Origin of the sequence: Haloarchaeobius sp. FL176, assembly GCF_024609245.1 — an archaeon.
GTDB lineage: Archaea > Halobacteriota > Halobacteria > Halobacteriales > Natrialbaceae > Haloarchaeobius.
On sequence record NZ_JANJYH010000009.1, the window covers coordinates 1 to 112,114 of the forward strand.

The window sequence follows — 112,114 nt, forward strand, 5'->3', positions numbered from 1 at the left end:
TGCTGGCGACGTGGCGCCAGCAGGGACGCAATCCATACGAAGAGCTTCGTCGAGTCGTCAGCAGCAATGATATGATCTCACGGGCTCACGCTGTGCCGGCTGTCGAGACCTCGGGGTAAACACATACGATTGTCCTAAACCGAACGTTCACGACAGCGGAAACGGTACGTAATCTGTATCACCATGTGATCTGGGTGGTCAGCGGTGCAATCCTCGTTCAGTACACACTGAGGAAGCGGGCAGACGTCGCCGCCGGACAGGTGGCCGCATTGGTGGTTGGCATCGGGACCCCAATAGTCGTACGGCGTCTGATGTCTGTCGGATTGCTTCCGCTGGTACTGCCCCTCACTGATGTGGCATTCGGCGTCTTCGCTGTCTGCTTGGCCGTCGCCGTGTTCCGATACCGAATGCTCGATCTCGCCGCTGTCGGCCGCCAAGAGTTCGTTGAGGGAATGGACGACCCGCTCGTATTCCAAAACGACGAGAACGAGATCGTCTATAGCAATCCGAGAGCACGGGAGGTGTTCGAGGTTGAGGCAAGATGGAGGGGAATGGACGAGAACAGCTTTTTTGCACCATATTACGACCGTATCGAGGCAGCCAGTACCGATGAGGCGACACGAAATACCACGATCGAACTGGATAACACGGACAGATATTTCAACATCAAGAGGACCACAATTCGGACACCCGCCGGATACAACGGGGGCCAGGCAATCGCGTTTAGAGACGTTACAGAACTGGAAAAGACGAACCAACGACTTGATCAGTTCGCATCGATGGTATCACACGATCTGCGTACTCCATTAAATAACGCAGTAGTTCAAACGAATCGTTTCGCACGGGACCACTCCGACGAGCGTGTCGAGGCCCTCCAAGAAGCGCTGGATCGAATGGAATCGATGATCGACGATATGTTGCGGCTAGCCCGCGCTGGAGCGGAAATAGAAACTACTGAGGAGTGTTCTCTGGGCGAACTTGCCGAGGAAGTCTGGGGAACCGTCGAGATGAGTGGCGCAGAACTGGACTGTCACGTTGAGGACACGACTATCGAAGCAGACCCTGTCCGGCTGTTCCAAGTGCTGGAGAACCTCTTTCGAAACGCACTCGATCACAACGACTCACCACTGACTGTGCGAGTCGGGATGCTCGACGAGCGTGGCGAGCTCGCTAGCGCCGACGAGTCCGTTGGCTTTTTTATCGAAGACGACGGGCGTGGCATCCCCGAAGATCAACGGGACGTGATTTTGGAACACGGATACACCACGAACCGAGATGGAAGCGGATATGGACTCTCCATCGTGCGACATATCGTCGACGCACACGACTGGGAGATTCAGGTTACCGACGGGACCGATGGTGGCACTCGATTCGAGATCTCCGGCATCGAAGCCAGATAACCATCGCCGCTTTTCGTGGGGCCACCTGGCTGATCGGAAACAGTGGAGTTCGGCGCAGTCGTCCGGTACAGTAGTGTCACATCACCGACGAGCGAACGTCATTCAGCGAACGGACGAAACTCGGTCGCTGTCCTGAAGAAGCGGTTCGAGCGTCTGTTTGTGACCCGTCGAAAGATCGAGTTCCTCAATCTTGGCTGTGCAATTTTTGTATCCTTTCATCTTCGTTGCAGCCTTCCCGTACGTCTCTGTTAGTGCGAACTGGTTTGATCGGAGAGTCAGATACGTTCGCGCTGTTGAATCTAACGCTGCTCGATTGAGCAACAGTTCCACCCGTGTTCTCATTTCGTCTTCTCCGACCGGCTTGTGGATATAGTCATCATAGTCCAGTTCATAGATATCGTTGTCAGGTTCGACACCACTAACGCACAACAGAAGTTGCTGTTCGTGCTCCGATCTGATTCGAGCTGCGACAGTATCGCCTGACATCCCCTCCAATTTTCGGTCGATGATGACGAGATCGGTGTCAGCAGTATATGCTTCGAGTGCCTCTGTACCGGTCAAGACGTACTGGGTAGGGTAACTCCCAGAGAAACAGTTTGCAAAGATATCTGCGACCATTTGTTCATCTTCAACGATCAGAACTGTTGCTGCCTCTTCTCCATAGTGCTGGTCCCACGCTTCTAACACCTCTATGGCAGGGATAAGTGACCGTCCTTTGCTTGACAGTATGTACACCGTTCGACCACTCCCTTCAACTGTCTCCGTCGTCGTTAAAACATTCCGCTCACAGAGATCAGACAGACCATCCGACAGCATTTTTGATGAGATACTTCCAAGAGAGCTTTCAAGTTCCGAATATCCCGCTCTTTCCAATTCGTAGACAGTATAGATGATACTCGGATACCACTTATAAGCAAATATTTCTGTTGAAACTTGTATCTGGCTCATTGCTATTTTGAATCCTCTAGTTAAGTCGATTACACGACTTATTGTGTCTACTGGTTAAGAATCTCGCGGTTTATCAGAAGCTCTCTGAATCAGACTACCACCAACCATCCTATTGTTCGACCACACAGTAACCGAAGACAGGATAATCAATCGGGTGAAACGAATCTCTCAATGAGAGTACCAGCTAAGTAGTTAATCGAGATTAGATCTCTGGGAAGCTATGTGGTATCCCCATCGTCTGCATTGAGGCGGCCAGTCTCAACTACTCAGTTAGCAGCCTACCGTCCCTCGTACTCCGGCACCTCGTCCATCGCCTACCGATCTTGGGTGTCACTCTTCGTGCCGTCTTCATCAGCAGCCGTCTCGCCGTCCGCGGTATCTTCACTCATCCGAGTCGTCTTCGTCCTTGAAGTTGACCTTGAGGATTACTTGGCCATCGTACTTCGGGATATCCTCAATCGACGCCCCTGCCCGTCGGCCTGCTCGTCCGCATCGTACTCACACATACGGCTTTGTTGCAACCCTTAGAAAGTAATATATTCTGCTTCGATTGCGGTCAATACAGGGGGATTACTGACCACCGCTGGCGGAATGGCACCGCCACGCTTTTTAGAATCATGTCCAATTATCAACTGATGCCCTCCCACAAAGCGACAGCCGCCGCCCCAATAGCAACCGGGGTCCTCCTTGCCGGGACAGCTGCACGAGACGTCGCACAACACGGACTCGAACTCTGGACAGCACTGGCGCTCGCGGGTGGCCTCTCCGCGGTCGCGGTCGGTCTCGGGGTTCTGGCCGGTTTCAGTGGATTCAACGGCGACGACGATGCCAACGAAAACGACAACTGGACGACAGTTGCGCTCGCCGGGCTTGCGCTGACGTGTGTCGCCGTCGGTGCTGGGATCGCACTGGCGTAGACGACAGCAACTGACCGGCACCTGCACTACATCCGATAACCGCCCGGTTCACTCGCGGTCGTTGCGTAACCACTTTTTTGTTCTGCTGATATTCTCATAAGGTGATGAGTTCTGACCTGGTCCTGGTCAATCCAGTCGGAGGATGTTCGGTCAGTCAGTATAGGTGACTGACTGGATGAGGAAGCACAGACCAGTCAGGACGATCGTGGTGAGGTAGAGGAACAGCAGGCCAGGACGGATCTCAATCGCTCTGGCCAATCAATATGCGAACGTCTTACGAGCTGTCGGAAGATAATCCGACGGGAGTCCGGAGTTACCGTCATATTCGGCTTCTGATTGTATGTTATTGATAGCTTGTCCTACACTCATAGAAAACTGACTTTTTGTCAGAGCAGTCAGGCATACGTTTGATACGCGATGAAGAGGGAAACGACAAGACATGCGACACCGAGTCCACGAATGAGCCACGTCCACTGGTCGGAGAACGATTCGTGGTTATCTGTGCCGTAGTCACCACGACGCCGACGGTTCGGCCCAACGAAGATAGATAGCTGAAGGGCCGCTCGTGGCGCAACGATTAGTGTGATGCCGAACAGCGCACCGAGGATGACCGCGAGCAGTTCGCGGACTCCAGGCATCTACGATCGGAGCCGCTGGATGCGCTTCTCCATCGGGGGATGGGTGGAGACGATTTTCTGGAGGAACCCACGGTCTGGGCTGGAGATACAGAGTGCGCTCACCTGCTGGTCAACGTTCGGATCGCGGGAGCGCTGATTCCCCCGCCTGCGGCCGCCCCGGTTGGCTGTTCCACGGTCACGCTGGGCGCGCCGAGTCGACTGTCGTGCCTGCTGGTTTCCGTGCTGGATCTTTTCGAGTGCGCGAGCCAGTGGCTCACCCTGCCCGATAACGCCCTTGGCGTCGGCGTCAGCGACGTACTCGCGGTACCGGGAGATGGCGAGGACGAACAGCATCACGATGAACTGGACGATGTTCCCGACGACGATGGCGAGGAAGAAATCTGCGAAGTCGTTGTCGCCGGTCAACAGCACGATATACTGAGCGACGATAGCGACGATCGAGGCGATGCCCTGCCCGAGTTGCATCGTGATGACGTCGCGGTTATCGATATGCGCCAGCTCGTGGGCGATGACGCCGTTAAGCTCGTCACGGTCGAGCAACTGGATAAGTTCCTTCGAGATGACCACAGTCCCGTTGCCGCGGCGACCGACTGCGAACGCATTCGGTACGCCCATACCGGCGATTTTCAACGACGGCTTCTTCATATCCTTCTCGCGGCAGACCCGCTCGACGAACTGGTGGATATGGGGGTACTGGCGTTCAGATAGATCTTCGGCACCGACGCTCCGTAGCGCGGCCCACTTCCCGATCTTGTACTGAGCGCCCACGAGAAGGATACTACCCACGATAGCGATAGGTAGAACACCCTGACCGAACGTGGCTACCGCTGCCGCCACAGCCACGAGGTAGAATCCAGCGAGAAGTGCACCGACGACTCCCATCCGTATTTTGAGTCCAAAATGTTGCATGTGGATTACGTAGCAGCGATGTTCTCGTTAGTACAACCGGCTTCGTCGGTGGCCGATCCACCAGTCTGGTTCGGTCTGCAGTGGACATTTTTAGCACCGTTCGCCCTGTCGGAATCGGTGATGGTAACGGGGGGTACCTCCACGGCGAACTGTTCCGCTTCTGCTTGACCGACTCCGGCCGTCAGTTCTGTACTGGATCCGAGTGTCACGATGAATTCTTGCATGTGTGCGTTGTTAGTCAACCGCGTTACGTCCACGATCAGCAAGACTGACCGAGAGCCGCCCATCACTGTGGACCGAAACAACGCACTCCGAGACGGGGAACTTGACAACTCGTGTCGAGGGCGTCGGTGGTGCGTCGTCGCTCCCGAACAGCTGACTGAGCGCGAAGGCATGCGCCCGGTCGTATCGAGAAGCGACTGCCGAGCGGGCATCGCCGGTGACGGTCGAGACGGCATCGGTGACGGCCTCGTAGAGGGGTGTCTCATCACCCCAGCGAGCGAGGTGGCGGCCGTGCGACGGTGCTGTCGATTCGTCAGCGAGTCGGGATTCATCGGTCATGGCTTGTTGAGGCGCTTCGACTTGCGCTGTATTGCTTACTGAACGTTCGGTAAGTATCAACCTTTCGTCTCAGGCCAGCCACAGCGAGTGGAGTTGCTTCGTCCCGACGGCACTCTCAGCTGCATCTGGCTCTATACCCAGTATAGTCCCTAAAACCGTCTATTCGACCGGTTTCGAGTAGTAGTCGATATTCTTCCTCTCAGTACAGGAAGGCACGCGTCGGACGAAGAATTTATACCTACCGAACGTTCAGTTAGTGATATGGCACGGAACTCGCTCCGAAACAATCCGCTACTCGCTGGCCTCTTGGGCACGGTGGTCACCGGACTCGGCCACCTATATCTCCGGCGTTGGCTCAGAGCCATCGGATGGCTGGGTGTTACTGTCGTCGCTTCCGTACTGTTCATCCCTGAATCGATGGGATCCGGTATCAGTTCGGGGACGTTCAGTGACTTTCTTTCCATCCTTCCCATCGTTCTCATCAGTGCCGCCAGCGCTCTCGATGCGTATCTCATCGCGAAGAGCAGATTGCAGACTGACGGAGACGGACCTACCGATACTGTCGGGGCAACAGGAGCCGATGAATCTCCAACCTGCCCTGCCTGTGGAAAGCCCTTCGACCCTGAGCTCGGATTCTGTCACTGGTGTACGACCGAGTTCGAAGTCGTGGAGGGCACCGAACTGGCGGAAATCGACGAGAACCACTCGAACTGACGATGACTACCGACTCACCCGAAAAGACCTGGAGCACCGCTAAAGAAGAGATTATGGAGGCCACCTATCGAGCACTGCTCGAACACGGCTACGCCGATCTGTCGATCTCCCGAATCGCCGACGAGCTCGACAAATCGAAAGCCGCCATCTACTACCACTACGACACGAAAGACGACCTTCTGGCTGCGTTCCTGGAGTTCGCTGTCGATAGATTCGAAGAGACGATCGATACAGAGACGGGCGACGAACCATCTGAAGACCTTGCGCATGTCACCGAGAAGCTCCTCCCGCTTCAGCCCGACGCAGAACAACGGCAACTCCGGGAGGTACTAGTCGGGCTCCGGTCCCAGGCCGTGACGAACGAGGTATTTCGCGAGCAATTCACGCAGATCGACGAGCGACTGGCAACCACCATCCGAGGCATCGTCGAACGCGGCATCGACGATGGCACTTTCCGTGACGTCGACCCCTCGCGGGTTGCGGAACATATCTTGGCGACAGTCAACGGCGCGATGTACGGTCGCGCGACGACAGACCGCGAAAGCGCCACAGCCGCAGCACGCGTCTCGCTCGCCTCGTACATCGACTCGGAACTGAGGGGGCGCTCGTGAGGAGGCGTGTCAACTCTGGTTCGCGTTTCGGCCGTGGCCTATCTGGGCTATCGGCACGCGAACCTGACCAGCCAGGTACGTACTGTCTGTCGAATCATCGACGAAGATACACCTCTGTGTCCCAGTCACCCTCGTCGAAGTCACAGCCGTCTCGGCGTTGCTCACCAGCAATCAGTCCTCTAATCGAATCTACACCACAATGATAGGAAACAGCGAACGACATCTGACCGTCGACAAGCAACCGGGGGTCGGCCGTTAATGGGTCTGTTCAGCCGTATTGGTTCGTTGTTCAAGGGTCCGGAGGACTTCGACCTCACATCGGGTGGAATCGCCAAGCCGTTGTTCTTCCTCTCGATGCCAATCGTGGTCACGAACCTCTTCCAGACCGCGTACAACCTGGCGGACACGTTCTGGCTGGGGCAGTACAGCACGGACGCGCTAGCGGCGATCAGCTTCGCGTTCCCGATGGTGTTCCTGCTCATCTCACTGGGGATGGGGATTTCAGTCGCAGGGAGCGTTCTCGTCGCCCAGTTCACTGGCGCCGACGAAGAGCGTGAAGCCGAGTACGCAGCGTCTCAAACGGTGACGTTCGCGGTCATCGCGTCGGTGGTCCTCGGCGTCATCGGATACTTCTCCATCGAAAATTTCCTCGCACTGATGGGCGCGTCCGAGACCGTGCTTCCGCTGGCGACAAGTTACATGGAGGTCATCTCACTCGGGCTACTGTTCATGTTCGGGTTTGCGGTGTTCATCGCGCTGATGCGGGGATACGGAGACACCATCACCCCGATGCTGGTGATGTTCGGGTCGGTCGTCGTGAACATCGTCATCGACCCCTTCCTTATCTTCGGGTTCGAGAACAACCCAGTCTTCGGGATGGTCGGCCTCCGGAGCCTCGAATCCACGCTTCTCACTGCAACCGGCTATACGGGCTCCGGCATTACTGGTGCAGCCCTCGCAACTGTCTTTTCCCGCGGGCTCGCGCTGGTCGTCGGCCTTGCAGTCATGTTCCGTGGGACCCGTGGTGTCCAGATCCACGTCCGGGATATGGTTCCGGACCTCTCGTATCTGCGGCGCATCGTCCGGATCGGATTACCCGCTTCGATCGAGGGGATGGGCCGAGCGTTGTCGATGAACCTGCTGCTGTTCATCGTCGCGTTCTTCCCCGACGCGGTCGTCGCCGCGTACGGCATCGGCACGCGAGTGTTCTCGGTTATTTTCCTCCCCGCTATCGCAGTCGCGCGCGGGGTAGAAACGATGACCGGCCAGAACATGGGTGCTGACAAGCCGGACCGTGTCGAACAGGCGGCGGGGCTGGCGTCGAAAGTGCTCTTCGGCATCCTCACAGCCGCGGGAGTCGTCGTCTTCTTCGTCGCCGCACCTATCGCCGACGTGTTCACGACAAACCCCGAGGTGGTCGACATCACCGCGCAGTTCCTTCGGTACGTCGCGTTGACGTTCGGATTCATCGGTATTACGCGTGCCTACACGGGCAGCTTCCGTGGCGCTGGCAAGACACTCACCGCGGCGGCTATCTCCGTGCTGATGCTCGGGATCATTCGGTTCCCCATCGCGTGGATTGCCTCCGGACCACTCGGCGAGCGTGGGATCTGGCTGTCGTTCGCCATCTCGAACATCGTTGGGGCGGTCATCGCGTACGTCTGGTACCAACGCGGCACGTGGCGCGAGAGCGATCTCACGGAATCGAGCGTCGACCCCGATGAGACGGCTGTCGAGAGAGCAACAGGTGATGACTAAAACCGATGACTGACTCCGACTGTATCGGCTCTCCAGAGATAGAGGAGCAAATAAAGCGGGTGCTCAGAGACACGGACAAGGTCGATCTCCCGCTCGTCAGTAACGTACTGCAGGAGTCCCGTGACCGGTGGTACGGACAACTGGCGGTGAGCGCGTACGATTCACTGTCGGAGCACGAAGACGACGAGGACATCCTCCCTGTCGCCGCAGCGATCGAACTACTCAGGGAATCTGTTCGTCTCCGAAGTCGGTTGTTCGTTACGCTCACCAACGAACACCCGCACTCGCTCACACTGGAGCCGACAGCAGCGCTGCTGACCGGGGATTATCTGTATACGGCTGCATTCTCGTCGCTTCGTTCGGTACCCGACGCTCGCTCGGGCGACTGCTTCGAGATACTGACGGCGGTTCACGAAACGATCACAGGAAGATTTGCTCGCACCTACACGCCAGCTAAGTCGGGCGAGTCTGACAAAGCAGTGTTTCTCGACGAGACGGTAGGGAGTCTCGGTGAAGGCGCTGCCGTCCTTGGAGGGACACTCGCCGGTCTCGATCAGCCGAATCACCGGCACTTCGAGCGACTCGGCGGCGAGCTCAGCGTCGCACGGCAAAGCCGTCTCATTCTCGAGGCGGATCCGGGCGAAGCAACGGTTGTCCCACCCACAATCGACCAAGCACAGCTCCGTGCGCTCGCCAAACGGCGGCAAGAACACGCTAACCGAGCTCTCGATGCTCTTTCAGCGACTGTAGACGTAACGCGTCTGCGGGAGTTTGCCGAAGCTACGACAGGGGTACAGGATGGGGCGGGCTCGGTCACCGGTGACGACGTACTCGATTAACAGTCGGATGCCTGGCAGAGTCGTCTGCTGACGATAACATCCGGTATCTCCTAAGCGGCGACTCTATAGTCCGACAGCAGGGGATCTCCCACGAGAGGCTGCGCGGGAGCGCGCGTACTCACCAGTAGTTTCGATATATACGGAAACACATAGTTGTCTACGCCTCAACTTTCCAAGCACTGATGTACACAATCTCGGATTTACCTATCGAGAACCAGCTCCAGACCGTCGAATACGATCTCGAGCTCGAAACAGCGCTTCGTCAGATGTTTGAGAGTGACCACACGCAGATGGGTGTTGAGCGGGACGGCGAATTAGTCGGGATTGTCACCTATCGGGCAGTCGTCCGGACGCTCCTTGCGTTCCACCAGCTGGAGGTCGGGCACAAGACACTTGATAAGATATCGGTCGGGGCAGCAGTTGAAGATGCGCACACGATCAGCGAGGACGAGAACCTTCTCGCGATATTCGATGCGCTCGCGGAGTATACGTATATCGTGGTCAATCGAGACGATGAGTGGCGTATTCTGACTGACTACGATCTTCTAACGCAGCTGAAACAGATGCTCGAGCCGTTCTTGTTGATCGAGTCGATCGAGATGCAGTTGCGGGAGATTTTCACACGGGTGTTTGGTGATTCGCTGTCGGAGCAGCTGGCCGAGACGTTCGATGATGATCACCCACTGCCAACGCCGGCGTCGGTCGAACATTGTAGCTACGCACACTACGCTCAGTTCATCTCTATTCACTGGGAGGAGTTCGAATCGCTCTTCGATGATCAACAGGACGTGATTCGCGAGTTAGTGCTCGAAATCGGTGACATGCGAAATCAGCTCTTCCACTTTCGAATCAACGACCCGGACGAATTTGATCGGGACCTGCTCCGTTTCGGCCAGTCGTACTTCTCTTCAGTGTGACTCCTGAACTCACGAGCAGGTTGTCCCGAGAACCAGACAGATTGACGACAGATGGAGCAACTGGCTGGGCAGTGAGACGCATAGTCACAACCTCTGCCCACTCTGGAAATTGAGACTACAGTTGGCATATCGGGGCTGTGACACGTGGATTCGGTCGAATCAACGTCCTGGAACTGCCTCAGATGATCGTTCAGCTTCGCGTGGAATCAGCTCATATGAACACTATCCTTCTGGTGAGAGCAATTGAGACCTAAGCCCAGGCAGGAAGCAGACCGTAGTTTTTGCTTCCACAGTGACCTGGAAAGAGTACACCGTTCAGTTTAGCAGGCGCTCACTCACAGTTCGTTTGCAGGTTCACTGTATTCTCTGATGCGTATAGCAGCCCGCGTTCAACTGGGATGCATCCTCCGTCGGGTCCCCCAGACATTGTCCACTGTTCGCTGCCGTCCTCAACGTGTAGACTCACGAGGCTGTCACGCGTCGGCACGATGACCGACTGGCCGACGACGAACGGTGACCCCGCAATATCGAGATCCTGCTCCCAATGGATGTCGCCAGTTTCTACGGCAAGCGCATACACTGTTGCGTTGTCAGCACTGAAGATACGGTTGTGCCCGACTGCCGGCGCGAACAAGTCGTCACCATACATCGCCTTCCCCCACTGTCTTTCCCCATTTGCAGCATCGAACGCCACGATTTCGTAGCGATCGTAGCTTGCAAGGACAACATCTTCAGTGCGAACCAGTGGTTCCGGAATAGCTGGGCCTGGAATCTTCCACTGTGGCTCCCCGGTCTCACGGTCTAGCGCGTAAATTCCCTGTGCAGCAGAGCCATCTGCGGTGATGTACACGTGGTTGTCGTCGACGGCTGGAGACGCGGGGATACGTGCACGCTGACGGTCGTCGCCAAACGTGCGTGTCCACAGTGTCTCGCCAGTGGGTACCTCAACAGCGGCAACATCCCCGTGGTCGCTTGTGGCGACGAGGAGATCCTCGGCGACAGTTGGAGGATTGGGACGTCCATCCATCTCGTGTGTCCATGTTGTGGTCCAGCTTGCGGTGTCAATCGCAACGACACCGCCGGTCGATGGCTCAGTGTACTCGCCGAGTACGGGCGTGATAGCGATCGAATCGGCGAGGCCTGGTGGCCCCGTCGGAGTCCGATCGAGTTCGTGCGTCGTGTCGGCGGTTCCATCGTCGATGTCGAGTGTCGTCAGGATACCGTCGTGGTCACCAGGGATGTGGCCAACGACGACGGCTGTCGAAGCTGTGGCAGCAAGCCCAGTAACGTCGAGACCATCTGCAAACGATGTCGTCCAATAGTTACCACCTGCTGTGAGTGTCGGTTGGTCGGGGACAGCGTTGGTGTTTTGTGGCGTGCCGCGTGCCTGTGGCCAACGGGCAACACCAGGAGTTGCCGGTGTACAGGAGGACGTCTGGCAGCCGGCAGTTACCGCAAGGGCTGCTGCGGCCGATGTCGCGAGGTATTGACGGCGATGGAGCGAGGGCATCTCGTGACAATGAGTGTGGGTATCATAGGGGTTTTTCGATACGGGTGTAAGGCGGATTGCTTCAGAAAACTGGCCCGGATTACAACAAACGCACCACACACCAACTCGATGACCAGCCGTCTGCATTGAGACGCCCGGCCACAACTGCTGTTTCGGTGGGATTCGATAGCTGTACGAAGATTCGATAGTTGGACGCGAACGGCTTACTAAACCTGTCTTTACCTTCTATTTGCAATGGCAGAACGCAACGACCGACACGTCGAGACTAGCGATTCTACGACGGGGTGTAGCTGACCGTGCGCATCCCAGTCCCCAACAACAAACTCGTCGCCTTCACGCTGGCAGGCGCTCTGCTCACGGCCGTCGTGGCCGGGGGCCTTGCGATGCCTGGCGTTGGCCTCGGGCAGGATAGCGAGCAAGCTGACTCACCTGGAGCGTCCACGTCGGACGCGTCGGGACAGGTTGCTAGCGATGCCCCAACGCCCAACGAGGGGTTCACGCCGGCAGTCCAGACGCAATCCGGCCACGAGGAAGAAGAAGAACACGAGGAGTACGAAGAAGATGAGGAAGACGAGGACGAAGAACACGAAGAGGACGAGTGACCGAGATGATGGAGTCGCTCGCATCGCTCACCGAACGGGTCGGAGACAGTCGCTGCGAGTTCGACTGCTGTGATACGACGTTTCGAGTCCAGGCGACAGGCATCCGTGCTGAGACTGCGGTGACTGTGGCACGAGACACGGCCGAGTCACTCGAAGCGCAGCTGAACGCCTTCGACGAAGGGAGTGCCGTCAGCAATCTCAACCGCGAAGGTGAGGTCGCGAACGAGCATATCGCCCGTATCGTCCGCCGTGGACTCGAATACGATGATCGGACCGGGGGAGTGTTCGATATCTATCAGGGTCGACTCGAACAGGAACTCAAAACGTTCCTGCGTGGAGACAGTGCAACACCACCCACAGAGTTCGATACCGGCACTGTCCGCGTCAGCGGGTCTCGGGTCACTACCGATGTCGAACTCGACCTCAATGGTCTCGCGAAGGGGTACATCGTGGACCGCGCTAGCGAGGCACTCCCGGGTCTTGGTCGACGTGGATTCGTCAGTGGCGGTGGAGATATGTCCCCGCCGACGGGTCCGGTCGGCATCGAGAGCCCGTACGGCGGCGACACACCGCTGAAGGTTCTGGACACGGAGTGGCACGTCGCGACGTCCGGTGGATACCGACGCTCGCGGGACGGCACGGACCACATATACGACTCGACCAGCGAGTCGGTCGGCTCGCGTCACGAATCCGTTACCGTCGTCGCGCGTCGCGACTGTATGGAAGCGGATGCCCTGGCGACGACGCTCGCCGCACTCCCCCTCGACGAAGCACGTGCATTAGCAGCGGAGTGGGATGGACTAGAGGCACTGATCATTCACGACGGTGTCTTCCACACGACAGAGAGGTTCGATACACATGTCTTGGACACATAAGCAGCGAATCACCATCGTCGCAATCGTCGTTCTGGTCGTGACCGTTCCAGTCCTGTGGCAGATTGACGGCGTCCGTGCCACTCAGGCGACTGAAAAGGCACAGAGCGACCTCGTCGATCAGACCGTTTCGGAGCGACAGGCACCGGCAGATTACGACGGAGATGGCATCGACGACTCCGCCGACAGGTGTCCGACGCGGCCCGAGTCGGTGAACGGGTTTCAAGACACGGACGGCTGTCCCGATGTCGTCGAGACGACGGGGGCGTCGTAATGTCACAACTCGTCTGGCTCCTCGACCGCGGTGCTGCACTCGTCACATATCCGTTGCTGTATCTGGCCGTCCTCACGGGCATCTTCTACAACACGGAGTCGTTCGGTGTGCTCCACGAGGCCGCTCAACGCATACACATCGAACTATCCGTGTTCGCGATGATCGTCACGTTGCTACACGCGGGCCTGGGCGTCCTCGACGCGTGGTTCGTCGTCACCGGACAGGTTCCTGCACCAGCATACTCGATGCCCTACTTCCTCGGCGGGGTCACCGTCGGCGCGGGCGCGCTGTTACTGCTCGCCGTCGCGGTGCTCGGGTTTACTGACCCGAAACGCTTCCAACGACCGTGGGGGCCGCGTGTCGTGCACTCGTTCGCCTACGCCGGGTTCGCCTTCGGGACGATTCACGCGGCAGCGATCGGGACTGACCTGACGGGGCTCGTCCGTCCCCTGCTGGGGCCCTCGCTCGCGTTTCTCGTGTACGTGCTCCTGTTACGTCTGCTGGTGCTTCGCGGGACACCGTCGAAAACGACCCCGAGTTAGTAGCTGTCCCAGAGGCCCAGAAGCCGGTCGACGACTTTGTCGGTGAACGAGCGCCGATGAACCGTATACAGGTACTTGACGCGGTCGGGATCGCTGACCTCGTAGGCGACACTCCTGCCGTCACGCTCTTTCGTGACGAGGCCCGCCTCGGCAAGCTTCGACAGATGCCACGAGACGGTCGATTGCGTCTTATCGAGGCGGTCGCTGAGCTCGGTTGTCGAGAGCGGGCCGTCCGTGAGAAGGTGTGCGAGGATGCGGCGACTATACTCCCGTCGCAACGCGTTCATCACTGCTTTATCGCCCTCGTCGAACTCGGTGGCGGGGTAGTACCGCGTGTACTTGCCGTCGTCCGAGACATCGATCAGGCCCTCGTCGGCGAGCCACCGGAGTTGGTACTGGAGGGTCCCCTGCGCGTATTCGAGGTCGTCGAGGAGCGCGCGAAAGTGAACGCCCGGCGTGTCGGCTATGCGCTGGTAGATAGCCCGTCGAGAGTCCAGTTCGAGGTCCGGCTCCGACATTGCTCAATCCCGTGTAAGAGCGACGAAGAAGGTCAGGAGGCCACCCAGAATCAGGATCGCGCTCGCGTGTTCGAGCAACTCGAGCGTCGCGTACGGGATATACGGGCGCAGCGGGTACTCGAGAAACACGATGAGTCCGTAGACGGCGAACATCGCGTACCCGAGTGTGACGATTCGCATCCGACTGTCACGTTCTCGCCGCCACGCAAGGACACTGAGGATGCTAAGCCCCCCAGCGAGGATGAAGATACCGAGACTGACGTACTGTTCGATGAGTTGAGCGAGTGTCATGCGTTACTGTCTGTGCACACGGTCGGTGCGACGTGCTCGGCGGTCGCTGCATCTCAACCGATGATAGTGTCGGGGAAAACGATTGGCGTTCAACCGTCGAATCCAATCGAACGGATTTCCTTGGGCCGCTCTGAAACCCTCTCGGGCGACACCGTCGAGGACACCCCCGACGGGATTGGCGGATTCTCGACAGGCACCCGTGTTCCCAACGGTGGTACGTTCAATGCGCACCCCAGTTCCCATCAGGACGTGATTCGAGACCGTACACATCGAGAGAGCCCGTCCCATCTATCGAAGAGCACTGTTTCGTCAAATCTCGACGAGAGACACAGTCGGCCCAGATCCGAGTAAAGTAGCGGGTCGAGATATCAGGCGGAAGGCCGAGACAGTAACCGACCACTCCAGAACATGTGCACCCTTCCCTCCGCCGATGACTCCCCTGTAGTCCGGCAAGAAGGGGATGTACGGGTTCTCGGCGTCGATGCTAAACAGACGATCGGGGCTTTGGTGGCGATTTCTTCTGACACAGCTCGTGAAACCCTTTCTTACGTGTTTGATTGACCATCACCGTCGTCCGAATTCGCAGTGGCACTTGATGTGTCGGTACAGAACATCTGTCACCATCTTCGAAAACTCGACAACGTGGACGCAATAGGAGTCGTTGACTCGTGACACGTCCACACAGAGAATGAATATAACTGTGGGGTGGTAATATCAAATCACGGTAGTTATGGGAATCGACTTCTCGTCGCCGGGCCGGACGAGCGCCCGAACGACGCTACGCGTGGACCCACCGGTCTCGACTGCCGCGTTCGTCGACCGAGTCCGGAGTCTGGGTCCCGTCGATGACATCGAGAACTGCTACGACACCGACCTCTCGGGTGCGACGTTCGCCGAGAGAGCGGCACCCGGGGGAGTAGAGGACCGCTTCGACGATACCGTCGAGCGGATGGCTGTCGCGTCTTTCTCGTTCAGTACCGACAGGCAGGTCTCGTACATGGAACTCGGCGATCCGACGGTGCGCGAGCGAATCGAGACCGACGAGCGAACGGTCACCATCGTCTACCACGAGGACGGCTACGCGTTCGTCAGCGGGCCCGGGGGACGAACGGCGACGGAGGGTGAGACGGTCGCCAGGCGCCTATTCGGCACTGAAGACATCGAGTCGGTCGACGTCGACGAACCGTTCCTGCGCTGGCTGGTCTGGCGAGCGCACTCCGGAGATGAACTGGCGTCAGGGTTCGACATCTGCCGCGTGACGGGGGCTCGGGTCGTCGGGGGCGGTCCGCCAGAGGAGTTCCAGTTGACCGGTGCGGAACCACTGGGGAGCGAGCAGCCACGGCGCTTCCTCGAACGCGTGCGCGACGGCCACCGGATCGACAGGGTCGACGGTGACTTCCGACTCGAAGGGGTCGACCTTCACGGGTACGTCTCGTCCTACGCGGGTCTCGGGGCGAGTCTTCAGGATTCGGAGCACTCGGAGACGGGGGGGACCGAAGTGCTCCTCGGGGTGCTGTTCTGTCTGCGCGTCGTCGAACTGTTCGAACGGCGCTCGGCGCTGGAGGAACCGGCACGGACGCTCCCGTCGGCATTCGAGGACGCTCTGGAGGCTGCCCTCGCGGATACGGGAGATGGATGACTGGTCAGCACGGAGTCGGGCCGGAAGTGGAGCTCCGTATCGCGTGTGGCCCACAGACGATGGGGAAGACGGCCACTGATTCCTCGGGGTCGAACGCCAGCTGGACGGTGCCCGGGAGGGTCGCATCGCGTTCGGGATCGTAGGCGCATCGGCGTCGGGGTCGGCGTCGTGCGTGCTCACAATCGTGCCTGGCTCGTAGCGCTTGAACCGCAAGTCCACGGACATCTCGTCGGGCCCACAGAGTACGCGGGTACCCTCGGTGTTCTCGGCGGCGGCTCACAGCACCGTCACCTCGGCCACGTCTAGTGTTGTCACAGTAATCGTCCAGAGGGGGCTAAAGCTGGACATACGAGTCATAGCAACGCATTTTCAAATGGGAACAGACACGTCAGTTGATGTCACTCAGTCGACGGTCGTACCTCGGTGTATCGTCCGCAGCCCTGCTCGGCGGACTCGGTGGGTGTCTCTCCGGTGGTTCGGATGAGTCGAACAGTTCTGGGGCCTCGCAGAGTTACACGGTCGGGCACGGTGACTTCGAGACTGACGTCAGTACCTCCGCGTTCCCGGATATGCTCTACTTCTACTGCGTCCAGTCGGGATGGATGAACTGGCCGACAGTCATGGAGCACTTCGAGGAGAACTACGACGTTGCAGTCCACGATGACGATCGCTCGTCAGGGGAGGCGCTCCAGCACATGCGCTCACGCCCGGGCGACATGACGCACTCGGGCTACAACGGTGGCTACACGTACGGCATCGTCGCCAAGAACGACGGATTCACGCAGGCGTACAAGCCCAAAGGGTGGGACAAGGTTCCGGACTCCCTGAAGACGGACGACGGTCACGTCACCGCCACCCGGCGCGTGACGACCGCCGTAACCTATCGGAAAGACATCTACGAGGAGCGTGGCCTCGAGGAGCCCACGACGTGGGCGGACCTCCTCCAACCCGAGATCATGCAGGACCTCGCACTCCAGACGCCACAGGCCGCAGTCGGTCTCGCCGCCGCGCTCTCGATCAACAACGCCCGCGGCGGCTCGATGGACGACCTGCAGCCCGTCATCGACTACTACCAGCAGATTCAGAAGGGCGGTGCCGAGTTCACCGACAACTTCCTGGCACAGTTCTCCAGTGGTGAGTACTCCACGTTCATCCGGTACGATTACTCCGGACTCGACCTCAAGTACAACAACGACGAGATCCCCGAGGAAAACGTCGGTGTGGCGGTGCTCGCTGGCGAGAACGGGAATCCGGGAGCGTTGAACATGCCCTACGGCTACGCACTTCTCGAAGGTGCGCCGAACCCGGAGGCCGGCAAGCTGTTCATGGACTACGTGCTCTCGCTGGAGGGACAACAGCACTTCCTCGACGCGTACGTCCGGCCGATCAGATCCTCGGAGATGGAGCTGCCGGACGAGTTCATCGACAGTTCGGAGTACGAGCGAACCGAGTTCCAGGTCGACTACGACCAGCTGGTCGAGCAGCAGGACTCGATTATCCAGGAGATCACCCGCGGCGCAAACATCTGAAGCCGATGCTCGGCGAATATACGGATCGCCCGGGACCACGGCTCCGAGCCAGCGCCGTTCGGGTGGTTGCGGTTTTCGGGTCTGTCCTCAATCCTGTCACCGAGCGTGACCGGCGACGTCGACGGGTCGTCGCGCTGTGTGCACCTTTCGCCATTCTGGTGGCTATCGCGGGTGCCTACCCGCTCCTCGAAGTCGTTCGTATCAGCGTCTCAGCGGAACAGTACCGCTCCGTCGGCTTCTCGCTGGCGGCTTACGAGACCCTCTTTACGGACCCGTACTACCGAGAGGTGGCGTTCAATTCCCTCTGGCTCGCCGGCGGGACGGCGCTCGCGTCGGTCGGCGTCGCGGTCCCCGTCGCACACGCGCTCGAAAAGTACGACCTTCCCGGGGAGGACGTTCTCGTCACGCTCGTCTCCTTCCCGATCAGTCTGCCGGGGATCGTCGCGGCGTTCATGATCCTCGTATTGCTCGGGAACAACGGGCTGGTGACCAACCTCTTTGCCATGCTCACCGGCCGTGCGGCGACCGACCTGGCCATCGCGGTGAGCGCTTCTGGACTGTTCGTCGCTTTCTGTTACTCGATGATCCCTCGGGCGACACTCATCCTGCGTGGCACGTATTCGGAAGTCGACCACGCCGCCGAGGAGGCAGCCCAGTCACTCGGCGCGACGCCGTGGCAGACGTTCCGGCACGTGACGTTCCCGCAGATACGACCAGGGATCACCGGTGCGCTCATTCTCACCTTCCGGACCGGCCTGGCGATCTTCGGCACGCTCATCGTCATCCAGACGGTCCTGGTCTGGACACTCCAGATCTCACGGGAGCTCGCGACCGGCTACAACATCCAGGTGGCTGGCGCGATGGCGACGGTGTACTTCCTGTTCACCTTCGCATTCACTGCTTTCGGCCTGCGGTACACCGATGCGGAGGTGGGACTGTGACCGTCGCGCCGTCACGACGGTTCGGCCGGGAGCTGGTGACGGTGATACTGTTTCTCACTGTCGCCTTCCTGATCGCCCCCGTCCTGCTCACGTTCGTCGGCTCGTTCGCCGGTGAGTGGAGTGGCGTGTTCCCCTCGGAGTTTGTCACCCTTCGGAACTGGCGTGAGGTGCTCGGGCTGGCAGAGACGATCGGTTCCCAGCGGAGTATGGGCTGGGACTCGCTCCTGTCGGTTGGGGGGTACACGCTCGCCGTTCCATCTGAGTTGCTCTTCAGCATCGGCCTCGCACTCGGTGGCGTGTTCATCAACCTCGTCGTCGGTGTGCCCATCGCGTATGCAGTCGCCCGCTACGACTTCCGGTGGGACGAGTGGGTGAGCGCGATCTCCGTCTTGCCGCTCGTTCCCGGCGTCATCCTCGGCGTTGCGTTCCTGCGCGCGTATCCGGATCTCTCCGGGACGAGCTTCGGGCTGATCGTCGGGTACTCGCTGTTGAAGGCACCGTTCATGGTGATGGCGGTCCGAAGCGAGTTCGAGTCGATGCCGCTCCAGCGGCTGGAGGAGTCGGCCCGCTCGCTGGGCGCATCGTGGCCGCGAACGTTCTTCACCGTCATCGTCCCGAACGCGCGGTCGGGAATCGTCTCCGGCGCGATCATCTGCTGGACGCTCGCCGCCGCCGAGTTCAACTTCTCCTACATCGTGTGGGCGAAGGGAACCCAGCCGCTTGCACTGTTCCTCCAACGCCACATCTCGAACAGTTCGTTCACCAGGGCTGCCGCCGCGGTGTCGATGTTCTTCTGCATCATCGTCGCCGTCACCGTCCTGCTGCAGCAGGTCGGTTCGCGTGGCTTCGACCCCAGAGGATAACCAATGGCACGAATCACTCTCGACTCGGTCCGGAAACGATACGGCGAAACGATGGCCGTCGACGGCGTCTCACTCACCGTCGACGACGGCGAGATAGTCGGCATGCTCGGCCCCTCGGGCTGTGGGAAGACGACCACCCTGCGCACTGTCGCGGGGTTCGAAACCCCGACGGCTGGGACGGTCAGCTTCGACGAACGGGACGTCACGCACGTCCCGCCGGAGAACCGAAACGTCGGGCTGGTGTTCCAGGAGTACGCCCTCTTCGACAACATGACCGTCCGGGGGAACGTCGCCTTCGGACTCAAGATGCGCGGGGTCGGGAAATCGGAGCGCCGTGCGCGCGCCGACGAACTGCTCGACATGCTCGGCATCGGGGAGATGGCCGACAGAGACCCGACGACGCTCTCGGGGGGCCAGCAGCAGCGGGTCGGCCTCGCGCGGGCACTCGCTATCGAGCCGAGCGTACTCCTCCTCGACGAGCCGATGACGGGTCTGGACGCGAAGCTCAAGGCTCGACTCCGCGACGAAGTCGGCGACCTCCTCACCGAGCTGGACGTGACTGGTCTCTACGTCACCCACGACCAGGAGGAGGCGATGCTGATGTGTGACCGAATCGCGGTCATGAACGAAGGGCGAATCGAACAGGTGGGAACGCCACGTGAGGTGTACGAATCACCCGCCACGGAGTTCGTTTCGGAGTTCGTCGCGCTTGACGCACCGGACTTACCCTTCGTCCGCTGGTGAGCAAAGCGGGTTCACCGACTGTTTCGGACAGGGAGATAGCGAGTACTGGCCGATGGGTTTCGATTCGGGCCCTGCTCAGTACGTCCGGCTATCGAGCCCGGATTCGATCTGGGTCGGTCGACGGTCGAACGCTGCCTGGGCGTCGACGATGAGCTGCTCGATTTCCGTACTACTCACCGCTCATCACCGTCTTTCGGAGCGACTGGAGTTCGTCAGTTCCGTACACAGTGATGCCTTCCGAGAAGATTCCGTCGAGCTTCGAGTCAGCGCGCTGCGCGCTCTGGAGCGATTCGACGAAGGGCTCGAACTCGAACCGGTCGCCGTCGAAGCGTTCCTCGCGCAGGTCGGCCACCACGTCAGTGACGATTCGGCGGGCAGCCGTTCGGTTGCCGTCGACGAGGACGAAGAGGTCGATGTCACTCCGTCTGTCCGCCTCGCCGCGTGCAACGCTCCCGAAGACGACGATTCCGAGGAGTTCGCGAGCACAGTTGATGACCGTGTTCGAAGATTGCGAGAGCTGTACTGTGCGCGTGAACCCTCACCTCAGGGTCTGTCTGCTGCGCTGATTCCATCGATACGGGCCGTATCGGTGGTGCTCGACGAGAACGATTCTCCGTGTGAGACCCGAATCGTTACCGCTGGACCCCTTCTCCGTCGGTGGCGACCGGGCGTCGCGTCCGGGCCAACCGGGCTTCGAACGGAGCTGCTGACGCGCCGCGGTCGTCAGCGAGCACGCGCTGCTTTTCGACCTCTGCGTGAACGGCATCCGTTATCCGTGGATGTGAACCAAGCGGGTCGGCATACTCGATGCCACCCCGGGCGAGTTCGAGCTGGTCGGGAATCCTGCTCTCGGTCGCCTCGGTCCGTGTCAGAAAGAGTGGGACAGCGACCGACTGGTTCTTGCTGGCGTTGTACCGGACGCATTCGACCGTGGGATTCTGGAGGAGATAGCAGGAAAGCACCTCCCCGTATTCGGACTGTTCTCGCAGTCGGGCTGCGTGGTAGTCGGTCGTTTGGCTGTGGTACGGTTTCGCGCTGCTCCCGAATCCGACGAGAATGAGAGAGACATCGTCGGATGCGGGAAGCAGGCGTGCTGCTTTCTCTTCTATCACCTCGGTGACGGCTGGGCTCTGCCCGAGTGGTTCGCAGTAGTGGACGTCCCCGGAGATGTAGGAGAGCGCGGCGGGGACACCGTCGATCGTCTCGTGGCTATGTGCGGTACACATGGGGACCGCATACACTGTATCCGCAGAAATCCGCTCGAACTCGGCTTTGAGCTCACGGATGGGTTCACTCTCGTACGTCGCTATCTCGACATCGTCGACGACGGAACGACGGCTGAGACGGCTGGCGTGTGCTTCGAGCACTTCGGGGGCGTTTCTCGTATCACGGCCGATGAGCAGGATTGATTCGGTTGTCATGGCTCGTCCACTTGCACAATCAAAATTGTGCTAACCCAATTAGGGTTGTCTTAGGCGTCGAGGCGGACTATGAAATAAGTTTTGGTGCGCCCGGACTCGGTCAGCAAGATAGTAGCGATAGCGACACGAGATGGGCGTCGCAGCTCGTCGATAGTGGTGGGCGGGATACGAACGAAGATTCGGAACGGGGCCGAATCAGTCGGGGCTAGCTGGACCGAACGGCCAATATCGAAAGATCGGAGAACGGTGAGGTCTCTCCCTCCGACTCCTTCGCGAGTGTCTGGAGCCTCCCCAGCGTCGTCGTCGTCACTTCTTCGTCGTCGTGTGTCAGACGCTCTAGGACGAGAGCTCCGAGCGAGGGGGATGCACCCGCATCGAGTAACTCGGCGGCGACGTCCTCCGGCATCCAGTCGTAGGGACGCGGGAGCACGAGCAGGTGTCGGTCACCCACCTCGTCGCGAAGTCGACGGAGCCCGGGCGTGATGTCCCCACTCCTGTGGAGCGTCACGAAGACCGTCTCCTCCATCGGTGTTCGTGCCCTGCTGGCGGCCACCTGCAGGGACGAGATTCCAGGGATGACCCGGACGGGCGGTTCGACGGCGGCCTGCACTTTCCCGACGAACTGATAGCCCGAGTGGTTCGGATCACCCATCAGGACGGCCGTGCCGGTCTCCCCGTCGGCAACGCGGTCAGCGAAGGTTGCGAGCGTCTCGCCCTCGTCACGATACCCACACGCGAGTACATCCGCATTCGTCTTCTCGCGGACGAACTCGACGACGGTTTCGAAGCCCACGAGGACGTCGGCATCGCGGATCGCGCGCTCGCCGCGAGGTGTCAGATACTCCAGGTTCCCCGGACCGATACCGACTGCGTACACTGGGTTCTCCGCAGCTACGGACTCGGTTTCCGGGGCTGATGCCGCCAGTGCCGCTGGATCGGGCCCGGCGTTCAGGTCGTACGTGTCGCTCACGGGAGCTCGACCTCTCCACTCCGGACGTCGCTCGCCACGTGGACGAGTTCGTTCGTCAGGCCGGCCGCCAACCCACTTCCACCGCGCCGGCCGACGTTCGTGATTGCAGGGACGTCGTACGCACCCGCGGCCTCCCGCAGCCGCGTCCGGCCCTCGGCAGCTTTGACGAAGCCGACCGGGGTGGCAACCACGACGGCCGGGCGCGTGCCGTCTTCGATACAGTCCGCGAGGGCAAGCGCCGCAGTGGGGGCGTTCCCGATAACGGCGATGGCGTCGTCGTAAACCCCCTCTCTGTCGAGTTCGAGTACGGACGCCGCCGTCCGCGTCATGCCGGTCCGTTTCGCGAGGTCGGCACCGTTCCCGATCGCCTTCCGAACGCGGCAGTCGTGACCCCGACCAGTGATACCGGCCTTAACCATCGTGATGTCGGTAACGATCGGCTGCTCGTCGAGGACCGCCCGTGTGCCGGCGACGACCGGTTCGTCAGCGGTCTCACCGGTGAACCGCACGAGGTGCTGGAATTCGGGATCGCCCGTGGCGTGGACGCTCTTCTGTCGGATGCGGTCGGCCAGCGTCTCGTCCGGGACGAGTTCGCGCACACGATCCATGCTCGTCTCCGCGATATCCATCGCGTTCTCGGTGGTGGCCCCGAGGTCAGCGTACTTCTCGAAGTCACTGGCGTCTCCGACCTCGCTGCCGCCGTCTGTCTGGCTGTCGTCAGTCGTCATCACTGGACACCTCCGATGGGTTCGCGCTCCCGGCACGCGCTTCGATGTCACCGTCAACTCGAAGATTGATGTCCCGGAGCTGGTCGGCGGTCTCGTCGTCGGCGTCCCACAGTCCGCGGTCGATCGCCTCCAGGAGCGTGTCACTGATACTCTCCAGCGCCCACGGGTTCACGTCGCGCATCCACTCCTGTCGGTCTTCGTCGAACGCGTACTTCTCGGCAACGTCGGTCCAGAGCGCGTCACTGACGACACCTGTGGTCGCGTCCCAGCCGAGGACGACGTCAACGGTACTCGACAGGTCGCCGGCACCCTTGTAGTCGTGTTCCTCCATGCTGTCGAGCCAGTCGGGATTGAGCACGCGGGCGCGCATCGCCTTGCGGACCTTCTCCTCGTTGGTGTACACCGAGACGTTGTCGGGGTCGCTGGAGTCGCCGACGTAGGAGGCCGGCTCCTCCCCCGCGATTTCCGAAACGGCGGTGATGAACCCGCCGTGGAACGCGTACCAGTCGGAGCTGTCGAACTCGTCCTGTTCGGCGGTGTCCTCGATCTTGACCGTGGCGTCGACGCTTCCGAGGCGTCGCTCGAAGGACTCGTGCGCCTCCGTGACGCGGCCCCGCTTCCCCATGGCGTATCCACCCCACTGCACGTACACTTCGGCGAGGTCGGACCGGTCGTCCCAGTTCCCCTCGTCGACTGCCTTGTTCGTGCCCGCACCGTACCCGCCGGGTCGGGTCGTGAACACCCGATGTCTGGCGGCCGCTTCCGGGTCCTCGACGCCCTGCTCGTCGAGCCGCTCGGCTTCCGTCTCGACGTGTTTCTTGACGTAGTTCATCTCGTGCGGTTCGTCGAGGTCGACGACGGCGTCGACAGCGTCGTGAACGACGCCCGCGGCCTGCGGGAAGGCGTCGCGGAACAGCCCCGAGACGCGAGTGGTAACGTCGATTCGGGGACGGTCGAGCTCGTCCAGGGGAATCGGCGTGACGTCGTCGATACGTCCGGCGTCGGTCCACTCGGGCTCGACGCCCATCAGCGCGAGCACCTGAGCGATGGTCTCGCCCCGGGTTCGAACGGTCGGCGTCCCCCACGCGACGACCCCGACCTCCTCGGGATACTCGCCGTCCGCTTCGTGGTGGCGCGCGACGACTCCGTCCGCAACCTCCCTCCCGACACGCCACGCGCTCTTCGCGGGGACCTTTCGCGGGTCCAGCGTGTAGAAGTTCCGTGCTGTCGGCAACAGGTCGACCCCGCCCCGCGTCGGCGCACCGCTCCCGCCGGGGGGGACGTACTTGCCGGCCAGGGCGTCTGCCGTTCTCGGGACCTCGTCCTCCGCACCTCGGACGCGAGGAGCAACCTCCTCACAGATGAACGCCAGCGCCTCCCGCAGGTCGTCGTGTGCGCCGGACCGCACACGTGCGTCCCCGAGCGGGTCGATGTCAACCACGAGAAGGTTCATGTTGACCTCGTCTCCTGGTCTCGCTTCCACCTCCGACGCCGGGATGTCGAAGTCGTGGTCCGCCAGCGTCTTCACGAGTTCGCAACTCGTCTCGTACACTTCGTCGGCAGCCTCGGAGAGTGTCATGCCCAGTTCGTCCTCGTACACCCCCGGTTCGTCGAGCATCCGCTGGTAGTCGATACCGAGCACACCGGCCACGCTCTCCCGGAGACTCGGCCCGCCCGGGTTCTCCAGGCGCGTGAGTGCGACGAGGTACTCGACGAGGCGGTCCGCCTCTGGCGGCTCGCTCATCGTGTGGAGCCCCATCCGGATCTGGGTCGTCTTCACGTCCGTGAGGTACTCGTGGATGCGTTCGACGAGTTCGTCGACGTCGACCCCATCACCGTCGACGCTCCCCTCGGCGAGCGTCGTCCCGGCTTCCGCTGGACCGCGGACCTCGGCGCGTTCCTCGATGTCGCCTTCGATGCCGAGTTCGACCGCGAGGTCGAGTGAATCGACCGTCTCCCGGAGGAGCCGTTCGAGGTGTTCGCCGTCGTCGGTGCGGGCGTCTTCCATCCCGGCTTCGCGATACTGGTCGGCGAGCTCTTCCAGTTCGGCCAGTTCGTCGTAGGTTCCGGCGTTGCGCATCACTGGCGTCAGGTAGTCGACGATGGCCGCGTACGAGCGCCGTTTCGCCTGGGTCCCCTCGCCCGGGTTGTTGATGATGTACGGGTAGACGTTCGGGATATCGTCGACGAGCTGGTCCGGAGCGCTCTCGCCGTTCAGTCCGACCGTCTTGCCGGGAAGCCACTCCAGGCTCCCGTGCGTGCCGAGGTGGACGACCGCGTCGGCCTCGAACGCGTTCCGGAGCCAGCCGTAGAACGCCACGTAGTCGTGGGGGGGCTGGAGGTCGGAGTCGTGATAGACCTTCGCGGGGTCCATCCCGAACCCACGCGGTGGTTGGACGGTGACGAGGACGTTCCCGAACTCGACACCCGGGATAGCGAACGGACGGTCGGGCACTTCGCCCCACTCGTCCACGATGTTCGACTGGAAGCGTTCGTCCGTGGCTGCGAACCACTCGCGGTACTGCTCTGCGGGGACGACGTCGACGCTCAGGTCGCGCACGTCCGCCGGGGCGACCCAGCGGTCGTCGAGGGTCAGCTGCGCGGTCAACTGATCTATCAGGGCCTGACCGTTCGTTGGTGTCCGTCCGCCGAGGTCGTAGCCCCGTTCGAGTAGTTCCTGGAGAAGGTTGACCGTACTCTCGGGACTGTCGAGCCCGAAGGCAGTCCCGATGCCATCGTCGCTCGGCGGGTAGTTGTGCAGGACGACCGCGACGTTCTTCTCTTCGTTCGAGCTATGCCGAAGAGTCGCCCAGTTGACCGCGAGCCGTGCGGCGTGGTCCACCCGGTCGTCGATGGGGAAGTGCTGTTTCGGTGCGCTTCCGATACCCGCCTCGTCGTCGGTCCGTTCCTTGCCGCTGATCGGATGCGTGATGACGTTGCCGTCGAACTCCGGGAGAGCCACCGACAGCGCGAGTTCGAACCCCATGACGCCCGTGTCGCTCTTCTCGTACCGTGCGCGGGACCGCATCGTCGTCACGGTCTGGATGACGGGCACGCCGAGTCGGTCGAGGAAGACCTCCGCCGCGCCATCCCCTTCGTCGTCGGCCGCCCGGCCTCGCTCCTCCATCGACAGGGAGAACATGAACGACGAGAGCACGGCGTCGACGAGGGGCTCTCCGTCGTCCAGGAGCCACGCTTCAGTCACGCGTTCAGCGTCCCACTGTTCGTCGCTGTCGGTCGCGGGATTACAGAAGATCGGGAGTGCATCCGCACCCTGGGCCTCGACGGCGCGTACCTGCCCGTCGACGTACCGCGTGTTCTCGTGGGTCCAGTGGGATTCGTAGAACCAGATGGCGACGGTCGGGGTGTCTGGATCGAACGTACCGACCAGCTCCTCGTAGGATGCCCCCGGATGGTCCGGATGGTAGACACCCTCCGTCGGAAGCGACACGGGGTCGTCGAAGTCACACTCGGCGGTCCCGTACTCGTCGACCAGGAACCGAACGCAGTTCGCGACGTTGCTGGTCCCCCCTCGCTCCAGATATTCGTAGACTCGGTCGCGGTCTGTCGCAGTGACGGACGTGTCCTCGAGTGCGTAGGCGTCACCGGTCGATTTGACGACCAGCGGGACGCCAGCCTCCTCCAGCCGACTGACGGCGTGGTCGTATCCTGGCATACTCTCCTCGGCGCCGTGCAGCCAGAAGATCGCCGCCGCCGCATCATCGAGTTCGTCGAGGAACGCGTCGACGTCTGTTTGATCGTCGAGGTCGCTCTCCGAGCGAACGACCAGGTCGACGTCGGTTCGCCCCGCCGCCTGCTGGACAGCTCCGAGTTCGTTCTCGGTCGCGGTGTATAGGCCGATTTTTGGCATAACGTTGTTAAACCTCTATTGCTCTAATACAAGCATGGTTGATTGCGGCGGAGGGAAAAAAGCTTCGCACGGTCGGGGGGCCTCGCTGTCCTTCTCGGAGATTATCGGTCAGGCGGAACTCAAGAGCGCTTTACTGGCCATCGCAGCCAACGACGACCTGGACGGCCTCCTCGTACAGGGCGAGAAAGGAACGGCGAAGTCCACGGCGGTGCGGGCGGTAACTGACCTTCTCCCCACACAGGATGCAATCGAGGACTGTCCGTACGGCTGCCCGCCGGATGCGCCAGCGTATCAGTGTGAGGACTGTCGTGAGCGGGCCGACCCGCCGACGACCGAACGGTCGGTTCCGCTCGTGACGCTCCCGCTGGGGGCGACCCGCGAACGGGTCGTCGGGACACTCTCCGTGGCGGACGCACTCGGCGGCGAATACGAGTTCGACCCCGGACTGCTCGCGCGGGCGAACCGCGGTATCCTCTACGTCGACGAGGTGAATCTCCTCGACGACCACCTCGTCGACGTGTTACTCGATGCGGCGGCGGGCGGGGTCAACAGAATCGAACGTGACGGCATGAGTGTCTCTCATCCTGCTCGGTTCACGCTCGTGGGAACGATGAATCCCGAAGAGGGAGATCTCAGACCGCAGCTTCGCGACCGTTTCGCGCTCCAGGCGACGGTCACCGCCTGTGAAGACGTGGAGCAACGAGTCGGTATCATCGACCGAGCGATCGGACGAACAGCTGGCGACGGAGCGATCCAATCGAGCAGTGACCGTCAAGAGAACGGGGACTACCGGGACCAGCTCTGGCGAGCCCGCAGGCTGCTCCCCGAGGTCGAGCTATCGACACAGTTCGCCCGAGACGTCGCGGAGCTCTGTCGTGACGCTGGTGTCGACGGCCACCGCGGAGACATCGCGACAGCACGCGCCGCCAGGACGTTCGCCGCTCTCGACGGACGCACGAAGGTCATCGAAGCCGACGTGCAGCGGGCGGCAGAACTCGCGCTCCCCCACCGGCTTCGATCACGGCCGTTCGAGGACGCACCCGACCCTGGTGAACTCATCGACGACCACTTCGACGGTGAGGGAAACGACGAGGGGGAAGAGGACCGAAACGACCGCTCCGACTCTGAGACCGCTGATGCGGACGAGGATCCTTCGGATGCAGAGGACGATACTGGAGACGCCGAGCAGAGCGAGGCGTCGGACCCGACCGATTCCGGGGCGTCCGAAGAAAACGGCAGGTCCGACGGGGACGCACCCGGCACGTCGTCCCCGGAACCGGATGATGGGGCAGGGTCCGACGATGGCGAGGCAGCGGCGACCGACGAGAGCAACGAGCCGGACGAACCCGGCGACGTGACGGGGGGGAGACCGCTCGTCCCCGGTGAATCACGTGCTGATATCGGGGCCGGTCGTGCTCCCGAACTGACCGCGCCCGAAGCCGTCGAGGACGGGAGAGCAGGTAGCGGATCCCGGTCGCGGACGCAGCCACACGTAGATACCGAGGGGGCACGGGTACGGAGTCAGCGGGCGGACTCGAACCGGCGGATAGACGTCGCGGCGTCAGTTCGAGCGGCGTCCGCCCGCGGTGCTTCGTCCGTCGAGTCTCGCGACCTCCGTCAATCTGTCCGCCAGAGCGAGTCCTCCGCGCTGGTGGTGTTCGTCGTGGACGCGAGCGCGTCGATGCAGTCGGCGATGCGTGCGGCGAAGGGAACCGTCCTGGAACTCCTGAAGGACGCGTATCGAGAGCGCGACGAGGTCGCTTTCGTCGCATTCGCCGGCGAGGAAGCGGACGTGCTCCTCCCGCCGACAGACAGCGTCACCCTCGCTGCCCGCCATCTCAAGGACCTGCCGACCGGCGACCGGACGCCACTCCCGTCAGGTCTCCGAACGGCTGGCGACGTGCTCGACAGGGCCGACCCAGACGCGAGCGTCGTCGTGCTGGTCACTGATGGCCGGGCGAACGTCGCAGTGGAGAGCCCCGTTCGCGAGACGCGTGAAGCCGCGAGACGGCTGGGCGAACTCGATCCGCACGTGGTCGTCGTCGACGCCAGTGACGGTGATCGAACCGGTGTAACGGGGCTGGTGGTCGACGAAACGGACGGTGAGTGCGTCCCCCTCGCCGCGCTGTCAGCCGAACGAGTCGAGGCGGCCGTCGCCGCCGCGCACGAAGGTTAGGTTTCGCTCGTCCGGAAGTTTTACAATTTAGCTTGATATTGTGCAACTGTGGTTTAGAATGGCGGCTGCCAACAACACCGTTCACGATAGAGTCGAACAGGCACGCGTGGAACTAACGCCGACGCAGCTGGCTGCCGGACTCGCTCTCGTCGCGGCACTCGGATTCGCCCTCCTGTTCGTGCAGGAGCCGACGCTGCACGATGCGATGCACAACTTCCGGCACACCGCGGGAATCACCTGCCACTGACCATGTTCGCTGCCTATCTGAAGCGAGGAGTGAAAGCGGGGGTGGTCGCTGGCCTGGTGTTCGGGCTCCTCATGGCACTCGTCGCGAATCCGCTCGTCGCGTTCACCGACGAACTCGGACACGGAGATGCTCACGCTGCCGGTGACGAACACGCGACTGAGGAACACCACGAGGCAAGCAGTGGAGCAGCGCACGACAGTGCCGTTTCGACGACGGTGACAAACGGCGTGAGTATCGTCTCCGGTGTTCTGTGGGGCGTTCTCCTCGGCGGAGCCGTGTTCGGCGCTGCCTACTACTTCCTCGAACCCGCGATTCCGGGAACCGGCGGGACGAAGAGCTATCTCCTGGCCGTCGCCGGTTTCATCACTGTTTCCGGGGCGCCGTGGCTCGTGCTCCCGCCACAGCCGCCCGGAGTCGAACAGTCGCTCCCGACGGAGACGCGCATCCTACTCTACGGGGGGATGATGGTGGCCGGTGCGCTCGTCTGTTCGCTCGGAGGGGCCGTCTACGGTCGACTCCGAGACACCCACGGACGAACGACAGCGACCATCGCCGCGATGCTGCCTCTCGGTCTGCTCGCGATTCCGGCCGTTCTCTCGCCGGTGAACGCCGTGGAGAGCTCCCTTCCATCCGAGTTGGCGGTCGGACTGACGGGTATGATCGTATTCGGCCAGGCGTTACTCTGGCTGCTCCTCGCAGGCACTCACGCCCGACTTCGCCGCCGGTCGGTGGACACGGGGCCTGCTGATATCGCACCCTCGGCCACCGACGGAACCCTCACCGCAGACTGATGCGACCGCGAACAGAGGACGTCCTCGAGAACGGGTTCTCCGACCATGTCTTGGTCTGTACGAACGCGCGGGACTCCGAGTACGCCTGCTGCGCGGAGGCGTCCGGCGACGAGGTGTACGCAGCGGTGCAGTCGTGGCTGCGTGACCGGGGCGTCTTCTGGTCACGGGTCCACGTCGCGGAGACGAGCTGTCTCGGACTGTGTAGCGCCGAGGGGACCGCGATCGCCATCCAGCCCCGCAATCGGTGGTACTCCGACGTGCTCCCGGAAGACGTGCCGGAACTGCTCGAAGACGAATTCGGTGCCGACGCGTCGCGATTAGGCGAGTAACGCCGAGCGGAACCTCTCCGCTAGCAAGTGACCTCCTTCTATCCGGGTCTAGCGGTGGCCTGCACCCAGTAGTAACCGATAAGCTCCCCGTCGCTCGCCCTCGTCGTGATAAACCACCGGCTCCTCCACGGCGACGAACGATTCAGCGTCCAGTGCGACCGCCGTGACGATGCCTTCGGTTTCCAGGGTCGCTCCGGGGCCAGTCCCCGTCCCGAACACTCGCAGCCCGTGGACTTCTGCATCCCGCGTGCGAAAATGCTGCGCCCCGGGAACAGCCACACGGTCGCCTTCGACACCGAGTTCACTCGCGAAACCGCCGACCGAAGCCGTCCAGACGCACTCGCCGTCCGGCGCGTACCCGAGGGCGGTGTGCTCACGGGGATGCAGCGACGTCGTCTCGCGGCCAGCCGTCGAATACGTGTTCCCCGTGACGAAGACCGCACCGTTCGCCGTCGCGTGCACGTGGTTCGGATAGGCGTACACCGTTTCGTCGTCGACAACCGCTGGTGTCCCAAGGTCGACGCACCACTGTTCGGCGCCCCCATCGCGGAGGCGGTAGCCACAGTAGTCGCCGTGGCTGGCGACGACGACGCCGTCTTCGACGAGCGAGACGTCACCCACGCGGCGCTGGCCGTCGGTACCGGGGTCCCACTGGTATCGCACGGCACCCGTTTCAGGGTCGAGGACGACCACCCCGTGCTGGTGGGTGCCGGGACAGCGATTGTACGCGACGGCCAGGCGGTGACCTTCGACGTCGAGACCGATCGGAGAGGCGTCGGTATCGTGCGTCCAGACGATATCGCCCGTCTCATCGAGCGCGTAGACGACACTGGTGAACGACCGGGACTCACCGTCGCGCTCGTAGCGGCGGGCCGCGACGTACAACCGATCCCCGTCTGTCTCGATAGCTGCGACGAACGGGAGGAAGAATCGAGACGATCTCTGCGGGGCTCCGAGGTCGGTCGCCGTGGCGTACTGCCACCGGAGCTCGCCGGTCTTTCCGTCGTAGAACCTGATCGTTCCATCCGAGCTGCGCTCGCCGACCGCGACGCCGTCGACGAACGGCTCCGCCGCAACGACGGACGTCATCTCGGTCTCCGTCTCCGCGCGCCAGCGTTCGTCGAGGGTCGTTCGGTCGTGAGCGACCACGTCCCCGGTGGCCGTTCCAGTGACCACTAGCTCCTCGGACAACGTGACCGCCGACCGCTTGCCTGCATGCCGAGAGCGAGCGGGCGGTACCTCGCCGAGCCCGACAGCCCGCTGTTGCAGGGGTTTACCCATCGGCGGGGAAGGTCTCGTGGAGAACGTCGTGTGCCTCACCCAGCCCGCCGAGGACGCTCTCGCCCTGGTCTGTCAGTCGATGGACGGCTCGCTCCGCGTCGCGGACGGCCACCAGTCGGCCACGCATGTAGTCGTACTCCGGGTCGTCTGAACCGGTGGCGGCGATCTCCTCCTCGAGGTCGACGAGCGCCGCGTCGAGGTGGCGCTCGATCTCCGAAAGGGTCTCCGCGTTTGCCAGGGCCTCGATGGGGCCATCCAGCTGACCGTCAAGTTCGGTCTCTGCGTGTTCACGTGCGCTCCGGTCTTCGGTCCCGAGCACGTTCATCAGTCCGAGTCGCAGGGCTTCGATTTCGTAGCAGCTCATGATTGGTGTTACAGTGTTTGATCGACGAGATCCGAGACGATACGGTCCCGATCGAGGTGGGACGAGACGATTCGCTCCGCGTCGGCTCGGTCGACATCCCCGTACCAGACACCGTCGGGATAGATGGCGACCATGGGGCCATCGCCACAGCGGCCGAGACACGACGAACGCGTGATTCGGGCGTCGCAGGCGTCGGAGTCACGGGCCTCCTGTCGCAACCGTTCCAGAACGGCCGGCGACCCGTCGGCGGCACAGGTCTGATTCGTACAGACCGCCACGTGTTTCTCCGGTGCGTCGTGGGCGTGTGGCTGGGCGTCCACGTCGTCACGATCTGCGTGAGATTCCTGGTGTGTCAGCGCCCGAAGCATCGCTCTCGCGCCACCGACGTCCTCCTCGTACCCGTCGAGTTCAACCTTGTACTTGCAGGTGTCACAGGACATGTCTACGCTGTCGGTCCGAGCTTCCTGCCACCGGTCACCGAGCACGTCCAGAATCCGGGTGTCGGACCCGAGCGGGTCGCCCGCGCCAGCGTCGACGTACGGATACTCGTCGTCGAACTCGGCGGCACCGTCGCGGATACGTCCGGTGAGTACGCCGTCGCCGAGCATGTACGGGAGGACAACCACGGCGTCCGGACGGCTTTTGGCCACCGTGTGTAGCATCTCCTCGAGGCGCGGCTCGGTCACACCGACGAACGACGTCTCGACACGGTCGAAGGAGCGCCCCTCGTACAGTAACCGGGCGAGTTTGTGCGCGTCGCTGTTCGCGTCCGGGTCGCTGGAGCCGCGGGCACAGAGGACGACCGCGACGTCCGCGTCGTCACGGTCGATCCCCAGCTCCGCCTCCACGGCAGCAGCCCGGTCGTCGAGGAGGTCGACGAGTGCGGGATGTACCCCGAGATGCGCACCATTGTGGATGGTGGTTCCGGGGTGTTCAGAGCGGGCGTTCCGGACTGCCAGTGGCACGTCGTTCTTGACGTGACTGGCTGCGAAGAGCGATAACTGGACGACGGTGATTCGCGAAACACTCGAGGCGAGGCCCGCGATGGCGTCGGGAATCGACGGTTTCGCGAGTTCGAGGAACCCGGCGTCTACCGGGACGCCGAGTCGTCCCTCCAGGTCGGCAGCGAGCGTCCGAACCTGTTCGTTCGATTTCTCGCGACGAGAGCCGTGTCCGACCAGCAGCACCGCTTCGTCGTCGAGGCCGTTCGAGCTCGCTTTCGCGTTCGTGGTCATCGGGAGAGTTCACCCACCTCGCTACCCGTTGCACGTTCGACGCTCCGGCGGAGCTTCTGCCGCCGCTCCGCCGAGTACAGTCCCGACTCGCTGCTGCCGGCGTACACCCACCGGGCGAACGCCGCCGTGTCCGCACCGTCGCCCAGGCCGAACCAGTAGCCACCCGAGGATGTCTCGGAGAGGTCGTCGGTCGGAACGTGGGGCTCGGCGGCGTCGACGAGCGACTGAACCGTCCGAAGCAGGGCTTCGTCGTCGTGAACGAACGAGACACCGACCGAGCCCGAGGACTCACGGAAACAGACGGTGCCACAGGCCTCGAGTAATCCGCGGACGAGCTGTGGACGGTACTCCGCGAACGTCCCGAACCGGTAGCCTCCGGGCTGGCCGTCGATGGGAAGGCCGAGCGCGGCACTTGCCCGGTCGGCCAGCATCCCGAACACCTGCAACTCGTACTCGTCTTCGAACCGGGTAATCGAGGCGTCGTGTACCGACTCCCGAGCGGCGATTCGATGGTCCTGGTCCGTCCGACCGGCCCCGGCGATCGCCGCAATCGCGTCGGCCGACCTCTCGTCTACGGTCCGAACGGTCACGCAGTCCTGGCTCAGGTCGCCGTCACCGGCGACGCGTCCCCAGAAGTAGGCCGTGGCCGGTGTCGCGGTGAGCAGATCTTCGACCGGGTCGGGTGTCGCGGTTCGTCGGTTCGCGTCACTCATCGGCTTCCTCCGGCAGTACCTCGATCGCGTCGACCGGACAGGCACGGGCCGCCTGTTCGGCCGCCGTCAGCTGCTCGTCGGTGAACGTCACGAGCTCCGTTCCGTCCACGGTGCGCTCGTGCTGACTCCCGTCTCCTCCGTCGATGGTCGCCAATCCGTCCGACGCCTCGACGAACCGGTCGTCTCGGACGAGGCAGGCGAAGACGCCGTCACAGGCGTCACGGTCGAGCCGCACCTGGTACTCAGTAGTCATACTTGGACTCGTACCCTCGGGGCGTCACCATCCGGTCGTCCCAGACGTACGTCTCCTCGTTTCCGACGAGGATCGTCGTCGTCATGTCGACGAGGTCCGTCTCGCCGAGATGCTCGAGTTCCCGGAGCTCGACGATGTCGACCTGCTCGTCGTCACGGCCCGCACCGTGGACGATACCCACGGGCGTGTCCGGTGGACGATGCTCCAAGAGAATCTCACAGCACTTCCGGAAGTTCTCCCGGCGTTTGCGGCTCCAGGGGTTGTAGATGGCGATGGTGAACCCCTCCTTGGCTGCCGCGTGGAGCCGGGACTCGATGGTCGGCATCGACGTCAGGTGGTCCGACAGGGAGATACTGACCGTGTCGTTCACGAGCGGTGCGCCCAGCCGTGCGCCACAGGACTGGGCGGCGGGGACGCCCGGGACGACCTCGAAGTCGACCATGCCCGCGGTCGCGCCCTTCGATTCGAGGATCTCCAGCGCCAGACCGGCCAGCGCGTACACGTTCGGGTCGCCGCTGCCGATGATGGCAACGTCGTTACCTGCGAGCGCGCGGTCGATCGCTTCCTCAGTGCGGGAGACCTCGCCACACATCGGCGTGTCGTACAGCTCCTCGGCCGACTCTCTGACCGCTTTGGGCAGCAGTTCGACGTACGTAGTGTACCCGACGATGTGCTCCGCGTCGAGTAGCGCGCCGCGGGCACGCTGGGTCATCCCCTCCGGCTGTCCCGGACCTAAGCCGACTGCGACGAGCCGTCCGGAGTCTGCGTCGAAGTCCTCGACGGTCGACCCGACCTTCTCCTCTGTCGTCGACTGTTTCGAACTACCGCAGCCGGTACTGGACGACGACGTGGAGTCGCCACACGTCGACGTGCTCTCAGCAGTGTCTGTCGCCGCTCCGGAAGCGTTCGGGACGCCCCCGTCGGATTCGGTCTCCGGGGTGGTGGCCCCGCACTTCGAAGTCGATTTGGTGGCAGTCGTAGTTTCAGCCGTGTCTGAAGCGTCGCTCGCCCCACAGCCGGTTTCGGTGTCTGTGCTCGTCTCGGTGGTGGTGTCGTCGGAGGTCATTGTCAGAAGTCGTCGACGTCACGCCCGCCGCGCGGGGTGACGAGGTGCTTGCCGTAATCGTTCTCCCAGACCGTCGTCTCGTGAGTGCCGACCAGGATGGACGTTCCCATCCCGCCGACCTCGTCGTCGTGGTCGGTCGCCTCGCCGAGGGTGGTGATGGTGTGTGTCTCGTCCTCCAGATTTCGACCTGCGTCGCCGCGGCCCGCGTCGTTGAAGATGCCGACCGGTACGTCGTCGGCTCGCTCCTCGCGGACCACGTCGATAGCGCGCTCATAGTCACGCCAGCAGTTGTAGAGGACGATGACGAACCCACTGATCGCCGCGGCTCGCAGTTTCTCCTCGATCTCGTCCCATCCGCGCCACTTGTCGGACAGCGAGACCGTACAGAAGTCGTTCGACAGCGGCGCGCCGAGGTTGGCGGCGCCACCGAGCGCCGCTGTCACACCGGGGACCACCTCGATGGGAACGTCGTACGCCTCGTCCGCCTCGGCCATCGTGTACAGGAGGTCGCTCTTGCCGTAGACGTTCGGATCGCCGCCGGACACGTGAGCGACAGATTCGCCCGCCCGAACGCGTCGGAACGCCTCACGGGCCAGTTCGATCTGCTTCCCCATCGTCGAGCGGACGAGCGTCTGGTGGGTCCCCCCCGACCGTTCGAAGACGGTCCCGGACTCGTCTCCTGCCGCCGTCCCCTCGGCAGGTGCGGCTTCCACCTCGGCGGTCTCCGGGGGGAGCGTTCCGTCGCGCCGGAGGAACTCCTGGTAGAGGTTCGACGCGATGACGCAATCGGCGGTGGTGATGACGTCCCTGGCCCGCTGCGTCATCGCGTGCGGCAGTCCAGGGCCGATGCCAACGACGAAGAGGGTTCCCATCTCGTCGGTGGCGGCATCGCTGCCAGCCATCTTACCGCCCCACCGCGACGGTCACGGCGTCGTCGAACCGCTCTTTCTTGCGGGCGAGTTCGTGCTCGCGCCCGCCGGCGATGGCCGACGCTTCGGCGATACCCGGCCAGCCGATGAGTTCCTTCGACCGCGAGGGTGTGGGCCCCTCGAACTCCGCCAGCGTGTCCTTCTCGAAGAGGACGACCCCCGCACCGATCTCCTGGGCTGCCTCGTAGAGCCCCTCTTCGCCCTCCTTTCGAGTGGCGGTCGCGACGAACTCCACGTCCGAGAAATCCAGATCCAGGTCGTCGAGGGCAGCCTCCCAGGCATCGAGCACCTGCGCTTTCCTCACCCCCGAGACGGTGCCGGTCCCGAGGACGACGCCGTCCGCAGCGTTGCGCTTGAGCACGGTCACGTCGTCCCCGACGAGGACCGCTCTGGGGCCGTCGAGACGGGTCACCGCACCGAGTCCGTCGTTCAAGACGGCGAGGTTCGTCGCGACCGTCGAATCGCCGTTGACGACGTGGGTGTCAAGCGCCTTCGCCTTGCTCTCGACGCCCTGCTTGCCCGCAGCCTCGCTCGCGGTCGTCATCGCCGGGACTGCACCCAGCTGTGAGAGGTCGTGGGCGACCTGATTCGCACCGTGGTGGCCCCCCGTGATCGGGATTGCCCAGGTGAGCTCCTCGTCGACGACGACGATAGCGGGGTCGTCCCACTTGTCGTCGAGGAGCGGTGCGGCCTTGCGCATCGCGATACCGGACGCCATCAGTCCGACGAAGCAATCGTACTCGCCCCAGTGTTCCGCGAACACGTCACCGTGGTACTCGATGATATCCACGCGCTCGTAGCCGTCGCCGATTTCGGCCTCGATCTCGCGAGCGGTGTCGAGTTTCCGTTCGAAGCTGATGATCGCGATCTCCTCGGCCACCTCGCCGTTGCGAGACGATGGCTCGCAGCTCGCCGAGCGTTGCTCGGCAGCGTCCGAGTCCGGCGTGGAACAGTGGCCGCCCGATTCGCCTGCTTCCGGTTCGTTCGTGTCGGTAGTCATGAGTCAGTCGTCCGCCTGGCTCTCAGTGGAACTGCGGTTCGCCCAGTCGCCGTACAGGTAGGAGCGTTCGTAACCCGCTTTCCGCGCCGCGTCGCCGATTATGACGAGCGCGGACGCACGGTAGCCGGCTGCCTCCAGCCGCTCGCCGATGGTTCCGATGGTCCCCTCGATGATTTCCTCGTCCGGCCAGGAGGCGTGATAGACCACGGTCACCGGCGTCTCCGGGTCGTGGCCGTCTTCGAGGAGGCGGTCCATCGTTTCGCCGACAGCGTGGGTGCCGAGGTAGATGCAGGTCGTCACGTCGCCCATCTCGACGAACTCGCCGATGTGGTCGTCCTCTGGCTCGAGAGTCTTCCCCTGGGGACGGGTGAACGCGACGTGGTTAGCCACCCCGTTCAGCGTGAGCTGGGTCCGCAGCGTCGCGCTGGCCGCGAACGCAGAGGTCACGCCCGGAACGATGTAGGTCGGAACCCCCTCGTGTTCCAGTGCGTCCATCTGCTCCAGCGCTGCTCCGTAGATTGCCGGGTCGCCGCTGTGGAGGCGGACGACCGTCCGCCCGGCCTCGTAGGCGTCCCGCATCAGCGGCACCAGCTCTTCCAGGTCCTTGCCGATGCTCGACACCTGCTCGGCGTCCGCACAGTACTCGTCGAGGAGTTCGCTGTTGACCAGCGAGCCGGCGTGGACGACGAGATCTGCCGCCTCGACCAGCTCTCTACCGGTGACCGTGAGGAGCCCTGGATCGCCGGGACCGGCGCCGATGAACGGGATACCCTCCTGGCTCTCGCCGGCCGTTCGCTCCCGAATCCGTTGGTCCCGCTCCGCCGCGCGGGTGGCGGACTCCGCGTCGATAGCGTCTTGTGGGTCGGTCATCGGGGCTTTCCCTCCGGGACTTCGTCGCCGCAGGCTTCGCCTTCTGCGCGCTCCATGGACACGGTTTCCCTCCGGAATCCGTCTCCGGGGCAGAGCCCTGAACCAGAGCGGGCCCCGCCATCGGTCTGCACTCTCGGTCCGATGCCAGCGGTGCGCTCCGATTCGGCGTCTTCGAAGGCCGCCGTCGCTGGCTCCGAATCGAGGTCGTGTTTCTCCGCGTACGCCAGCGTGTAGTAGTCGCGTTCGTCCAGCGTACGGGGGTCATCCGTCACGACCGTCTCGCCCTGCTCCATGCACAGTCGACGGCCGTACACCACGTCGTAGCCCGCGTCGACGAGCTGTTCGTGGGTCGTCGGGACATCGGTGACCTTGAACAGAATCATGCGGTCTGGCCCGGTCGGTGCTGCACCACGGGCGGCCTCGTGAAGCGTGAGACTCGCCCCGGAAGCGATCTCGACGCCGAGCGCCGTGGTGAAAGCTGTCACGGCGCTCACCCCGGGAACGACCTCGATATCGACATCAGCGTGGAACGCAGAGAGCGTTCGCCGCAGGTGCCCGAACGTCGAATAGACGTTCGGGTCACCGAGCGTGACGAACGCCGCAGTTCCCTCGCGAGCACGTGGTGCCATCTCCTCAGCGGCCTCGCGCCACGCTCGCCGGAGTTCGTCCTCGTCGCGGGTCATCGGAAAGTCGAGGTCACCGATTCGGTCCTCGGGGACGTGCTCGGCCGCCACCGACCGGGAGAGGCGGCCAGGCGAGTAGACGACGTCCGCCGCTTCGAGGATTCGACGGCCCCGTACGGTCACGAGGTCGGCGGTGCCGGGCCCGAGTCCGATGCCGTAGAGAGTCATCGCCGCCCCCCGTCTGCTGCGACAGCATCGGTCTCGCCAACCAGCATGTACACCGGGTTGTCGGAGTCGAAACTCGTCGCGCCGGCGAGTTCGTACCCGTGACTCACCTGAAATTGGACGACCTCTTCCAGGAGGTCCCGCTCGCGGAACGCTTCGGTGGCGGCTCCAGCGACTTCGAGCCGCGAGACGTTCATGACGAGACGGGCAACGCCGGTCTCGACTGCGTGGTCGAGGACTGCCTCGTAGTTCCGACTGCCACCGACGAACAGGGCGTCTGCGTCGTCGGGTAACCCCTCGGGAGCTTCGGCGTTCCGAAGGTCGACGTTCCCGGTCACGTCGTTGGCAGCGAGATTGCGTCTGGTGGTCTCGATCCGTTCCGCGTTTCGTTCGAGTGCAGTGACCCGACCCGCGCGCCGCGCCGCCTCGATAGTGACGGCGCCGGTGCACGAACCGACCTCCGCGAAGTGGTCGGTCGGCCCGAGGTCGAGCTTGCTGTGAAGGACGGCCCTGACCTCCGGTTTCGTCGGACCGGCCTTCGCATCGTGTGGCAGCGATACGTGTGCCATCGCCGAACACAACTATCGTGAGTCGTAAAACAATTGTGATTGTTTTAGAGAAACTCAGATTGAGCTATCTGCCACAGAACCACAATTTCAACAATCTCACCCGTTCTAGGCCAAAATTACGTTAGTTCACGGCTCGGAGGAGGGACGATGCCGAAGAACACGGCCGGTCCCGAGGAATTCGGCATTCTACAGAGCAAACGAAACGCCACCCGGTACCAGATTCTGGTCCAGATCGCAGACCGACAGCCCGCGGTGAACCAGCAGGAGATCGCCGACGCTATCGGGATTACTGCCCAGGCTGTGAGCGACTACCTCCAGGACCTGGTCGAACACGGATACGTCAACAAGCGTGGGCGATACGAAGTGACCAAGGAAGGAGTCGACTGGCTGATCTCCCAGACCGACGAGTTGCGTCACTTCGTCGAACACGTCTCCGAAGACGTTATCGGACAGGTAGAGGTCGAGACTGCGATTGCGACGACGGAAATCCACGAAGGAGAGACCGTTTCACTGACGATGCGGGGCGGTGTTCTACGGGCGATATCCGGTGGGACGAGAAGTGCAACTGGAGTTGCAGTCACGAACGCCGAGGCAGGGCAGGACGTTGGAGTTACGAACTTCGACGGGGTCCTCGACTACAACTTGGGAGCGGTGACTATCGTCCCGGTCCCACAGGTTCAAGACGGTGGTAGTTCGGCGGTAGATTCGAACGAAATCGCCGAGATGGCCGAGGGCCACGATCTGATCGCGGTCGGTGGAGTCGAGGCTATCGCCGTCACGGAGACAGCAGGTCTCGAGCCCGACATCCGGTTCGGAAGCACGCCCGCCGTTCGAGAAGCAGCTACGAAGGGACCCGACATACTGCTCCTCTCTTCGGCAGAGGTGCTCTCGACGTACACCGACAAACTCCGGGAGCAGAACCTCAGCTACGAGGTCGTCGACGTGGCGGACACGTAGTGCCTCCAACTCCGATACGGAGGCTATCCGCGTCATCCCATTCGAGCGCCGACCGGGTATCACGGCTGCAGGAGGCGTCCAGAGCTGTCCGGTCCGAATCCATCGTTCGAAAGGCCGTCAGTCGGGGTTGCGCTCGTCGACGGGCGGGTCGCCGTCGACCGGGTCGTCGCCAGCGTGCTCGACGGTCACCCGTGCCTTCTGAATCCGCGTGTCCGCCACCTGTTCGGCCCGCAGAGTCACGTTCTCGTAGTCGAACTCCTCGCCCTGCTCGACGAGCCGGCCCGCGCGGTTGAAGATGAAGCCAGCGATGGTCTCGAACTCCTCGCCCTCGGGGAGGTCGATATCGAGTGCTTCGTTGACCTCGTCGATGTTTACCTCGCCGCGAACCAGCACCTCGGTGTCGTCGACGAACTCCATCGGGTGCTCCTCGTCGCCGACCAGTATCTCGCCGACGATCTCTTCGAGGACGTCCTCCATCGTGATGAGGCCCTGAGTGGCACCGAACTCGTCCATGACGATGACCATGTGCATCCGGTTCTCGCGCATCTCGGTGAGCAGGTCGTCGACGCTCTTCGACTCGGGCACGTGGAGCGTCGGCCTGATCACGTCCGCTACCTCGAGTTCGGAGAACTCGTCGTGGCCCTCTAGCTCCCGGATGTCGAAGACGCCGGTCACGTTGTCAAGCGAATCATCGTAAGCGGGGAGGCGGGCGTGCCCCGACTCGATGCAGTGCTCGATAGCCTCGTCGACGGACGCGTGGACCGAGACGGCAGCCATGTCGAGGCGTGGGGTCATCACTTCCTTCGCACTGGCGTCGGTGAAGCGCAGGGTCCGCTGGAGCATCTGCCGTTCCTCCTCGTCGAGGACGCCCTCGCGCTCACCGGTCTTGATCATGTTTCGGATCTCGTCGCGGGAGACGTACGACGACTCTATCGAGGAGTTGCCGCCGGTGAGTCTGTTCACGACGTTAGTCAGATGGTAGAACAGGACGATCAGCGGCCACAGCACCTTCTCGACGACTTTCAGCCCCCGTGCGACGCGCCGGGCGTGCAGCTCCGTGTTCTCGACAGCGTAGGACTTGGGTGCGCTCTCGCCGAATATCAGCACCATCGAGGTGATCCCGAGCGAGGACACGATGACGGCCGTCCCCGCATCGAAGTAGAAGCCGACCAGCGTGGTCGAGACAGAGGACATCGTGATGTTGACCATGTTGTTCCCGACGAGGATGGTCACGAGCAGGCGGTGTGGGTCCTCTTTGAGGGATTTCACCGCGGCGGCTCCGCGTTTGCCCTCTTCGACCATCGCGTCGATCTGGTGGGTCGGCAGGGAGAACAGGGCGATCTCCGAGGAGGAGAAGAACCCCGAGCCTACGAGCAGCATCCCTATCAGGACGACACCGACGACGGTGATCTGTGTCTGTCCCAGTTCGATACCGAGGACGGGCACGGTGTAGAGTGGGACCTCGACCCCAGAGACAGCTGTGAGCACTGGTGAACCCATCGTACGGGAACGTTACCGGAACTGGGAATTAAACCCTGTGTGAGGGATTCAGGAACTCACTGGTGGACGGCGCTCACGCCCAGAGCTCGTACATGTCGTCGCGCACGCTGTCCCGGTACTGTCGGCCATTGCAGTGGACACCGACGTCCGTTGCGTCGTCGGCAGCCGAGACCGACGCTACGACCGTCGCATCGATTCCCTCCGACTCGAGCGTCGAGACCACGCGCTCCGACTCCTCGGCGGGAACGGTGGCGAGCATCGCGCCGGAGCCGAGGATTCGCAGCGGGTCGACGTCCATCGCGGCACAGAGGCGTCGGGTCTCGTCTCTGACGGGGACCGCCTCGCTGTCGAGTTCGATAGAGACGGACGAGGCACAGGCGACCTCGACGAGTCCGTTGAGCACGCCACCTTCGGTGGGGTCGTGCATCGCGGTCGCAATCGGAGCGAGCACGGCTGACTCGGGGAGCACGCTCACGTCGTCGAAGAAGGCCGCTGCGCTGTCGACAGTGGCCGACTCGACGCCAGCGTCGACGAGTGCGTCGCGGAAATCTGTCGCCAGGACCGCGCTCCCTTCGATACCGGCTCCCTTCGTGAGTAGCACTGCGTCCCCCGGATTCGCACCGGAGGTCGGCACGTAGCGGTCTGTCGGGCCCATACAGGTGAGCGAGAGGAGCGGCCTGTCGAGTGCGGCGAGTGTCTCGGTGTGGCCGCTGACGATGGTGATTCCGAGTCGACGAGCCTCCGCGTCGAGCTGCCCCGTCACGTCGTCGAGGAGGTCCTCGTCGTTGTCCGGCAGGAAGATGGTGCTCACCAGCCACTCGGGCATGCCACCACAGGCGGCCACGTCGTTGCTCGCGATGGCGACGCCGAGGGTCCCGATTCGTTCGGCGGCGAGCGAGATCGGGTCGGTGCTGACGACCAGTGTCGAGCCGTCGACTGCGACGGCGGCCGCGTCCTCGCCGTAGCCGGCACCGACGAGCAGGTCGTCGTTCGGTGCGCCCGTACGCGAGAAGATGTACCGCTCGAGGTCTGCGGGCGAGAGTTTGCTCATGGGCACCTGTGGGTGTGGTGTCTCCTTGTGCTTTCTCGTCGCGACCGGCCTCTGTCGACCCCCCAGGGCTAAGCCTCGCGGCCCGCAACGTCGACCCATGCAGATGACACCCGGCCCGACGGCAGTGCCGCAGCGGGTCCGCGAGCGCATGAGCGAGCCGATGCCGAACCCGGACGTCGAGGAGTCCTTCTTCGACCGCTACGACGATGTCTGCAGGAAGCTCCAGCGTGTCTACGGGACCGACGACGACGTCGTCGTGATGGGTGGCGAAGGCATCCTCGGCCTGGAGGCCGCAATCGCGTCCACCGTCGCCCCGGGCGACGAGGTGCTGTGCATCTCGAACGGGCTGTACGGCGACGGCTTCGCGGACTTCGTCGAGAGCTACGGCGGCGAGCCGACGGTGGTCGGAGCCGAGTACACGGAGCCACTGGACGTGTCCGGTGTCGAGGCGGCCCTCAAAGCGGGGGAGTACAAGCTCGCGACGATGGTCCACTGCGAGACGCCGACGGGGACGCTGAACGACATCGAGCCGGTGCTCGAACTGCTCGACGAGCACGGTGTACTGACCATCGTGGACGCGGTCTCCTCCCTCGGCGGGACGCCGGTTCCGGGCGAGTACATTGACATCAACCTCGGGGCGTCCCAGAAGGCGTTCAGCGCCCCACCGGGGCTGACGACCGCCGCGGTCAGCGACAGGGCGTGGGAGGTGGCCACGGAGCGTGACCCGGACTCGCTCTACACGAACCTGCTCCCGTGGCGCGACACGAGCGAGCGGTTCCCGTACACCCATCTGGCCGCAAACGTCGCCGCGCTGGACGAGTCGCTCTCGCTGCTGCTCGACGAGGGGCTGGGGTCGGTGTACGAGAGACACGAGCGAGCAGCCACGCGCTGTCGCGAGCGGGGAGCGGAGCTGGGACTCGAACCGTATCCGCCGGCCGAGCGCAGCGCACCGACCGTCACCGCGTTCCACCTGCCCGGACGAGCCGAAGCACTGCAGGAGGAGCTCGCGTCCGAGCACGACGTCGTGCTCTCGCCGGGCCTCGGTGAGCTCGCCGACGACATCCTCCGGGTCGGACACATGGGCTACAACGCGGAGGTCGAGAAGGTCGACCGTGCGATGGACGCGCTGGCGACGGTCCTCGACTCGTAGGCTGGCCCGCGTCCAGGTGCTGTTCCTGTGTCGGTCGAATTTTACGCCCGCCGACAGGTGTAGCCACGCGTAACTTATGCATCGGTACGCGTCTGTTATGCCGATATAGTATTGTATGATAATCCCAAAACCGTTATCTACCCTCCTCGATTACGGACTACCGTGCAGAAATCCAATATCCACGCAAGACCGTTCGAATGGGTGAGTAGCGATGCTCGGTATTGAAACACTGAGCGGCAACACTCTCGCGGCAGCGCTCGTCGGTATCGTGCTCTTCGAGGCCCTCCTCCTGTACGTCGGCTACGGGGCGCTGGAGTCAGTGGTCGGGGCGTCAGTCCGTCGTGTCCTCGAGGGAGAGTGCAAGGTCGCCGAGGTCCTCCTTCGGCGTTGCTCGACGCCGGCCGGAGGTGCCGACCAATGATGGAGCTGATGGGGGTCGGTGTGGACCTGCTGTTGCTGTTCACCGGCTTCGGCCTGCTCATCGGCATCTTGTTCGGTTTCTTCGGGATGGGTGGGTCGTTCCTCGTCACGCCCGCGCTGCTGGTGATGGGGTACGAGCCCAACGTAGCGGTCGGCTCCGGGCTGGCGTTCGTGTTCGGGACCTCCGTCATCGCGACGCTCAAACACCGTGACCTCGGCCAGGTCGACTACAAGCTCGGCGTCCTGATGATCGCCGGGACGACGGCCGGCATCGAGGTCGGCAAGCTCGGGCTCGAGTACCTGCAACACATCGGGCTCGCCGGCACTGTCGTCAGCGTCGCGTACGTCCTCCTGCTCGGCGGCATCGGTGTGTTCGTCACGCGCGAGGCGCTGAAGGGAGGCGGTGGCGGTGGTGTCGACCACGACGCCGAGGGCGAAATCGACGCGGAGGATATCCCCGATATTGCGAAGAAGATACAGTCCTACCGCGTGCCGCCGATGATGAAGCTCCGTGGCGATGTCAGGGTCTCGCTCTGGCTCATCCTCCTCGTCGCGTTCGCGACCGGGCTCCTCTCCGGGTTCCTCGGCGTGGGCGGTGGCTTCATCCGGATGCCCGCGCTGTTCTACCTGATCGGCGTCCCGGTCCCCGTCGCGGTCGGGACGGACCTGTTCGAGATCGTCTTCTCCGGCGGTCTGGGCAGCTTCCTCTACGCGCAGTCCGGCGCGGTGGACCTCAGCATCGTCGTCCCGCTGCTCGCGGGGAGCGCACTGGGGGCGCGTCTCGGTGCTGCCGCGACGAGCCTGGTCGAAGAGGACGACATCAAGGTGTACTTCGGGGTGATGCTGCTGCTCGGTGCGGTCGCGGTCGCCGTCCGCGAGATCGGTGGGGTCCTCGAGATGCCCATCCTCGACGCCGTCAGCCTCGTCATCATTCTCGGAGCCGCACTGCTCGTCAGTGGTGCAGTCACCTACAGTGCGATCAAAGAGCTGCGCCGCGACAAATCCGAGTCCACACCTGCGGCGTCGCTCAGCGACTGACGACGGAACTGTATTGCTTTTCGTTTGCACTCCTGCTCTACTGCTACCTGTCCGTTAGAGCCATCTTGGGTTTCATTTGGGCCATCTTGGCGCGATAGGCCACACGTCTATATCCACTGTATTGCACAAAACTCACAAGATATAAGGTGGCCCATCCCCAAACGGCGAGTGTAACATGGATGCAGACGACTTCCCGACACCCGATGTCGAGGTCGACGAGATCGAGCCGGACGAACTGAAGCGGCAGATCGACGACGGCGAGGAGGTCACCATCCTCGACGCTCGGATGAACGGTGACTTCGACGAGTGGCACATCGAGGGTGAGAACGTCGAGATCGCCAACGTCCCGTACTTCCACTTCCTCGAGGACGAGGTCGAGGACAGCATCCTCGAACAGGTTCCCGAGGGGGAACCGCTCGTGGTACTCTGTGCGAAGGGCGGAGCCAGCGCGTACGTCGCGGGCAAGCTCGCGGAGAACGGCCGTGACGTCGTCCACCTGGACGAAGGGATGAACGGCTGGGCACGCATCTACGAGCGCGTCGAGGTGGCGCGCTACGATGGTCCGGGGACGCTCTACCAGTACCAGCGTCCGTCGAGTGGCTGTCTGGGCTACCTGCTCGTCGCCGACGGCGAGGCCGCGGTTGTCGACCCACTCCGCGCGTTCACCGACCGCTACATCGAGGACGCGGGCGAACTCGCCGCCGAACTGACCTACGCCTTCGACACGCACATCCACGCCGACCACATCTCCGGCGTCCGCGAGCTGGACGCCGAGGGCGTCACCGGCGTCATCCCCGAGGCCGCGCGCCAGCGCAACGTCACCTACATCGACGAGCTCGTCCCCGCCGAGGACGGCGACGAGTTCGCCGTCGGCGACGCAACCGTCGAGACGGTGTACACGCCGGGCCACACCAGCGGCATGACCTCCTACCTTCTCGGGGGCAGCCTGCTCGCGACGGGCGACGGGCTGTTCGTCGAGAGCGTCGCCCGTCCCGACCTCGAGGAGGGTGACGAGGGTGCGCCCGACGCGGCGCGCCAGCTCTACGAGTCCCTCCAGACGAAGGTCCTCACGCTCGACGACGAGGTCCTCGTCGGCGGTGCCCACTTCAGTAGCGCCGCAGTACCCGCCGAGGACGGAACGTACACCGCTCCCATCGGCCAGCTCCGCGAGGAGATGGACGCACTCACGATGGACGAGGAGGACTTCGTCGAGGTCGTGCTCGCGGACATGCCCCCGCGTCCCGCGAACTACGAGGACATCATCGCGACGAACCTCGGCCAGCAGAGCGCCGACGACGAGGAGGCCTTCGAGCTCGAACTCGGCCCGAACAACTGTGCGGCCAGTCAGGACGCCATGACCGGCGACTGATCGGTTCTCCAGCAGCACTGCCCATGGGTTTGCTGCGTTGTTCTTCCGCTTCGGCGTGAGGCAACACGGCGTTTTTCGAACAGTTCTAATCCGGGGTTAGGCCGAATACTATCTACATAATTTTATATGATAGTCACTGACGTACACGTATGGAGGGAGATAGTTCGAAACCGGGTGGTGGCGGCGCCTACCACTACTGGAGTCGACGACACTATCTGGTCGCGACGGGGGGTATCGCAGCACTGAGTGGCTGCCTCGGCGGTGACGTCGACGAAGCGGATGACGCTGGAACGACCACTGGCGGTGCCACGTCGACCACGATGGCCGACGGCGAGGAGGAACTCCCGGACGGCGTCTCGGAGGAGGAGTTCGAGAACGGGCCCGTCCCCGAAGCCTATCGAGCGGCCGTCTCTCTCGGCGGGGAGCAGCGGAACGCGGACGACCTGTTCGCCAAGGGCGACGTCCAGTTCTCCGAGTACGACGAGGCGCTGGAGAACGACGCCCACCAGCCGGGCCGGTGCTGTGCGAACTGCGGAGAGTTCATCGCCGACAGGAACGGTGACGCCTTCGGCGCGTGCTCGGCGGTGAACGGGTACATCGACGGCGCGGACTGGTGTAGCGTCTGGGAGGAACTGCCCGAACCCAGTGTCCCCGAGGGACTGACCGAGTCGGAGCTGCCTACCGCGCAGGTTCCAGCGGAATACCGGACGGCCAGCTCACAGGGCGGGGAGGAACGGGACCCCGACGACCTCGACACGCAGGAGGCGGTTCAGCTGACGGAGTCGGTCGAGGCCATCGCCGACGGGCTGGGACAGCCCGGTCAGTCCTGTGGCAGTTGTGCGGAGTTCATCCCGGACAAGAACGGAGATGGATGGGGAGCCTGCGCGAAGGTCGAGGGCTACGTCGCGGTCGAGGACTGGTGCAGCATCTGGGAGCACGTCACCGAGGAGCGCTGATCGTGGGGTCCGCGACGGCGGCACGCGCAGGACGTTGGAGTTCGCCCGTGCAGTGACGTCCTCGGAGACGCTGCCCAGGAGGAGTCGCCGCATCCGGCTTCGACCTCGCGAGCCAATGGAAACATTGCGTAGAAATGTGTCTAACGCGGACGAGTAACCGAGAGCGATGCCCACAGTATCTCTCCCAAGCGCCCTTGTCGGGACTTCGTGCCAATATCCCGACTCCACTTGCCATTCAGTATTGGATAAAAAGCACAAGATTGATTGTCGGGTCGCGGGGAATCGTAGACATGAACGATCACGGTACTCCCGTGGACCCCGTGGAGGCGTGGTGGCGATGATTCAGGTGCTGGCTGGTGGTCCCCTGGCCTGGCTCGTCATCGGGGCCGTCGTCCAGGTGGCCCTCGTTGCGTTCGGTACGTACGTCGGCGTGCTGATGGCGCTTCAGGAGTTCACCGGTGCAGAGTCGTGGGACGACGCGGTCGACGGCGGGAACGAGTGAGTCAGTACGAGCGGCCGTGGACTGGGCTCGCGACCGGTTGATGTGACCCACTCAGGTCGAGGAAGTTCGCGAAGACGGCCTTTGCCGCCTCGGCTGCGGCCACGGACTCGTCGGTGATTCCGTCGAGGACCTGCTGGATGCGGTCGGCGGGGAGGTCCTTCCCCTCGGTGACCCAGACCGCAGTCTGCCGGTCGTACTCGGGGTGGAACTGCAGGCCGTAGCTGCTGCCGACCCTGTACGCCTGGACGCCTCTGTCGTTCCGCGCCAGTACCTTCGCGCCCGGCGGTAGCTCGGCCACGCGGTCGGAGTGGGTCTCGAAACTGACGAACTGTGCCGGAACCCCGTCGAATAGCTGGTCCTCGCCGACGCGCGAGACCTGCCGGTAGCCCAGTTCGTACTCGCCCATATCGACCACACGACCGCCCAGGGCCTGCGCGATGAACTGGTGGCCCCAGCAGATGCCGAGAATCGGGACGCCCGCCGCGTGGACACGGCGCACCCACGCTGTGGCCTCGTGTATCCAGTCACGGTCCTCGTAGACCGAGGTCTGCGACCCACTGACGACGACCCCGTCGTACCGCCACTCCGCACTGGCGACAGTCGGCGGCCGTTCCCCCGCGGGTAGCTTGTAGACGTCGATGTCGACCTCGGCCGACGCCGCCGCGAGCTCACGAACGAGGTTGCGCTCTGCCGGCGTGTCGCCGACCGACGCGTCGAGGACGGCAACGTGTCGGTTCATGGTGAACTGTACGCATCGAGGCCACATAGTATTTCGTATTTTACCCATGATTGGATGGTCAGCCTGTGCTAGAACGCAGACAAATATGGGCCAGGTGGGCGGAATATGCTTTCCTTGCCTGTATCTCGAACGGTACCCCGATTGATTGTATTGTGCAATAAGAGCACAACACCTAAGTTCGAGGAGCATCAACGAACTGGTGATGAGTGGAGATAGTTCAATCGAGGACATTCGCAATCAGAAGATCGACGAGATGAAAAAGGAGACCGAGGACGCCACAGAGAGCGAGGCCGGCGCGCCGGCGGAGCCGGTGTACGTGAACGGCGTCGACAAACTGACGTCGACCACCTCGGAGTACGACGTGGTCCTGGTCGACTTCTACGCTGACTGGTGTGGCCCCTGCCAGATGCTCGAGCCAGTCGTCGAGTCCATCGCGGAGAGCACGGCTGCGGCAGTCGCGAAGGTCGACGTCGACGCGAACCAGCAGCTCGCCGCACAGTTCGGCGTCCAGGGTGTCCCGACGATGGTTCTGTTCGCCGACGGCGAGCCCGTCGAGCAGATGGTCGGCTTCGAGGACGAGGGAACGCTGCGGAGCCTCGTCGAGCAGTACAGCTAACACCGACCCGCTTGAGACCGTTCCACGCCCTTCTCAGTCCGACCCGACGAGAGACTGGTCATGGCCAGTTGCGTCGTTCGGTAAAGCCAGTGTCCAGTCCCCTGAGGCGACGACGGCGGGTTTAATTGGGTGCTGCTCGGAGTCCACAACGTGCGTCCGTTCGTGCGGTTCATCGTCGGCGCGACGCTCGGTCTGGCAGCGATAGCCGTCTACCTCTCGGTCGTCGGTGTGACGACGGTGCTGGACCGGGCGACCACGTTGGCACCGGTCGTCGCCATCCTGGTACTCGGACTCGTGCTCGTCGAGGGTGCTGCGGACGGTATCGGCGTCTGGGCCTCCGTCCGCCCGCTCAACGGTGGGATTTCACCATCGAAGAGCGTTCAGTTCGCGTTCGCGGGTGACTTCTTCGATACACTCAGCCCTGCGGGGCCGGTGACGTCGGAACCCATCATGGCACGGTTCTTCGCCGTCGAGACGGAAACGAGCTACAGCGAGGCGCTCGGAGTGCGAGGCGTCGCGAAGTACGTGAAATCGGGCGCTCAGCTACTCGTCTCGACGCTGCTCGTCGCCACCCTGATTCTTCTCGGTCCGACGCCGCCGTTCCTCATCTACACGCTGGGCGGTGCCGTGGCGCTCCTCGCCGTGGTCGGTCTCCTCCTGGTCGTCACCCATGCAAAACTGCGCGGCGGCGTCGTCGCCGTCCTCGCGACGCCGGTTAGGTTCGTCTCCTCGCTCTACCGGTCCGACCCGCACGACCGGGAGGACGTGGAGGCTGCAGTCGAACGCTTCTGGATGCGCGTGGCGGCGTTCCGGGACGCTCCCGTGCTCGTCGCGCTCATCGCCGTCGGGGGTATCGTCGAGCAGGTACTCACCGCGGGGGCGCTCTGGCTGGCGCTCGGAGGCATCGGCGCACCGGTCGCGTTGCTCCCCATCGTCGCGGTCATCCCGCTCCCACAGGCCGCGAGCGCCGTCCCGATACCGGCCAGTCTCGGGGCGTACGACGTGTTGCTCGGGGCGGTCCTGGGGCTGCTTACCGTCGCATCACAGGCGGATGCCGCCGCTGCCGTCTTCGCGGTTCGGACGTTCAGCATCGGCTCCGCCCTTGCGGTCGGCGGCATCTCGACCGGGTTCTTGCGTGGCTGGCGGCCCTGAGCCGGGTTCGGACGAGCCGGGCGGCGGGATTCGGTCTCCGGCGCTCGCCCCGAGATATTTGACACCTGCTCTCCAACGTTCAGAGTATGTTCGACGAGATACTCGTTCCGACTGACGGGAGCGATTGCGCAGCCGCTGCCGTTGGAAACGCGGTGGACATCGCGAGCCACTACGACGCCACCGTCCACGTTCTCAGCGTCCTCGATTCACGCAGCCAGGAGAACGCAGCGCACCAGGCGCGGGGCGGCAGTCGTGCCGAGTCAGTCGTCGAGGAGGTCACGGCGGAGGTGACGACCGCCGGCCAGGGGGCCGAACGCGCCGTCCGCACCGGAGTTCCCTACGAGGTCATCCTCGAATACGTCGACGAGGCCGGCATCGACCTCGTGGTGATGGGCACCCACGGACGGACGGGCGTCGAGCGCTACCTGCTCGGGAGCGTCACCGAGAAGGTACTCCGCCGTTCCGACGTGCCCGTGCTGACGATCCGGGACACCGAGGACGGCTCGGGGCACTACCCGTACGAGTCGGTGCTGGTCCCGACCGACGGGAGCGCCGCTGCTGGGGCCGCCGCGGACGTGGGCCTCGACCTGGCGACACGCTACGGCTCCGAACTGCACGTCGTCTCTATCGTCGATGTGCTATCGATGGGGATGGACGTCCGCTCCGAGATGATGACCGACGCGCTAGAGGCCTCCGCCCGAGAGGCCGTCGACGAGATCGCCGACCGAGCAGGCGGTGCCGTCGGTGGCGTCGAAACCGCGGTCGGGTACGGAAGCCCGTACAAGAAACTGCGCCGGTACGTCGAGGAGAACGACGTCGACCTCGTAGTGATGGGCACCCACGGCCGGACTGGACTGGAGCGCTACCTGCTCGGGAGCGTCACCGAGAAGCTCGTCCGAACGTCTCCAGTACCAGTGCTGACAGTTCGGACGGGGGAGGCTGGCTCCGAGTAAGCGGTGGATGGGTACCCAGTCGAGTCTCAGCGAACTGGAACTATCGTCTCGTTTTATCAGCTCTCGCGACGAATTACGGCCGGTGCCCACACATGACACTACTTGACGACGAAATCGCGGTCATCACGGGCGGCAGCTCGGGTATCGGACGCGGCATCGCACTCGCGTTCGCCGAACACGGTGCCGAGGCCGTGGTCGTCGCCGACGTCCGCGAGGATCCAAAGGGAGAGGGAGTTCCCACGCACGAGAAGATCGAGACGGAGACCGACGCCGACGCAGCGTTCGTCCACTGCGACGTGACGGACCGCGACGACCTCGTGACAGCCATGGAGGCCGCCGACGAGTTCGGTGGCGTCTCCATCATGGTGAACAACGCGGGCGTCTGGCGCGCCGAGGACTTCTTCGACGTCACCGAAGAAGAGTACCGCGGGCTGATGGATATCAACCTCTACGGCGCGTTCTTCGGGTCACAGGTCGCCGCAGAACGGATGGTCGAGGGCGACGGGGGGAGCATCATCAACATCTCCAGCATCGCGGGGCTGTTCGGCAACGGCAACTGGCCGACGTACTCGGCTTCGAAGGGCGGGCTCACCATGTTGACGTACTCGCTCGCGCACAAGCTCGGGGAGCACGACATCCGAGTGAACGCCGTCCACCCGGGCAGCATCGAGACGATGATCGGTGGTGACCAGGAGACCAGCGAGGAGGAGGCCGAGGCCTTCACCCAGCAGGTCCCGCTCGGGCGGTACGGACAGCCCGAGGAGATCGGTGGGGCGGTGACGTTCCTCGCGAGCGACCTCGCGAGCTACATCACTGGTGAATCGCTCGTCGTGGACGGCGGTTGGACGAGCTGGCGCTAGGAGATCAGAAAGCCCGGAAGGCCCGCCGGGTGGCCCGCGTCAGTTCTTGACTTCGATGCCCCCGAAGGCGGTGAACCCGCCGACGACGAGGTCGACCTCGTCGTTGACAGTCTCGTACCGGCGACGGGAGTCCTCGGCCGCACCGAGGACCGGCAGCACGTCCATCTGGACGTTCCAGTCGCGCGGGACGATGACCTCGGCCCCACCGAACAGCGCAACGGCGTTGACGCGGGCGGGCCGGTCGACGACCTCGGCGTCCCGGAGGTCGATCTCCACACCGCCGAAGATGGCGGTGAGGTCTGCGCCCGTGAACGCCTTCGAGGTGTTCCGCCGTTCGGCGCCACCGAAGGCAGCGAACATCGAGGTGAACGCATCGTCGGTCGCGACAGCCCTCGCCCGGTGGGTCCCGAGGACCACCGAGAGACCGAACGCGATGACGAGCACCGGCCAGAACACGATGACGTCGTCGACGGTCGTGAAGTCGAGCGCGACGGCCTGCCAGGCCACGCCGATGCTGATCAACACGACCGGGCCGACGATGCTCCGGAGACGGCTCTGGTACAGCGCAAGGATGCCGATCACGACGAACAGCGACGGCGTGTACAGCAACAGTTCCGAGGTGGGGAACAGGCCGGTCGTATCCAGCAGGAGGAGCGCTCCGAGGACGACGACGAGGCCACCGAACAGTACCTGGACGGACGGGAATCTCCGGGATGAAGTGGTGCTCATGCTTTAGTATACGCAAGCTGATAATATAAAGCAGTAGTATGAATGTCGCGGGCAGAGAACGAGGCCTGGGACAGAACGATTATCCTCTACAGATCGTGGGAACCTCGGAGATGTGGATCATCCGCGGAGGTCCTCGAACCTGAGTTCGCTCCGCGCGTGCCACGTCCGCGGTCGGAACGCGACGACCAGCGCCGTGACGTAGAACGCGGCGACGGTGAGTGCCACGACCGCTCCCGGAATCGCGCCCACCCGTGCAGTGGCGAGCCACGACTCCGTCGCGAATGCGGTGATCCGTATCGTCCAGGCAACGAGGAGCACACCGAACAGCGGCAGATAGATCCGTCGCAAGCGGTGAGCGATGGCCTCCTCGGTCGTGATCTTCAAGGTCGGCTGGCGGTAGTCCGATGCTAGCTCGGTCCGCCAGTTCGGGTTACTGAGTTCGACGCTGGGGTCGAGTCCCTTCGCGAACACGTTCTGCTGGAGCGAGCGGACCCGAGTGCGCCAGATATCGTACCCGCGATACCGGCGCGCCTCGACGACAAGGAAGACGGTCAGCGTCGCGATGCCGATGAGGATGACGTAGTGGGGCGTGTTCGTGGACGAGAACGACCACGTCAGCAGTGCCGAGATGACGACGACCGCCCAGTTAGTGGTCCGGTCCAGGCGCTCGCGCCAGAACTTCATCCGGTGGATCTCGCCACGGTACAGGTGGGCCATCGACGAGCTCGGACCCATCTCCTCGTCCAGCAGCCCCTCACCGACGAGCGGGTCGGCGGCGGGCACGCTGTCTGTCTCGGTCTGCTGCGTCCGCTCCTCGGGTGAATCCTGTGTCATGGAGGAAGTGGTCGGTCAGACCAGAAGCTGGATGTCCGCCTCGGCCATGTCCTGGATGGCCGTCGCTGCGCCGACGCCGGTGCTGACACCCTCGAAGAAGTCGTCCTCGTCGTAGTCCATCAGGTCGATGGTCATCTGGCAGGCCTGGAACTCGACGCCCATGTCGAGCGAGGTGTCGATGAGTTCCTCGATGGTCGCCGTGTCGTTGTCGGCGATCTGCTTCTCCATCATCCGGGTTGTCATGCGGTCCATCCCGGGAAGCGCGCCGATGACGTTCGGGACGGGCATACTGGGGTTCCCGACCGAGCTCAGCTGGAGGTTCTTGGAATTCTCCTCGTGGAGGATTTCGAGCCCCCAGAAGGTGTGGAACACGGTGACTTCGTAGCCGAACGCGGCGGCCGTGCTCGCGAGGATGAGCGGCGGGTACGCCATGTCGAGGGTACCCTTCGTCGCGATGATGGACATCTTCGGGTCGTCGTCGGCGGTGTCGGCCTCGACGTCGGCGAGCCGCTGCTCCAGCTCCTCGACCTGCGCGGCCAGTTCGGCACGCGACGGCTCCTCGCCGTCGGGTTCTGCAGCGTTTGGTGTGTCGGTCGACATGGTTACTCCGTCTTGCGCACGTAGTGGGTGTAGAGACCGTCACCTTCGGCCTGGTCGACGAGCTCGACTCCCGGTGTCGAGTCGGCCCAGCCGGCGATGTCGCTCATGCTGCCGGAGTCGGTCGAGAGCACCTCGAGTACCTCCCCACTGGTGAGGCCGTCGATGCTCTGTTTCGTCTTGACGACCGGCATCGGGCAGTTCTGTCCCTTCACGTCGAGCGTCTCGGTTGTCTCGTGCTCAGTCATTGTATTGACTTCACCACCCAATACTGTTGGGGGAGTAAAAAGCGTGTCGGTAGCAATTCGGTTGTGGGACACTACTACAACGGGCCAAGGCATTTCAGTTCGGCTGAAGTGGGCTCTGAGCACCGAGAGAGCTATTAGTATTGTTTAGTAGTAGAACTACTATGCAAACCCTTATCTGTGCGACCGCTGTAGGTGGAACCGACAATGACAGACGGACGGTACACCGGATGCCCGGGGACCCGTGACGACGGTTCGGGCACCGCCGACGGCACCGACCGGCGAATCGACATCCGTATCGACCGCGCGGGTGTGTGCGGCCGATGACCGAACCCATCCCGCTACTCGCGCTGGCAGACCTCTTCCCGCGCGGGATACTCCCATACGCCCTCGGGGGGCTACTCGTCGGCCTCGGAGCATCGATCATCTACCTCTCGACCGGCGTCATCGCAGGGGCGAGCACGTTCCTCGAGAGCACGCTGTCGTACGTCTCCGACATCGACCGCTTCAACCGCTTCACCTACCTCCAGTCCCGCGGGTGGCGGTTCGCCTTCACGGCCGGTATCGTCAGCGGCGCCGCCATCTGGGGGCTCGTGCTCGACCCCGGCATCTGGACCACCGAGGTCCAGTGGTGGCGGCTCCTCGGCGGTGGCTTCCTCGTCGGTATCGGCACCCGCCTGGGGAAGGGTTGTACGTCCGGCCACGGTGTCTGTGGCGTCGGCTCCCTGTCGAACACCTCCATCGTGAACGTCGCAACGTTCATGACCTTCGCCATCGGGACGGCACAGGTCGTCGCCGCACTGGGGGTGAGCCCATGAGCACGACCGAACGGAGCCCGCTGTTCCTGCCCGCCATCTACCTCGGCGGCATCGTCTTCGGCCTCGGACTCGCGATCAGTGGGATGGCCCGTCCAGAGGTCGTGCTGGACTTCCTCCAGTTCGACGACTTCGGGCTGCTGTTCGTGATGGGTGGTGCGGCGGTCGTCACGGGGATCGTCTTCTTCGTGGCGACGACGTTCCTCGACCGTGCGCCGCTCACCGGCGACGAGTACAAGCGCCGCGTGAAGTCCTTCGACCGCAACGTCGTCATCGGTGGCTCCATCTTCGGCGTCGGCTGGGGGCTCTCCGGCATCTGTCCCGGGGCTGCGTACGCCAGCTTCGGCGTCGGCAACTACCCCATCCTCTGGGCCATCGCCGGGATGTTCCTCGGTGCGTACGCCCAGGGCTACTGGCGCTCCAGTCGCTCCGACGACACCGCCGGCCAGAGTGCCGAACGGGCCACCTCCCAGGACTGAGACGGCCGCCCTCCCGGCGTGCAAACAGTATTGTGCGGATTTTGCAAACACTTTTCAGTGGCCACCGCGTAGGTTGCTCAAATGGCTGACTCGATGAACGAGATGCTCCGGTCGGACATGCGTTGCGAGGGCCTGCTGGAGTGCTTCCACGACCTGAAGGGAATCGACAAGCAGATCTTCCAGCTGCTGAACGACGGGGACGAGGCGCTCACCGTCGACGAGATCGCCGAGGAGATCGACCGAGAACGCTCGACTGCGTACCGCGCGGTCCAGCGGCTCCTCTCGGCTGGGTTCCTCCAGAAGGAGCAGGTGAACTACGACCAGGGCGGCTACTACCACGTGTACCGGCCGCGTGACGCCGAGGAGATCGCCCAGGAGATGCAGCGGATGCTGAACGACTGGTACGCAAAGATGGGGAACCTCATCGGCGAGTTCAGCGAGAAGTACGCCGACGAAGGGGCACAGGCCGAACCCGTCGAGACCTGAGCTACTCGCCGAACAGTTTGTCGACGAAGCCCTTCTCGCGCGACCGCTCGGCCAGCAGCACCGAGCACGGGTGGTCAGGTGCGTGTCCTCCTACCCGATGAGGTGAACGTCATCCGCCGAGACGGAGAGTGAGACGCGGTCGTCCACCTGCAGGGCGAGCCGGTCGACGGTTGTCGGCGGGACCGTCGCAGTCAACTCGACGGCGTCGGCCGCCCCTGCCAGGGGAGCGTCCGAATCCGGATTCCCGTCGCTCGTCGTCACGACGACTCGGTACTGGTCCCCTTCGTTCACCAGTCGACGGACCGTGCCGTGGAGACGGTTACGGGAACAGTCCGTCCCTTTCGAGCGACGCCCGAGTTCGAACCGTGCGGGGTGGACGCTGATGGTGAGCGTCTCGCCGAGGTCGATTCCTGCCTCCCTGCCATCGGCGGTCGTCGAGAGCTGTCCGTCCCCGACATCGAGCAGTAGCCGGTCCGCCCCGACCTCGACGACCCTGGCGTCGAGGACGTTCTCGCTGCCGGTGAACCGGGCGACGAACGGCGTTGCCGGTCGCTCCAGCACGTCCGCGGAGCGCCCGACTTGCTCGACCCGGCCGTCGTGCAACACGGCGATCCGGTCGCCGAGCGCGCTCGCCGTCCGCTGGTCGTGGGTCACGTAAACCACCGGAATGTCGAGCGAGGCGAACAGGTCGTGGAGCTCCAGCCGGAGTCGCCGCCTGATGGGTGCGTCGAGGCTCGAGAGCGGCTCGTCGAGCAGCAGTGCGTCGGGGTCTGCGGCGAGTGTGCGGGCCAGTGCTACCCGCTGTCGTTCGCCACCCGACAGCGCCCGTGGTCGGCGGTCGAGGACGTCCGGTATCTCGAGCAGCGTCGCCAGTTCCTGGACGCGCTCGGGGTCGGTCGCCGCATACGCCACGTTCTCCCGGGCGGTCATGTGAGGGAACAGGGCCCCGTCCTGGAACACGACGCCGGTCCTCCGGTCTTCCGGTGGCACCCCGGTGAGGTCACGACCGTCGAGGGAGACCGTGCCGCCGTCGGCACCGACGAGCCCGGCGACCGTCGACAGGAGCGTCGTCTTCCCGCTTCCCGACGGTCCGAGCACCGCCAGCACCTCCTCACCGACCGTCAGGTCGACCGGGCCGAAGGTGAAGTCGCCGTAGCGCGCTCCGAGGGAGTCGAGTTCGAGCATGGTCAGTCGAGAGGGTTGGTGCCGAGTGCGTTCAGGACGACGAGGCTGACGACCGCCACCACGAGGAGGATGACGGCGACCGGGAACGCCTCGGAGAGGCCCGCGGTGCTGAACGAGACCCAGATCTGGACCGGCATCGTCCGGGGGTAGTACGCCAGCATGATGGTCGCGCCGAACTCCCCCATCGCCCGGGCGAACGCGAGGGTGACCCCGGCGAGTACACCCGGCCAGGCGATCGGGAGCGTCACCCGTCGGATGGTCGTCGCTCGACTCTTCCCGAGCGAGCGGGAGGCGGCCTCCAGCTGGTCGTCGACCCCCTCGAACGCTGCCTTCGCCGTGACGACGATGAACGGCGAGGCGACGAACGTCTGGGCGAGGACCACACCGGCGAACGAGCGCGTGAGCGGGAGCCCAGCCGTCGCCGCCAGCTCACCAATGAGCGTGTTCGGCCCGACGACCGTCAACAGCACCATCCCGCTGACGACAGGAGGGAGGACGAGCGGCAGGACGACGAGGGCGGTCAGCAGCGTCTCACGCCGGCCCTCGCTCCGTGCCAGCCGGTACGCGAGCGGGATTCCGAACGTCGCACCGATAGCCGTGCTCACGGTCGACGCCGCTACCGATGTCCCCATGGCCCCGACGACCGACGGGTCGTCCAGCCGCGAGATGACGGTCTCCGGTGGCTGGCTCGCGACGAGCGATAGCACCGGCAGTACGTAGTAACAGAGCAACAGCGCCCCGAGCACTGTCGCGGCCGCGAGCCAGTCCGGCCCGCGTGCCGTCTCAGCGCGTGACGCCATCCGGTGGCTGTCCCGTGTAGCGGGGGTACGGGTCGGGGACGAAGAACCCGAAGTCGATCAGGAAGTCGTCGTAGGTCAGTACCTTGAACACTGCGGTCGTCGCTGCTGTTTTTCGGCGGAGCGTCGCGGCGTAATTGGTCGGGGCCCCGTGGACGACTGTTCCCCCGGGCAGCTCGTAGCTCGTGGTCCCGTACCGGTCGGAGAATGCAGGATCGCCGAGGTCGATGGCTGCCGGGAGGTCGACGAAGTCGTAACCCCTGTCCAAAGCCATGCTCCGGTAGATGAACGCGGCGTCGATGGCGCCCGTCTCGAACTGGCTCACGAGTTGCGTCTCGGGGTACAGCTGGCTCGGGGTAGGAATCGCCGTTCTGAGGTCGGTATCCGTGTCGTAATATCCGGTTGCGAGTTCGAGCGCAAGCAGGGTTCGGTAGCCGAGCGGGTCCAGGTCCGGGTCCGTTCGTCCCAGGGCGACCTCGTCGTCGAGGAGCGGTCGCCACCAGCCGTCCTCGCCCACGTCGGCGACGAGACGGCCACCCTGGCTCTCGGCGTCGTAGGCGAGGACGAGCGAGTTCGTCGCGATCTCGGCGTACCATTCGGGCGTGAGGGTCGACTCGAACAGCGCTGGGTCCGCGACGGCGACGATGTCGGGGTCCTTCTGTCCGTCGGCGACGAGACGGGCGACCCGCGCCGAGCCGTGGGCTTCGACCTCGACGGTCTGGTCGACCCGCTCCCGCAGGCCGTTCTCCAGCGCGTTGTTCAGACTCCCGGCCGCGAGCACCGACACCGCGGACCCACCGCCGAAGACGCCGCTGCAGCCAGCCAGCCCGGCTGTCGCCCCCGCCACCCCGGCGAGAACCGCGCGCCGTCGGGGTGTGGTTCCCGTCGTCATGGCCTCACCTCGGGAGGGTCAGCCAATAAAAGTATCTCACGGACGGACGCCACGTCGGCGCTTCGGCCGAGGAGTTTTGCACGCCGGGGCCTCACATTCAGGTATGCTATCACTGGCGATGGGCTGGCGGCATCTCCTCTTCGACAACTACCCGGTCGAACCCGAAATCGTCGACGCGCACCTGCCCGATGCACTCGATGTGGATACGTTCGACGGGGACGCCTGGCTCTCCGTCGTCCCTTTCACGAACGTCGATGTCCGGCCGAGGGGTGTCCCTGAAGGGTGGGGCATGCCGCTCCCCGAGTTGAACCTTCGGACCTACGTCACCTGTGACGACGAACCCGGAGTCTACTTCTTCAGTCTCGACGCTCAGGGGGTCCTCGGCGTGACGGGCGCACGGCTGTTCCAACACCTTCCCTACTACTACGCCCGAATCTCGCTGGAGGGCGTCGACGGCAAGGTCCGGTTCCTGAGCCGGCGACTCCACCCCGGGGCCAGGCCCGCGGAGTACGAGGCGACGTACTGGCCCAGCGGCGAGGCGTTCGAGGCGCACGAGGACCCGCTTGCACGGTTCCTGCTCGAACGGTACCGGTTCTACACCGAGGCTCCCGACGGAACTGTGCGGTACTCGAACGTCGATCACGAGACCTGGACGCTCTACCCGGCGACCGTCGACGAGCGGACAAACACGCTGTTCGCCGCGGATGGTTTCGACACGCCGGACACCGAGCCGGTCCGGTACTACAGCCCCGGCGTCGACGTGACCGCATCACGGTCGAAGACCTGGGACTGACTACGGGAGCATCTCGCGGAACCGCTCGGGGTCGTCGTGGAAGCAGTCCCCGACGACTGCGTCGGCACCGGCAGCGAGGATCTGGAGGTCGGCGTGGGAGGTTCTCGAGGACGCAGAGGAGCACGTCCGGCGGCTTCGCGCCACCGACCTCGACTGGACGGCGCTGCGTGCGCCACGACCCACCGACGGCGCTCCGACCGGCGACTACCGTGTCGGCGACTTGCATTCTCTATATAGTGAATGGCAGTTTATACTCTCGCGAGATGCCCAAGGTGGGTCCAGCATGAGTGTCATCGAGAGCAACGACGACGGTCCGGAGTCGTCGAGAGTCCTCGTCCCCGCGCTCGCGGCCGCCGTCGGAGCGGGAATCGACCACGTCGTCTTCCTCTCGGTCATCGGTGCGGACAAGAACCCACTGGTCCCCCACGCGACGATCCTGGCTCGACGCGCGTGGTGTCGCAGGGGTGGGAGTCCGATGCTTCCTCGACCATCGAGTCGGAGCGTTCGACCTCACCGGTCCGGAGTCGCTCGACTACCACGAGGTCGCCGCGGTTCTCTCCGCGGAGCTCGACCACCGCGTCACGTACGACCGCCCGGGATTCCTCTCGTTCTGCTTCCGTCGCCTCCGGAGGGAGCACAGCCCGTCGACGGTGCCTGTGATGGCCGGTATTTACACAACCGCGCGACTCGGGTTCGCCGCTCGTGTCACCGACGACATCCGCGGGGTCCTGGGTCGCGAGCCCCGGGACCTCTCCTCGTTCGTCAGGGACCACCGGTCGGCCTGGTCCTAGACGGTGCAGCTCCAACCTCGCCGGGGCCTATCCAGTTCCACTGAATACCGCCCCGGCATACGTATTCGCCGGTTGTGTTCACTGTCTGTATTCATGGCTTATGTTCAGTGCATACATTCATTGAGGTCATTCAGGGTTAGTTCGGGCGGCTAGTCTTGGTTGCTGGCTGTCTTGAACTGTCCCAATACTCGATAGTCACTGGTTCGTGCCCGTACCTACGTTCAGTCGCTGTGAAGACGATGAACGATCGGACGTACAGTTGCCCAGTTCGCTCTTCCCCACAGTGAACACCGCCCGTGTCACTGAATCAGCCACAGTATTTCACCCAACCATTCACGACAAACGTACACCACAACTATTCATTACTTGTGTTCAGTAGTTGTGTTCATTAGTCCCATTCACAAGATGTGTTCAGTAATTGTGCTCAAAGACTGGAACCACGAATGCGTCTGACGAACATTCAAGACGGACGGCTGTGATGGTGCGAGCATGTTAGCGTACTCGACGTACAGCGAGGCCGGCGGGGTCGGCAAGACGACGACCGCCGCCAACCTGGCTGTGGCCCACGCCCGTGCCGGACTGAAACCGCTCGTGGTCCCCCTCGACCCGCAGGACGGCGATCTCTCCCGGCTGTTCGGCGTCGACGACCAGCGGACGGAATCGGTCGACAACATCGTCCGACACATGATCCGACGTCCGAAGGGCGAGTTCGACGACCTCGTCCGGAGCGTCGAGGGCGTCGACATCGTCCCCGAACACAACATGCTCTCGGACCTGGCGGAGTACCTCCAGCGCGAGAAAGACCAGGCCGAAGCGATGGGGGAGGCGTTCGGAATGCACGCCCAGCTGCTCCGCGTGCTGCGCGAGGCGGGCGTGCCGGACGAGTACGACGTGCTCATCTGCGACCCGCCCGCGACCGAGGGACCGCATCTCTACAACGCCATCCACGCGACCCGGTCGCTCGTCATCCCCGTGGAACCAAGTGCCAAAGGCCGCGCCGCGGTCGAGGGCCTCGAGTCCCTCGTCGCCGGCCTGGAGGACCAGCTGGAGGTCGACGTTGGCGTCCTCGGAGCAATCCCAATCGGGTTCAAGAACACCCGCGACCAGCGCACCATCCTCGACGAGATACAGTACCCGATTCCCGAGGTCATCGGGGAGCGCGCGTCGCTGATGGAGGGCTGCTGGATGCAGCAGTGCTCCGCCTACCAGTACGTCCGGGCGCATCGCGACCGACAGCGGGACTACGAGATCGAGACCCTGGCCCAGTTCGACCGCATCGCCCGCCATCTCGAACGGGAGGTCGGACTCGAAGCGCCGAACCCGCCGGAACCCGGCGACGTCGAACACGAGGTGCTGACCGTATGACGGGAATGAAAGAAGGAGCAGGCGAGGACCCCTTCGCGGAGCCCTCGTCGGACGACGGCGATACGTCGTCCACTTCGACCACAGAATCAACGACGAAGTCGAGCGACGATGGTTCCTCGTCGACGTCAGCCGGTAGCGCTGGTGGGTCGGGCCGTCGGACGATGCAGATCCCGTACAAGTTCCGGCGCGACGGGGTTCAGGATGGGCGCGACCGAGTCCCGCTGTTCCTCAAGCCGGACACGAAGAGTGCAGAACGCGATGCCCTCCGTGAGCTAGAGGAGCGCTTCGACGCGGATGTCTCCCTTACGGACCTCCGCGAGGCCCTGATGATGGTCGGACTCGAGCACCTCGACGAGGTCGAGGGCGAGCTGGAGGAGTGGGGCTACGGGATGACGTTCGAGGAGTAGCCTGTTCAGACGGAGCCCCCGAATAAATGAACGGTATATCGCGATATGGAGAGTTGGGGCTGTAGTTGCGAATAGCCCCCAAGTCGTGCATGGGATTTGGGCCAGTTTCCTCCTCTCGGCTGGTCAACGTCCGGGAAAGCCGGGCACGACGGCGGCATAAGCTGACAACTCCCCGTCTTGGGACACAACCTCGCGGACTTCCGCCGCACGTGGGAGATCGTCGAACTCGTCCGCAAGTTCGTCTCCCCTAAAGACATTACCGAGAAGAAGATCTGAGATTTGCTCGACGAACGTACTGGCCATAGGTTGAGTCCTGCGTGATAGCTGTTCAGACAGGCCCCAGCGGCAAGTGAGAGAAAGAGAAAGGGCTCCGCTATCCGACACCGCTTCTTCGGAGTGACTTGCCCACGCTTAATGACTGTTTGAGAGGGGTTTCGAGTACCTACTGTGTAGAGTCACTGAAACGAACTTTTCCCTGATTGGTGCTTCCTGCTGTCTGAATCGACCAATCCCTCCGCGTGTACTGCTGGAATAAGTTAATAACTCAAACCAAATCCATTATTAACACAATATTAATATTTGGACTCTTTTAGCAGTTATTTTAATAAATAGGGTGAGCCCATATGATGGTAGATGAGCGAACACGAGTCGACGCACGCTCACGACGGTTCGTACGACGGGCGTAGACACGGACAAGGTGGCTCGTCCACGAGCAGTCGGAAGCTGGCCGCCGTCTCCGTCATCAACCTCCTCGGCTTCCTCGCCGAACTTGCCGGCGGCATGCTGTTCGGGTCGGTCGCGCTGCTTAGCGACGCCTTCCATATGCTGTTCGACGCGCTAGCGTACGTGATGGCGTTCGCCGCCGCATACGTGGCCGACCACTACGGCGACGGAGAGGAGTGGTCGTATGGCCTTCACCGACTGGAGCCCTTCGCTGCCTTCCTCAACGGCGTCCTGCTGTTGCCGATGGTCGGGTTTATCCTCTGGGAGTCCTACCAGCGGTTCCTCACGCCCATCGAGATCGGAACGGGGCCAACGTTGGCGATTGCGTTCGGTGGGCTGCTCGTCAACGTCGGGTCGGTGTACGTCCTACAAGGCGGGGAGATGAGTCTCAACGAGCGCGGCGCGTTCTATCACCTGCTCGGCGATGCCGGCGGCTCGATTGCCGTCATCGTTTCCACGGTCGTCATCGAGGTGACCGGCATCAGAATCGTCGACCCCATCACGGCCGCCCTCATCGCCGTCGTCGTGACGTTGTCGGCCCTGAAGGTGCTGGGCGGGAGCGGAGCCATCTTCTTCCACCGGACGCCGTTCGGCACGGACGAGATCCGAACGCATCTCCTCGGTGTCGAGGGCGTTGAGGCTGTCGACGACCTGCACGCGTGGCAGATCTGCAGCCAGATCACCGTGGCCACCACGCACGTTGAGACCGATGTGGACACGATGGCAGAGGCCGAGGACGTGACGCGGCGCATCCACGAGGAACTCGCCCACCACGGCGTTGACCACGCCACCGTCGAACTCTGTCCGGCGTACGACGACCGCAGCACCCACCTCAACCACCACACCCACTAACGATGATGCGAGTCACGGAGATCGACGGGAACATCGTCTATACCGAACTCACGACCGATGCGAGTGCCGCGGACTTGGAAGAGTCCTCCGAGCGGGTGATGGACGTCGCCGAGGAACACGACACGGTTCACGTCTACGAACGTGTCCGTCTCTCCGGTACGAACTATCTCTCGATGCACACGAAGGCTTCGGGCGACCTCAAGCATGGGGAGATTGATGATCTGGGGCGAATCGTCGCCGTTGGAGGCGGGGTCTGGATGAATCTCTTCGTGACGCTCTGGGAGATCCCAGTATGGCCGCTGTCTCCCGACGAGATTCGGCACCTCCACCAGAACAGAGGGAAAACGCAGAGGAGTGGATCAAATCTAGCGGGTAGTAAACAGTAATTATGACCACCAATTCTGACACCGAGTTCACGGCTACGGGACGGACGAGTTCCTCCATGTTCGAGACTCTTGAGGCGACCCGCGACGATGTCGTCGCAGTTCGGATGGGGCGAGGCACGCCCGGCGGGTATCGGGAGTTCTACGACCTCCTCGTCGAGAAGACCGACGAGTACGGGACGGTACACGTCTACGAGGAGACGACGGGGTGGAAGCTGGCGACGTATCTCTCGCACCTGCACGGCATCGTCCCCGACCTGCGAACCGGGCCGGATTTCGATATCGGCCGCTACGCCGCTGTCGGTGATTCACGCTGGGCGAAGCTCCTCTATCACCAGTGGCGGGCCATCGCCCCCATCTGGCCGGTCGCCCCGGACGAGATGCGCTACTACGAACTGCAGGAACGCCGCCGAGCCCTTGACTGGGTGACGGCGGGTAATGCCAACCCTGATGGGGAAACCATTCGCCCCTCCAACCGGTGATCGCAGCCGTTCCCCAGCGATTTTGAAATAGCGTTGAACACCGTTCAACCGTGACTATGGCCTCGGATCGGTTCTTCCTCACCGCACTCCTCGCCGATGTTGCCCTGATCATCGGATTCTGGAAACCCGCACGACGCGAGGCGCAGCGCCGGCTCTCCGGCCCTATCTTACGGGAGCAGGACGTCTGCAGTCAGGAAGCACATTAGTTTCCCGTGCATGTGTAAAGAAATGTCCGACATTAGCCGGCATCACAAGGGCCGCTGGCGGACGACCACGGCATCCAGACCCAGGCAGAGACTCGGATAAGAGGTTCTCCCACCCGGGGTGGGCTGATGGGTGCCTCGTAGGTACTCGGAGGACTGTCACGTCAGCCATCCGCTTCGGTTACCGCTTCCGGGACCGCTCACCGTTGCCACTCGCGGCTGCAACATTCCTGCTGGCCTCTACGTCCTTACTCCCCACCGGCTGGCAGGTTATCGTAACGTTGGTAGGCCACGTCCTCCGCGTCGAGTGCACGTGCCGTCTGGTCCACACCGGCGGGAACATCGAGCCCGATGCCGTCGATGTGGTCCTGGTCGTTTTCTGTCGGCTCGAGTTCCCAGTGAGCCCGCAGACGCATCGACCCGTTATCCTGTGCCCAGCCCCGGACGTGTGTCTGCCACCACCCGTACTCGTGGTGACCAACCTCGCGGCGCTCGTACGTGATTCGCGCCAGGTTCAGGTCCTCGCCCCGCTTGTTGTACGAGAACTCCCAGTTGGGCGCGAAGTGCTGGCGGCCAAGCGCCGCCTGCACCTCGTCGAAATCTCCCGACACGACCAGTGCCGGCCCGCTGTGCTCCTGCTTGGTGGCCACGGCTCGCCGGAAGTCGCGGTAGAACGTGCGGAGCGCGTCCCAGAGCGCGTGTCCGATCGTCGTCGGATGGCTCATGGATAAGTTAGTCCACTCGCCAAGCTATTGAATATATGCAGTGGACATCTGGCGGTGTTCAGATAAGGACGAAAACTGGTTCGGCGCGCTCAGCACAACAGGCGGTAATCCTGGCAGATTGAAAGGGCGAAGCGTCTCGGTAAACCCCGGCGACGTAAGTACGAGAGCGAGCAACGCAAGCGAACACGCGCAACGAGTCGGGGGAGCCGAGACCGCCAAGGGCATTCAGCTGCTCCACCACTACAAACTGCTTATCTGAACACTACCCGTACGTAGGCCCACACGTATAAATAACATTGACGTGATAACTACGCGCATGAACTCCTCATCCGGGACGAAAGTAACCTCCGGAGTGACGGGTCTCGACGACATACTCCACGGGGGGCTGCCTTCGGGACAGGCGACTATCGTCTCCGGTGGCCCGGGGTCCGGCAAGACCATCCTCGCACTCCAGTTCCTCGCAGCTGGTGCTTCCGGCCTGTACATCGGGTTCGAGGAGCGGGAGGTCGCGATCAGGGAGAACGCCGCTGGGCTCGGCATCGACCTCTCGGACGTGACGGTGCTGGACCTGAGCGCGGAGGGGGAGCGCTTCTTCGACAACGACTCGTACACGCTCTTCGAGGCCGACGAGGTCGAAGGCGAAGGGATGCTCGAGCGCATCGCCTCGGCCATAGACGAGCAGGAGTACGACCGCCTCGTGATCGACCCGCTCTCGGAGCTCCGGGCACTCCTGCCGGACAATTTCCAGTTCCGTCGCAACATCTCCTCCCTGTTCAACGAGCTGGCCGAGCGCGGCGTGACGACGGTCTGCACCGTTCAGCAGTCGGCTGACGGGCGGAGTTCGGACCTGAAGTTCCTGGGTAACACCACCGTCGAGATATACCGGACGGCCAACCGCCGGACAGTGGAGATAACGAAGTACCGTGGGTCGGGGTTCGCCGGCGGCGAGCACACGTTCAGAATCCAGGGCGGAACCGGGGCTCGCGTCTACCCGAAGCTCGTTCCCGGCGACCACTACCGTGAACACGACCGGGACCAGCTCTCCTCCGGCATCGACCCGTTGGACGACCTCATCGGTGGCGGCCTCGAACGCGGCTCGGTGACGGTTATCTCCGGTCCCTCCGGGGTCGGAAAAACGACGACGGCGTCCCAGTTCCTGCAGGCCGCCGCTGCAGACGGCCAGCGCGCGCTCATCTATCTCTTCGAGGAGCTGGCCCCCGACTACCTTCACCGGGCAGACTCCTTGGACATGGACGTCCGGGACCTCCTCGAGGCAGACCAACTGGAGGTCGAGGAGGTCGAGCCGCTATCTCTGAGTCCCGACGAGTTCTCGTCCCACGTCCGCGGGGCCGTCGAGGAGCGCGACGTGGAGTTCATCGTACTCGATGGCATCGCGGGATACCGGCAGTCCCTCCGGGGCGACGACTCCCAGGCGATGCTCACCCGTGAGCTCCACTCACTCTGTCGGTACTGCAAGCGAATGGGCGTCAGTGTCGTGCTCATCGAAGAGATCAGCGCGGTGACTGGGGAGTTCTCGCCCACGGACAACAAGATAAGCTATCTCGCGGACAACATCGTCTTCCTCCGGTACCTCGAACTCGGCGGTGACATCCACAAGGCCATCGGGGTGCTCAAGAAACGGTACAGCGACTTCGAGAGTACACCCCGCGAGCTGTCGATAGACTCGACAGGACTCGCGGTCGGGTCGCCGCTCACCGGCTACCGTGGGCTCCTCACTGGAACCGTGGAGGAGCCGTGAACGACCACTAATACGATGAAGGACCAAGGATGAGCACACACCGGGACGCCGCGCGAGGCCATGTGGCCCTCGGGCTCGCGAACGAGCGCAATCGCGAACTGCTGAGGGAGCTCCTCGCAGAGTTCGACGTGAACGACGTCGAGGCGTCCGTTCCTGCGGAAACTGATCTCTGTATCGTCGACGAGACGATGCTCGCCCGTTCGACGGAGGTCCTCTCGGAGTGGCAGGGCCAACAACACCCCGCATTCGCGCCCGTGCTCTTGCTGGCGGACCCGGATACCGCTGACCCCTGGCAGCAGTACACCGACGAACTGGGCTGGCTGGTCGACGCGATACTGACCCAACCCACGAAGAAGGCCGCGCTCGTCAACAGGGTGCAGAAGCTCCTCGAGATGCGGGAGATCTCCAGTGAGCTGGCCACCGAACACCAGCTGATCGAACGCGTGTTCGGGACGAGCCCACTCGCGAAGCTCGTCCTCGACAGCGAGGGACGAGTCGTGCGTGCGAACGAGAAACTCGCCGAACTGTTCGGCGAGCGAGTGGACGACCTAGAGGGCAGACGAATCGCGGCCTGGGACTGGCGGGCCTTGGACGAGAACGGAGAGGAGATACCTGCGTCGGAACTCCCCCACTACCGAGCCCTTGAAACGGGGCGACCCGTCTATCAGTACGAACACCGTTGCGAACGGTGCAATGGGGAGATGCTCTGGCTGTCGGTCAACATGGCTCCGATTACCGACTTGGATGGCGACGTCGAGTACGTCGTCGGGTCAATGGAGGACATCACGGTCCGCCGTACCCAACGAGACGAACTCGATCGACAGCTCGACCTCTTCCGGAAGGCACAGGACATCGCCAAGGTTGGCGCCTGGGAGTACGATAGCGCAACTGAGGAGCTCTACTGGACGGAGATGGCCAGCGTGATTCACGGTACCCCAGAGCAAACCCCCCAGCTGGAGGAGTCTTTCGAGTACTTCCATCCCGAGGACCGTCCGACGATGAAAAAGCAGTTCCAGCGGGCGCTCCAGGAGGGGATTCCGTACGATTCCGAGGCCAGATTGGTCGACGATGCCGGCGTCCTCCACTGGGTTCGGGTTCGAGGCCAACCACAGTACGAAGCGGGGGATGTGGTCCGTATCCGCGGCACGATCCAGGACATCACGGACCGTAAGGAACGCGAACTAGAACTGCGGCATATGTCTCGCGCCGTCGACGAGGCACCCATCGGCGTCACGATCTCCGACCCATCGCTCGACGACAACCCGCTCATCTACGTCAACGAGAAATTCTGCGAGATGACCGGCTACTCCCGCGAGGAAGCACTCGGTCGGAACTGCCGATTCCTCCAGGGCGACCTCACCGACGAGCGTACCGTAGAGCGGGTACGAAACGCTATCGAGGCCCAAGAGCCAGTCTCGGTGGTCCTCCGGAACTACCGGGATGACGGGACCGAGTTCTGGAACAATCTGCAAGTCGCCCCCGTCAGAGACGAGGACGGGGAACTCGTCAACTTCATCGGCTTTCAGCAGGACGTCAGTGACCGCGTCGAACGTGACCGGCAGCTCACCACCCTCGACCGGTATCTGCGCCACAACCTCCGCAACGAGATGTCAATCGTTCAGGGGCTCGCCGAGCAGATACAGACTGAAGGTGATGCTCAGCTGTCGACCTACGCCGACGAGATCCAGTCGTCGGTCGAGTCGCTGCTCGGAAACGTCGAGAAACAGCGCCGAATCGTCCAGATTCTACAAGAGGACGCCCAGTTTCAGGAATTCGACCTCATCTCGCTGCTCGACTCCATTGTCGACGAGTACAGGAGCGTTTATCCGGACGCGGAGATCTCGCTGTCCGGACCCGACTCGGTGACTGTCAGCGCGACCGAGCAGTTGCCGGAAGTGTTCTCGGAACTCGTCGAAAACGCGGTTCGGCACGACGATACCGAATCCCCGAGGGTCTCCATTGAGGTGACATCCGAAGCGGGGCACGTGACCGTCGAGGTGGCCGACGATGGCCCCGGTATCCCCGACATGGACGTGAACGTGCTGACCGGGGTTGAGGACGAGACGGCCATCTACCACGGAGATGGGCTCGGACTGTGGCTGGTGTACCTCGTGCTTCACCGCTCTCGCGGAAGCGTTCATTACACAGAGAACGACCCGAGAGGTGCCGTGGTGTCGGTCGTCCTGTCCACCGGCTGAACGGCCCGCCGGTAGCCAGTGCGCGAACATTCGAACGGTCGGACGTGTTCCCGTTCGAACTCGAGGAGCTACTGACAGCTACGGGTGAGGGATGAGGGGACGGTTCGCGGTCTCGGTTCTGGAAGCTCGGTGTCCTCAGTTCAGCAGCTCCACGTCGTAGTCGGCGTTCCGGAGGCTCTCGAGGATGCGCTCTGTTTGCCCGGTCCCGCTCGTCTGGACGTGGAACTGGAGGTAGGCGTCGCCGACGTCGAGCTCCTTCGCGGAGCGTTCGTGCTCGACGTCGTGGATGTTCGCGCCGCTATCGGCGATGAGTTCGGAGACCCGGCTCATCTCGCCCGGACGGTCCACGATATGCACCTGCAGGTGTACGAGCTGGTTCCGGTGGGTGAGCCCGTGGGTCAACACCGTCTGGAGGTCGGTCATGCTGAGGTTCCCGCCACAGAGCAGCGGGACGACGACCTCGTCACTCACGTCGAGTCGGTCGCTCCGGACCGCGGCGACGGAGGCAGCGCCGGCCCCTTCGACCATCTGTTTCGTGCGTTCCAGCAGGAAGAGCACGCTCTCGGCGATCTCGGTGTCGGTGACGGTGACGACCTCGTCGACGTACGCGTCGATGAGTTCGTACGTCAGTTCGGAGATGCCGCCGGTGGCGATCCCGTCCGCGATCGTCTGCATGGAGTCGATGGTGACCGGCCCACCTTTGTCGAGGCTTTCGGGGACGGTGGCGGCGGACTCCGCCTGCACGCCGACGATGCGCGTCTCGGGCGACCGGGCCGCGACGGCGGTCGCGATGCCGCCGATGAGCCCACCGCCGCCGATGGGGACGACGACCGTGTCGGCGTCGGGCACCTGCTCGACGAGTTCGAGTCCCAGGGTTCCCTGTCCGGCGACGATATCGGGGTCGTCGTACGCGTGGACGAACACGCTGTCGTCGTCGACGAGGGTCTTCGCGTGGGCCATCGCGGCCTGGAAGTCGGCACCGTGCAGGACGACCTCCGCCCCGTACCCCTCGGTGGCGTCGATCTTCGCCTGGGGTGCGCCCCTGGGCATGACGATGGTCGCCTCGAGGCCGACCTTCGTCGCAGCGAGTGCGACACCCTGTGCGTGATTCCCTGCGCTGGCCGCGACGGCACGCGTGGCATCGCTGTCCGAGGCGGCGACCTGTGTGAGCTTGTTGTACGCGCCGCGAGTCTTGAACGAGCCGGTGCGCTGGAGATGCTCCATCTTCAGCCGGACTTCTGCCCGTGTCTCGGCGGCGAGCGAGCGGTTCGTCTCGATGGGTGTCTCCCGGACGACGGACTCGTCGTCCAGCCGGTCGCGTGCGTCTTCGATGTCTGCTACCGTGACCTGCATGGCGGTGATTGGTACAGACCAACGGAGCGGCCGGCATAAAACTACATACCCGTTTCGGGAACACAGGTAGTCGACCGGGGCGCTCCCGGGGGCTGCCTGTCTCTCGAGCTGATTCGACCGAAGAACCAGATTACACTTGTAGCAACACCGGCAACCAGACGCTATGGAACGGCGGACCCTCATCGCGAGCGTCGGGACGGTCGCCGGGTGTAGCGCCCTGTCTGGCTGTCTCGGCGTTCTGGACGGCGACTCGAACCCGAACGTGGTTCTCGGCGACCCCGGCCGCCCGTTCGACAGCAAGGACGCGGCGTACCCCGCGTGGGGGGAGCCGCTTCCGGAGGTCACGCTCCCTGCCCCGCTGGAATCCCGCGAGCTGGAGCTCGGGTCAATCAGCAGACCCCGCCTGATGACGTTCTTCTACAGCAACTGCCGGACGGTCTGTCCGGTGCTCATCTCGTCACTGCGAAACATCCAGACGCACGCAACAGACAACGGGTACGCGGACGAGGTGGCGTTCCTGCCGGTCACTTTCGACCCGGAACGAGACACTGCCGACCGGTTGCGGACCTACGCCGACGAGCGGAACCTCGACACGGACGCGGAGAACTGGCACTTCCTGCGGCCCGAATCGACGGAGCGCGCGAAGGCAGTCGTCGAGGAGGAGTTCGGCGTCGCCTTCCAGCGGACACACCCCGAAGACATGGACGAGTACATGTTCACGCACACGTCCCTGACACTGCTCGTGAACGCTGACGGCTACGTCGAGCGCGCCTATCGCGACCAGTCTCCGGACGTGAACGCCATCCTGGCGGACCTCGAACGAGTGCGACAGGCCTGAAAGTCGCCGAATCCCCCCACGCCCTGGGGCAACTGTCCTCCGTCGTCCACGCTCTCGGAGTCTGCACTGCGAGGGGCGTCCCGGAGCGTTCAGCCTCGACCGCCACCTCTCCGACCGCTCGCTAGCTCCGCGACTAACCGCGGATACGGGTAACGACACGCACCGGCAAGACCGTCCTCGTGGTGGAGACTGCAGCCGGATTGCTTTCTAATCCAAAATTTAGAGTAATAGAAAACGGTGCCGATTGAAACCTAATTGAATTCAGCCTCACTCGCGGGCAACGGGGCCGTATCGGCTGGAGTAAACCCACCACACCCCACATAGTTTAGATGAGTCTAATTCTTCTATTAGATAGAAACTACTATATATTTTCCAGCGCAATCGTCGAGTGAGTATGAACGATACGAACGGAATCTCCTCTCTCTCCCGCCGGCAGGCGCTTGCCGCCGGCTCCGGGGCCATGTTGAGCGGTATCGCCGGCTGTTTCGGTGGTGTGAACGCGGACGACAGTGCTGGACCGACCGCCGTGGCATCCTTCTTCAGCTTCTACGACTTCGCGCGGCAGATCGCTGACGGCACGAGCGTCACTGTCGAGAACCTCGTGCCGGTGGGGATGCACGGCCACGGCTGGCAACCGAACGCACAGGTGACGCGCGACATCATCGAGGCAGAGGCGTTCATCTACGTCGGCCCTGGCTTCCAGCCGTGGGCGGACCGGGCAATCCAGACGCTGGCGGATGACGACGTCGACACGCAGCTGATCAACGTCCGTGAAGGGGTCGAGCTGGTCGACCTCGCTGCGAGTCTCGACCGTGAGGAGGAGGGCGTCGGCGAGCAGCAGGGGAAGGACCCGCACTTCTGGCTCGACCCCCACCGCGCGAGGACCTCCGTCGAGAACATCACCGAAGGACTCGTCGAGCTCTCGCCGGACGAGGAGTCGACGCTCCGCGAGAACGCCGAGACGTACAAGTCCGAGCGATTGGACCGGATCGACGCTGACTACGAGGCGATCTTCGACGCCACCGAACGTGACGTCGTCCAGCTCGCTGCACACAACGCGTTCCAGTACATCGGTGTACGGTACGGCGTCGAGATGCGGCCGCTGGTGACGAACCTGGCGGCGAGTGGCGACGTGACGACACAGGACATGCGACAGGCCCAGGAGACCATCCGGGAGCACGACATCCGGTACATCGCGAACGGCGTGTTCGAATCACGACGGCCGGCCGTCCAGCTGCTGGAGGAGACCGACGTCGAGGCGTACTTCCCGGTGACGCCGTACGCCGGGGTCCGTGAGGAATGGGTCGAAGAGAACTGGGGGTACGAGGACATCGCCTACAAGATCAACATGCCGACCTTCGAGGTCGTCCTCGGGACGCAGCCTCCCGAGGAAGCTGGGCCCGAGGGCTGGGCGAGCGAGTGGAGAAACTTCCAATGAGTTCGGGGTCCGCAGCGACCGCCCGCGAAACGGCGGGTTCGCCTGAACAGGAGGCTGTCATCGAGCTCCGCGACGTGGCGTTCGGCTACACGGCGACGCCCGTCGTCGAGGATGTCTCGCTCTCGATTCAGAACGGCGAGTACGTTGCCGTCGTAGGCCCGAACGGCTCCGGCAAATCGACGCTCATGCAGCTGATGCTGGGACTGCTGGAACCGGGCACCGGGGCGGCCAGGCTCTTCGGCGAACCCGCCCACAGCTTCGACGACGGCGGGCGGCTCGGCTACGTCGCCCAGCACGCCAGCGCGTCCAAGGAGATGCCCATCACGGTCCGCGAAGTGGTGAAGATGGGCCGGTTCCCGCACGTGGGGTTCGGTCGGCTCTCCAGCCGTGATTGGGCGATCGTGGATGACGCGCTGGACACGGTCGGGATGTCACCCTTCGCCGCCCGCCGAATCACACAGCTATCGGGCGGACAGCGACAGCGGGCGTTCATCGCCCGTGCGCTCGCCAGCGAGGCGGAGCTCCTCGTCCTCGACGAGCCGACCGTCGGGGTCGACGTCGAGTCCGTCCAGGCGTTCTACGGACTGCTCGAGTCACTGAACGACCGGGGCATCACAGTCCTGCTCATCGAGCACGACCTCGGTGCGGTCACGGACAACGCCGACCGCGTCGTCTGTCTCAATCGCGAGGTGTACTTCGACGGCCCGACCGCGGAGTTCGTCGAGAGCGACGCGCTGGCTCATGCCTTCGGGACAGCTGCCAACTTCCTGGGTGATTCAGAATGACCGGTGTACTCGCGACGGTACTCCTCCAGTCGCAGTCGAACGAGACGCTCGACACCCTGCTCGGGCCGATGTACTGGCTCCTCGAACAGTGGGCCGGCTTGCTGAGCTGGGTCGCCCGTGAGGCGGGCATCGAGATGCTGGGCTACGGCTTCATGCAACGGGGCATCCTCGTCGGGCTCTGTATCGGCGTCATGGCCCCGCTCATCGGCACCTTTCTGGTGCACAGACAGCTAGCACTTATCGGCGACGCGCTCGCTCACACCGCATTCGCCGGTGTCGCAGTCGGGCTGTTCCTGAACGCGGTCATCGACCTCGGGGTGACGCCGTACCTGACGGCGGTCGTCGTGGCGATGATCGCGGCGCTGTTCATCGAACTCATCTCGGAGGTGACCGACGCCTACAACGACGTCTCGATGGCCATCGTGCTCTCGACGGGGTTCGCACTGGGGACGACGCTCATCACCATCAACGCCGGCGGCATGACAGTCAGCGTCGAACAGTACCTGTTCGGGAACCTCTCCACGGTGACCTCCCAGAGCGCCGCCATCCTCCTGGTGCTGTTCGGCATCATCGTCGGGATGGTCGCGCTGACGCGCAATCAGCTCCTCTACGTCACCTTCGACGAGACGGCAGCACGAGTGTCCGGCATCCCGGTGAACTGGTACAACCGCATCATGGTGATGCTGACCGCGCTCGTGGTCGTCGGCGCGATGCAGATCATGGGCGTCATCCTCGTCGCGGCCATGCTCGTCGTGCCCGTCGCCGGAGCGTCACAGGTCGCGCGGAGCTTCAACGAGTCGCTGCTCGTCTCCATCGCCCTCGCCGAACTGTCGGTCATCCTCGGCATCGCAGTTTCCTACCAGATCGGCGCGACTGCGGGCGGTGTGATCGTCCTCTGTGGGGTCGGTATCTACGCGGTCGCAGTCGCGGTCGGGAAGCTCAAGACGCGGTACGGCGACCAGGAGGTGCCGGAGATGGGGAGCATCGACGTGGGTGACGACGGCGCGGCCGGCGCGATGTGGACGGAGGAGGCGGACGGGTCGGACGTCGTGACCGACGACTGATTCGACGGGTCGACTGGTATAGAGTCCGTCGAGGCGGGTTCTACGACGTTTTTCACGGGTAGAAACGTGTCACTAAATAGACTGTTTTTTCGGCGGCCCGTGCTCAGTCGGGTCGGGACGACAGCTCGAACTGGCCGTCGAGACGGACCGCACGGGCCCGCCTCGCGAGTTCGAGCGCAGGGGGAGCCCCGGACGTCACGACCCAGTCGGGGACCGCCCGTCGGGCGGCGGAGCGGACCGAGCGATCTCGGGCGCGTCGGTCAGTCGCGAACGCCCCGAGTGCCGCCTCGACGCTCTCGGTGGTCGTGAGTGATTCGACCAGCACCCCGGCGTCCTCGAGTGACAGCGTCGGGTGGAGTCCCCGGACGCTCCAGAGCGGGCTCGCCGTCGTTCCCAGGAACGCGACGCGACCGACACGCCAGGTGGACGACGCGGTGGGGTCGGGAAGCCGCCGGTAGCTGCTCCCGGCCGGCAGTCCATCCTGGAGTACGTCCGACAACGGTCCGTCGAGGTCCCCGAGCAACGACGTTGCCCGCGCTTGCGGCGACCGGTCTGGGTCCGTGTGGGATGGCAGCCGGACCTGCACGGCGAGGTCGTCGTGGTGGGGAGTGACGGTCAGCCCGAACGACGGCGTCCAGCGCTCCACCGTGCTGCCGTCCAATTCGAGGGAGACTGGTGCGGTCGTGGTCCACTCGTGGAGGCCGGTCCGTACGTCGTGGACCGTCCCGTTCAGGCTTCCGAGGAACGAGTGAGGGCCGTCCGCCCCGACGACGAGGTCGAACGATGTCTCCTCCCCGTCCTCGAAGGTCACGTCGACCGCCGCCGACGTCTGTTGGATGTGTTCGACGGTACCGACCTGCCGTCGTTCGTTCTCCACCGCACAAACGAGGGAACGATAGAGCTGTTCGTAGTCGGCGACATGTGGCGTCCCATCGCGGGGACGGTACGAGACCTCGTTCTCCGGGCACGCGACGTGACGCCCGTGGGCGGGGCGGGTGAGGGCACGGACGTCGATGTCGACCAGCCAGCGGTCCAGGGTCGTCACTGTCCCGTCGGGGACGAGGGTCGGGCCGTCGGGGGCGGCCGTCACACGCCGTGGTGCGACCACGGTCGGCCGGTGCCCAGCTCGAACGAGCAGCCGGGACAGGACGAGTGCGGGCAGCGTGCCACCGACGACGAGTACGTGGAGGGTCCCGGATTCGTCGGAGCTCGATACCAGCCGGGATATCGCTGGGGAGAGTGGTGGGGGAGTACGACATGACATCGCTACTGACCGTCGACCGGCGACAGAGTAATATCATCGTCCCGTGTTTCTGTGCGTGATACGACCCCTCCGGCCGCCTCCGGGACTGTTTTCCAAGTTCGGCCTGAACAGAGTGATATGTCAGGGGGCAACGGGACGCTTTCGGTTCTCGTCGTCGGGGGCGAAACGGAGGTCGTCAGGGCGCTGTCGACCTACGACGAAGCACGTGAGCGGACCGTCGACTCGACGCACGTATCGGACCTACAGGGGGGCCAACTCCACCGGCACGGTCTCGTGCTCGTGGACCAGGGCGCGGCGGATGGCATCGTCGACGCGACCGGGACGGTGGCCGCGACGGACGAGGGTCCGCTCGTCGCCGCCGTGGTCGATGACAACGAGCGCGCCTCGGACGTGCTGGCGGCCGGTGCGAGCGTTGTGGTTCCCCGCAGCCGGCTGCTCGACCGGCCCGTACCGGTCCTCGACAGCCTGGTACCGTCTGCCGGCGCTGAGTCCAGCGGGCACGGCGAACCGCGGGGGGACGGCCTGTCGCCACTGTCGGACGGGGCGTTCGAGGCGGTTCCCGACGCGGTCGCGGTCGTCGACCCGGAGTCGGGGGAGTTCCGACACGTCTCCGAGCGATACGCGACGCTCGTCGGCTACGACCGCGAGACACTCCTCGAACTCTCCGTCGAGGGGATCGCTACCGAGGATTGGGAAACGGCGACACCGCTGTCGGTCGCCGACGAAGTTGGCGACAGCAACGAGCCCGCGAGGTTCGAGTGGCCCGTGCAGACGGCCGACGGCGGGCGTCGCTGGCTGGAGTCTGCACTCCAGGAGACGACGGTCGAGGGGGAGCGGCTTCTCGTGTCGACTGCACGCGACGTGACGGCGCGGCGCGCCGAGCGACCCTCCGTCGAACAGTTCCTCACGGACTCGGAGACGGCGATGACGTTCCACGACCCCGAGACCGGAGCAGTACTCGATGCGAACCAGCGGGTCGCGGAACTGGTCGGGTACCCGGACAGTGAAGCCGTAATCGAAGCAGGACTCGGCGCTCTCTCCCCGGTGGGCGGCGACCGAACGCTGGGCGAACTCCGGACGGAGATTCAGCGGGTCGGTGAACGGATCAGGATGGCGGTTGTCGACTGGGCGACGACCGACGCCGGCGGCGACCAGGTACGGCTCAAGGCGTTCGCCACCCCCGGCGTGCGGGACGGGGACCGCTTCGTCATCTGCCAGTGGCGGGACGTGACGGAGCGGTGGGAGCTGGAACGCACTTACCGTCACGTCTTCGAGAGCGTCAGCGACGGCCTCGTGGTCCACGACCCCGACACTGGCGAGATCGTCGAGGTGAACGGCCAGTTCTGCGAGATGACGGGGTACGAGCGCGAGGAGCTGCTTGGCGAGTCCGTCGACATGATAACCGCGAAGAACCAGGGGTACTCCTTCGAACGCGTCCGTAGTCTCATCGGCCGGGCCGCGGAGGAGGGACCACAGCTGTTCGAGTGGTGGAACGAGAGCGCCGATGGGGAGACCTTCCCGGTGGAGGTTCACCTGTCACTGGCCGAGATCCACGGAACCGAGCGGGTCCTCGCAAGCGTCAGGGACATCACGCAGCGGAAGCGTCGGGAGCGCGAGTTCGAACAGATATTCAACAACGTGAACGACGCTATCGCCGTCCACGACCCCGAGACCGCCGAGTTCATCGACGTCAACGACACGTACGTGGAACAGTTCGGGTACGACGTCGAGACGATTCGGGAGCTCGGTATCGAGGGGCTCAGCAAGACGGACGGCTCGTTCACCGCAGAGCGTGGGCGCGAGGTCATCCGACGCGTCCACGAGACGGGCGAGCCGGAGACCGTCGAGCTGTGGGTCGAACGCGCGGACGGCGAGGAACGCGTGTACGAGGTGAACGCGACCGCGGCGACTATCGACGGCGAGGAGCGTGTCCTGACCATCAACCGCGACATCACCGAACGAAGACGTCGTGAGCGGGAGTACGAGCAGGTGTTCGACGGGGTCAACGACGCGATATCGGTCCACGATCCGTGGCGCGAGGAGATGCTGGACGCGAACCGGACGCTCTGTGAGCTCGTCGGGTACGACCGGGAGACGGTGCTCGACCGCGGAATCGACGGTATCTCGGTCGACGACCAGGGATTCACCGAGGCGCGAGCGTACGAGCTGCAGCGGGAGGTCGCGGAGTCGGGTGAGCCACAGACGGCCGAGTGGCGGGTCGAGACGGCCGATGGGGAGCGGCGGGTGCTGGAGACGAACGTCACGCCCGCGACCATCGGCGGCGAGCAACGAATCCTCGTGCTCTCGCGTGACGTGACCGAACGGCGACGGCGCAGTCGGCAGCTCGAACTCATCGTCGGGCGTATCGACGAGGCCGTGGCGCTCTCGGAGGAGGCCACCACGGTCGGGGAACCGGAGTACCTCAGTCCGGTCGTCGAGGATATCTTCGGCCTGCCCCACGAGGAACTGGCGGAGGATACGACCGTCATCCGGTCGCGAATCCACGAGGACGACCTGGAGCAGTACGAGGCCGAGGGCGCGGCGATGCTGGCGGACGCCGAAGCCGGGGAGACGAAGGACAGATACGACTTCGAGTTCAGATACCACCATCCGAACGGCGACCTCCGGTGGATTCACCTGACGGCATACCCGATGCCCGACGTCGACGGGTACGGCCGGGTCGCGGTGTTCGAGGACATCACCGAGCAAAAGCGCCGCGAGCAGGAGTACGAGCAGATATTCGACGCCGTGATCGACGGCATCACGGTCCACGACACCGAAACCGGCGAAATCGTCGATGCGAACGAAGCGATGTCGGACCTCGTCGGGTACGACGCCGAGGAGATGGTGGGGATGGATATCGGGGACCTCAGCCCGACCGAGTCCGGCTATACGACCGAGCGTGGGCTGGAGATCATCGACCGGGTGATGGAGCGCGGTGAGCCGGAGGTCGTGGACTGGGTCGCGGAGACGGCGGACGGCGAGCACCGCTGGCTCGAGGTCAAGGCCACGCCGGTCGTGATCGGCGGGGAGGAGCGCTACCTCGCCATCGACCGCGACATCAGCGAGCGCAGGGAGCGGGAGGAGGAACTCAAACGGACCCAGCGCCAGTTCAGACAGATATCGGAGGCCGTCGACGAGGTCATCCACCTCGCGGCCGCGGACCTGTCCGAGACGTACTACCTGAGTCCAGCCTACGAGGACATCTGGGGCCGTCCACTGGAGGACATGTACGAGGACCCGTTCGCGTTCGAGGATACCATCCACCCCGATGACAGCGAGGAGTTCCTCACGTTCCTCGACGACGTGACGGCGGAACTGACCGACCCGGCCGTCGACGAGCGCGACCAGTACAGCTACGAGTACCGTGTCGAGCGTGACGACGGGGACGTCCGGTGGATCGACGGCCGGCTCTACCCGATCCGGGACGACGAGGGGCGTGTCACCCGGCTCGTCTCGGTCAGCCGCGACGTGACGGAGTCGAGACGGCGACGGGAGACGCTCGAGTCTTTCCAGGAGGCGACGGCCGAACTCTCGGCGGCCGACTCGACGAGCGCCGCCTGCCGGACCGCGGTGCAGGCCGCGACCTCGGTCTTCGACCTCCGCGCGGTGGCCGTCTACACCCACGACGAAATCAGCGGTGCGCTGGTGCCGACGGCCACGTCGGAGGGGCTCGGGAGCCCGGACGAACTCCCCGAGTGGAACGCGGCGGACACGGTCCAGTGGGAGGCGTTCGTCGACGAACGGGTGGTCGAGCTCGACGCGGGCGAGAACCGGCCCGTCGCCGTCGGCCCCGACGTACCGCTGGTCGTGATGCCGCTGTCGGGCCACGGGGTGCTCGTCGTCTGGGCGGACGACGAGGCCCCGGTCGAGACCGCACACCTCATCGCAGCCACGCTGGAAGGGGCGCTGAACCACGTCGTCGGCGAACGCAGGCTCGAGTCACAGCGAGCGGAGCTGGAGGCACAGACCGCACGGGCCGAACAGCTGGAGCGCATCGCGCGACTGAACCGCCGTGTCGAGGCGGCAATCACGGACGAGTCGTCGAGGGTCGGAGTCGAACGCGCGCTCTGTGAGCACCTCGTCGAGATCGAGCCGTTCGTCCACGCCTGGGTCGCCGAACGCCAACCCAGCGGCGAGAGCCTGGAGCTACGAACGACCACCGGGCTCTCACGTGAGACGGTCGGGAGATGGCTGCAGGAGCGCGGCGACGACCAGCCCGAGCACCCGGCCATCACCGCCTCGCGGACTGACGAGGTGTGCGTGGATTCGGATCTGGTCGGGGGTGCTGGCTGGCGGCGCGACCTGCTTCGCCGTGGCGTCCAGAGCATCTGTGCGGTGCCGCTTTCCTACGAGGGTATCGTCCACGGAGTACTCGTCATCCACGCCGCGACGCCGAACGCCTTCGAGGAGCCGGCGCGCGAGACGCTCGACCAGCTGGGGAACTCCATCGGCTACGCCGTCACGGCCATCGAGCGGCGGCGGGCGCTCGAGTCCGACGAGACCCTCGAAATCGAGCTCCGGGAGACAGGTGCGTCGGTCCCGTTCGCACACCTCGCGTCGACGACCGGCTGTCAGGTGCGACACGACCGGACCGTGAGGCGGCAGGACGGCTCGCTCAGAATCGTCTACACCGTCGTCGGAGACGTTCCGGACGAACTCGGCTCGGTCGCCGACGACATCCTCCCTGGCGAGACGACGGTGCTCTCGGAGGGTGACGACAGGGTCGTGCTCGAACGGACCGGGACCACGTGGTTCGGCTCCATCGTCTCCGAGTTCGGGGGGGTGTTGCGACGGGCGCACGCCACACCGGACCGGACGAGCATCGTCGTCGAGCTGCCGACCGACACCGAGACCCGGCGGTTCGTTCACCGGCTCCAGGAACGCATCCCCGAACTGGAACTCCACGCGCAGCGCCAGCAGGCCGCCGACAGCTCGATCCCGGGCGAGCTGACGGAGCGCCTGGACCAGCGCCTGTCGCCACGCCAGAAGGAGGCACTGCAGACCGCGTTCCGCCTGGGGTACTTCGACTGGCCGCGGGAGCACAGCGGCGAGGACATCGCCGAGACGATGGACATCACCCAGCCGACGCTGAACAAACACCTCCGTGTCGCAGAGCGGAAACTGGTGGCGTCGGTACTCGAGGAGATGGACCGGTGAGAGACCGGCGAGGACGGCCGACCTACGCGTCACTCAGTCCGTGAGAACGCGTGACGAATCTATCTGTATAGCCCTGTGATCACTTCCCAGACATTCCACGTAGCGACCAGCCTTCAGTGGGTGTAGCCACTACGTTTCGTTGCGATGAGCCAGCCGAACAGGAACCCCACGGCAACGGACCCCGTCTACGTGCTGTCATCCCACCCCTCTGACTCGCGGACAGTCGTCTCGTGGGGCACGCACCACTCGACCGAGGTGACCACCGATGGCAGGTGAGCAGCTCCGTCGACGCCGCGTCGGCGAATCCGACCGGACCGAGCGGCGCGACAGTCCTCACGTCGGCGGTGAGGCAGCGGCCGTCGCTACCGAACGCGAGTTCACCGTCCACGGCGACGATGCGTCGGCCGTTCTCGAACTGCTCGACGACGACTACGCCCGCCAGATCCTCGAAGTCCTCGACGATGGCCCCCTCCCTGCACGGCCGCTCGTCGAACGTTGCGATGCGTCCAAACCGACGGTGTATCGCAGACTGAACCGGCTCGAGGAGCAGGACTTCGTCGCCGTCGGCACGGAACTCGACCGCGGTGGTCACCACCGCAAGGTGTTCGACTCCACCCTCGTCAGCGCCACCGTCGAGTTCGACGGTGGTTGCCCTGCGGTCCGCGTGACTGTCGACTGCGCGGACGACGGCCCGACACGGCGGCTGTCCGGGCCCTCCGACTGAAGAGCCCCGCTGCTTCGGCCCTCCACCCACAGCAACACCGAACCCGACTCACTCCTCGGTCTCGACAGGGGTCCACTCCTCTAACGTGTAGCCGTCGTAGGCCGTCTCCGAGACGAGTCGCCAGTCCTCACGGGAAAAGGCCGGGAACTCGGCATCACCCTCGTACTCGCCCGCCACGCGACTGAGAAGCATCCGGTCGTACTCCGGCAGGAACGCCTCGTAGATGGCGCTCCCACCGAGGACGTACAGCACCGGTGCTCCCTGCTCGCTGGCGACGGATATCGCCTGACGGACGCTCCCGGCGTGGGTGACCGACGGGTCGGCGTACTCACGGTCACTCCGGCTCAGGACGACCTGCTGGGCACCGGGCGGGTCGTCGAACATCTCGAACGTACGACGCCCGATGACGACGACGTCGTCGTCGACGCGCTCCCGATAGCGGCGGACCTCCGCCGGCAGACTCCAGGGGAGCGTCGGTCCGTCCCCGATGACACCGTTCTCGCTGACAGCTGCGACCGCGATGACGTCCATATCGTTAGGTCCGCCTCCATGAAGTAAGCCCCATCGCTCGCGGACGACCCGGAAGGACGGTTCTCACGGCGGGGGAGTCAGCTATCGGATATAAGCGCTCTGCCGACGTTTCAGTACCTATGAGCTCCACACTCCGGAACTACGGTACTGGCATCGGCATCCCGCTCGGCGCGGCTATCGGCGTGACTACCGCCGTGGTGACCGGGCGGTCCGACGAGCTCGCACTCCTCGTGGGCTACGGCGTCTCGGGTGGGCTCCTCGCCGGAGCGTTCGTCGGCCAGTTCGCCGACAGCTACAGCGGTGCGAGCGACTGGGCCGGGAGGGTCTTCGGTGTCGCAGTGCTCGTCAGCCTGCTCGTCGGCACTGCGCTCGGCCTGCTGGTCGCCTGGTCATTAGACGCCGCGTTCGCGAACGGTGCAGCGGTCGGCGCGATAGCAGGGGTCTCGCTCGGTGTCCTGCTCGGCGGTATCCTCCTGACCTCGGCCCGGAGCGGCGAGAAATCTGGTCGGGGACGCCCCGACGGCGCCGAGTAGTGGAGCGGGCCCTCCTCGCAGCGCCCTCGAAGGTTGCTGTGGACGGTGCGACGGGCAGCTGCCACGAGATCACAGCACAAACTTTCAGGGTCTGAAACGGAGGGACGGCGACTATAAGTCTGCCGTCAGTTGGTCGGTGTATGAATGCCATCGATGCGACGAAAGTATCGAAACAATACAGCTCGACGACGGCGCTGGACCGCGTCGATCTCACGGTCGAGGAGGGTGAGACGTTCGGATTTCTGGGCCCGAACGGGGCCGGAAAATCGACGTTCATCAACATCCTGCTTGACTTCGCGAAGCCGAGCGACGGGCAGGTCGAGATCTTCGGGGCGGACTGCCAGCGCAACGGCGTCGAGGCCCGCGAGCGCGTCGGCGTGCTCCCCGAGGGATACTCGGTCATCGAACGCCTGACAGGCCGGCAGCATATCGAGTACGCGATCCGGTCGAAGGACGCCCACGGCACGAACCCACTCGACATCCTCGACCGGGTAGGTATCCGTGACGCCGCGGACCGCAAGGCGAGCGGCTACTCGAAGGGGATGGCACAACGGCTCGTCCTCGGGATGGCACTGGTCGGCGAACCGGACCTCCTGTTGCTCGACGAGCCGAGCACCGGTCTGGACCCCAACGGCGCGGCGGAGATGCGCCAGATACTACGCGAGGAGAACGAGCGCGGAGCGACCATCTTCTTCTCCTCGCACATCCTCGAGCAGGTCGAGGCCGTCTGTGACCGCGTCGGCATCCTCCAGAACGGTGAACTCGTCGCCGTCGACACCATCGAGGGGCTGCGGGAGTCTATGGGTGGCGGCACGAAGCTGGTGCTCACGCTGGACGAGCTCCACGACAGCATGCTCACCGAGATAGAAGGGATAGACGGGGTCGAGACGGTGGCGTCGCTTGGCGACTCCACCATCGAGGTGACGTGTACGAACGACGCGAAGATGGACATCGTCGTGGCCCTCCACGAGGCCGGCATCGAGGTGATGAACTTCAAGACCGAGGAGGCGTCGCTCGAGGACATGTTCATCGAGTACACCGGGTCCAGAGGCCGATGAACTGGCAACTCATCGCGCGGAAGGACTTCATCGACACCGCGAACCAGCGGTCGACGAGGGTCCTCCTCTCGCTGGTCGCCATGGCAACGCTGCTGGCCGGGTACATCTACCCCCTCACGGTCTCCGAAGAAGCAGCCACCACGACCGCGACATTCAGCACGTACGCGGTGGGCTGGCTCACGACGCTCGTGCCCCTGGTCGGGGTACTGCTCGGGTATGCCTCCGTGGTCAGCGAACGCGAGTCCGGCTCCCTCCTGCTGAAGCTATCGCTCCCAATCAGCCGTGAGGACGTCCTGGTCGGCAAGTACGTCTCACGGACTGGGCTGCTGACTGCCACCATCGTCGGGTCGCTGGCCATCGCGGGCTGGCTCGTCGTCTACCCGTTCGGGACGCTCGACCTGCTCCCGTTCGTCGGCTTCGTCGTGTTGACAGCCCTCTTCGGTGCTATCTGGACCGGCATCGGAATGGCCGTTTCGCTCCTCGTCTCCACGAAGCGCCGTGCACTCGTCCTCGGTGTGACGGTGTTCTTCCTCCTCGTCATCGTCTGGGACACGGTCGTGAACGCCCTCGCTCTCGCGCTCGAAGGACTCGGGATCACGGACGGGGAACTACCCGACCCGCTCCAGTTCGTGGTCGGACTGGAGCCAGGGAGACTCTTCCGTCGCATCACGGAGGGGTTCGTCGACCCGAACGCGACGGTCGACGGCGCGTGGTACCTCAGTGAGTGGATCGCACTCGTGCTGTTCGTTGTGTGGCTCGTCGGCCCACTCGGACTCGCCTATCTCCGATTCTCGGGGGTGGACCTCTCATGACGTGGCGTGACATCGCCCACAAGGACATCAACGACGCGGGCCGCTCCAAGAGCATCTGGCTCCTCGTCGGAATCCTGCTGGCGCTCTCGCTGGGATACGCCTACGCGCACCAGTATCTCGGGGAAGAGACGTTCGTCGGATTCGTCAATGGACTGGCCGGAGTCATCGCGCTGGTACTCCCGCTGCTCGCGGTCATGCTCGGCTACAAGGCCATCGTCCACGAGCGGACCAGCGGGAGCCTCCTGCTCTCACTGTCGCTCCCGCACAACCGTCGCGACCTGGCGCTTGGCACGTTCGTCGGTCGGTCGGTCGTGCTGCTCGTCCCCACTCTCGTCGCCCTCGTGCTCGCCGGTGGACTCGGTGCGATACTGTACGGAACCGAGGGTATCGCGCGGTACCCCTGGTTCCTGTTCGCAACCGTGCTGTTCGGCCTCTCCTTCGTCGGCATCGCGGTCGGCCTCTCGATGTCGACCACCAGAGACCGCTGGATTACGTTCGGGGCACTCGGGGGATACCTGCTCCTCGTCAACTTCTGGGGGCTCCTCCACACGATGACGCTGGTCATCCTGCACCGGTTCGACACCGCGGTGCTGCTGCCACAGAACCTGCCCGAGTGGTCGTACCTCTACCGGCTCCTCGAACCGGGGCAGGCGTACTATCGGCTCCTCGAACTGGGGTTCGACGGCCAGCGCGCCAGCCTGTACGTCCGCGAGAGCGCACCGTTCTACGTCGACTGGTGGATGGCGGTGCTGCTGTTGGTGCTCTGGACCGTCGTCCCGATGCTTCTCGGGTATCGACGGTTCAGTAGCGGCGACCTGTAGGGCCCGTGACGCCCTCGACCGGGCCCTGCTACCGGTTGAATCGGTGACCACGGGCTGTGAGTTCCGAGCGACAGTTTCGGTCACTCGTGGAAGTCAGTGGCGGTCAGTCTCCAGTCTGACCGTCAGGATCTCGCCGTGGTCGAACGCCACGTCGTCGCCCTCGTCGAGGAGTCGCAGGAACACGTCGCCATCACCCGCGTCGACGACCCGGGCCCGGACCCGCCGTCCCGCACCCTCCCTGTCGTCGGCAAGTTGGCGTTCGATACGGTCCAGTTGCGACCCGATGTCCGACAGGCTGGCGGGCGATAGCGGCTCCGACTCGGATTCGATCGCCTCCGGGCGAGCGCCGCCGACATCCCCCGACTCCTGCGCCTCGTCCTGCGTCGATGCTTCCGGGTCACGGTGCGGGGTTCGCGTCCTGAGGTCCGAGACGTCGACCCCTTCGTCGGCCGGTGTCACGCCCTGCGGGGCGACCGCCTCCATCTGTTCGTCCGGTACCGAGAGCCCCCTCAGGTTGCCGCTCGCGTACTGGCGGCTCCGTAGCTCACGGGCGATGTGCTCGTTGACCCACGGCGGTGCGACCCAGGTCCCGTCGTCGTACAGCGTGTACTCGTCGCGGTCGGTCGTCGCCCAGACGAAGCTGTCGTAGCGGTCCTTGTACCGCGAGAGGCCCTCACCCGTCTGGTGGGTGACGACGACCTGCTTCGGGCCCATCGTCTCGACCAGTTCGTCGACCGTCTCCTCCGCCGGGTGGTTGCTGTACCGGAACTGCTCGACGGTGCAGCGGGCGGACTCCAGAGGTGTGACGCTACCGCTGGTGAGCTGGACGAGCGTCGCACCGGGGTCGTCCTCGACGACCCGAAAGAGGCGGGCCGCGCTGCCCTCCACCGGCACCTCGGGCCCGGCGACGGTGACGGTCCCCGGCGCGACGAGCGCCGCCGGGTCGTCGAACGTCTGGACTGTCGTCACCGTCTCGTGGTCGAGCCCGAGGGCCTCGTACAGCTTCGCTCCGTGGCCGACCAGGGAGACGGCCGGCGCGTCGACGGCCCCGTCGAGCCCGGAGAGGAGCGCAGCGATGTGGACGCCAGAGAGCCCGCTTGCGGTGACCAGCACGGACGACCCCGCTCTGCACCGGGCGACGATTCGCTCGACGGCATCCGTCAACGTGGCCTCGAACTCGTCGTTCGTGGCCCCAGTAAGGAGGACCGCATCGGGAGCGAGGGCCGGCGATAGACCGGGGAATCCCGCGACGGACCGACGCGTCCAGTCGCCGGTGGCCAACAGCGTCCGTGTCTCCGCCGCGTCCTCGAACCGCAACAGGAACCCGGCCGCCCCGGGCGCGTGCCCTGCGGGGACCGGACGGAGGTCGAGCGCCCCCATCACGGTCGTCCAGTCGGAGACCAGCGTGAGCGCGTCGAGCACGGCGTCGACGTTCGAGATGCCGAAGTTAGTCCGTGCCTCGCCCAGCACGTCGTCGAGGATAGCCGCTGTCGGTTCCGACGCGTAGACCGGGGCACCGTCGCGGAGGTTCTCCCCGAGGCTCGCGTAGTGGTCGAGATGTGCGTGGGTGAGCACCACCGCTGTCAGATACTCGTCGTCGCTGAGGAGTGCGTCCACGTCGACACCGTCTCCGGCGTCGATCAGGACACATGCGGTCTGGTCTGTCACGTCACCGCGGAGTCGAAGCAGGACCGACTCTGCCCCGCTGTGCGGGTTGGCGTGCTGGAAACTCAGTTCCATTCGAGTCGAAAACGGCTACGGGCCCCAGGAACAAAATTCTGTCCGGTAGCACGTTAAAATATCATCTATAGGTATAACCAATCATTGTACGCTCCTCACGTAGATGATGTGCCTCCGCGCGAGTTGGAACCCCGGCCGCCCTCCGCGATGCCCCGAACCACGCCAAGCCGCGGTGACTGGGTCGGAGAAAGAGAACGTGAACTCGTTCAGGGGTCGCCGGAGGGCGTGAGCGAGAGTTCGTAGTCGCTCGTCCCCGGACTGTCGAGGACGACGTGGTCCGTTCGCTGGTCGTCGACGTACACGTCGGCCTCGATATCCACAAACGGGACGCTGCTGCCCGTCAGCACAGCCGTGTCGACGTCTTCGAGCGCCGTCGCTGCGAACAGCGTCGTTTTGGCGCTCGCTCCGCCGAACCAGCGCCACGTAGAGCCCTCGTCGAACTCCGAGCCGAACGCGCCTTCCAGGAACGTCGGCTCGGGGGTTCCCCCGATGTCGTACGAGACAGTGGTCTCGCCACCTGCCTCGAAGGAGAGCCCCTCGGCCATGAAGGCGAGCGCACGGTCGTCCTCGCTGCCGGCGTCGTGCGCTGACGGCACCGCGGTGCGGTCGAAGTCGAGTGAGAACGTCGTTCCCTCCGGGGAGAAGCCCGCCGAGGCACCCGTGGCGAGTCGGTCCCGCGTGAGTTCCAGATACGCGGTTCCGAACTCCGCGCTGGGTTCCATCTGGGTGTTCTCGTACCACTCGTTGAACGAGGTGACGAGGGTCGCCCTGGCGTCTTCGAGATGCGGGTTGACCTGGTCCAGCACGCGTTCGTACCGTTCGGGCGTCGAGGTGAGGATGGGGTTGTCCTCGCGGATAGAGGCCGGCAAGCCGGTGTCGTTGAATCCGGGCATGACGACGGGCACGTAGTCGGTGTCGACAACCTGCGCACCGAGTTCGAGCACCCGGTTCCCCTGTTCGTACTGTTCGTGGAACACGGACTCGATGTCGGGGCGTGAACTGTACGGGTTGTAGGCGGTGAAGGCGTCCGCTTCCTCGGAAACGGGATACGTTGCGGGTGCGGAGCCGAACGGGACGTCGGCGAGCAGGTACGGTCGGACACCGATCTCGGCCTCGATTTCGTCCATAGCCGCTGCGACGTCGCCCTGGAGATTCTCTGCGAGGTAGACGAACACGACCGGCCTGTCGTCGAAGTGGAGGTAGTTGTCCTCCGAGAAGAAGTGGTCCGCGAGGTACCGGAAGTCGTCGAGGAGGATTCCGCGACCGATGGAGCTGTCGAGGTCGTAGTCCTGCCCTCCCAGCCGTCCCTTCGTCTCGTAGAGGATGGAGAACTCGACATCCGAAAAGCGGGCACGCGGCAGCAGCACCCGCTGGATGATGTCGTCCGTGCCGGTGTTCGGCCCCCACCAGCTCAGCGAGAGCCAGCGGATGCCGTGTTCCAGGCACCACTTGAGGTGCTGGTCGACCACGGCGAGGTCACTCGCGGCGTACTCCCCCAGGACCGGCTCCGAGACGATCCGGTCCGTCCAGTTCGAGTGGCCCCGCGTCTCGTACCAGGGGTAGTAGTGCGTGCCGACGAGCCGGTCGGTCTCTACCGGGTCCACGTGGATGGGAACGTGTCCGGAGGAGAGTGTGGTCGCGACCTCGGAGCCCGTCTCGTCGATAGCCGTAACCGTGACCTCGTACCCTCGCCCGCCATCGACCGCGAACGTCGTGTCGACTGCGTACGAAGCGGAGCCGCCCACGTCCAGTTCGGACCGGTGTTCCCCCACCCCAACGAGGATACGCTGGAGTCCGGTGCTGGCCTCGACGGAGCCGGACACCGTCAACTGGGTCGCGTCCTCACCGAGCGTACTGTCGGTAGCGAGGTCGAACGTCACCTCGGTTCCCGAGCTGGTGGTCGTTTCCGTTCGCGTCGTCCCGCTCTCCGCTGAGTCCGTCGGTCCCGCGGTAGTCGCTGTCGGCTCCGGCTCCGTACCGCCGCTCCCTTGACAGCCGGCGAGGCCAGTGAGACCGAGCAGCCCGAGGGAACGGAGCAGTTCCCGACGGCGTCCATCGAACATGGCTGGAAGGTGTGTTTCATCTATCATAAATCGGCTGGCTGCCGAGTGGTGTATAGACGGTTGGTAGCGTTCGCCGACCGACCGCCCGGCAGTCGACGAACTCCGTCCGCCGTGGCCTCGACTCTCGGAACTGCAGGACGCCCACAGGTCGCTCGACCGTCGGACAACATGGGACAGCACTGTCGGTTCGTATCGAAGTAGCTTTCCGCTCGATAGACCACGAGTGCGGTATGAACGATGCAGTCTCGCTCGTCGACGAGACCGTGAAGAACCTCCGCGGGGCGGGGTTCGGGGCCGTCCGGGAGTTCGTCTCGCGGTCCTACCTGCGGTACGCTCGCACCCTCGACGCCGACGACATGTTCGCCGAGGAGTGGGACATGCTGGTCGTCCTCGACGCCTGCCGGGCGGACCTCTGGGCCGAGACGGCGGGCGACTTCGGCTATCCGACGGACGAGACCCGTGTCTCTCCCGGTGGTACCTCGACGGAGTGGCTCGACGCGACGTTCGGCCCTCGCAGTCCGGACGAACTCGCAGACGTGGGCTACGTGACCGCGAACCCGTACAGCACGTCGCACGTGGACCACGACGCGTTCGCGTTCGTCGAGGAAGTCTGGCGCGACGGCTGGGACGACGACGTCGGGACGACACCACCGCGGCGAGTCACCGCCGCCGCGGTCCAGGCTGCACGGACCCACGACGCGGACCGTCTGGTCGTCCACTACATGCAGCCACATTTCCCGTCCCTGGCGGACGACCGGGACGACGGCATCGCGCTCGACGACTTCGGCGAGGAGTCACTCTCAGTCTGGGAGGACCTCCGGTTCGGCAACCGAACCGTCGAGGATGTCTGGGACGCGTACCGCAGGAACCTCGAAATCGTCCTCGAGGACGTCGACCTGCTCCGCTCGAACGTCGATGCCGAACGGACCGTCATCACGGCCGACCACGGCAATGCAGTCGGTGAAAAGGGGCTCTACGGCCACGCCGCCGGTATCGCCCTGCCCGAACTCAGGACGGTCCCCTGGGCGGTCACGACGGCGACCGACGAGGGCGAGTACGACCCCGTAGCGGCGGGCGACCTGGTCGAGTCAGACGAGTCGGTCGACGCCGACGTTGCGAGTCGGCTCGAACAGCTCGGCTATCGCTGAGGACGATCAGACCGCCTTCGTCCGGACCTTCAGGATGCCGATTGCGGCCGCGCCGACGGAGGTCGTAAAGAAGAATCCGCCGACACGGGAGATCGCGACCGCGGCGGTGATGGTCGGTGCGAGGACGGTCGTCGTGGCGACGAGCAGTGTTATCTGGAGGGTCTCGACACCGCCGAGCCCGCCGGGCGTCGGGAGCGCACCGGCGAACGCCCCGAGCGTGACGACGAACAGCGGGATGTACGGCGGGATGACGATTCCGAGCGCCCAGAACGCGAACCAGAGCCCGGCCGCCTGGAGCGCCCAGCCGGCCGCCGACAGCACGAGGGCGATGACGAGTCGACGGCGGTCGGTCGCGATGCGCTCGATGCTGACGAAGAACTCCTCGACGGTCCGTTCGACCGCATCACGTCCGGGCATCGAGAATCTGGGAATCACGCGGTCGAGGAACCGGAGCGGCGGCACGACGACTCCGACGAGCCGACGCTCCAGTGCGTCCCGGTTCCGCCACGCGAGTGCACCGAGAACGGGGAGCGCTACCGTGAGTACGACCAGCCCGACCGCCAGGTACTGGATACGCTGGATGAGGACCGCCTGAACCGCGTAGTAGCCCAGCCCGATGAGGGCGAACAGCAGCGACGGGACGACGTTGATGGTGTCGAAACTGGTCATCGCCGCCAGTGCGCGCTCGAACTCGGCGTCGCTCGTCTCGGTGACGAGCCACGCCGCGATGGGTTCACCACCGGCCTGTCCGAACGGGGAGATGTGGTTCGCGAACGCAGCGCCGGCGTGGACGAGCACCGCGTCGACGACCGAGACCTCGACCCCCACCGCAGCGAGGATGACCCGCAGGGACGCCCCCCAGACACAGATCCAGGCGGCGATGGCCAGTGGCACCATCACGACCCGAACCGGGTTCGCGCGGCTGATAGCGTCGAGAATCTCGCCGGTGCCGACGAGGTACGCCAGTCCGAGCAGCACGGCGGCCGCGATGGCGAACCCGACCAGCGTCGCGGCGGCGTTGCGAACGTTCACACCGTACCTTGGCCGCATGGTCGGCTTCAAGCCTCCGGAACTAGGCCGGGCATCAGCTGTGCAGTCCGGGACCGAGTGCGTGGGGACTACTGTGCTGACACTGAATCGTTGCGTCGGGGTGCCACCGGGTGATTCACGACACAGACCGGGAGACGGTTCTACCCGACCAACTCGTGGGCGAGGCCGTCCTGGTCATCCCCAGCCGAACGCCGTCGGCAGGTCCTGGAACCGCTGGCCGTCGTATCGCAGCGCGGCCCAGCCTTGCTGTTCCGCACCCTCGACGTCGGCGTCGGCGTCGCCGACCATGCCATACGCCGCAGCAGGCAGCGCGGACTCGGCACGCTCGAACGCGGCTGCATCGGGTTTGTGAGCCCCGGCCTCGTACGACGTGACGACCGTGTCGAAGTGACGTTCGAGGTCGTTCGCCCGGAGCTTCTCGCGCTGCCAGTCTGGCATCCCGTTGGTGAGGACGCCGAGACGGTACTCCGTCCCGAGAGCCGCGATGTCCTCGTGTGCGCCCTCCGGGACGGTGCTGTACTCCGCTTCGAGTTCGAGGAGGCGTGTCGCGAGCGCCTCCGGCTCGTCGCTGACGGTCGCGAACGCCCGCCGAACCGGGTCCGGTTCACACGCCCGGAACGCCTCGAAGAACCGCTCGTCGTACGCCGTCAGCCACTCGTCGCGGCACTCGCCTTCGACAGTGCGGAACGCCTCGGCGAGAATGTCGCCGTACCCGCGGGAGAGGTGGAGCAGCGTGCCGTCGAGGTCGAAGTAGATCGCGTTCGTCACGGTTCGTGGATGCGAGGACCGCTGTAAAAAGCAGTTCGGGGGCGTGCCAACGATTCAGGCCACTCCCCGCCAGAGACCTTCCGACTGGCGAACGGAAGGCCGAACTGGGGACGACCGAAACCGTCTCTCGGCCGTCAGCGTCGCTCGATGAGGGCCTCGTCGGGGTCGCCGATACGGACCGCGTCGACCCCGGCGTTGTACTCGACTGCCTCGGTCAGTTTGGCAGCGTTCTCCGCGTAGATGGTGAACAGTTCGTCGTCGGCCTCGACCTCGTCACCCTCGCGACAGTGGAGTCGGATGCCTGCCCCGGCATTGCGCGGCGCGCCGGCGCGGCGTGCCACCTCGCTGATGTTCCGGTTCTGGATGCTCAGCACGATACCGTCCCGGCCGGCCGTGACGACGTGACGACGCTCCCCGGGCGTCAGGTCGTCCCGCCTCACGTCCGGGTCACCGCCCTGGGCGGCGACGATCTCGCGGAACTTCTCGAGGGCAGCACCGGAGTCGAGTAGCTCCGACGCGTCGGCATCCACGTCACACAGGTCGAACAGGATGTCCGCCAACCTGACGCTCTTCAGTCGGAGTTCGAGGGGCCCACCGCCGTCGAGGACCGCGAGGACGTCCCTGGCCTCCAGAATCGGTCCGATGCCCTCGCCGATTGGCTGGCCGCCACGGGTGATGGTGCACGCGATGTCGATGTCGAGGTGTTCCGCGACGAGTCGGAAGTCCTCGGCGAGGTCGCGGGCCGCGACGAGACTCGTCACCTTCGCGTGCTCGCCGTAGGGAATGTCGATGAGCACCCGGTTCGAGCCGGCGCTCTTCTTCTTGGAGAGGACGGAGGCGATAACCTGTCCCGGTGGGTCGACCGACAGCGGGTTCTCGGCCCTGATTATCTTGTCGTCCACGGGCGAGAGCTCCACACCGCCACCCCACACCAGACAGCCGCCGGTCTCCTCGACGATTTCGCGCACCTCGTCGGTCGTGAACTCCACGTCACAGAACACCGCCATGGTGTCGGCGGTCCCAGCGGGCGACGTGATCGCCCGTGAGGAGGTCTTCGGGATTGTGACGCCGGCAGCGGCGACGATACCCACGATGATGGGCGTCACGCGGTTGCCAGCGACGCCCCCGATGGAGTGCTTGTCGGCGACGACCGGCTCTGACCAGTCGATACGCTCCCCGGCGTCGGTCATCGCCTGGGTCAGGTGGCGCGTCTCCTCGTGTGAGAGCCCGTTCGCGTAGAGTCCCGCGACGTACGCCCCGAGCTCGACGTCCGTGAGTCGGTTCCGGTCGATGTCACGCACGAGCTGTTGGAGGTCCGACTGTTCCAGCTCGTGGTCCTCGAGCTTGGTCCGGATGTGCGCGACCGACTGCGGTTTCGGGGCGAGTGAAACGTCGACAGCGCCGGTGACGTGCCCGAGCTGGCTGGTCACGGCCAGCACTCCTTCGTCGACGAGTTCGGTCGTCGTCTCCACCACGCCGGTGTACGTGCGCTCCGCTTGCTCGATGCGGACTCTGTCGAGTGGGTGGGCGCCGAGTTCCTCGGCGTCCGCCGCGTGGAGGATGACCGTCGGCGTCGGCGTCGCAATGTCGATCTCGCGGGCGGTGAGCTCCATGGGGAACCCAGAGTCGACGCGATAATGAAATCAGGGGGACACTCCGCCGTCCGGGCGGTGCCACTCGCCCTGTCCCCGAGCCTACTGTCGACGAGGGGTTCCCTGCGAGTTTGCTGTCCGGGAACACCGCCATCATCGGCGCGAACGTCGACGGCGAACGGGTGGTCTCCATCGCTGAGACAGTCAGACCGAGACAGTCGTCCGCCAGAAGCACTTCGAGCCCGGCATCGACCACGACGATTGACCGGGGTATCTACACGGCTGGCAGCTGAGACGAACGGCGGCTACTGCTTGCCAAACCGTTTTCCGGCGGAGTCCCCGAAGGCGGACATGGATCTCTCGATCGTCGACCTCTCACCGGTACCGGATGGTGGCACTGCCAGGGACGCCTACGCGAACACCGTCGAGGCTGCAACGCAGGCGGAACGGCTCGGGTACGAGCGGTTCTGGGTCGCCGAGCACCACGGCATGGCCGACCGCCTCGCCGGGACAACCCCCGAGGTGCTGCTCGGGCACCTCGCCGCCGAAACCGACGAGATTCGGCTCGGCTCCGGTGCGGTCCTTCTGAACCACTACAGCCCGTTCAAGGTCGCGGAGGTGTTCGGGGCGCTCGACGGACTCGCACCTGGGCGCATCGACGCCGGGCTGGGGCGGGCCAACGGCTCACCAGCGAGCGATCGGGCCCTCGGAACCGAACGCCACGTCGAGGACCCGGACGCCGACCACCGAGCGCGTGTCGAAGCCGTGCTGAACCATCTCTTCGACGAGTTCCCGGAGGGACACGAGTACGCCGGCCTGTCCGTTCCCGGGTCCGGCGAGGGGCCTGCCGAACCCTGGCTCCTCGGCTCCAGCCCGTCCAGTGCCGAGCTCGCTGCCGACCTCGGGGTCCCGTACTGCTTCGCCGGGTTCATCCGCCCGCAGTGGGCCGAACACTCCTTCGAAGCCTACCACGAGGCGTTCCAGCCGTCCCGTGGTGCCGGCGGCGTCGACGAGCCCGTCGGGATGGTCGCAGTCAACGCCGTCTGCGCCGAGACCGACGAGGAAGCCGCCCGCCTGCGAGCAGTTGCCGAGGCATCGCACCAGCGACTTCGCCGCGGCGAGCTCGGGACGACACCGTCCGTCGAGGAGGCAATCGACGAACTCGGCGGTGTCCCGGACCCCACCCCGGAGACCCTCGACGACGACGAGTGGCCGCGCGCCATCTCCGGTAGCCCGGAGACCATGTCGGGGCTCCTCGACCAGCTCGCCGACCGGGTTGGCGTGGACGAGGTCATGATACAGCACGTGGTCGCAGACCACGACGACGGCCTGCGGTCGCACGAACTCCTCGCGGACGCAGCCGGGCTGGAGCCACGCTGAGACAGCCGCCACCGGAAGTTCTTTGCTCGGCGCGTGCCACCGCCTGCCCGTGAACGAGGACGCTGACGACGACGCGGGCGAGGACGCGGTTGCCGTGCCGGGGATGACGCGTCGCCGCGTCGTCGGCACGCTGTTCCTGATCATCTTCCTCGACCTGCTCGGCTTCGGCATCCTCATCCCGGTCATCCCGCTCTACGCGAAGTTCTTCGGGGCGAACGAGTTCGTCGGAAGCCTGCTCATCGCGACGTACTCGCTGTTCCAGTTCGCCGGCGCACCCATCCTCGGCCGTCTCTCGGACGAACGCGGACGGCGCCCCGTCCTGCTCCTGTCGCTCACCGGGAGCGTGCTTGCGTGGACGCTGTTCGGGCTGGCGGGGGAGCTCGGCAGCGCCATCGGTGCGGCCAACGGGCTCGTCGTCCTGTTCTTCGCACGGGCGCTGGCCGGGGCGATGGGAGGCAACATCGCCACGGCGAACGCCTACATGGCGGACATCACGCCGCCCGAGGACCGTGCGAAGGGACTCGGCATCCTCGGCGCGGCGTTCGGGTTGGGGTTCGTCTTCGGCCCCGCCATCGCCGGTCTGGTGTCGAGCCCTGCCGCACTCTCGCTGTTCGAGTCGGTCCTCCCCGCAGCGGTCCCCGTCAGCGAGTTCACGATGCCGTCGTTCACCGCGGCCGCGCTGACCGCGGGGAACCTCGTCCTCGCGTTCTTCGTCCTGCCGGAGCCGAATCGACGGGAGGTCACCACGGCGGGGGGCGAGTCCCGCCTCAGGCAGCTGTACGACGCGGTGCGCTCGCCCGACATCGGCTCGCTCGTCGTGGCTTTCTTCCTCGCCTCCTTTGCGTTCTCGGCGTTCGAGAGCCAGTTCATCTTCCTCACGAGCGACCGACTCGGCTACGGCACCGCCGAGAACGCGGTGTTGCTGACGTACATCGGCGTGCTCATCGCTATCGTTCAGGGCGGGCTCATCGGGCCGCTCACGGACCGTTTCGGCGAGTACCGGCTCGCCCTCGTCGGCGCGGGCGTCCAGGTCGTGACGCTCGCGCTGGTGCCGTTCTCGCTGTCGTGGTCGTTCGTCCCCGCGCTCGGGCCTGTCGAGTCCGGCGCCGTCGCACTGGCGCTCGTCTCGACACCGCTCGCGTTCGGCAACGCCCTCACGAACGTCTCCCTGAACGCGCTGGTGTCGCTCAACGCCGACGCCGACGAGCAGGGCGGCGCGTTCGGCCTCACGCAGTCCGCGAGCAGCCTCGCCCGGACGTTCGGCCCGGCCGTCGCCGGCCTGCTCTACGTCGCCGTCGCCTACTGGTCGCCGTTCGTCGTCGCTGGCCTGCTGTTCGTGCCGATTCTCGTCCTGCTCGGGGTGGTGACGCGGGACCGGATCGAGTCGACAGCCGAGGCCTAGAGCAGCGGTGTCGCGTCGGCCCAGAGGGCCTCGAACTCTCGCTCGAACGCGTCAACTACCTCGGGAGCGCTGATTCCCACGACGGCAAGCCGGTCGCCGAAGTCGCGTGGACTGGGGATGTCGACCGTGGTCAGTTCCCCGTCGACGACGTCGAACGACACCGGCACCGTGGGATGGGCCCTGATCTCGAAGCTGCCCGGCGCGGATTCGACGAGGGCCGGGAACCTCTCCGGGAGGCTGTCCAGCACGCTGTCTGCGAGCACGAGCGAGACGGAGAGCCCGTCCGCGGCGCCGTCGAGGAACGCCGCGACTTCCGTCTCGAACGTCTCCCACGGCGCGTGCTCGTACGGTGGGCCGATAGTCGCCAGGACCGAATCCGTCGCAGTTCGCGTGTGCTCCCGCATGGCAGTCTGCATCTCCTCGCTGCCGAGCGACCCGAGCCAGACGCTCGCGTCCGCGGGGGCAGTCGGGAGCAGGTTCGACCGGACGGAGCGGGCGACGCCACGATACCGCTCCCACTCGTCGGCGAGTTCGCGGGTCCGCTCGGCGAGGAGCCTGTCGACAGCGACCGCCGGCTCGACGGCCCGGTACCGGGTCGGTTCCGTTGCCTGTGTCCCGACCAGCCCGCGGGATTCGAGCCCGTTGAGCACGTCGTAGATCCGGCCCCGGGGCACGTCGCTGGCGGTCGAGAGGTCGGCTGCGGTCGTCGCACCGGTCACGAGGAGGGTGCGGTAGACCTGTTCCTCGTAGCTCGACAGGCCGAGTTCTCCGAGCTCCGTCATCGGTCCGTGCTTCTCGGGTGGACGACAAAAGTGGTGCGAGCCTCGACGGCGTCGCGACGAGCCCGAACCGCGAAAACGGACTGCAAGTGGCACCCGATTCGGCAACGGTAATACGACCGCCCCCGGGAACAACGAGCATGCATCCCTACGCGTTGCTCGCCGCCGCCATCGTCTCGGAACTCCTCGGGACGACCGCACTCAAGCTATCGGACGGGTTCTCGAAGCCGCTACCCAGCATCGCCGTCGTCGTCGGGTACGGCGTCGCCTTCTATCTGGTGTCGTTGACGCTCGAGGGGCTGCCCATCGGCGTCGTCTACGGGACCTGGGCCGCGCTCGGCATCGTCGGCGTGGCTGGAATCGGCGTCGTGCTGTTCGACGAGCCCGTCGATCTGGCCGGGGTGCTCGGCATCCTGTGCATTCTCGTCGGTGTGTACGCGATGAACGTCGTCTCGGAGATGGCCGCACACTGAGTCACGTTCAGCGAGGGCCGGGAAGAGAGCCCGCAGTTATCCGCTGTCGGCAGCGGTCCCAACCCCGGCGTGGGTGCGCGGGCGGACCGCCTCATCGAGTCGGTCGACTGCCCTGCGGAGGAACTGCTCGTCCGTCTGTCTTCCCGCCCAACCACCGTCCAGCAGTCGTGGTGCCGAACGTCGCCCCAGGAAGCGGACGAGCAGAGCGCAGACCAGGTCGACACCGACAGGGCCGTACTTCTGGCCCACGATAGGTCCACCATGGAGAAGACGAACCTCACCAGGGCATTCGACTCGTTCGACGAGCAGTGGTCGCCTCGGGTCGCCGCGGAGCTGAACGGTCAGGCGGTCAAGCTCGCGAAGGTCGAAGGCGAGTTCGTCTGGCACCAGCACGAGGACGCCGACGAGCTGTTTCTCGTCCGCTCCGGCGAGTTGACCATCGAGTTCCGCGACGACCCCGACGTCGTGCTGGAGGAGGGCGAGCTGCTGGTCGTCCCCAGGGGTGTCGAACACCGACCGGTCGCCGACGAGGAAGCCGAGATACTGCTGTTCGAACCGGGCGAGACACAGAACACCGGGAACGTGCAGGACGACGAGTTGACCCAGACGGAGCGCCGGGACCTCGCCTGACCGCGGAACCGACGGACCACCCCCGTCCAACCTTGTCGGACGACGCAGTCGGTACCCCTGGGAATCGTTTAAAGAGCCGTACATGCGCCGCAATACCCCCTCGCACGTGGAGACGGAAGCTACGCGTATGTGCCAGCACCTCGAGTGCACGAGAGGGACCGACAGCGGGAGCGACGCTCGGCACTTCTGCGATAGCGAGGTCGGCCTGTCATGACGCTCGCCACAGTTCCCCGGTACGACGCATCGGGTGTCGGCACCGTCGGCGACCGTGCGGTCGTCCTGGGCGGGAGCGTCGCCGGGCTCTGTGCGGCGCGTGTGCTGCGAGACGTTTTCGAGTCGGTGGTCGTGCTCGACCGTGATCCGCTTCCCGCGGACCCGGTCGCCAGAGACGGTGCCCCCCAGACGCGACATCCACACGTCCTGCTGGAGGGTGGACGTTCCACGCTGGAGGACCTGTTCCCCGGGTTTTCGGAAGCCCTCCTCGAAGCGGGCGGACTGCTGGTCGACGCGAGCAGGCAGCTCCACGAGTTCAACAGCGGCGACTACATCGCCGACGTTCCGGAACGGCTGCCGACGTACTGCGCGAGTCGACCACTCCTCGAGGCGGTGCTCCGCCGACACACCCGAGCACTGGACGGGGTCGTCCTGCGGGAGGAGCACCTGTTCACCGGCTACGAGACGGATGCGAGGGGCCGAGCAGTCACCGGCGTGACCGGGCGAGACTCCGAGGGCGAGCCGTTCGAGCTCCCGGCCGACCTAGTCGTCGACGCGACCGGACGGACGAGCCGCACCCCGTCGTGGTTGGCCGAGAACGGCTTCCAGGAACCGGCGACCGACGAGGTGACCATCGAGGTCGCCTACAGCACCGTCCGCGTCGAACGACCGCCGGACGACAGGCGGATGTTCCTCGTCGCACCGACCCCACCGCGGACTCGCGGCGGTGCCCTCATCCCGGCCGAGGACGGCCAGTGGGAGGGCATCCTGCAGGGCGTCCACGGCGACGACCCACCGACCGAGCCCGAGCGCCTCCAGCGGTTCGCGGACAGCCTCCCGGCGGACGAGTTCGGGACTATCCTCGAAACCCACGAGTGGCGCACGGAGCAGGCAGACCGCTACCCCTATCCCGCAAGTCGACGCCACCGGTACGAGGACCTCGAACGCTTCCCGGATGGACTCGTCGTGACGGGCGACGCACTCGCGAGTTTCAACCCCATCTACGGGCAGGGGATGTCCGTGGCGGCGCTCGAAGCGCTGGCCCTGCACCACGCGCTGGCCGACGGGGGGCTCGACGAGCTGGCTCCACGGTTCTTCGACCGCGCCGCAGACATCGTCGACGGTGTCTGGCGGGTCGTCGTCGGGAGCGACTTCGCGTTCGGGGAGACCAGCGGTCCGGAGCCCACCGGCGCGGGAGTCACGAACTGGTACATGGACCGGTTCGTCGACCGGGCTCACGACGACCCGTTCCTGAGCGAGGTGTACGCACGGGTCACGCGACTGGAGGCGTCCCCCACGGCGCTGTTCCGTCCGAAGGTCCTCTGGCGTGTCTTTCGGCCGTTCGGCGGCTGAACCGAGGACGACCGAGCAGCGGCTCTCGTCTCGTGGGGTGACCGAACTGTCTGACCCCCGACGCTGGCGCGGCGGTGTTCAGGCGTGGGCGGTGTAGCCAGCGTCCTCGACTGCCGTGAGCAGTGCCGACACCTCGGCGTCGCCTTCGACGGTCACCCGCTCCGATTCCCGGTCGGCGTCCGCGTCTGTCACGCCCGCTACGTCGCGGAGGGCCTCCTCGACGGTCTGTTCGCAGTGGCCACAGCTCATCCCCTCGACGCTGATTGTCGTCGTCATGGCCGAGTCTATGGGCCCGGGATATATTTCGGTTGTCGATTCCACCCGTGATCGGACCCGGCGCTCAGTCTGGCCCCGGTGACTGTCGTCGGAAACACCGCCGTTCAGCGTACTGGAGGGGTCGGAGTGGCCAGCGAGAGAAGGTTGCAGAGATCGGCTCAGTCGCCAGTGGTCCCCACGGGCTCGCCGCCGTCGGGCCGAATCCGCGACAGCCGCATCGCGTTCGCCGTCACTGCCGTCGTCATGCCGGCGTCGCCGGCGAGGACCGCGAGCCAGATGGGCACCAGGCTGAACGGGACACCGACGGCCAGAGCCGCCTTGACGGCGAGACTGGCCCAGATGTTCTGTCTGATGACGCCGTTGGCGTCGTTCGCGAGCTCGTAGAGGTACGGGAGCTTCGAGAGGTCGTCGCTCATGAGCGCGATGTCCGCCGTCTCGAGTGCGGTGTCCGTCCCGGCGGCACCCATCGCGACACCCACCGTCGCCGTCGCCAGGGCTGGGGCGTCGTTGACGCCGTCGCCGACCATCGCGACCCCGTCGTACTCGTCGTTCAGCTCCTCGATGGCAGCTACCTTCTCGTCGGGCAACAGCCCGGCGCGGAACTCGTCGACGCCGACCTGCTCGGCGATGGCACGGGCGGTCCGCTCGTTGTCGCCAGTGAGCATGATGGTGTGCTCGACGCCGAGCTCCTGCAGCCGGGCCACGGTCCGCTCTGCGTCCGGGCGGACCTCGTCGGCGACCGCGATGACGCCTTCCAGTTCGTCCTCCGTGCCGACCAGGACAACGGTCTTGCCCTCCGACTGGAGCGCCGGGACGGTGTCGTGCAGCAGGTCGAGGCAGTTGTTGTGGTCGCAGATGGCCTCTGCGGTCTGGGTGACGACCCCGCCGTCCGTGGTCGCGTGGACGTGCGAGAGGTCGAAGCCAAGGTCCTCGAACAGGCCGGGCTTGCCGGCGTAGTGCGGCCGGCCATCGAGGTCCGCCCGGACGCCCTTCCCGGTGATGCTCTCGAAGTCGTCGACCTCGCGTTCGGCGACTCCGGCGGTGGTGGCCTGCTCGACGATGGCCTCGCCGATGGGGTGCTCGCTGCGAGCCTCCAGTCCGCGCGCACAGCGGAGCACCTCCGACTCGGTGTTGCCGTTCAGGGGGACGACGTCGGTCACCGTCAGCTCGCCCCTGGTCAGGGTGCCGGTCTTGTCGAAGGCGACGGCCTCGACGGCACCCATCGCCTCGAGGTGGTTGCCGCCCTTGATGAGCACGCCGTTCTTCGCGGCGCTCGTGATGCCGGACACCACGGAGACGGGCGTGGAGATGACGAACGCACAGGGACAGGCAAGCACCAGCAGCGTCAGCCCGTAGACCACCGCGGTCGACCAGCTCGCACCCAGTACGGACGGGCTCCCGAGGGTGACCAGCACCGCGAAGGCGACCACGACAGGTGTGTAGTACCCGGCGAACCGTTCGACGAACTGCTCGCGCTCGGTCTTGTTCGACTGTGCGTCCTCGACCATCTCGACGATGCGCGACAGCGTGTTGTCGCCAGCTTCGGACGTGACCTCCACCTCGAGGTAGCCGCCCTCGTTGATGGTGCCTGCGTACACGCCGTCCCCGTCGGTCTTGTCGACGGGGACGCTCTCGCCCGTGATGGGAGCCTGGTTGACCGCGCTCTGGCCGTCGACGACGACGCCGTCCATCGGGATCTTCTCGCCGGGCCGGACGACGACGATGTCGCCGACTCCCACCGCGTCCACGGGCACCGTCTCCTCGTCGCCGTCACGCTTGACCGTCGCCTCGTCGGGCGAGAGGTCCATCAGTTCCTCGAGGGAGTTCCGGGCGCGGTCCATCGAGTACCGTTCGAGGAGCTCGGCGATGCTGAAGAGGAACGCCAGGGTGGCGGCCTCGAAGTAGAGCGCCTCGCCGAAGGCGACGCTGGCGACCAGAGCGCCGAGGATGGCGACCGACATCAGGAAGTCGATGTCCAGGCTCCGGTTCCGCGCGGAGTAGTAGCCGTTCCGGAGGATCTCCTGGCCGCCGGTCGCGATGGCGACGAGGAAGAGGACGTCGGCGACGAACAGCTCGCTGCCGAGGACGGTCGTCACCTGTGCGTTCTGGCTGTGGAGCAGGAACTCAAGGAGGAGACCGAGCGACAGGAAGCCGCCGCTGGCCCAGGTCTTCAGCGCGCGGGCGCTCGTCCAGATACTGTCGCTCGACTCTCCCTCGGTGGGCGCGCCGGTGCTCTCAGTCACCTCGTATCCCGCGCTCTCGATGGCACCGACGACGTCTGCCTCGGTGAGGTGCCCGTCGTCGTAGGCGACCGTCACCGTGCCGGTGGTCGGCTGTGGTTCGATGGACGTCACGCCGTCGAGAGCGCCGACCGCATTCTCGACCTTGCCCGCACACGACGGACAGTCCATCCCCGGGACGGTGAGCGAGAGCGTGGATTGCTCGTCCCGGTCGATGCTGTAGCCAGCCTTCTCGATGCGGTCCGCAACCGCGTCGGGCGAGGTCACGGACGGATCGTAGGTGACGGTCAATGTCCCGGTCGTCTCCTGTGGGTCGATTTCGACGATGCCCTCTAGCTTGCTCACGCTGTTCTCGACCTTGCCGGCGCAGGACGGACAGTCCATGTCGGGCACCGAGAACTGCGTCACGCTACCGTCAGCCGGTGAGTCCGACCCAGAAGCGGGTTCGCCACCAGCGTCCGGCTCCGGTGGACATCCGCAGTCGGCGTCGTCGGGGTGGGATACGTCGCACGCGTCCTGTGTATCCCGGTTGGGGGAGGTCATTGGCTGGGGCTAGGCGACCGCGAGTTATTAAACCAGCTACTAATGACCGGGGGTCGAATGCAGCCATCGTATTAACTACTCGTCGCCGTTTTAATATCTCAGTCGGCGAACTGACCTCCCGAGCGCTACTGTTCCGTTCCATATTGGAGTCCGCTCTGCGGACGATACCTTCGATTCGAAATTTCAGCGGTCGATTTGCAACGGTATCGAAAGGACAAACCGATTGAAGGAGTAGCCCGTAGGACTAGATATGAGCACGCATCGAAGCCACATCGACATCCAGGGGATGAGCTGTGCGAACTGCTCACAGACCATCGCCGAGCGGCTGGACGGGCTGGAGGGTGTCTCGGAGGCCAACATCAACTACGCCACCGACGAGGGGACCGTCGAGTACGACCCGGAGCAGGTGTCGCTCGACGAGATATTCGAGGCCATCGGCGACGCCGGCTACAGCCCCATCACGGAGTCGGTGACCATCGCCATCACCGACATGTCCTGTGCGAACTGCTCCGAGACGGTGCAGGACGCGCTGGAGTCGCTCCCGGGCGTCGTCCGCGCCGACGTGAACTACGCGACGGACGAGGCACAGGTAACGTACAACCCGGCGGAGTCCTCCCTCGACACCTTCTACGAGGCAATCGAGAACGCCGGGTACTCACCCGTCAGAGAGGGGTCGGACGGACAGGACGGCAGCGCCGACAGCGACGGGAGCGGTGAGAGTGCACGCGACGCCGCACGCAACGCCGAAATCCGCAAACAGCGCCGGCTGACGCTGTTCGGAGCGTTGCTATCGGCGCCGATGCTGTTCTTCCTCGCCGACAAGTTCCTGCTCGGCGGGGCGTTCGTCCCGGAGACCGTCTTCGGGGTACAGCTCGGCTGGGTGGAGTTCGCCCTCGCTACGCCCGTCCAGGTCCTGCTCGGGTGGCCGTTCTACCGGAACTCGTACAACGCGCTCGTCAACAACCGGCGGGCCAACATGGACGTGCTCATCGCGCTCGGGTCGAGCACGGCCTACGTCTACTCGGTGAGCGTCCTGTTCGACCTCGTCGCCGGCGGCGTGTACTTCGACACCGCCGCGCTCATCCTGGTGTTCATCACGCTCGGGAACTACCTCGAGGCACGTTCGAAAGGCCAGGCCGGCGAGGCGTTGCGCAAACTGCTCGAGATGGAGGCCGAGACGGCGACCATCGTCGACGAGGACGGCACCGAGCGCGAGGTTCCGCTGGAGGAGGTCACGGTCGGTGACCGGATGAAGGTCCGTCCCGGCGAGAAGGTCCCGACGGACGGCGTCGTCGTCGACGGCCAGAGCGCGGTCGACGAGTCGATGGTCACCGGCGAGAGCGTCCCCGTCGAGAAGAGCGAGGGTGACGAGGTCGTCGGCTCGACCATCAACGAGAACGGTCTGCTCGTCGTCGAGGCCACGAAGGTCGGCAGCGACACCGCCCTCCAGCAGATCGTCCAGACCGTCAAGGAGGCCCAGTCCCGCCAGCCCGACATCCAGAACCTCGCGGACCGCATCTCGGCGTACTTCGTGCCCGCGGTCATCGTGAACGCTCTGTTCTGGGGCGTCGTCTGGTTCCTGTTCCCCGAGTCGCTCGCGGGATTCGTCGACGCGCTCCCGTTCTGGGGACTCGTCGTTGGCGGCCCCGGCGTCGCCGGCGGTGGCGTCTCGGTGTTCGAGTTCGCCGTCATCGTGTTCGCGTCCGCCGTGCTCATCGCCTGTCCTTGCGCACTCGGGCTGGCGACGCCTGCGGCGACGATGGTCGGCACCACCATCGGCGCACAGAACGGCGTGTTGTTCAAGGGCGGTGACGTGCTCGAACGCGCGAAGGACGTCGACACCGTGGTCTTCGACAAGACGGGCACGCTGACGAAGGGCGAGATGGAGCTGACCGACGTGGTCGCCTTCGAGGACGGCGAGGCCGTCACTGCCAGCGGCGAGACCGCCGCCGACGGTGGGGAACTCGCCGCCGAGGACCGGGTGACCGAGGAAACCGTGCTGAAGCTCGCTGCGACGGCCGAGAGCGGCAGCGAGCATCCGCTCGCACAGGCGATCGTCGAGGGTGCTCGCGAGCGCGGTATCGACGTCGAGAGTCCCGGGGAGTTCGAGAACGTCCCCGGCCACGGTGTGACGGCGACGGTCGAGGGAGACGAGGTGTTCGTCGGGAACCGCAAGCTGCTCCGCGACAACGGTATCGACCCCGACCCCGCTGCCGAGACGATGGAGCGCCTCGAGTCGGAGGGGAAGACCGCGATGCTCGTGGGCCGTCGGCCCGCCGACGGAGGAAACGGTGAACTCCTGGGTGTCGTCGCCGACGCGGACACCGTCAAGGAGAGCGCGAAGGACGCCGTGAGCGCGCTACAGGACCGTGGCGTGGCGGTGATGATGATCACCGGCGACAACGAGCGCACGGCACGCGCCGTCGCAGCGCAGGTCGGCATCGACCCCGAGAACGTCCGTGCCGAGGTCCTGCCCGAGGACAAGTCGGACGCGGTCGACGCCATCCAGTCGGAGGGGCGGAAGGCGATGATGGTCGGGGACGGCGTGAACGACGCGCCCGCCCTCGCCGTCGCGTACGTCGGCACCGCCATCGGCTCCGGTACCGACGTGGCGATCGAGGCGGCCGACGTGACGCTGATGCGCGACGACCCGCTCGACGTGGTGAAGGCCATCCGAATCTCCGACGCGACGCTCGCGAAGATCAAGCAGAACCTCGTCTGGGCGCTGGGCTACAACACCGCCATGATTCCGCTCGCCTCGCTCGGCCTGCTCCAGCCCGTGCTGGCGGCCGCCGCGATGGCGTTCTCCAGCGTCTCGGTGCTCACGAACAGCCTGCTGTTCCGCCGGTACACCCCGGACCACGACTACAGCCTGCTCGGCCGGGGGCGCTGAGCGGCGCTTTCGAATCCGAACCGGTACCGAGCATCACTAACGCATTCGAACTTTCCAGTACGCTTGCGACGGTGCATCGAAAGAACAACCGCATTGAACCGTGTCCACGGACCTAGAACTGTGGAGACGGTCCACGGAGAATAACCAATGTCACGACACACCACTGACGGCTCGCTCGTCACGCTCGGCCTCTTGGTCCTCGGAGCGCTGCTCATCCTCCCGCTGCTGTTCATGGGCTTCGGGATGATGGAGTACGGCGGCATGATGGGCGGCTGGGAGCACGGGATGTGGAACGGTGGGGCCGCACCAGGGTGGGTCGTGGTGTTCGGAGCCGTGCTGCAGCTCGGCTTCCTCGTCACCCTCGTCGGCCTCGGATACCTCGTCCTCCGCGCGCTGACCGGGTCGTCGTCCGGGTCGGAGCCCGCACTCGAGGAGCTGCGGTTGGCATACGCTCGCGGCGATATCAGCGACGATGAGTACGAGCAGCGGCGTGAACGACTCGAACACGACCGCTGACTGCCCACGTACTGGCAGCCTCACGCCGCCGATACGAGGCGATGCAGTCCGCCGCCGCTCCCGCCGTTCCCGAGTACGTACAGCTCCCCCTCGTGGCGACCGAAGGAGAGTATCTGCGAGAGCTTCCCCGCATCGCTGTCGGTGATGGGGAGCACCGACGTCTCCCACAGCCCGTTCTCGCCGGGCCTAGCTACGAACAGCCTCCCCTCCGCCTGGTAGTCGCCGAAGACGAACTGGCCCTGTAGCCCGGGAATCGCGTCGCCGCGGTAGACGTTGCCCGGGATGACGGAGACGCCGCTGACCGGCGCTCCCTCCTGGGGGTACTCGACGACCGGCGGGAGCAACGGTTCGCCACCGCGGACGTCGTCGGGGGTCCTGTCGGGGCAGTCGTCGGCCTGGAAGCAGTGAGTCGCCTCGCGCACGTTCCAGCCGTAGTTGCCCCCTCGCTCGACGACGTCGACCTCCTCAAACCGGTTCTGGCCCACGTCGCCCGCGAACAGCGTCTCGCCGTCGAATGCGAGCCGCCACGGGTTCCGGAACCCCCAGGCGTAGTGCTCGTCCATTCCCTCGCGCCCGACGAGCGGGTTGTCGTCCGGGATGGCGTACCCGCGGTCACCCTCCCGACCGTCGACGTCGATCCGGAGGATGCTCCCGAGCAGGTTCTCGGTCACGTCCTGGCCGTTGCCGCCGTCGGTCCCGTCGTACCAGTCGTCGACGTGGCCGAAGCCGGCGTCGTTCGCGGCTCCCCCGTCGCCGACCCCGAGGTACAGGTAGCCGTCGGGACCGAACAGCACCGAGCCCGCGTTGTGGTTCGCCTGCGGCTGGTCTATCTCCACGACGACTCGTTCCGACGCCCGTCGTGCCGTCAGCCCGTCCGCCGAGACGGTGAACGCAGAGAGCACGAAGGTGTGGCTGTAGTCGGCCGACGTGTCGCTGCGTCTGGGCGCGGAGTAGCGGACGAACAGCCGGCGGTTCTCGGCGAAGTTCGGGTGCAGCGCGATGCCGAGCAGTCCCTGTTCGAAGCCGGTGACGACGGCGTCGGTGAGGTCGAGCAACGGCTCGTCGCGGACGCCGTCGGTGTCCACGACCCGGACCCGACCTGGCTGCTCGGCGACGTAGCGCCGGTCAGTTCCGGGCACGAAAGCGATGTCCAGCGGGTTCTGCAGCCCAGTCGCGAGCGTCTCGAGGGCGACGGCGTCCGGCACGGCTGGCCCTGCGCTTGTCCCGTTCGGACTCGTTCCGTCTCCACTCGAGGTCGGCGACCGGTCTGTCCCCGTTCCGTCCGAGTCGGAGGAGTTGGACGCACACCCTGCACTGACAGTGAGCGCGCCAACCGTTGCGGCCAAGAAGCGGCGACGGTCCATGGGTCTACTGCGCACTGCAGCGGCGTAACAGTTGGTGTGCGCGTCCACGGGCCGCGCTCTCAGCCTCAGCAGATCTCGAAGCCGACGCGGGGTTCACCGTCCGAGACAGCGACGTTCACGTCGCCGAAGCAGGCGTTGGTCTGGACCGCACGGGAATCCTGTTTCGACCCGACTTCGGCGACGATACGGTACTGGACGATGCTCTCCGGCTCCAGCTGTTCCAGATTGTAGACCACGTCGTCGAAGGACGGCCCGACGTCCAGCGTCGTGCTGTGGACCTGCTCCCCGTCTCGTCGGATGCGAAGTGTCAGCGTGTGCGTGGTCGAGTCGTTGTTCTCGACGCGAATCGGATGGTCGGGGTCGAACGTCTCTTCGTCGGCGAGTGGCCCGTCGGTCCGGCCGTCGGTCGTGTCCACGATGTCGTTGTCCGTCGGTGCGTGCGTGGACTCGGTCTGGCCGTTGGTCGTGTCCACGATGTCGTCGTCCGTCGACGCGTACGTGGAGCCGGTCGGTGTCGAACTGTCATCGTCGCCCCCGCCGAGCGAGTCCAGACAGCCTGCGAGCCCGGCGATGGCGAGGGTGGAGGTGCTCGTTGCGAGGAACTTGCGGCGGTACATCAGTTCTCGTTTGGCTGGTGCACCGTCAAGTGTTTTCTGGAGATCTCTGCTTCGCGGTGTCAGGGCCAGAGCCCGCGCGTGTCGTGGGCTTCTGCGACGCGGGAGAGCGCGACGATGTACGCGGCGTCCCGCCAGGTCACGTCCCGCTCGTCGAACGCCTCCCGGACCTCCGTCCAGGCCGCCTGCATCTCGGCCTCCAGCTCCTCGTGGACGCGCTCCAGGGACCACGCACGGCGGTTGATGTCCTGCAGCCACTCGAAGTAGCTCACGGTCACGCCGCCAGCGTTGGCGAGGATGTCGGGCACGACGGGGATGCCACGCTCGGTGAAGATATCGTCGGCGACGGTGGTGGTGGGACCGTTCGCTCCCTCGACGATGATGTCGGCATCGACATCGCGGGCGTTCTCGGCGGTCAGAACGTTGCCAACTGCGGCAGGGACGAGCACGTCGACGTCCAGTTCGAGCAGCTCCTCGTTGCTGACAGTCCGCGGTGCCTCGTGCTCCATCACGGCCTCCGGTTCCGTGGCGTGGGACGGGATGGCGGCGGTGTCGAGGCCGTCGGGATCGTAGATGCCTCCGTTGACGTCGCTCACGGCCACGACCGTAGCGCCCCACTCGTCGAGCAGCCGGGCCGCACTGGCGCCGACGCTCCCGTAGCCCTGGATGGCGACGGAAGTGTCAGAGACGTCCCTGTCGTAGTACTCGACGATTTCGCGGGTGATGATTGCCACACTTCGGCCGGGGGCGCCGTCGCGTCCCTCGCTCCCGCCGATGACCGGCGGCTTGCCGGTCACGACGCCGGGTGTCGTCTCGCCCTGCTGCATCGAGTAGGCGTCCATCAACCACGCCATCGTCTTCGGGTCCGTTCCCATGTCGGGTGCGGGGATGTCGACCGTCGGCCCGATGACGTCACGGATCTCCTGTGCGAACCGTCGGGTGAGGCGCTCCTTCTCGTCGCTGCTGAGCTCCTTCGGGTTCACCGCGATGCCGCCCTTCGCACCGCCGAACGGGAGATCCATCACGGCACACTTCCAGGTCATCCACATGCCGAGGCCGACGCACTCGTCGCGTGTCACCTCCGGGTGGTAGCGGAGCCCACCCTTGTACGGCCCTCGGACGCTGTCGTGTTGCGCCCGATAGCCCGTGTACACCTCGACGGTCCCGTCGTCGCGTTCGATCGGGACTGTCACCTCGTGGACCTTCTTCGGGTACCGGAGACGTTCGATGATGTTCGGGTCGACGTCCACCAGCTCGGCGGCGTGTTCGAGCTGGCGTCGGGCGGTTTCGACCGCCGACTCCGGTTCGACTGCTCCTGTGCTCGACTCCTCTGTCGCCGTGCTCGATTGGGAGGCCATGATTACTCGATAGGCGTCCGTCGATTCCGCATCGCGCCGGCACAGTCCGGACACGACGCGGGTGGGTTGGTCGCGACGATGATCGTTCCACAGTCGAAGCACTCGTACGGACTCTCCTCGTCGGGGTTGACATCTAC

At 64.6% G+C, this 112,114-nt stretch carries 109 protein-coding genes and 3 pseudogenes (1 of these 112 cut by a window edge); 61 read left to right on the forward strand and 51 right to left on the reverse strand.

Annotated features, from left to right (window positions below; translation table 11 throughout):
* The first annotated feature begins 173 nt into the window (after positions 1-173).
* Positions 174-1,400, forward strand: coding sequence for a sensor histidine kinase (locus NO978_RS15045; protein WP_257300535.1), 1,227 nt, complete (start codon positions 174-176; stop codon positions 1,398-1,400).
* 102 nt (positions 1,401-1,502) lie between these two features.
* Here the strand turns inward: NO978_RS15045 and NO978_RS15050 are convergent, their stop codons facing one another.
* On the reverse strand, positions 1,503-2,348 hold the full coding sequence (locus NO978_RS15050; RefSeq protein ID WP_257300413.1) for a response regulator: 846 nt from the start codon (positions 2,346-2,348) through the stop codon (positions 1,503-1,505).
* Between the two features lie 635 nt (positions 2,349-2,983).
* On the opposite strand from NO978_RS15050, the gene NO978_RS15055 reads away from it, so the two are divergent.
* Complete coding sequence (locus NO978_RS15055; RefSeq protein ID WP_257300414.1) at positions 2,984-3,265, forward strand: hypothetical protein; 282 nt, start codon at positions 2,984-2,986, stop codon at positions 3,263-3,265.
* Between the two features lie 638 nt (positions 3,266-3,903).
* Here NO978_RS15055 and NO978_RS15060 read toward each other — a convergent pair.
* The gene (locus NO978_RS15060; RefSeq protein WP_257300415.1) at positions 3,904-4,785 is read right to left on the reverse strand and encodes a M48 family metallopeptidase; all 882 of its coding nucleotides are present in this window, start codon (positions 4,783-4,785) and stop codon (positions 3,904-3,906) included.
* 261 nt (positions 4,786-5,046) lie between these two features.
* Positions 5,047-5,373, reverse strand: coding sequence for a HalOD1 output domain-containing protein (locus NO978_RS15065; protein ID WP_257300416.1), 327 nt, complete (start codon positions 5,371-5,373; stop codon positions 5,047-5,049).
* A 261-nt stretch (positions 5,374-5,634) separates the two neighbouring features.
* Between NO978_RS15065 and NO978_RS15070 the strand changes: the two genes are divergently transcribed.
* The 5 genes from NO978_RS15070 (at position 5,635) to NO978_RS15090 (ending at position 10,212) form a co-directional block, all read left to right on the forward strand.
* Positions 5,635-6,087 carry a zinc ribbon domain-containing protein gene (locus tag NO978_RS15070; RefSeq protein ID WP_257300417.1) on the forward strand — a complete coding sequence of 151 codons (453 nt, stop codon included), beginning with the start codon at positions 5,635-5,637 and terminating at the stop codon, positions 6,085-6,087.
* Between the two features lie 2 nt (positions 6,088-6,089).
* Positions 6,090-6,698, forward strand: coding sequence for a TetR/AcrR family transcriptional regulator (locus tag NO978_RS15075; protein ID WP_257300418.1), 609 nt, complete (start codon positions 6,090-6,092; stop codon positions 6,696-6,698).
* Positions 6,699-6,956: 258 nt separating this feature from the next.
* Positions 6,957-8,456, forward strand: coding sequence for an MATE family efflux transporter (locus NO978_RS15080; RefSeq protein ID WP_257300419.1), 1,500 nt, complete (start codon positions 6,957-6,959; stop codon positions 8,454-8,456).
* A gap of 5 nt (positions 8,457-8,461) precedes the next feature.
* Positions 8,462-9,295, forward strand: a complete 834-nt coding sequence (locus NO978_RS15085) for a polyprenyl synthetase (RefSeq protein WP_257300420.1) — start codon at positions 8,462-8,464, stop codon at positions 9,293-9,295.
* 182 nt (positions 9,296-9,477) lie between these two features.
* On the forward strand, positions 9,478-10,212 hold the full coding sequence (locus NO978_RS15090; protein ID WP_257300421.1) for a CBS domain-containing protein: 735 nt from the start codon (positions 9,478-9,480) through the stop codon (positions 10,210-10,212).
* Positions 10,213-10,543: 331 nt separating this feature from the next.
* Here the strand turns inward: NO978_RS15090 and NO978_RS15095 are convergent, their stop codons facing one another.
* Complete coding sequence (locus NO978_RS15095) at positions 10,544-11,722, reverse strand: PQQ-binding-like beta-propeller repeat protein (RefSeq protein WP_257300422.1); 1,179 nt, start codon at positions 11,720-11,722, stop codon at positions 10,544-10,546.
* Between the two features lie 296 nt (positions 11,723-12,018).
* Between NO978_RS15095 and NO978_RS15100 the strand changes: the two genes are divergently transcribed.
* Genes NO978_RS15100 through NO978_RS15115 form a run of 4 tightly spaced genes read left to right on the forward strand, consistent with a single transcriptional unit; the run spans position 12,019 to position 14,012 of the window.
* Entirely contained in the window at positions 12,019-12,324 is a 306-nt protein-coding gene (locus NO978_RS15100) for a hypothetical protein (RefSeq protein ID WP_257300423.1), read from the forward strand.
* Positions 12,325-12,329: 5 nt separating this feature from the next.
* Entirely contained in the window at positions 12,330-13,199 is an 870-nt protein-coding gene (locus NO978_RS15105) for an FAD:protein FMN transferase (RefSeq protein ID WP_257300424.1), read from the forward strand.
* The gene (locus tag NO978_RS15110) at positions 13,183-13,470 is read left to right on the forward strand and encodes a thrombospondin type 3 repeat-containing protein (protein WP_257300425.1); all 288 of its coding nucleotides are present in this window, start codon (positions 13,183-13,185) and stop codon (positions 13,468-13,470) included. Before NO978_RS15105 ends, NO978_RS15110 begins: the two co-directional genes overlap by 17 nt.
* Positions 13,470-14,012 (forward strand): hypothetical protein, encoded by a 543-nt coding sequence (locus tag NO978_RS15115; RefSeq protein ID WP_257300426.1) that lies wholly within the window; start codon positions 13,470-13,472, stop codon positions 14,010-14,012. The genes NO978_RS15110 and NO978_RS15115 overlap by 1 nt, the downstream gene beginning before the upstream one ends.
* Here NO978_RS15115 and NO978_RS15120 read toward each other — a convergent pair.
* Positions 14,009-14,530, reverse strand: a complete 522-nt coding sequence (locus NO978_RS15120; protein ID WP_257300427.1) for a metalloregulator ArsR/SmtB family transcription factor — start codon at positions 14,528-14,530, stop codon at positions 14,009-14,011. The genes NO978_RS15115 and NO978_RS15120 overlap by 4 nt on opposite strands.
* Positions 14,531-14,533: 3 nt before the next feature.
* Positions 14,534-14,821: a hypothetical protein gene (locus NO978_RS15125; protein WP_257300428.1), complete on the reverse strand. Its 288-nt coding sequence runs from the start codon at positions 14,819-14,821 to the stop codon at positions 14,534-14,536.
* Between the two features lie 730 nt (positions 14,822-15,551).
* Here NO978_RS15125 and NO978_RS15130 point away from each other — a divergent pair.
* From NO978_RS15130 to NO978_RS15150, 5 genes are all read left to right on the forward strand, one after another.
* A complete protein-coding gene (locus NO978_RS15130) occupies positions 15,552-16,460 on the forward strand; it encodes a hypothetical protein (protein ID WP_257300429.1) in 909 nt (302 codons plus the stop codon).
* 395 nt (positions 16,461-16,855) lie between these two features.
* Positions 16,856-17,989, forward strand: coding sequence for an extracellular solute-binding protein (locus NO978_RS15135; protein WP_257300430.1), 1,134 nt, complete (start codon positions 16,856-16,858; stop codon positions 17,987-17,989).
* 5 nt (positions 17,990-17,994) lie between these two features.
* On the forward strand, positions 17,995-18,930 hold the full coding sequence (locus NO978_RS15140) for an ABC transporter permease (protein WP_369684151.1): 936 nt from the start codon (positions 17,995-17,997) through the stop codon (positions 18,928-18,930).
* Positions 18,927-19,793, forward strand: coding sequence for an ABC transporter permease subunit (locus NO978_RS15145; RefSeq protein WP_257300432.1), 867 nt, complete (start codon positions 18,927-18,929; stop codon positions 19,791-19,793). The genes NO978_RS15140 and NO978_RS15145 overlap by 4 nt, the downstream gene beginning before the upstream one ends.
* A 3-nt stretch (positions 19,794-19,796) precedes the next feature.
* Positions 19,797-20,537: an ABC transporter ATP-binding protein gene (locus NO978_RS15150; protein WP_257300433.1), complete on the forward strand. Its 741-nt coding sequence runs from the start codon at positions 19,797-19,799 to the stop codon at positions 20,535-20,537.
* A 169-nt stretch (positions 20,538-20,706) separates the two neighbouring features.
* Here NO978_RS15150 and NO978_RS15155 read toward each other — a convergent pair.
* The 5 genes and pseudogenes from NO978_RS15155 to cobN all read right to left on the reverse strand — a co-directional run.
* A pseudogene (locus NO978_RS15155) lies at positions 20,707-21,015 on the reverse strand (nucleotidyltransferase domain-containing protein); the annotation flags it as partial.
* A gap of 154 nt (positions 21,016-21,169) precedes the next feature.
* On the reverse strand, positions 21,170-21,958 hold the full coding sequence (locus NO978_RS15160) for a CbiX/SirB N-terminal domain-containing protein (protein ID WP_257300434.1): 789 nt from the start codon (positions 21,956-21,958) through the stop codon (positions 21,170-21,172).
* A 205-nt stretch (positions 21,959-22,163) separates the two neighbouring features.
* Positions 22,164-22,928, reverse strand: a complete 765-nt coding sequence (locus tag NO978_RS15165) for a cobalt-precorrin-7 (C(5))-methyltransferase (RefSeq protein ID WP_257300435.1) — start codon at positions 22,926-22,928, stop codon at positions 22,164-22,166.
* On the reverse strand, positions 22,925-23,656 hold the full coding sequence (locus tag NO978_RS15170) for a precorrin-8X methylmutase (protein WP_257300436.1): 732 nt from the start codon (positions 23,654-23,656) through the stop codon (positions 22,925-22,927). Before NO978_RS15170 ends, NO978_RS15165 begins: the two co-directional genes overlap by 4 nt.
* Complete coding sequence (cobN, locus tag NO978_RS15175) at positions 23,646-27,527, reverse strand: cobaltochelatase subunit CobN (RefSeq protein WP_257300437.1); 3,882 nt, start codon at positions 27,525-27,527, stop codon at positions 23,646-23,648. The genes NO978_RS15170 and cobN overlap by 11 nt, the downstream gene beginning before the upstream one ends.
* 34 nt (positions 27,528-27,561) lie before the next feature.
* On the opposite strand from cobN, the gene NO978_RS15180 reads away from it, so the two are divergent.
* Genes NO978_RS15180 through NO978_RS15195 form a run of 4 tightly spaced genes read left to right on the forward strand, consistent with a single transcriptional unit; the run spans position 27,562 to position 31,070 of the window.
* Positions 27,562-29,703 (forward strand): ATP-binding protein, encoded by a 2,142-nt coding sequence (locus tag NO978_RS15180; RefSeq protein ID WP_257300438.1) that lies wholly within the window; start codon positions 27,562-27,564, stop codon positions 29,701-29,703.
* A 58-nt stretch (positions 29,704-29,761) separates the two neighbouring features.
* Positions 29,762-29,950: a CbtB domain-containing protein gene (locus NO978_RS15185; RefSeq protein WP_257300439.1), complete on the forward strand. Its 189-nt coding sequence runs from the start codon at positions 29,762-29,764 to the stop codon at positions 29,948-29,950.
* A gap of 2 nt (positions 29,951-29,952) precedes the next feature.
* Positions 29,953-30,741, forward strand: a complete 789-nt coding sequence (locus NO978_RS15190; RefSeq protein WP_257300440.1) for a CbtA family protein — start codon at positions 29,953-29,955, stop codon at positions 30,739-30,741.
* Positions 30,741-31,070, forward strand: a complete 330-nt coding sequence (locus NO978_RS15195; protein WP_257300441.1) for a ferredoxin — start codon at positions 30,741-30,743, stop codon at positions 31,068-31,070. Before NO978_RS15190 ends, NO978_RS15195 begins: the two co-directional genes overlap by 1 nt.
* 48 nt (positions 31,071-31,118) lie before the next feature.
* Here the strand turns inward: NO978_RS15195 and NO978_RS15200 are convergent, their stop codons facing one another.
* The 11 genes from NO978_RS15200 to cbiT are packed head-to-tail and all read right to left on the reverse strand — an operon-like array spanning position 31,119 to position 40,198.
* On the reverse strand, positions 31,119-32,351 hold the full coding sequence (locus NO978_RS15200) for a PQQ-binding-like beta-propeller repeat protein (RefSeq protein WP_257300442.1): 1,233 nt from the start codon (positions 32,349-32,351) through the stop codon (positions 31,119-31,121).
* Positions 32,344-32,715, reverse strand: coding sequence for a DUF3209 family protein (locus tag NO978_RS15205; RefSeq protein WP_257300443.1), 372 nt, complete (start codon positions 32,713-32,715; stop codon positions 32,344-32,346). Before NO978_RS15205 ends, NO978_RS15200 begins: the two co-directional genes overlap by 8 nt.
* An 8-nt stretch (positions 32,716-32,723) precedes the next feature.
* Positions 32,724-33,950 carry a CbiX/SirB N-terminal domain-containing protein gene (locus NO978_RS15210; RefSeq protein ID WP_257300444.1) on the reverse strand — a complete coding sequence of 409 codons (1,227 nt, stop codon included), beginning with the start codon at positions 33,948-33,950 and terminating at the stop codon, positions 32,724-32,726.
* On the reverse strand, positions 33,947-34,663 hold the full coding sequence (locus tag NO978_RS15215) for a cobalamin biosynthesis protein (RefSeq protein WP_257300445.1): 717 nt from the start codon (positions 34,661-34,663) through the stop codon (positions 33,947-33,949). The genes NO978_RS15210 and NO978_RS15215 overlap by 4 nt, the downstream gene beginning before the upstream one ends.
* A complete protein-coding gene (locus NO978_RS15220; protein ID WP_257300446.1) occupies positions 34,656-34,916 on the reverse strand; it encodes a ferredoxin in 261 nt (86 codons plus the stop codon). Before NO978_RS15220 ends, NO978_RS15215 begins: the two co-directional genes overlap by 8 nt.
* Positions 34,906-35,982 (reverse strand): precorrin-3B C(17)-methyltransferase, encoded by a 1,077-nt coding sequence (gene cobJ, locus NO978_RS15225; RefSeq protein ID WP_257300447.1) that lies wholly within the window; start codon positions 35,980-35,982, stop codon positions 34,906-34,908. The genes NO978_RS15220 and cobJ overlap by 11 nt, the downstream gene beginning before the upstream one ends.
* Before the next feature lie 2 nt (positions 35,983-35,984).
* A complete protein-coding gene (locus tag NO978_RS15230; RefSeq protein WP_257300448.1) occupies positions 35,985-36,884 on the reverse strand; it encodes a precorrin-3B C(17)-methyltransferase in 900 nt (299 codons plus the stop codon).
* A 1-nt stretch (position 36,885) separates the two neighbouring features.
* The gene (cbiG, locus tag NO978_RS15235) at positions 36,886-37,911 is read right to left on the reverse strand and encodes a cobalt-precorrin 5A hydrolase (protein ID WP_257300449.1); all 1,026 of its coding nucleotides are present in this window, start codon (positions 37,909-37,911) and stop codon (positions 36,886-36,888) included.
* Positions 37,912-37,914: 3 nt separating this feature from the next.
* Positions 37,915-38,781 carry a cobalt-precorrin-4/precorrin-4 C(11)-methyltransferase gene (locus tag NO978_RS15240; RefSeq protein ID WP_257300450.1) on the reverse strand — a complete coding sequence of 289 codons (867 nt, stop codon included), beginning with the start codon at positions 38,779-38,781 and terminating at the stop codon, positions 37,915-37,917.
* Positions 38,778-39,632, reverse strand: coding sequence for a cobalt-factor II C(20)-methyltransferase (locus NO978_RS15245; protein WP_257300451.1), 855 nt, complete (start codon positions 39,630-39,632; stop codon positions 38,778-38,780). Before NO978_RS15245 ends, NO978_RS15240 begins: the two co-directional genes overlap by 4 nt.
* Positions 39,629-40,198, reverse strand: a complete 570-nt coding sequence (cbiT, locus tag NO978_RS15250; RefSeq protein WP_257300452.1) for a precorrin-6Y C5,15-methyltransferase (decarboxylating) subunit CbiT — start codon at positions 40,196-40,198, stop codon at positions 39,629-39,631. Before cbiT ends, NO978_RS15245 begins: the two co-directional genes overlap by 4 nt.
* A 147-nt stretch (positions 40,199-40,345) precedes the next feature.
* On the opposite strand from cbiT, the gene NO978_RS15255 reads away from it, so the two are divergent.
* Positions 40,346-41,155 (forward strand): MarR family transcriptional regulator, encoded by an 810-nt coding sequence (locus tag NO978_RS15255; RefSeq protein WP_257300453.1) that lies wholly within the window; start codon positions 40,346-40,348, stop codon positions 41,153-41,155.
* Positions 41,156-41,272: 117 nt separating this feature from the next.
* Here the strand turns inward: NO978_RS15255 and NO978_RS15260 are convergent, their stop codons facing one another.
* Together NO978_RS15260 and NO978_RS15265 are read right to left on the reverse strand one after the other, a co-directional pair.
* Complete coding sequence (locus tag NO978_RS15260) at positions 41,273-42,655, reverse strand: hemolysin family protein (protein WP_257300454.1); 1,383 nt, start codon at positions 42,653-42,655, stop codon at positions 41,273-41,275.
* 73 nt (positions 42,656-42,728) lie between these two features.
* Positions 42,729-43,706 carry an AIR synthase family protein gene (locus NO978_RS15265; protein ID WP_257300455.1) on the reverse strand — a complete coding sequence of 326 codons (978 nt, stop codon included), beginning with the start codon at positions 43,704-43,706 and terminating at the stop codon, positions 42,729-42,731.
* A gap of 97 nt (positions 43,707-43,803) precedes the next feature.
* On the opposite strand from NO978_RS15265, the gene NO978_RS15270 reads away from it, so the two are divergent.
* The 5 genes from NO978_RS15270 to NO978_RS15290 all read left to right on the forward strand — a co-directional run bounded on the left by NO978_RS15270 (position 43,804) and on the right by NO978_RS15290 (position 48,639).
* Complete coding sequence (locus NO978_RS15270) at positions 43,804-44,856, forward strand: alanine--glyoxylate aminotransferase family protein (protein ID WP_257300456.1); 1,053 nt, start codon at positions 43,804-43,806, stop codon at positions 44,854-44,856.
* 211 nt (positions 44,857-45,067) lie between these two features.
* Positions 45,068-45,277 carry a hypothetical protein gene (locus NO978_RS15275; protein WP_257300539.1) on the forward strand — a complete coding sequence of 70 codons (210 nt, stop codon included), beginning with the start codon at positions 45,068-45,070 and terminating at the stop codon, positions 45,275-45,277.
* On the forward strand, positions 45,277-46,314 hold the full coding sequence (locus NO978_RS15280; RefSeq protein WP_257300537.1) for a sulfite exporter TauE/SafE family protein: 1,038 nt from the start codon (positions 45,277-45,279) through the stop codon (positions 46,312-46,314). Before NO978_RS15275 ends, NO978_RS15280 begins: the two co-directional genes overlap by 1 nt.
* Positions 46,315-46,489: 175 nt before the next feature.
* A complete protein-coding gene (locus tag NO978_RS15285) occupies positions 46,490-47,683 on the forward strand; it encodes an MBL fold metallo-hydrolase (RefSeq protein WP_257300457.1) in 1,194 nt (397 codons plus the stop codon).
* Between the two features lie 149 nt (positions 47,684-47,832).
* Entirely contained in the window at positions 47,833-48,639 is an 807-nt protein-coding gene (locus NO978_RS15290; protein ID WP_257300458.1) for a high-potential iron-sulfur protein, read from the forward strand.
* Between the two features lie 6 nt (positions 48,640-48,645).
* Here the strand turns inward: NO978_RS15290 and NO978_RS20010 are convergent.
* Positions 48,646-48,762, reverse strand: a pseudogene (locus NO978_RS20010) (universal stress protein); the annotation flags it as partial.
* A 214-nt stretch (positions 48,763-48,976) separates the two neighbouring features.
* On the opposite strand from NO978_RS20010, the gene NO978_RS15300 reads away from it, so the two are divergent.
* Complete coding sequence (locus NO978_RS15300; protein ID WP_257300459.1) at positions 48,977-49,141, forward strand: hypothetical protein; 165 nt, start codon at positions 48,977-48,979, stop codon at positions 49,139-49,141.
* A 1-nt stretch (position 49,142) separates the two neighbouring features.
* Here the strand turns inward: NO978_RS15300 and NO978_RS15305 are convergent, their stop codons facing one another.
* Entirely contained in the window at positions 49,143-49,880 is a 738-nt protein-coding gene (locus tag NO978_RS15305; protein WP_257300460.1) for a type 1 glutamine amidotransferase, read from the reverse strand.
* Between the two features lie 202 nt (positions 49,881-50,082).
* On the opposite strand from NO978_RS15305, the gene trxA reads away from it, so the two are divergent.
* The 4 genes from trxA to NO978_RS15325 all read left to right on the forward strand — a co-directional run bounded on the left by trxA (position 50,083) and on the right by NO978_RS15325 (position 53,461).
* Positions 50,083-50,496, forward strand: coding sequence for a thioredoxin (gene trxA, locus NO978_RS15310; RefSeq protein ID WP_257300461.1), 414 nt, complete (start codon positions 50,083-50,085; stop codon positions 50,494-50,496).
* A 150-nt stretch (positions 50,497-50,646) separates the two neighbouring features.
* Positions 50,647-51,648, forward strand: coding sequence for a lysylphosphatidylglycerol synthase domain-containing protein (locus NO978_RS15315; protein ID WP_257300462.1), 1,002 nt, complete (start codon positions 50,647-50,649; stop codon positions 51,646-51,648).
* Positions 51,649-51,734: 86 nt separating this feature from the next.
* A complete protein-coding gene (locus NO978_RS15320; RefSeq protein ID WP_257300463.1) occupies positions 51,735-52,601 on the forward strand; it encodes a universal stress protein in 867 nt (288 codons plus the stop codon).
* A 92-nt stretch (positions 52,602-52,693) separates the two neighbouring features.
* Positions 52,694-53,461 carry an SDR family NAD(P)-dependent oxidoreductase gene (locus NO978_RS15325; RefSeq protein WP_257300464.1) on the forward strand — a complete coding sequence of 256 codons (768 nt, stop codon included), beginning with the start codon at positions 52,694-52,696 and terminating at the stop codon, positions 53,459-53,461.
* Between the two features lie 39 nt (positions 53,462-53,500).
* On the opposite strand, the gene NO978_RS15330 is transcribed toward NO978_RS15325, so the two are convergent.
* From NO978_RS15330 to NO978_RS15345, 4 genes are all read right to left on the reverse strand, one after another.
* Entirely contained in the window at positions 53,501-54,190 is a 690-nt protein-coding gene (locus NO978_RS15330; RefSeq protein WP_257300465.1) for a cell wall-active antibiotics response protein, read from the reverse strand.
* A gap of 117 nt (positions 54,191-54,307) precedes the next feature.
* Positions 54,308-55,024, reverse strand: coding sequence for a DUF2270 domain-containing protein (locus tag NO978_RS15335; RefSeq protein ID WP_257300466.1), 717 nt, complete (start codon positions 55,022-55,024; stop codon positions 54,308-54,310).
* Positions 55,025-55,039: 15 nt separating this feature from the next.
* Positions 55,040-55,624, reverse strand: a complete 585-nt coding sequence (locus NO978_RS15340; protein ID WP_257300467.1) for a DsrE/DsrF/DrsH-like family protein — start codon at positions 55,622-55,624, stop codon at positions 55,040-55,042.
* 2 nt (positions 55,625-55,626) lie between these two features.
* Positions 55,627-55,869, reverse strand: a complete 243-nt coding sequence (locus NO978_RS15345; RefSeq protein ID WP_257300468.1) for a sulfurtransferase TusA family protein — start codon at positions 55,867-55,869, stop codon at positions 55,627-55,629.
* Between the two features lie 320 nt (positions 55,870-56,189).
* Between NO978_RS15345 and NO978_RS15350 the strand changes: the two genes are divergently transcribed.
* The 3 genes from NO978_RS15350 (at position 56,190) to NO978_RS15360 (ending at position 57,646) form a co-directional block, all read left to right on the forward strand.
* Entirely contained in the window at positions 56,190-56,684 is a 495-nt protein-coding gene (locus NO978_RS15350) for a YeeE/YedE family protein (protein ID WP_257300469.1), read from the forward strand.
* The gene (locus NO978_RS15355) at positions 56,681-57,160 is read left to right on the forward strand and encodes a YeeE/YedE family protein (protein WP_257300470.1); all 480 of its coding nucleotides are present in this window, start codon (positions 56,681-56,683) and stop codon (positions 57,158-57,160) included. Before NO978_RS15350 ends, NO978_RS15355 begins: the two co-directional genes overlap by 4 nt.
* An 81-nt stretch (positions 57,161-57,241) precedes the next feature.
* A complete protein-coding gene (locus tag NO978_RS15360; protein ID WP_257300471.1) occupies positions 57,242-57,646 on the forward strand; it encodes a helix-turn-helix domain-containing protein in 405 nt (134 codons plus the stop codon).
* Between the two features lie 90 nt (positions 57,647-57,736).
* On the opposite strand, the gene NO978_RS15365 is transcribed toward NO978_RS15360, so the two are convergent.
* From NO978_RS15365 to NO978_RS15375, 3 genes are read right to left on the reverse strand one after another with little or no spacing between them, the layout of a single operon-like run.
* On the reverse strand, positions 57,737-58,831 hold the full coding sequence (locus NO978_RS15365; protein WP_257300472.1) for an ABC transporter ATP-binding protein: 1,095 nt from the start codon (positions 58,829-58,831) through the stop codon (positions 57,737-57,739).
* Positions 58,832-58,833: 2 nt separating this feature from the next.
* Positions 58,834-59,631, reverse strand: coding sequence for an ABC transporter permease (locus tag NO978_RS15370; protein ID WP_257300473.1), 798 nt, complete (start codon positions 59,629-59,631; stop codon positions 58,834-58,836).
* Entirely contained in the window at positions 59,615-60,520 is a 906-nt protein-coding gene (locus NO978_RS15375; protein WP_257300474.1) for an extracellular solute-binding protein, read from the reverse strand. Before NO978_RS15375 ends, NO978_RS15370 begins: the two co-directional genes overlap by 17 nt.
* Positions 60,521-60,623: 103 nt before the next feature.
* On the opposite strand from NO978_RS15375, the gene NO978_RS15380 reads away from it, so the two are divergent.
* Positions 60,624-61,313 (forward strand): YqjF family protein, encoded by a 690-nt coding sequence (locus NO978_RS15380; RefSeq protein ID WP_257300475.1) that lies wholly within the window; start codon positions 60,624-60,626, stop codon positions 61,311-61,313.
* On the opposite strand, the pseudogene NO978_RS20015 reads toward NO978_RS15380, so the two are convergent.
* Positions 61,314-61,397 (reverse strand): annotated as a pseudogene (locus NO978_RS20015) (heptaprenylglyceryl phosphate synthase); the annotation flags it as partial.
* Between the two features lie 380 nt (positions 61,398-61,777).
* Between NO978_RS20015 and NO978_RS15390 the strand changes: the two are divergent.
* From NO978_RS15390 to NO978_RS15400, 3 genes are all read left to right on the forward strand, one after another.
* Complete coding sequence (locus NO978_RS15390) at positions 61,778-62,104, forward strand: hypothetical protein (RefSeq protein WP_257300477.1); 327 nt, start codon at positions 61,778-61,780, stop codon at positions 62,102-62,104.
* 489 nt (positions 62,105-62,593) lie between these two features.
* Positions 62,594-63,469 (forward strand): ParA family protein, encoded by an 876-nt coding sequence (locus NO978_RS15395; protein ID WP_257300478.1) that lies wholly within the window; start codon positions 62,594-62,596, stop codon positions 63,467-63,469.
* On the forward strand, positions 63,466-63,876 hold the full coding sequence (locus NO978_RS15400; protein WP_257300479.1) for a hypothetical protein: 411 nt from the start codon (positions 63,466-63,468) through the stop codon (positions 63,874-63,876). Before NO978_RS15395 ends, NO978_RS15400 begins: the two co-directional genes overlap by 4 nt.
* A 123-nt stretch (positions 63,877-63,999) precedes the next feature.
* On the opposite strand, the gene NO978_RS15405 is transcribed toward NO978_RS15400, so the two are convergent.
* Positions 64,000-64,179 carry a hypothetical protein gene (locus NO978_RS15405; protein WP_257300480.1) on the reverse strand — a complete coding sequence of 60 codons (180 nt, stop codon included), beginning with the start codon at positions 64,177-64,179 and terminating at the stop codon, positions 64,000-64,002.
* A gap of 330 nt (positions 64,180-64,509) precedes the next feature.
* Between NO978_RS15405 and NO978_RS15410 the strand changes: the two genes are divergently transcribed.
* The 3 genes from NO978_RS15410 to NO978_RS15420 are packed head-to-tail and all read left to right on the forward strand — an operon-like array spanning position 64,510 to position 66,316.
* Positions 64,510-65,451 (forward strand): cation diffusion facilitator family transporter, encoded by a 942-nt coding sequence (locus NO978_RS15410; RefSeq protein WP_257300481.1) that lies wholly within the window; start codon positions 64,510-64,512, stop codon positions 65,449-65,451.
* 5 nt (positions 65,452-65,456) lie between these two features.
* Positions 65,457-65,837 carry a hypothetical protein gene (locus NO978_RS15415; RefSeq protein WP_257300482.1) on the forward strand — a complete coding sequence of 127 codons (381 nt, stop codon included), beginning with the start codon at positions 65,457-65,459 and terminating at the stop codon, positions 65,835-65,837.
* A gap of 56 nt (positions 65,838-65,893) precedes the next feature.
* Positions 65,894-66,316: an STAS/SEC14 domain-containing protein gene (locus NO978_RS15420; protein WP_257300483.1), complete on the forward strand. Its 423-nt coding sequence runs from the start codon at positions 65,894-65,896 to the stop codon at positions 66,314-66,316.
* A gap of 451 nt (positions 66,317-66,767) precedes the next feature.
* Here the strand turns inward: NO978_RS15420 and NO978_RS15425 are convergent, their stop codons facing one another.
* Entirely contained in the window at positions 66,768-67,244 is a 477-nt protein-coding gene (locus tag NO978_RS15425) for a hypothetical protein (protein WP_257300484.1), read from the reverse strand.
* A 316-nt stretch (positions 67,245-67,560) separates the two neighbouring features.
* Here NO978_RS15425 and NO978_RS15430 point away from each other — a divergent pair, with 316 nt between their 5' ends.
* Both NO978_RS15430 and NO978_RS15435 read left to right on the forward strand, forming a co-directional pair.
* Positions 67,561-69,003 carry an ATPase domain-containing protein gene (locus NO978_RS15430; RefSeq protein ID WP_257300485.1) on the forward strand — a complete coding sequence of 481 codons (1,443 nt, stop codon included), beginning with the start codon at positions 67,561-67,563 and terminating at the stop codon, positions 69,001-69,003.
* A 29-nt stretch (positions 69,004-69,032) separates the two neighbouring features.
* The gene (locus NO978_RS15435) at positions 69,033-71,201 is read left to right on the forward strand and encodes a PAS domain S-box protein (protein ID WP_257300486.1); all 2,169 of its coding nucleotides are present in this window, start codon (positions 69,033-69,035) and stop codon (positions 71,199-71,201) included.
* Positions 71,202-71,336: 135 nt separating this feature from the next.
* On the opposite strand, the gene ilvA is transcribed toward NO978_RS15435, so the two are convergent.
* Positions 71,337-72,554 carry a threonine ammonia-lyase gene (gene ilvA, locus NO978_RS15440; protein WP_257300487.1) on the reverse strand — a complete coding sequence of 406 codons (1,218 nt, stop codon included), beginning with the start codon at positions 72,552-72,554 and terminating at the stop codon, positions 71,337-71,339.
* A 163-nt stretch (positions 72,555-72,717) separates the two neighbouring features.
* On the opposite strand from ilvA, the gene NO978_RS15445 reads away from it, so the two are divergent.
* From NO978_RS15445 to NO978_RS15460, 4 genes are all read left to right on the forward strand, one after another.
* The gene (locus NO978_RS15445) at positions 72,718-73,392 is read left to right on the forward strand and encodes an SCO family protein (RefSeq protein WP_257300488.1); all 675 of its coding nucleotides are present in this window, start codon (positions 72,718-72,720) and stop codon (positions 73,390-73,392) included.
* A gap of 394 nt (positions 73,393-73,786) precedes the next feature.
* Positions 73,787-74,830 carry a metal ABC transporter substrate-binding protein gene (locus NO978_RS15450; RefSeq protein ID WP_257300489.1) on the forward strand — a complete coding sequence of 348 codons (1,044 nt, stop codon included), beginning with the start codon at positions 73,787-73,789 and terminating at the stop codon, positions 74,828-74,830.
* On the forward strand, positions 74,827-75,615 hold the full coding sequence (locus NO978_RS15455; protein WP_257300490.1) for a metal ABC transporter ATP-binding protein: 789 nt from the start codon (positions 74,827-74,829) through the stop codon (positions 75,613-75,615). Before NO978_RS15450 ends, NO978_RS15455 begins: the two co-directional genes overlap by 4 nt.
* A complete protein-coding gene (locus NO978_RS15460; RefSeq protein ID WP_369684152.1) occupies positions 75,612-76,679 on the forward strand; it encodes a metal ABC transporter permease in 1,068 nt (355 codons plus the stop codon). The genes NO978_RS15455 and NO978_RS15460 overlap by 4 nt, the downstream gene beginning before the upstream one ends.
* Before the next feature lie 103 nt (positions 76,680-76,782).
* Here NO978_RS15460 and NO978_RS15465 read toward each other — a convergent pair whose 3' ends face one another.
* The gene (locus NO978_RS15465) at positions 76,783-77,943 is read right to left on the reverse strand and encodes an FAD-dependent monooxygenase (protein WP_257300491.1); all 1,161 of its coding nucleotides are present in this window, start codon (positions 77,941-77,943) and stop codon (positions 76,783-76,785) included.
* 117 nt (positions 77,944-78,060) lie between these two features.
* On the opposite strand from NO978_RS15465, the gene NO978_RS15470 reads away from it, so the two are divergent.
* Both NO978_RS15470 and NO978_RS15475 read left to right on the forward strand, forming a co-directional pair.
* Positions 78,061-83,103 carry a PAS domain S-box protein gene (locus tag NO978_RS15470; protein ID WP_257300492.1) on the forward strand — a complete coding sequence of 1,681 codons (5,043 nt, stop codon included), beginning with the start codon at positions 78,061-78,063 and terminating at the stop codon, positions 83,101-83,103.
* Between the two features lie 265 nt (positions 83,104-83,368).
* Positions 83,369-83,827: a winged helix-turn-helix domain-containing protein gene (locus NO978_RS15475; protein WP_257300493.1), complete on the forward strand. Its 459-nt coding sequence runs from the start codon at positions 83,369-83,371 to the stop codon at positions 83,825-83,827.
* Between the two features lie 48 nt (positions 83,828-83,875).
* Here NO978_RS15475 and NO978_RS15480 read toward each other — a convergent pair whose 3' ends face one another.
* Positions 83,876-84,358 (reverse strand): dihydrofolate reductase, encoded by a 483-nt coding sequence (locus NO978_RS15480; protein WP_257300494.1) that lies wholly within the window; start codon positions 84,356-84,358, stop codon positions 83,876-83,878.
* A 119-nt stretch (positions 84,359-84,477) separates the two neighbouring features.
* Between NO978_RS15480 and NO978_RS15485 the strand changes: the two genes are divergently transcribed.
* The 4 genes from NO978_RS15485 (at position 84,478) to NO978_RS15500 (ending at position 87,582) form a co-directional block, all read left to right on the forward strand.
* Complete coding sequence (locus NO978_RS15485) at positions 84,478-84,891, forward strand: hypothetical protein (RefSeq protein ID WP_257300495.1); 414 nt, start codon at positions 84,478-84,480, stop codon at positions 84,889-84,891.
* A 140-nt stretch (positions 84,892-85,031) separates the two neighbouring features.
* Positions 85,032-85,949 carry an ABC transporter ATP-binding protein gene (locus NO978_RS15490; RefSeq protein ID WP_257300496.1) on the forward strand — a complete coding sequence of 306 codons (918 nt, stop codon included), beginning with the start codon at positions 85,032-85,034 and terminating at the stop codon, positions 85,947-85,949.
* On the forward strand, positions 85,946-86,761 hold the full coding sequence (locus NO978_RS15495) for an ABC transporter permease (RefSeq protein ID WP_257300497.1): 816 nt from the start codon (positions 85,946-85,948) through the stop codon (positions 86,759-86,761). The genes NO978_RS15490 and NO978_RS15495 overlap by 4 nt, the downstream gene beginning before the upstream one ends.
* Complete coding sequence (locus tag NO978_RS15500; protein WP_257300498.1) at positions 86,758-87,582, forward strand: ABC transporter permease; 825 nt, start codon at positions 86,758-86,760, stop codon at positions 87,580-87,582. The genes NO978_RS15495 and NO978_RS15500 overlap by 4 nt, the downstream gene beginning before the upstream one ends.
* A 93-nt stretch (positions 87,583-87,675) precedes the next feature.
* On the opposite strand, the gene NO978_RS15505 is transcribed toward NO978_RS15500, so the two are convergent.
* Positions 87,676-89,322 carry an MBL fold metallo-hydrolase gene (locus NO978_RS15505; RefSeq protein WP_257300499.1) on the reverse strand — a complete coding sequence of 549 codons (1,647 nt, stop codon included), beginning with the start codon at positions 89,320-89,322 and terminating at the stop codon, positions 87,676-87,678.
* Positions 89,323-89,528: 206 nt separating this feature from the next.
* Positions 89,529-91,385: a glycoside hydrolase family 99-like domain-containing protein gene (locus NO978_RS15510; protein ID WP_257300500.1), complete on the reverse strand. Its 1,857-nt coding sequence runs from the start codon at positions 91,383-91,385 to the stop codon at positions 89,529-89,531.
* A 230-nt stretch (positions 91,386-91,615) separates the two neighbouring features.
* On the opposite strand from NO978_RS15510, the gene NO978_RS15515 reads away from it, so the two are divergent.
* On the forward strand, positions 91,616-92,533 hold the full coding sequence (locus NO978_RS15515) for a hypothetical protein (protein ID WP_257300501.1): 918 nt from the start codon (positions 91,616-91,618) through the stop codon (positions 92,531-92,533).
* A 6-nt stretch (positions 92,534-92,539) separates the two neighbouring features.
* On the opposite strand, the gene NO978_RS15520 is transcribed toward NO978_RS15515, so the two are convergent.
* From NO978_RS15520 to NO978_RS15530, 3 genes are all read right to left on the reverse strand, one after another.
* Positions 92,540-93,565, reverse strand: coding sequence for a flippase-like domain-containing protein (locus NO978_RS15520; protein WP_257300502.1), 1,026 nt, complete (start codon positions 93,563-93,565; stop codon positions 92,540-92,542).
* 192 nt (positions 93,566-93,757) lie between these two features.
* On the reverse strand, positions 93,758-94,351 hold the full coding sequence (locus NO978_RS15525) for an HAD family hydrolase (protein ID WP_257300503.1): 594 nt from the start codon (positions 94,349-94,351) through the stop codon (positions 93,758-93,760).
* Between the two features lie 134 nt (positions 94,352-94,485).
* Complete coding sequence (locus NO978_RS15530; RefSeq protein WP_257300504.1) at positions 94,486-95,964, reverse strand: AMP phosphorylase; 1,479 nt, start codon at positions 95,962-95,964, stop codon at positions 94,486-94,488.
* Between the two features lie 330 nt (positions 95,965-96,294).
* Between NO978_RS15530 and NO978_RS15535 the strand changes: the two genes are divergently transcribed.
* Positions 96,295-97,323: an LLM class flavin-dependent oxidoreductase gene (locus tag NO978_RS15535; RefSeq protein WP_257300505.1), complete on the forward strand. Its 1,029-nt coding sequence runs from the start codon at positions 96,295-96,297 to the stop codon at positions 97,321-97,323.
* A gap of 94 nt (positions 97,324-97,417) precedes the next feature.
* Positions 97,418-98,725, forward strand: a complete 1,308-nt coding sequence (locus tag NO978_RS15540; protein WP_369684153.1) for an MFS transporter — start codon at positions 97,418-97,420, stop codon at positions 98,723-98,725.
* Here NO978_RS15540 and NO978_RS15545 read toward each other — a convergent pair.
* The gene (locus tag NO978_RS15545) at positions 98,722-99,507 is read right to left on the reverse strand and encodes a TrmB family transcriptional regulator (RefSeq protein WP_257300507.1); all 786 of its coding nucleotides are present in this window, start codon (positions 99,505-99,507) and stop codon (positions 98,722-98,724) included. The genes NO978_RS15540 and NO978_RS15545 overlap by 4 nt on opposite strands.
* A gap of 137 nt (positions 99,508-99,644) precedes the next feature.
* Between NO978_RS15545 and NO978_RS15550 the strand changes: the two genes are divergently transcribed.
* From NO978_RS15550 to NO978_RS15560, 3 genes are all read left to right on the forward strand, one after another.
* Positions 99,645-99,977, forward strand: a complete 333-nt coding sequence (locus tag NO978_RS15550; RefSeq protein WP_257300508.1) for a multidrug efflux SMR transporter — start codon at positions 99,645-99,647, stop codon at positions 99,975-99,977.
* A gap of 261 nt (positions 99,978-100,238) precedes the next feature.
* Positions 100,239-100,607 (forward strand): cupin domain-containing protein, encoded by a 369-nt coding sequence (locus NO978_RS15555; RefSeq protein WP_303647344.1) that lies wholly within the window; start codon positions 100,239-100,241, stop codon positions 100,605-100,607.
* A gap of 210 nt (positions 100,608-100,817) precedes the next feature.
* A complete protein-coding gene (locus NO978_RS15560; protein ID WP_257300510.1) occupies positions 100,818-102,173 on the forward strand; it encodes an NAD(P)/FAD-dependent oxidoreductase in 1,356 nt (451 codons plus the stop codon).
* Positions 102,174-102,251: 78 nt separating this feature from the next.
* Here the strand turns inward: NO978_RS15560 and NO978_RS15565 are convergent, their stop codons facing one another.
* Both NO978_RS15565 and NO978_RS15570 read right to left on the reverse strand, forming a co-directional pair.
* A complete protein-coding gene (locus NO978_RS15565) occupies positions 102,252-102,449 on the reverse strand; it encodes a heavy-metal-associated domain-containing protein (RefSeq protein WP_257300511.1) in 198 nt (65 codons plus the stop codon).
* A gap of 158 nt (positions 102,450-102,607) precedes the next feature.
* Positions 102,608-105,232: a heavy metal translocating P-type ATPase gene (locus NO978_RS15570; RefSeq protein ID WP_257300512.1), complete on the reverse strand. Its 2,625-nt coding sequence runs from the start codon at positions 105,230-105,232 to the stop codon at positions 102,608-102,610.
* A gap of 250 nt (positions 105,233-105,482) precedes the next feature.
* On the opposite strand from NO978_RS15570, the gene NO978_RS15575 reads away from it, so the two are divergent.
* The gene (locus tag NO978_RS15575) at positions 105,483-108,125 is read left to right on the forward strand and encodes a heavy metal translocating P-type ATPase (RefSeq protein ID WP_257300513.1); all 2,643 of its coding nucleotides are present in this window, start codon (positions 105,483-105,485) and stop codon (positions 108,123-108,125) included.
* Between the two features lie 147 nt (positions 108,126-108,272).
* Positions 108,273-108,641: an SHOCT domain-containing protein gene (locus tag NO978_RS15580; RefSeq protein WP_257300514.1), complete on the forward strand. Its 369-nt coding sequence runs from the start codon at positions 108,273-108,275 to the stop codon at positions 108,639-108,641.
* A 20-nt stretch (positions 108,642-108,661) separates the two neighbouring features.
* On the opposite strand, the gene NO978_RS15585 is transcribed toward NO978_RS15580, so the two are convergent.
* From NO978_RS15585 to NO978_RS15600, 4 genes are all read right to left on the reverse strand, one after another.
* Positions 108,662-110,005, reverse strand: a complete 1,344-nt coding sequence (locus NO978_RS15585) for a sorbosone dehydrogenase family protein (protein ID WP_303647338.1) — start codon at positions 110,003-110,005, stop codon at positions 108,662-108,664.
* A 65-nt stretch (positions 110,006-110,070) separates the two neighbouring features.
* Entirely contained in the window at positions 110,071-110,622 is a 552-nt protein-coding gene (locus NO978_RS15590) for a hypothetical protein (protein WP_257300516.1), read from the reverse strand.
* A 59-nt stretch (positions 110,623-110,681) separates the two neighbouring features.
* Positions 110,682-111,977, reverse strand: coding sequence for a glutamate dehydrogenase GdhB (gene gdhB, locus NO978_RS15595; protein ID WP_257300517.1), 1,296 nt, complete (start codon positions 111,975-111,977; stop codon positions 110,682-110,684).
* A 2-nt stretch (positions 111,978-111,979) separates the two neighbouring features.
* Positions 111,980-112,114 carry the 3' portion of a rubrerythrin-like domain-containing protein gene (locus NO978_RS15600; RefSeq protein ID WP_257300518.1) on the reverse strand. Its footprint extends 9 nt past the window's final position, so the window shows 135 of its 144 coding nt (coding positions 10-144); the start codon falls outside the window, past its right edge; the stop codon is at positions 111,980-111,982.

Bases quoted from the DNA above. Each gene is read 5' to 3' on its own strand.
- NO978_RS15320 (WP_257300463.1), top strand. From the start codon at position 51,735: ATGTTCGACGAGATACTCGTTCCGACTGACGGGAGCGATTGCGCAGCC.
- NO978_RS15575 (WP_257300513.1), top strand. From the start codon at position 105,483: ATGAGCACGCATCGAAGCCACATCGACATCCAGGGGATGAGCTGTGCG.
- NO978_RS15435 (WP_257300486.1), top strand. From the start codon at position 69,033: ATGAGCACACACCGGGACGCCGCGCGAGGCCATGTGGCCCTCGGGCTC.
- NO978_RS15370 (WP_257300473.1), bottom strand. From the start codon at position 59,631: ATGGCGTCACGCGCTGAGACGGCACGCGGGCCGGACTGGCTCGCGGCC.
- NO978_RS15160 (WP_257300434.1), bottom strand. From the start codon at position 21,958: ATGACAACCGAATCAATCCTGCTCATCGGCCGTGATACGAGAAACGCC.
- NO978_RS15450 (WP_257300489.1), top strand. From the start codon at position 73,787: ATGAACGATACGAACGGAATCTCCTCTCTCTCCCGCCGGCAGGCGCTT.
- cobN (WP_257300437.1), bottom strand. From the start codon at position 27,527: ATGCCAAAAATCGGCCTATACACCGCGACCGAGAACGAACTCGGAGCT.
- NO978_RS15230 (WP_257300448.1), bottom strand. From the start codon at position 36,884: ATGGCTGGCAGCGATGCCGCCACCGACGAGATGGGAACCCTCTTCGTC.
- NO978_RS15550 (WP_257300508.1), top strand. From the start codon at position 99,645: ATGCATCCCTACGCGTTGCTCGCCGCCGCCATCGTCTCGGAACTCCTC.
- NO978_RS15085 (WP_257300420.1), top strand. From the start codon at position 8,462: ATGACTGACTCCGACTGTATCGGCTCTCCAGAGATAGAGGAGCAAATA.
- NO978_RS15210 (WP_257300444.1), bottom strand. From the start codon at position 33,950: ATGACCACGAACGCGAAAGCGAGCTCGAACGGCCTCGACGACGAAGCG.
- NO978_RS15505 (WP_257300499.1), bottom strand. From the start codon at position 89,322: ATGGAACTGAGTTTCCAGCACGCCAACCCGCACAGCGGGGCAGAGTCG.
- NO978_RS15400 (WP_257300479.1), top strand. From the start codon at position 63,466: ATGACGGGAATGAAAGAAGGAGCAGGCGAGGACCCCTTCGCGGAGCCC.
- NO978_RS15055 (WP_257300414.1), top strand. From the start codon at position 2,984: ATGCCCTCCCACAAAGCGACAGCCGCCGCCCCAATAGCAACCGGGGTC.
- NO978_RS15445 (WP_257300488.1), top strand. From the start codon at position 72,718: ATGGAACGGCGGACCCTCATCGCGAGCGTCGGGACGGTCGCCGGGTGT.
- NO978_RS15070 (WP_257300417.1), top strand. From the start codon at position 5,635: ATGGCACGGAACTCGCTCCGAAACAATCCGCTACTCGCTGGCCTCTTG.
- cbiT (WP_257300452.1), bottom strand. From the start codon at position 40,198: ATGGCACACGTATCGCTGCCACACGATGCGAAGGCCGGTCCGACGAAA.
- NO978_RS15170 (WP_257300436.1), bottom strand. From the start codon at position 23,656: ATGACGACTGACGACAGCCAGACAGACGGCGGCAGCGAGGTCGGAGAC.
- NO978_RS15050 (WP_257300413.1), bottom strand. From the start codon at position 2,348: ATGAGCCAGATACAAGTTTCAACAGAAATATTTGCTTATAAGTGGTAT.
- NO978_RS15280 (WP_257300537.1), top strand. From the start codon at position 45,277: ATGGAGCTGATGGGGGTCGGTGTGGACCTGCTGTTGCTGTTCACCGGC.
- NO978_RS15465 (WP_257300491.1), bottom strand. From the start codon at position 77,943: ATGTCATGTCGTACTCCCCCACCACTCTCCCCAGCGATATCCCGGCTG.
- NO978_RS15585 (WP_303647338.1), bottom strand. From the start codon at position 110,005: ATGGACCGTCGCCGCTTCTTGGCCGCAACGGTTGGCGCGCTCACTGTC.
- NO978_RS15340 (WP_257300467.1), bottom strand. From the start codon at position 55,624: ATGTCGACCGACACACCAAACGCTGCAGAACCCGACGGCGAGGAGCCG.
- NO978_RS15330 (WP_257300465.1), bottom strand. From the start codon at position 54,190: ATGAGCACCACTTCATCCCGGAGATTCCCGTCCGTCCAGGTACTGTTC.
- NO978_RS15345 (WP_257300468.1), bottom strand. From the start codon at position 55,869: ATGACTGAGCACGAGACAACCGAGACGCTCGACGTGAAGGGACAGAAC.
- NO978_RS15380 (WP_257300475.1), top strand. From the start codon at position 60,624: ATGCTATCACTGGCGATGGGCTGGCGGCATCTCCTCTTCGACAACTAC.
- NO978_RS15080 (WP_257300419.1), top strand. From the start codon at position 6,957: ATGGGTCTGTTCAGCCGTATTGGTTCGTTGTTCAAGGGTCCGGAGGAC.
- trxA (WP_257300461.1), top strand. From the start codon at position 50,083: ATGAGTGGAGATAGTTCAATCGAGGACATTCGCAATCAGAAGATCGAC.
- NO978_RS15190 (WP_257300440.1), top strand. From the start codon at position 29,953: ATGTTCGCTGCCTATCTGAAGCGAGGAGTGAAAGCGGGGGTGGTCGCT.
- NO978_RS15490 (WP_257300496.1), top strand. From the start codon at position 85,032: ATGAATGCCATCGATGCGACGAAAGTATCGAAACAATACAGCTCGACG.
- NO978_RS15200 (WP_257300442.1), bottom strand. From the start codon at position 32,351: ATGGGTAAACCCCTGCAACAGCGGGCTGTCGGGCTCGGCGAGGTACCG.
- NO978_RS15410 (WP_257300481.1), top strand. From the start codon at position 64,510: ATGAGCGAACACGAGTCGACGCACGCTCACGACGGTTCGTACGACGGG.
- gdhB (WP_257300517.1), bottom strand. From the start codon at position 111,977: ATGGCCTCCCAATCGAGCACGGCGACAGAGGAGTCGAGCACAGGAGCA.
- NO978_RS15460 (WP_369684152.1), top strand. From the start codon at position 75,612: ATGACCGGTGTACTCGCGACGGTACTCCTCCAGTCGCAGTCGAACGAG.
- NO978_RS15115 (WP_257300426.1), top strand. From the start codon at position 13,470: ATGTCACAACTCGTCTGGCTCCTCGACCGCGGTGCTGCACTCGTCACA.
- NO978_RS15240 (WP_257300450.1), bottom strand. From the start codon at position 38,781: ATGACCGACCCACAAGACGCTATCGACGCGGAGTCCGCCACCCGCGCG.
- NO978_RS15325 (WP_257300464.1), top strand. From the start codon at position 52,694: ATGACACTACTTGACGACGAAATCGCGGTCATCACGGGCGGCAGCTCG.
- NO978_RS15150 (WP_257300433.1), top strand. From the start codon at position 19,797: ATGGCACGAATCACTCTCGACTCGGTCCGGAAACGATACGGCGAAACG.
- NO978_RS15265 (WP_257300455.1), bottom strand. From the start codon at position 43,706: ATGAGCAAACTCTCGCCCGCAGACCTCGAGCGGTACATCTTCTCGCGT.
- NO978_RS15470 (WP_257300492.1), top strand. From the start codon at position 78,061: ATGTCAGGGGGCAACGGGACGCTTTCGGTTCTCGTCGTCGGGGGCGAA.
- NO978_RS15125 (WP_257300428.1), bottom strand. From the start codon at position 14,821: ATGACACTCGCTCAACTCATCGAACAGTACGTCAGTCTCGGTATCTTC.
- NO978_RS15480 (WP_257300494.1), bottom strand. From the start codon at position 84,358: ATGGACGTCATCGCGGTCGCAGCTGTCAGCGAGAACGGTGTCATCGGG.
- NO978_RS15335 (WP_257300466.1), bottom strand. From the start codon at position 55,024: ATGACACAGGATTCACCCGAGGAGCGGACGCAGCAGACCGAGACAGAC.
- NO978_RS15205 (WP_257300443.1), bottom strand. From the start codon at position 32,715: ATGAGCTGCTACGAAATCGAAGCCCTGCGACTCGGACTGATGAACGTG.
- NO978_RS15105 (WP_257300424.1), top strand. From the start codon at position 12,330: ATGATGGAGTCGCTCGCATCGCTCACCGAACGGGTCGGAGACAGTCGC.
- NO978_RS15060 (WP_257300415.1), bottom strand. From the start codon at position 4,785: ATGGGAGTCGTCGGTGCACTTCTCGCTGGATTCTACCTCGTGGCTGTG.
- NO978_RS15135 (WP_257300430.1), top strand. From the start codon at position 16,856: ATGTCACTCAGTCGACGGTCGTACCTCGGTGTATCGTCCGCAGCCCTG.
- NO978_RS15275 (WP_257300539.1), top strand. From the start codon at position 45,068: ATGCTCGGTATTGAAACACTGAGCGGCAACACTCTCGCGGCAGCGCTC.
- ilvA (WP_257300487.1), bottom strand. From the start codon at position 72,554: ATGCAGGTCACGGTAGCAGACATCGAAGACGCACGCGACCGGCTGGAC.
- NO978_RS15195 (WP_257300441.1), top strand. From the start codon at position 30,741: ATGCGACCGCGAACAGAGGACGTCCTCGAGAACGGGTTCTCCGACCAT.
- NO978_RS15500 (WP_257300498.1), top strand. From the start codon at position 86,758: ATGACGTGGCGTGACATCGCCCACAAGGACATCAACGACGCGGGCCGC.
- NO978_RS15475 (WP_257300493.1), top strand. From the start codon at position 83,369: ATGGCAGGTGAGCAGCTCCGTCGACGCCGCGTCGGCGAATCCGACCGG.
- NO978_RS15095 (WP_257300422.1), bottom strand. From the start codon at position 11,722: ATGCCCTCGCTCCATCGCCGTCAATACCTCGCGACATCGGCCGCAGCA.
- NO978_RS15430 (WP_257300485.1), top strand. From the start codon at position 67,561: ATGAACTCCTCATCCGGGACGAAAGTAACCTCCGGAGTGACGGGTCTC.
- NO978_RS15090 (WP_257300421.1), top strand. From the start codon at position 9,478: ATGTACACAATCTCGGATTTACCTATCGAGAACCAGCTCCAGACCGTC.
- NO978_RS15570 (WP_257300512.1), bottom strand. From the start codon at position 105,232: ATGACCTCCCCCAACCGGGATACACAGGACGCGTGCGACGTATCCCAC.
- NO978_RS15535 (WP_257300505.1), top strand. From the start codon at position 96,295: ATGGATCTCTCGATCGTCGACCTCTCACCGGTACCGGATGGTGGCACT.
- NO978_RS15305 (WP_257300460.1), bottom strand. From the start codon at position 49,880: ATGAACCGACACGTTGCCGTCCTCGACGCGTCGGTCGGCGACACGCCG.
- NO978_RS15365 (WP_257300472.1), bottom strand. From the start codon at position 58,831: ATGCTCGAACTCGACTCCCTCGGAGCGCGCTACGGCGACTTCACCTTC.
- NO978_RS15065 (WP_257300416.1), bottom strand. From the start codon at position 5,373: ATGACCGATGAATCCCGACTCGCTGACGAATCGACAGCACCGTCGCAC.
- NO978_RS15565 (WP_257300511.1), bottom strand. From the start codon at position 102,449: ATGACGACGACAATCAGCGTCGAGGGGATGAGCTGTGGCCACTGCGAA.
- NO978_RS15510 (WP_257300500.1), bottom strand. From the start codon at position 91,385: ATGTTCGATGGACGCCGTCGGGAACTGCTCCGTTCCCTCGGGCTGCTC.
- NO978_RS15185 (WP_257300439.1), top strand. From the start codon at position 29,762: ATGGCGGCTGCCAACAACACCGTTCACGATAGAGTCGAACAGGCACGC.
- NO978_RS15590 (WP_257300516.1), bottom strand. From the start codon at position 110,622: ATGTACCGCCGCAAGTTCCTCGCAACGAGCACCTCCACCCTCGCCATC.
- NO978_RS15455 (WP_257300490.1), top strand. From the start codon at position 74,827: ATGAGTTCGGGGTCCGCAGCGACCGCCCGCGAAACGGCGGGTTCGCCT.
- NO978_RS15425 (WP_257300484.1), bottom strand. From the start codon at position 67,244: ATGAGCCATCCGACGACGATCGGACACGCGCTCTGGGACGCGCTCCGC.
- NO978_RS15530 (WP_257300504.1), bottom strand. From the start codon at position 95,964: ATGGAGCTCACCGCCCGCGAGATCGACATTGCGACGCCGACGCCGACG.
- NO978_RS15495 (WP_257300497.1), top strand. From the start codon at position 85,946: ATGAACTGGCAACTCATCGCGCGGAAGGACTTCATCGACACCGCGAAC.
- NO978_RS15420 (WP_257300483.1), top strand. From the start codon at position 65,894: ATGTTCGAGACTCTTGAGGCGACCCGCGACGATGTCGTCGCAGTTCGG.
- NO978_RS15405 (WP_257300480.1), bottom strand. From the start codon at position 64,179: ATGGCCAGTACGTTCGTCGAGCAAATCTCAGATCTTCTTCTCGGTAAT.
- NO978_RS15360 (WP_257300471.1), top strand. From the start codon at position 57,242: ATGGCTGACTCGATGAACGAGATGCTCCGGTCGGACATGCGTTGCGAG.
- NO978_RS15515 (WP_257300501.1), top strand. From the start codon at position 91,616: ATGAACGATGCAGTCTCGCTCGTCGACGAGACCGTGAAGAACCTCCGC.
- NO978_RS15545 (WP_257300507.1), bottom strand. From the start codon at position 99,507: ATGACGGAGCTCGGAGAACTCGGCCTGTCGAGCTACGAGGAACAGGTC.
- NO978_RS15245 (WP_257300451.1), bottom strand. From the start codon at position 39,632: ATGACTCTCTACGGCATCGGACTCGGGCCCGGCACCGCCGACCTCGTG.
- cobJ (WP_257300447.1), bottom strand. From the start codon at position 35,982: ATGACCTCCGACGACACCACCACCGAGACGAGCACAGACACCGAAACC.
- NO978_RS15290 (WP_257300458.1), top strand. From the start codon at position 47,833: ATGGAGGGAGATAGTTCGAAACCGGGTGGTGGCGGCGCCTACCACTAC.
- NO978_RS15560 (WP_257300510.1), top strand. From the start codon at position 100,818: ATGACGCTCGCCACAGTTCCCCGGTACGACGCATCGGGTGTCGGCACC.
- NO978_RS15220 (WP_257300446.1), bottom strand. From the start codon at position 34,916: ATGACTACTGAGTACCAGGTGCGGCTCGACCGTGACGCCTGTGACGGC.
- NO978_RS15485 (WP_257300495.1), top strand. From the start codon at position 84,478: ATGAGCTCCACACTCCGGAACTACGGTACTGGCATCGGCATCCCGCTC.
- NO978_RS15075 (WP_257300418.1), top strand. From the start codon at position 6,090: ATGACTACCGACTCACCCGAAAAGACCTGGAGCACCGCTAAAGAAGAG.
- NO978_RS15260 (WP_257300454.1), bottom strand. From the start codon at position 42,655: ATGGGTTCACCAGTGCTCACAGCTGTCTCTGGGGTCGAGGTCCCACTC.
- NO978_RS15140 (WP_369684151.1), top strand. From the start codon at position 17,995: ATGCTCGGCGAATATACGGATCGCCCGGGACCACGGCTCCGAGCCAGC.
- NO978_RS15270 (WP_257300456.1), top strand. From the start codon at position 43,804: ATGCAGATGACACCCGGCCCGACGGCAGTGCCGCAGCGGGTCCGCGAG.
- NO978_RS15180 (WP_257300438.1), top strand. From the start codon at position 27,562: ATGGTTGATTGCGGCGGAGGGAAAAAAGCTTCGCACGGTCGGGGGGCC.
- NO978_RS15395 (WP_257300478.1), top strand. From the start codon at position 62,594: ATGTTAGCGTACTCGACGTACAGCGAGGCCGGCGGGGTCGGCAAGACG.
- NO978_RS15375 (WP_257300474.1), bottom strand. From the start codon at position 60,520: ATGACGACGGGAACCACACCCCGACGGCGCGCGGTTCTCGCCGGGGTG.
- NO978_RS15110 (WP_257300425.1), top strand. From the start codon at position 13,183: ATGTCTTGGACACATAAGCAGCGAATCACCATCGTCGCAATCGTCGTT.
- NO978_RS15215 (WP_257300445.1), bottom strand. From the start codon at position 34,663: ATGAGTGACGCGAACCGACGAACCGCGACACCCGACCCGGTCGAAGAT.
- NO978_RS15300 (WP_257300459.1), top strand. From the start codon at position 48,977: ATGATTCAGGTGCTGGCTGGTGGTCCCCTGGCCTGGCTCGTCATCGGG.
- NO978_RS15415 (WP_257300482.1), top strand. From the start codon at position 65,457: ATGCGAGTCACGGAGATCGACGGGAACATCGTCTATACCGAACTCACG.
- NO978_RS15130 (WP_257300429.1), top strand. From the start codon at position 15,552: ATGGGAATCGACTTCTCGTCGCCGGGCCGGACGAGCGCCCGAACGACG.
- NO978_RS15350 (WP_257300469.1), top strand. From the start codon at position 56,190: ATGACCGAACCCATCCCGCTACTCGCGCTGGCAGACCTCTTCCCGCGC.
- NO978_RS15120 (WP_257300427.1), bottom strand. From the start codon at position 14,530: ATGTCGGAGCCGGACCTCGAACTGGACTCTCGACGGGCTATCTACCAG.
- NO978_RS15285 (WP_257300457.1), top strand. From the start codon at position 46,490: ATGGATGCAGACGACTTCCCGACACCCGATGTCGAGGTCGACGAGATC.
- NO978_RS15580 (WP_257300514.1), top strand. From the start codon at position 108,273: ATGTCACGACACACCACTGACGGCTCGCTCGTCACGCTCGGCCTCTTG.
- NO978_RS15255 (WP_257300453.1), top strand. From the start codon at position 40,346: ATGCCGAAGAACACGGCCGGTCCCGAGGAATTCGGCATTCTACAGAGC.
- cbiG (WP_257300449.1), bottom strand. From the start codon at position 37,911: ATGACTACCGACACGAACGAACCGGAAGCAGGCGAATCGGGCGGCCAC.
- NO978_RS15555 (WP_303647344.1), top strand. From the start codon at position 100,239: ATGGAGAAGACGAACCTCACCAGGGCATTCGACTCGTTCGACGAGCAG.
- NO978_RS15355 (WP_257300470.1), top strand. From the start codon at position 56,681: ATGAGCACGACCGAACGGAGCCCGCTGTTCCTGCCCGCCATCTACCTC.